General features: G+C 57.5%; 69 protein-coding genes and 1 riboswitch (1 of these 70 running past the window's edge). Of the genes, 41 read left to right on the top strand and 28 right to left on the bottom strand.

The genetic code is table 11. The features are described 5' to 3' along the window. Both VOY09_RS14590 and VOY09_RS14585 read right to left on the bottom strand, forming a co-directional pair. On the bottom strand, window positions 1–562 hold the 5' portion of the coding sequence (locus tag VOY09_RS14590) for a homocysteine S-methyltransferase family protein (RefSeq protein WP_322894649.1). Its footprint begins 311 nt before the window's first position; the window shows 562 of its 873 coding nt (coding positions 1–562); the start codon lies at window positions 560–562; its stop codon lies beyond the left edge, outside the window. Window positions 563–689: 127 nt separating this feature from the next. Then, window positions 690–1142 carry a GAF domain-containing protein gene (locus VOY09_RS14585; protein ID WP_322894650.1) on the bottom strand — a complete coding sequence of 151 codons (453 nt, stop codon included), beginning with the start codon at window positions 1140–1142 and terminating at the stop codon, window positions 690–692. 192 nt (window positions 1143–1334) lie between these two features. Here VOY09_RS14585 and VOY09_RS14580 point away from each other — a divergent pair, with 192 nt between their 5' ends. After that, window positions 1335–2906, top strand: a complete 1572-nt coding sequence (locus tag VOY09_RS14580) for a gamma-glutamyltransferase family protein (protein ID WP_322894651.1) — start codon at window positions 1335–1337, stop codon at window positions 2904–2906. A 5-nt stretch (window positions 2907–2911) separates the two neighbouring features. On the opposite strand, the gene VOY09_RS14575 is transcribed toward VOY09_RS14580, so the two are convergent. Next, window positions 2912–3298, bottom strand: a complete 387-nt coding sequence (locus VOY09_RS14575) for a hypothetical protein (protein WP_322894652.1) — start codon at window positions 3296–3298, stop codon at window positions 2912–2914. A 26-nt stretch (window positions 3299–3324) separates the two neighbouring features. Further along, window positions 3325–3855, bottom strand: coding sequence for an NAD(P)H-dependent oxidoreductase (locus VOY09_RS14570; protein WP_322894653.1), 531 nt, complete (start codon window positions 3853–3855; stop codon window positions 3325–3327). Window positions 3856–3958: 103 nt separating this feature from the next. On the opposite strand from VOY09_RS14570, the gene VOY09_RS14565 reads away from it, so the two are divergent. After that, window positions 3959–5611 (top strand): thiamine pyrophosphate-binding protein, encoded by a 1653-nt coding sequence (locus VOY09_RS14565; protein ID WP_322894654.1) that lies wholly within the window; start codon window positions 3959–3961, stop codon window positions 5609–5611. A gap of 67 nt (window positions 5612–5678) precedes the next feature. On the opposite strand, the gene bluB is transcribed toward VOY09_RS14565, so the two are convergent. From bluB to cobO, 3 genes are all read right to left on the bottom strand, one after another. Continuing rightward, window positions 5679–6302: a 5,6-dimethylbenzimidazole synthase gene (gene bluB, locus VOY09_RS14560; protein ID WP_322894655.1), complete on the bottom strand. Its 624-nt coding sequence runs from the start codon at window positions 6300–6302 to the stop codon at window positions 5679–5681. 119 nt (window positions 6303–6421) lie between these two features. After that, window positions 6422–7096 (bottom strand): YrbL family protein, encoded by a 675-nt coding sequence (locus VOY09_RS14555; protein WP_322894656.1) that lies wholly within the window; start codon window positions 7094–7096, stop codon window positions 6422–6424. Window positions 7097–7176: 80 nt separating this feature from the next. Next, window positions 7177–7785: a cob(I)yrinic acid a,c-diamide adenosyltransferase gene (gene cobO, locus VOY09_RS14550; protein WP_322894657.1), complete on the bottom strand. Its 609-nt coding sequence runs from the start codon at window positions 7783–7785 to the stop codon at window positions 7177–7179. A gap of 77 nt (window positions 7786–7862) precedes the next feature. On the opposite strand from cobO, the gene VOY09_RS14545 reads away from it, so the two are divergent. Next, a complete protein-coding gene (locus VOY09_RS14545; RefSeq protein ID WP_322894658.1) occupies window positions 7863–8180 on the top strand; it encodes a hypothetical protein in 318 nt (105 codons plus the stop codon). 11 nt (window positions 8181–8191) lie between these two features. Here VOY09_RS14545 and VOY09_RS14540 read toward each other — a convergent pair whose 3' ends face one another. Both VOY09_RS14540 and cobN read right to left on the bottom strand, forming a co-directional pair. Beyond that, window positions 8192–8731 (bottom strand): hypothetical protein, encoded by a 540-nt coding sequence (locus VOY09_RS14540; RefSeq protein WP_322894659.1) that lies wholly within the window; start codon window positions 8729–8731, stop codon window positions 8192–8194. Between the two features lie 129 nt (window positions 8732–8860). Further along, complete coding sequence (cobN, locus tag VOY09_RS14535) at window positions 8861–12574, bottom strand: cobaltochelatase subunit CobN (RefSeq protein ID WP_322894660.1); 3714 nt, start codon at window positions 12572–12574, stop codon at window positions 8861–8863. Window positions 12575–12621: 47 nt separating this feature from the next. Here cobN and VOY09_RS14530 point away from each other — a divergent pair, with 47 nt between their 5' ends. Next, window positions 12622–12783: a hypothetical protein gene (locus VOY09_RS14530; RefSeq protein WP_322894661.1), complete on the top strand. Its 162-nt coding sequence runs from the start codon at window positions 12622–12624 to the stop codon at window positions 12781–12783. Between the two features lie 2 nt (window positions 12784–12785). Here VOY09_RS14530 and VOY09_RS14525 read toward each other — a convergent pair whose 3' ends face one another. From VOY09_RS14525 to VOY09_RS14515, 3 genes are all read right to left on the bottom strand, one after another. Continuing rightward, window positions 12786–13235 carry a GNAT family N-acetyltransferase gene (locus VOY09_RS14525; protein WP_322894662.1) on the bottom strand — a complete coding sequence of 150 codons (450 nt, stop codon included), beginning with the start codon at window positions 13233–13235 and terminating at the stop codon, window positions 12786–12788. Further along, window positions 13232–14299 (bottom strand): cobalamin biosynthesis protein CobW, encoded by a 1068-nt coding sequence (gene cobW, locus VOY09_RS14520; protein ID WP_322894663.1) that lies wholly within the window; start codon window positions 14297–14299, stop codon window positions 13232–13234. Before cobW ends, VOY09_RS14525 begins: the two co-directional genes overlap by 4 nt. 61 nt (window positions 14300–14360) lie before the next feature. Next, window positions 14361–15002 carry a HupE/UreJ family protein gene (locus VOY09_RS14515; RefSeq protein ID WP_322894664.1) on the bottom strand — a complete coding sequence of 214 codons (642 nt, stop codon included), beginning with the start codon at window positions 15000–15002 and terminating at the stop codon, window positions 14361–14363. A gap of 109 nt (window positions 15003–15111) precedes the next feature. After that, window positions 15112–15333, bottom strand: a riboswitch (cobalamin riboswitch). Between the two features lie 213 nt (window positions 15334–15546). Between VOY09_RS14515 and smc the strand changes: the two genes are divergently transcribed. Continuing rightward, window positions 15547–19002, top strand: a complete 3456-nt coding sequence (smc, locus tag VOY09_RS14510) for a chromosome segregation protein SMC (RefSeq protein WP_322894665.1) — start codon at window positions 15547–15549, stop codon at window positions 19000–19002. A 48-nt stretch (window positions 19003–19050) separates the two neighbouring features. On the opposite strand, the gene VOY09_RS14505 is transcribed toward smc, so the two are convergent. From VOY09_RS14505 to VOY09_RS14485, 5 genes are all read right to left on the bottom strand, one after another. Beyond that, on the bottom strand, window positions 19051–20220 hold the full coding sequence (locus tag VOY09_RS14505; RefSeq protein ID WP_322894666.1) for a lytic murein transglycosylase: 1170 nt from the start codon (window positions 20218–20220) through the stop codon (window positions 19051–19053). A gap of 86 nt (window positions 20221–20306) precedes the next feature. Beyond that, on the bottom strand, window positions 20307–21200 hold the full coding sequence (cbiB, locus tag VOY09_RS14500) for an adenosylcobinamide-phosphate synthase CbiB (protein WP_322894667.1): 894 nt from the start codon (window positions 21198–21200) through the stop codon (window positions 20307–20309). Further along, the gene (locus VOY09_RS14495; RefSeq protein WP_322894668.1) at window positions 21197–22132 is read right to left on the bottom strand and encodes a threonine-phosphate decarboxylase; all 936 of its coding nucleotides are present in this window, start codon (window positions 22130–22132) and stop codon (window positions 21197–21199) included. The genes cbiB and VOY09_RS14495 overlap by 4 nt, the downstream gene beginning before the upstream one ends. Beyond that, on the bottom strand, window positions 22129–22503 hold the full coding sequence (locus VOY09_RS14490; protein ID WP_322894669.1) for a DUF1636 domain-containing protein: 375 nt from the start codon (window positions 22501–22503) through the stop codon (window positions 22129–22131). Before VOY09_RS14490 ends, VOY09_RS14495 begins: the two co-directional genes overlap by 4 nt. A 79-nt stretch (window positions 22504–22582) precedes the next feature. Next, window positions 22583–23557 carry a glutathione S-transferase family protein gene (locus tag VOY09_RS14485; RefSeq protein WP_322894670.1) on the bottom strand — a complete coding sequence of 325 codons (975 nt, stop codon included), beginning with the start codon at window positions 23555–23557 and terminating at the stop codon, window positions 22583–22585. Window positions 23558–23870: 313 nt separating this feature from the next. Between VOY09_RS14485 and VOY09_RS14480 the strand changes: the two genes are divergently transcribed. From VOY09_RS14480 to VOY09_RS14450, 7 genes are all read left to right on the top strand, one after another. After that, window positions 23871–25091, top strand: coding sequence for a sirohydrochlorin chelatase (locus VOY09_RS14480; protein WP_322894671.1), 1221 nt, complete (start codon window positions 23871–23873; stop codon window positions 25089–25091). Window positions 25092–25157: 66 nt separating this feature from the next. Further along, window positions 25158–25793 (top strand): precorrin-8X methylmutase, encoded by a 636-nt coding sequence (locus VOY09_RS14475; RefSeq protein WP_322894672.1) that lies wholly within the window; start codon window positions 25158–25160, stop codon window positions 25791–25793. Further along, window positions 25786–26988: a precorrin-6y C5,15-methyltransferase (decarboxylating) subunit CbiE gene (gene cbiE, locus VOY09_RS14470; protein WP_322894673.1), complete on the top strand. Its 1203-nt coding sequence runs from the start codon at window positions 25786–25788 to the stop codon at window positions 26986–26988. The genes VOY09_RS14475 and cbiE overlap by 8 nt, the downstream gene beginning before the upstream one ends. Before the next feature lie 46 nt (window positions 26989–27034). Continuing rightward, entirely contained in the window at window positions 27035–27736 is a 702-nt protein-coding gene (gene cobI / locus VOY09_RS14465) for a precorrin-2 C(20)-methyltransferase (protein ID WP_322894674.1), read from the top strand. Beyond that, entirely contained in the window at window positions 27727–29535 is a 1809-nt protein-coding gene (gene cobJ / locus VOY09_RS14460) for a precorrin-3B C(17)-methyltransferase (protein WP_322894675.1), read from the top strand. Before cobI ends, cobJ begins: the two co-directional genes overlap by 10 nt. Before the next feature lie 40 nt (window positions 29536–29575). Then, a complete protein-coding gene (gene cobM, locus VOY09_RS14455; RefSeq protein ID WP_322894676.1) occupies window positions 29576–30355 on the top strand; it encodes a precorrin-4 C(11)-methyltransferase in 780 nt (259 codons plus the stop codon). Between the two features lie 86 nt (window positions 30356–30441). Beyond that, entirely contained in the window at window positions 30442–30795 is a 354-nt protein-coding gene (locus VOY09_RS14450; RefSeq protein WP_322894677.1) for a hypothetical protein, read from the top strand. 3 nt (window positions 30796–30798) lie between these two features. Here VOY09_RS14450 and VOY09_RS14445 read toward each other — a convergent pair whose 3' ends face one another. Further along, entirely contained in the window at window positions 30799–31971 is a 1173-nt protein-coding gene (locus VOY09_RS14445) for a PatB family C-S lyase (RefSeq protein WP_322894678.1), read from the bottom strand. A gap of 96 nt (window positions 31972–32067) precedes the next feature. Between VOY09_RS14445 and def (VOY09_RS14440) the strand changes: the two genes are divergently transcribed. From def (VOY09_RS14440) to VOY09_RS14415, 6 genes are all read left to right on the top strand, one after another. After that, window positions 32068–32589: a peptide deformylase gene (gene def / locus VOY09_RS14440; RefSeq protein WP_322894679.1), complete on the top strand. Its 522-nt coding sequence runs from the start codon at window positions 32068–32070 to the stop codon at window positions 32587–32589. 2 nt (window positions 32590–32591) lie between these two features. Beyond that, a complete protein-coding gene (gene def, locus VOY09_RS14435) occupies window positions 32592–33050 on the top strand; it encodes a peptide deformylase (protein WP_322894680.1) in 459 nt (152 codons plus the stop codon). Beyond that, complete coding sequence (gene def / locus VOY09_RS14430; protein WP_322894681.1) at window positions 33047–33544, top strand: peptide deformylase; 498 nt, start codon at window positions 33047–33049, stop codon at window positions 33542–33544. Before def (VOY09_RS14435) ends, def (VOY09_RS14430) begins: the two co-directional genes overlap by 4 nt. Before the next feature lie 31 nt (window positions 33545–33575). Continuing rightward, window positions 33576–34475 (top strand): methionyl-tRNA formyltransferase, encoded by a 900-nt coding sequence (gene fmt, locus VOY09_RS14425; protein ID WP_322894682.1) that lies wholly within the window; start codon window positions 33576–33578, stop codon window positions 34473–34475. 78 nt (window positions 34476–34553) lie between these two features. Continuing rightward, window positions 34554–35759: an aminopeptidase P family protein gene (locus tag VOY09_RS14420; RefSeq protein WP_322894683.1), complete on the top strand. Its 1206-nt coding sequence runs from the start codon at window positions 34554–34556 to the stop codon at window positions 35757–35759. A 153-nt stretch (window positions 35760–35912) separates the two neighbouring features. Next, complete coding sequence (locus tag VOY09_RS14415) at window positions 35913–36725, top strand: L,D-transpeptidase (protein ID WP_322894684.1); 813 nt, start codon at window positions 35913–35915, stop codon at window positions 36723–36725. On the opposite strand, the gene VOY09_RS14410 is transcribed toward VOY09_RS14415, so the two are convergent. Next, window positions 36722–37060, bottom strand: coding sequence for a cupin domain-containing protein (locus VOY09_RS14410; RefSeq protein ID WP_416236753.1), 339 nt, complete (start codon window positions 37058–37060; stop codon window positions 36722–36724). The two genes, VOY09_RS14415 and VOY09_RS14410, sit on opposite strands and share 4 nt — an antisense overlap. 144 nt (window positions 37061–37204) lie before the next feature. Here VOY09_RS14410 and VOY09_RS14405 point away from each other — a divergent pair, with 144 nt between their 5' ends. After that, the gene (locus VOY09_RS14405; RefSeq protein WP_322894686.1) at window positions 37205–37480 is read left to right on the top strand and encodes a hypothetical protein; all 276 of its coding nucleotides are present in this window, start codon (window positions 37205–37207) and stop codon (window positions 37478–37480) included. A gap of 8 nt (window positions 37481–37488) precedes the next feature. Beyond that, the gene (locus VOY09_RS14400) at window positions 37489–38148 is read left to right on the top strand and encodes a DUF1523 family protein (protein ID WP_322894687.1); all 660 of its coding nucleotides are present in this window, start codon (window positions 37489–37491) and stop codon (window positions 38146–38148) included. 1 nt (window position 38149) lies between these two features. On the opposite strand, the gene VOY09_RS14395 is transcribed toward VOY09_RS14400, so the two are convergent. Genes VOY09_RS14395 through VOY09_RS14385 form a run of 3 tightly spaced genes read right to left on the bottom strand, consistent with a single transcriptional unit; the run spans window position 38150 to window position 42380 of the window. After that, a complete protein-coding gene (locus VOY09_RS14395; protein WP_322894688.1) occupies window positions 38150–40465 on the bottom strand; it encodes an aldehyde dehydrogenase family protein in 2316 nt (771 codons plus the stop codon). A 46-nt stretch (window positions 40466–40511) separates the two neighbouring features. Further along, window positions 40512–41486 (bottom strand): deoxyribose-phosphate aldolase, encoded by a 975-nt coding sequence (gene deoC / locus VOY09_RS14390; protein WP_322894689.1) that lies wholly within the window; start codon window positions 41484–41486, stop codon window positions 40512–40514. Window positions 41487–41546: 60 nt separating this feature from the next. Beyond that, window positions 41547–42380: an AraC family transcriptional regulator gene (locus VOY09_RS14385; protein WP_322894690.1), complete on the bottom strand. Its 834-nt coding sequence runs from the start codon at window positions 42378–42380 to the stop codon at window positions 41547–41549. Window positions 42381–42497: 117 nt separating this feature from the next. On the opposite strand from VOY09_RS14385, the gene rpe reads away from it, so the two are divergent. Then, complete coding sequence (gene rpe, locus VOY09_RS14380; protein WP_322894719.1) at window positions 42498–43184, top strand: ribulose-phosphate 3-epimerase; 687 nt, start codon at window positions 42498–42500, stop codon at window positions 43182–43184. Window positions 43185–43242: 58 nt separating this feature from the next. Here the strand turns inward: rpe and VOY09_RS14375 are convergent, their stop codons facing one another. Continuing rightward, entirely contained in the window at window positions 43243–44466 is a 1224-nt protein-coding gene (locus tag VOY09_RS14375) for a urate hydroxylase PuuD (protein ID WP_322894691.1), read from the bottom strand. A gap of 146 nt (window positions 44467–44612) precedes the next feature. On the opposite strand from VOY09_RS14375, the gene puuE reads away from it, so the two are divergent. Together puuE and VOY09_RS14365 are read left to right on the top strand one after the other, a co-directional pair. Further along, window positions 44613–46013, top strand: coding sequence for an allantoinase PuuE (puuE, locus tag VOY09_RS14370; protein WP_322894692.1), 1401 nt, complete (start codon window positions 44613–44615; stop codon window positions 46011–46013). Next, a complete protein-coding gene (locus VOY09_RS14365; RefSeq protein ID WP_322894693.1) occupies window positions 46010–46483 on the top strand; it encodes an ureidoglycolate lyase in 474 nt (157 codons plus the stop codon). The genes puuE and VOY09_RS14365 overlap by 4 nt, the downstream gene beginning before the upstream one ends. A 63-nt stretch (window positions 46484–46546) precedes the next feature. Here VOY09_RS14365 and bhcC read toward each other — a convergent pair whose 3' ends face one another. Together bhcC and arsB are read right to left on the bottom strand one after the other, a co-directional pair. Further along, window positions 46547–47701, bottom strand: a complete 1155-nt coding sequence (gene bhcC / locus VOY09_RS14360) for a 3-hydroxy-D-aspartate aldolase BhcC (protein WP_322894694.1) — start codon at window positions 47699–47701, stop codon at window positions 46547–46549. Next, window positions 47685–48761 (bottom strand): ACR3 family arsenite efflux transporter, encoded by a 1077-nt coding sequence (arsB, locus tag VOY09_RS14355; protein ID WP_322894695.1) that lies wholly within the window; start codon window positions 48759–48761, stop codon window positions 47685–47687. The genes bhcC and arsB overlap by 17 nt, the downstream gene beginning before the upstream one ends. Window positions 48762–49053: 292 nt before the next feature. On the opposite strand from arsB, the gene VOY09_RS14350 reads away from it, so the two are divergent. The 10 genes from VOY09_RS14350 (at window position 49054) to ugpC (ending at window position 60005) form a co-directional block, all read left to right on the top strand. Then, complete coding sequence (locus VOY09_RS14350) at window positions 49054–49308, top strand: GlsB/YeaQ/YmgE family stress response membrane protein (protein ID WP_322894696.1); 255 nt, start codon at window positions 49054–49056, stop codon at window positions 49306–49308. A gap of 419 nt (window positions 49309–49727) precedes the next feature. Further along, complete coding sequence (gene urtA, locus VOY09_RS14345) at window positions 49728–51008, top strand: urea ABC transporter substrate-binding protein (protein WP_322894697.1); 1281 nt, start codon at window positions 49728–49730, stop codon at window positions 51006–51008. A gap of 62 nt (window positions 51009–51070) precedes the next feature. Then, entirely contained in the window at window positions 51071–53029 is a 1959-nt protein-coding gene (gene urtB / locus VOY09_RS14340; protein WP_322894698.1) for an urea ABC transporter permease subunit UrtB, read from the top strand. A 4-nt stretch (window positions 53030–53033) separates the two neighbouring features. Then, window positions 53034–54233, top strand: a complete 1200-nt coding sequence (gene urtC, locus VOY09_RS14335) for an urea ABC transporter permease subunit UrtC (protein ID WP_322894699.1) — start codon at window positions 53034–53036, stop codon at window positions 54231–54233. Then, on the top strand, window positions 54230–54967 hold the full coding sequence (gene urtD / locus VOY09_RS14330; RefSeq protein WP_322894700.1) for an urea ABC transporter ATP-binding protein UrtD: 738 nt from the start codon (window positions 54230–54232) through the stop codon (window positions 54965–54967). Before urtC ends, urtD begins: the two co-directional genes overlap by 4 nt. Window positions 54968–54970: 3 nt before the next feature. Continuing rightward, entirely contained in the window at window positions 54971–55666 is a 696-nt protein-coding gene (urtE, locus tag VOY09_RS14325) for an urea ABC transporter ATP-binding subunit UrtE (RefSeq protein WP_322894701.1), read from the top strand. A gap of 133 nt (window positions 55667–55799) precedes the next feature. Beyond that, a complete protein-coding gene (gene ugpB / locus VOY09_RS14320) occupies window positions 55800–57119 on the top strand; it encodes a sn-glycerol-3-phosphate ABC transporter substrate-binding protein UgpB (protein ID WP_322894702.1) in 1320 nt (439 codons plus the stop codon). 78 nt (window positions 57120–57197) lie between these two features. After that, window positions 57198–58088 (top strand): sn-glycerol-3-phosphate ABC transporter permease UgpA, encoded by an 891-nt coding sequence (ugpA, locus tag VOY09_RS14315; RefSeq protein WP_322894703.1) that lies wholly within the window; start codon window positions 57198–57200, stop codon window positions 58086–58088. Between the two features lie 12 nt (window positions 58089–58100). Continuing rightward, on the top strand, window positions 58101–58949 hold the full coding sequence (gene ugpE / locus VOY09_RS14310; protein ID WP_322894704.1) for a sn-glycerol-3-phosphate ABC transporter permease UgpE: 849 nt from the start codon (window positions 58101–58103) through the stop codon (window positions 58947–58949). 3 nt (window positions 58950–58952) lie between these two features. Continuing rightward, window positions 58953–60005: a sn-glycerol-3-phosphate ABC transporter ATP-binding protein UgpC gene (ugpC, locus tag VOY09_RS14305; protein ID WP_322894705.1), complete on the top strand. Its 1053-nt coding sequence runs from the start codon at window positions 58953–58955 to the stop codon at window positions 60003–60005. On the opposite strand, the gene nusG is transcribed toward ugpC, so the two are convergent. Both nusG and VOY09_RS14295 read right to left on the bottom strand, forming a co-directional pair. Continuing rightward, window positions 60006–60293 (bottom strand): hypothetical protein, encoded by a 288-nt coding sequence (nusG, locus tag VOY09_RS14300; protein ID WP_322894720.1) that lies wholly within the window; start codon window positions 60291–60293, stop codon window positions 60006–60008. Next, on the bottom strand, window positions 60200–60487 hold the full coding sequence (locus tag VOY09_RS14295) for a transcription termination/antitermination NusG family protein (protein ID WP_323811290.1): 288 nt from the start codon (window positions 60485–60487) through the stop codon (window positions 60200–60202). Before VOY09_RS14295 ends, nusG begins: the two co-directional genes overlap by 94 nt. A gap of 100 nt (window positions 60488–60587) precedes the next feature. Here VOY09_RS14295 and VOY09_RS14290 point away from each other — a divergent pair, with 100 nt between their 5' ends. Beyond that, window positions 60588–60881 (top strand): TRAP transporter large permease subunit, encoded by a 294-nt coding sequence (locus tag VOY09_RS14290; RefSeq protein WP_322894707.1) that lies wholly within the window; start codon window positions 60588–60590, stop codon window positions 60879–60881. A 58-nt stretch (window positions 60882–60939) separates the two neighbouring features. Here the strand turns inward: VOY09_RS14290 and VOY09_RS14285 are convergent, their stop codons facing one another. After that, a complete protein-coding gene (locus VOY09_RS14285; protein WP_322894708.1) occupies window positions 60940–62076 on the bottom strand; it encodes an MraY family glycosyltransferase in 1137 nt (378 codons plus the stop codon). A 669-nt stretch (window positions 62077–62745) separates the two neighbouring features. Between VOY09_RS14285 and VOY09_RS14280 the strand changes: the two genes are divergently transcribed. The 7 genes from VOY09_RS14280 to VOY09_RS14250 all read left to right on the top strand — a co-directional run. Beyond that, window positions 62746–63615 carry a hypothetical protein gene (locus VOY09_RS14280; RefSeq protein ID WP_322894709.1) on the top strand — a complete coding sequence of 290 codons (870 nt, stop codon included), beginning with the start codon at window positions 62746–62748 and terminating at the stop codon, window positions 63613–63615. A 313-nt stretch (window positions 63616–63928) separates the two neighbouring features. After that, window positions 63929–64489 (top strand): hypothetical protein, encoded by a 561-nt coding sequence (locus VOY09_RS14275; RefSeq protein ID WP_322894710.1) that lies wholly within the window; start codon window positions 63929–63931, stop codon window positions 64487–64489. 19 nt (window positions 64490–64508) lie between these two features. Further along, window positions 64509–65081 carry a hypothetical protein gene (locus VOY09_RS14270; RefSeq protein WP_322894711.1) on the top strand — a complete coding sequence of 191 codons (573 nt, stop codon included), beginning with the start codon at window positions 64509–64511 and terminating at the stop codon, window positions 65079–65081. A 51-nt stretch (window positions 65082–65132) separates the two neighbouring features. Continuing rightward, window positions 65133–66137: an OmpA family protein gene (locus tag VOY09_RS14265; protein WP_322894712.1), complete on the top strand. Its 1005-nt coding sequence runs from the start codon at window positions 65133–65135 to the stop codon at window positions 66135–66137. Window positions 66138–66139: 2 nt separating this feature from the next. Continuing rightward, window positions 66140–66604 (top strand): OmpA family protein, encoded by a 465-nt coding sequence (locus VOY09_RS14260; RefSeq protein WP_322894713.1) that lies wholly within the window; start codon window positions 66140–66142, stop codon window positions 66602–66604. A gap of 568 nt (window positions 66605–67172) precedes the next feature. Further along, window positions 67173–114866: a calcium-binding protein gene (locus VOY09_RS14255; RefSeq protein ID WP_323811288.1), complete on the top strand. Its 47694-nt coding sequence runs from the start codon at window positions 67173–67175 to the stop codon at window positions 114864–114866. Window positions 114867–115225: 359 nt separating this feature from the next. Beyond that, window positions 115226–115343, top strand: a 118-nt coding sequence (locus tag VOY09_RS14250) for a transposase (protein WP_323811267.1), incomplete at its 3' end; no start/stop codon positions are given.

Here is a 115343-nt window from a genome sequence, read left to right as displayed (position 1 = left end):
TGGCCCCTTGCGCGACATCGCGCAGATCGGCGAGTGCCTCGCCCGAGCGCAGGCGGCTGCCGTCTTCGTCATCGACGGTGACCGACAGCCAGATCGGTTTGCCGCTGGGCAAGGCCCCCGCCAGCACGGCGCGTGCATGGGCAAGGGAGGCGACGGTTTCGCAGATGATCAGATCGACCTGCGGGGCGAGCAGATTGGCCACCTCGGCATAAAGCGGGACAGCGATCTCATGGGCGGGGTGCGCATCCGGGCGGTAGCTGGCGACGAGCGGCCCGATGGCCCCGGCGATCCGACCGGTGCCTTGCGCCTCTTGCAAGGCGGCGGCGATCAATGTGGCGAATTGATCTTCGCGCCCGGTGCCCGCCAGCCGGTCGCGGTGGATCGCGTAAGTATTGGCAGTATGCACCGTCGCCCCTGCCGCGCGGTAATCGGCATGCACGGCAGCGACCATGCCAGGGTGATCGACCATGACCTGCGTGGACCAGAGCGGGGTCGGCGGCTGGCCGGAGCGGTGGATGAGTTCCTGCCCCATGCCGCCATCCAGAAGGGTGATCTGCTTCATTCTCTTCATTCTCCTGTCGGGCTTTGTCTTACCAGCATCGTCCGAGCCGTTGAAATCGCGCAAAGCGCGAATTCAACTACGTATCCCCGCCGGAGGCATTGCTGCGGCCTTGGCCGTGGCAAAAGCGTCAGCGTGCAAAAACGCTTTGCAGGATCTGTGTCATCGCCTCGGCATCATCTTGCGTAAAGGCATCAGGCTGATCGCTGTCGATATCGAAAACGCCGATCACAGCACCTGTGCCGTCAAACACCGGCAGCACCAGTTCGGACCTTGTGCTGCTCGCGCAGGCGATATGACCGGGAAAAGCATCGACATCGGGAACCAGTTGCACTTGACCTGTGCGCGCGGCCGCACCGCAGACGCCGCGTGAAAACGGGATCACGAGGCAGCCATGGCCGCCTTGATAGGGGCCGATCTTCAACAATTCCGGTGCGGTGACGCGGTAAAAGCCGGTCCAGTCGAACCGGCTATCGCTGTGATGCACCTCGCAGGCGAGTGTCGCCATCAGGGCGACGGTATCGGTTTCGCCTTCCGTCAGGGCGGCGATGGTTTTGTGCAATGTCGGGTAGTCAACGCGCATGTTGCGTCCTTTTGTGAATGGTGCAGGGGGTTTTCCACCCCCCCATGCCTGCGGCATGTCCCCCGGAGGATATTTATACTCTGACGATGTTGATGGTTTGTAGGCCTCTGCCGCGCAAAGCAAAAGCCCCAGATTGCCATTGCAGCGGCTGGCGATTGTCTTAGGGTCGGGCGGGGATTGAGGGAGTGAGAGATGCGCAATTTTCATCAGACCGGCCGGTCGGCGGTTTATGCAACCAATGGCATCTGTGCCACATCACATCCGCTTGCGGCCAAGGTCGCGGTGCAGATGCTGGAATCGGGCGGCAATGCGATGGATGCGGCCATAGCGGGTGCCGTGCTGCTGGGGATTTGTGAGCCGCAGATGACAGGCATTGGTGGCGATTGTTTCGTGCTCTTCACCCCACCCGGGGAAGACCGGGTGCTGGCGCTGAACGGGTCGGGCCGCGCGCCCGGCGGTATTGAAGCGCAGGCTTTGCGTGCAAAGGGGCCGGTGATTGCGCCTTATTCTGCCGATGCGGTCACCGTGCCAGGGGCGGTGGATGCGTTTTGCCGCTTGTCCAAGGATTGGGGCAGGATGGGGCTGAAGGCGGTGCTGGCCCCCGCGATCCATTATGCCGAAAGCGGCGTGCCGGTGGCGGAACGTGTCGCCAGTGACTGGGCGCAGGCGAAACACCTGTCAGGCATGGCGCGCGATATGTTTTTGCGGGGTGGCGAGCCGCTGCGCGCGGGGCAGATCTTTGCCGCGCCCAAACAGGCCGAGGCCTTGCGCCGGATCGCGCTGGAGGGCCGTGCCGGGTTCTATGAGGGCGAGGTGGCCGAGGATATGGTCACTGCTCTGCGTGCGCAGGGTGGCTGCCATACATTGGAGGATTTTGCAGCGACGGCCTGCGATTACACCGATCCGGTGATGGGCGGTTATGGCGGGCTGGAGCTTTATGAGCATCCGCCCAATGGGCAGGGGGCGACGGCGATCCTGTTGCTCAATATCCTCAAGCATTTCGACATTGCGGCGATGGACCCTTGGGGGGCGGAGCGCGCGCATATCGAGGCGGAGGCGACGAAGCTGGCCTATGATACCCGCAACAGGTTTATGGCTGATCCGGATTACATGACCCGACTGGATCATATGACCGCACCGGAAACGGCGGCGAAGCTTGCCGCGCTGATCGATCCGGCCCGCGCGATGCCTGCCGCATTGCCGGGGGCAGAGGCGGTGCATAAGGATACGATCTATATCACGGTGGTCGATAAGGACCGGATGGCGGTGTCGCTGATCTATTCGGTGTTCCATGGCTTTGGATCGGGGATCGCGTCAGATAGGTTCGGTATTCTGTTTCAGAACCGGGGTGCCGGTTTCACGCTAGAGCAAGGCCACCCGAATGAAGTCGGCCCCGGCAAGCGCCCAATGCATACGATCATTCCGGCGATGTTGAAAAAGGATGGCAAGGTGCTGATGCCTTTTGGCGTCATGGGCGGGCAATATCAATCCACGGGCCATGCGCGCTTTGTCAGCAATATCACCGATTTCGGCCTGTCACCGCAGGCGGCCATCGATGCGCCGCGCTGTTTTGCCGATGGCAAGGTGCTGAATGTCGAGGATGGCTATAGCGATGCGGTCAAAGCTGCGTTGGTGGGTCTTGGGCATGATGTGCGCAGGCCGGATACGGCGATTGGTGGCGCGCAGGCGATCCTGATCCATGACACTGGCGTGCTGGAAGGCGGCTCTGATCCGCGCAAGGATGGCTGTGCTTTGGGCTATTGATGCGCTTATGACTTGCGCAGGGATCGCAGGAACAGCCCCAGACCGCCGACCAGCAGGACCATGATCACCAGAAGGTCAAAAATACTGAGCCGTGCGAATTGCACGCTGGTATTGGCGATCACGCCAAAGATAAGCGCGATCAGCGATGCGCCCGCGATGATCCAGCCAAGCCAGCTCTTGCTGTTGTAAAAGATCATCCCGATCCCGAACATCAGCGGGATCAGGATCATACCGGATGTGACCGGCATGCCGCCCAGACCAAAGACGCGTCCGCCAAAATTGGGCCGCACCACGATCCCGTTGAGCAGCAGATAGCCGCCGCCGATCATCATGATCAGGCCAACAAGAAATTGGGTGCTACCACCGTCGCTGCCGCCTGCGCCTCTGGCCATGGAAAATCCTTTGCTTTGGCTTTGCTTTAGACCAAAGCGCGCAGATCATCCATCAGTTCTGTCAGCAGCTTGACGTATAATTCACCCGTCAGCTTGCCGTTGTTGTCGAATTCCTTGTTGGAATTGGCGACCAACACTTCCGGCCCTTGCAGGATATGCGGGCGGAAGGTCATCATGCCGAGCCGCAGTGAGAATTGCGTCCTCTCACCCCCGGCGCGCCCGGCGGTGGCAGACATGATGGCGAGCGGTTTGTTTTTCCACGGGTTGCCTTCGGTCCGGCTGACCCAGTCGAGCGCGTTTTTCAGCACGCCGGACATGGCTTTGTTATATTCCGGGGTTGCGATGATCACCGCATCGGCGGCTTTGATCTGATCCGCCAAGGTCTGCACGGCGGCGGGAATACCGTCCGCCGTTTCAAGATCACCGTCGTAAAGCGGGAAGCGGATATCGCCTTCGACGAAGGTGTCGGGGTTGAAGATCGCAGCCGCGTTACGCAGCAGCATGGTGTTGGTCGAGGCTTTACGCAAAGACCCGGAAATGCCGAGCAGGTTTGTCATCAGGATACCTTTCACTGTCTGGGTGGCTACTTAAATCGTTTGCCCGATTGAACAACCCGCACCTTTCACCCATCATCGGGGTAACTGGATAAAGGTGAATTTCATGCAAAGACACGGCGGTAAAATCCTGAGCGACCAATTGGTGAAGCTGGGTGTGCGGCGGGTATTCTCGGTGCCGGGGGAGAGTTTTCTGGCGGCATTGGACGGGCTTTATGACTCTGGCATTGCCAATATCGTCTGCCGTCAGGAAGGCGGTGCCGCAATGATGGCTGAGGCCTATGGCAAGATGACCGGCACGCCCGGTGTGTGTTTTGTCACCCGCGGGCCGGGGGCGACCAATGCCAGCGCGGGTATTCATGTGGCAATGCAGGACAGCACGCCGATGGTGCTGTTTGTGGGCCAGATCGACAACCGTCATACCGATCGCGAGACGTTTCAGGAAGTCGATTACCGCGCGATGTTTGGCGGCATCGCCAAATGGGTGGCGCAGGTGGATGATACGGATCGTTTGCCGGAATATATCGGTCGCGCGTTCCGGGTGGCGATGTCGGGACGTCCGGGACCGGTGGTGCTGGCGCTGCCTGAGAATATGCTGAGTGCGGCGGCGGATGTGCCTGATCTGCGCATCCCGCAGATGGTGCCGGGCGAGATGTCGGGCCATGCGACGCAGGCGATCCTGCAGGCTTTGGGTCAGGCGAAACGGCCCTTGGTTGTCGTCGGAGGGCCGCATTGGAACGCGCAGGCGCAGGCGGATGTGCAGAGTTTTGTTGAAAAGCAGCAGATCCCGGTTGTGGCCGGGCTGCGTCGGCAGGATTATATCGACAACCGTCATCCCTGTTACGGCGGTGATCTGAATGTCGGGGTCAATCCGCGTCTGGCGGCGCGGGTGCGGGAAGCGGATCTGCTGTTGCTGATCGGCACAAGGTTTGGCGATATTGAAACGCAGGGCTATACGCTGGTCGATCCGGGGAACCCGCAGAAAACCATCATCCATATCCATGCCTCTGGCGATGAGATTGGCCGTGTCTATGCCCCCGATATCGGTGTGGTGGCCACGGCCCCGGCGGCGCTGCGCGCGCTGGCTGTGGCAGAGCCTGTCGGGGAATGGGCGGAATGGACTGCCGCCGCGCGGGCGGATCGTGATGCCTGGATAGCGCCGCAGGAAAGCCCCGGTGCGCTGAAACAGGAAGAGGTGATCAAATGGCTGTCGGACAATCTGCCCGAGGATGCGATGGTGACCAATGGGGCGGGGAATTACGCGGCCTGGCTGCATCGCTATTTCGTTTACAAGAAACATGGCACGCAATTGGCGCCGACATCGGGGTCTATGGGTTACGGTTTTCCGGCGGCGATTGCGGCCTCGCTGCAATATCCTGACCGGAGGGTGGTCTGTCTGGCAGGTGATGGCTGTTTCCAGATGACCTGCAATGAGCTTTCCACGGCGATCCAGCATGGCGCGACCCCGATTGTCGTGGTGATGGACAATGGCCAATACGGCACGATCCGCATGCATCAGGAAAAGACCTATCCTGGGCGGGTGTCTGGGACGGCATTGGCGAACCCTGACTTTGCTGCATTGGCGCGGGCCTATGGCGGTTATGGCGAGGTGGTGACGACGACGGCTGATTTTGCGGCAGCCTTTGCGCGGGCGAAAGACTCGGGCAAGCTGTCCATCATCGCCTGCAAGGTGGATGAAGAGGCTTTGTCGACCCGGGCCACGTTGAGCGCTGTGCGGGATGCTGCTTTGTCGCGCTAAGGCGCGACAAAGGCCTGCCGCGCGGGAGTATTTTTTGAAATAAGAAGCTGCGGGGCAAGGGGTGGCGTCAGCGCTTTTGCCAGTGGCTGGGGGTGTTTTGCTGCCAGTTCACGCGGTGCAGCAGTGGTGTGTCGTCGTCCTGTGCCGCCTGGCCGAGGCAGAGATAGCCGGTCAGATGCCAATGGTCGGGGACGTCGAGGATGCGGGCGACTTCGTTGGGATCAAGAATGGAAACCCAGCCCAACCCGAGGTTTTCCGCCCTTGCAGCCAGCCAGAGCGTGTGGATCGCGCAAACGGTTGAATAGGCCAGCATTTCCGGCATGGATTGGCGGCCGAGGCCGTGCCCCTCTGCCGGGTTAGTGGCGGTGAAGACGGCAAGCTGGATGGGCGCGTCGCGTAGCCCGGCGAGTTTGAGGGCGAAGTAATCGCTTTGCTGATCGCCGTTGTAGATCGCACCGGCTGATTGATTGGCCGTCTCGAAATTCGCGATGATCTGCGCGCGCAAAGCGGGGGAGGCGACTTCGATCACCCGCCATGGCCGCGCATTGCCCACCGAGGGGGCAAGATCCATCGCGCTGCGCAGGCGGTCCATGACGGTGGGGTCAATCGTGTCGGGCAGAAAGTGTCGCACGTCGCGCCGCCATTGCAGGATGTCGTTGAGCGCGTCGCGGTGGGTTTGGGTCAGGTCCATTCAGGCGCGCCGCCATTTGCCTTGCTGGGCGGGTAAAAACGCCACGACCGCGGCGATGAGGGCATGTTGGTACATGGGCTGGTCCTTTGATGCGGCTTTGGCATCACCTTAGACCAGCGCTATGCGGGGAGCGAGAACTCTTGGCTTTTTGGGTGCCAGTTCAGGCCGGTATTGCGTGCGAGCCGCTTGCAGCTGTCGTTCAGGCCAAGCCGGTTGGACCAGCGCGCCATCGAGCGCACTGGGATCGCGTGGATGTCGCCGAAACCATCGACCAGCACGCATTCCTCATCCCCCGGTCCGGTGCCATTGTCGCGCTGGCCAAAGACGAAGTTATTGGGGTTCATGTCGCTGGCGCGGATATCATAGGCGTAGATCCGGTGGATCGTGTCATTGAGCAGATCGATATGGGCCTGCGTCAGGCTGTTTGCGCGCACTTTGGCACCGAGCGTTTCGCCGATCTGGCCGCCTGGTTGCATGACGCGTTCGGTGACGCAGCCCAAGCCTTGGTCGGTGGGGGTAAAGCCGAACATATGCGCGATGGGCGTGTGGAAGTCAGGGCCGGGGTTGCGCAGCATGATCCGCAGATATTCGGCATATTCCTTCTGAATCTGGCGCAGCCGCGTGCTGGGCACCAGCCGGTCCATGATACCGTTGAAATTGCTCCGTTTTGGCGATGATTGCGCGGGGCGCAGCACTTTGATCAGCTTGGTCCGGTCGAGCGGATGCAGGTAAACCGCCCGCTGCACACCTGTTGCGACCAAATCTGTGCCTAAAAGAGCCAATGCAAATGCCATGGCATGTGATAGCTGAACAGATCAGTTCAGTTCAACGGGGTCGCGCGCTTTGTAACAAAAATGTGAAGAAAAGGTTAAGATTAGAATTCGACGCCGATCTGCGCTTTGATGCCGGACCGGAACGGGTGTTTGACCAGTTCCATCTCGGTCACGAGGTCGGCCAGTTCAATCAGATCGTCATGCGCGTTGCGCCCGGTCAGCACGACATGGGTCATCGGGGGTTTGTGATCACGCAGGAAGGCCACGACATCCCCGATGGCGACATAATCATAGCGGATCGCGATGTTGATTTCGTCGAGCAGGACCATTGTGTTGGTCTCATCAAGGATCAATTCCTTGGCCTTGGCCCAGGCGGCCTGTGCCATTTCGGTGTCGCGGGATTTGTCCTGGGTTTCCCAGGTGAACCCTTCGCCCATCGTGTGAAATGCGCAGGTGTTGGCGAATTTCGCGAGGATCAGATCGCGTTCGCCGGTGGACATCCCGCCTTTGATAAATTGCACCACCGCGCATTTCATATCATGCGCGATGCAACGGAAGATCATTCCGAAAGCGGCGGAGGATTTGCCTTTGCCCTTGCCGGTATGGACAATGATCAGGCCTTTCTGGTCGGTCTTGGTCGCCATGATCTTGTCACGGGCGGCCTTTTTCTTGGCCATTTTCAGCGCGTGGCGGTCGGGATCATCGGTCATTCTGTCCTCCGGTCGGCAGTAAGGTTTCGTTAAGGATAACGCGGCATAAGGGGAGTTGTAAGCCGGGAGCAACGAAGATGTATATGCGATCTGGACCTGCGGCGCTGATCCTGCTGCTGGCCGCCTGCAACACGGGATCGCCGGAATTTCTGGGTGTCGTCCCGCAAAGGGCGACAATCGGGCAAAGCACATTTGATGTGCGCCGGAAAAATGACCGCGTCGAGGTGCTGCGCATGAGCCGTGAACCTGTCTTTTCGCTTGCTGCGATTGTGCCGCGCGCCACGCAGGCGGTGATCGCGGCGACAGGCTGTGTTCCCCGTCCGGAGAGCTGGACAGGGGATCAAGCGATGGCGCGGGTTGCGGTGGATTGCCCGGATGATGATCATCCGGGCTGATCTGCCGGCGGTCAGCGCATCTGGACGACGATTGGATTATAGTTGAATTCGTCGTTGAGGTTGTCGCGATTGGCCTCATTCACCGCACCGATGATGATCGCGCCGAGCAGGCCGGTGCCTGCGGCGGACTGGCTGCGCTGCTGCGCTGTCATGTTCAGGACATTTGCGGTGACAGAGCCTGACTGCGTCGCCGTCGTGCAGCGCACGAAAAGAGCGGGCGAGTTCGGGCCGTAGTTCGGCACAATGACATTTGCCGGTGTTGTAAACTGGGCTTTGTAGACCCCGGAATCGAGCGTGCATGGGACGCCGGTCAGTTCGGTGCGACCGCTGCCTTCATTATCGCCCCATGTGCGGACCGAGACTGTGTTCTGGCCGCGAAACGCGGGCACCGGATTGCCGAGACTGCGCTGGCGGGCATAGACATCCAACCCGACCGCATCGGCCTGCACATTGGGCACGATATTGACCGGGGGCTGCGTGATTTCGGCCTGTGTGCAGCCGAGAAGTGTGATTGCGCCAAACAAGGCGAGCGCACCTTTAACAAAGGACATGATGAACTTTCCGTGACTTCTTCGCCTGTCAGAGACCAAATGCCAGCGCGCGCGACAATTGATTTCACATACCACGATACGTCTCTTTGGTTGCATGTGTCGAATATGTCACGCGCTATTGGTGCGGCGTCACAGCAGGCCCGCGATCCGGGCGCGGGCGGAATTTGAGGCGGGTTGCCAGAGGTTGCGGTCGATCGCTTCCTGCAGGCGTTGGGCTATTTCGCGCAGGGCAGGGGCGTTGGCATCGGCGATGAACTTGCGGGTGTCGTCGTCTTTCAGAAACGCCTCTTCCACCAGATCGAAATGGTGGTTGCGCACGGCCCCGGTCGTGGCGGCGAAGGCGAAGAGGTAATCGACGGTGGCGGCGATTTCGAATGCGCCCTTGTAGCCATGGCGTTTGACGCCGTCGATCCATTTGGGGTTCACCACGCGGGACCGCACGACGCGGCCGATTTCATCGTCCAGCGTGCGGATCACGGGGCGTTCAGGGCGGGAATGGTCGTTGTGATAGATCGGCCGGTCTCGCCCTTGCAGGGTGCTGATCGCGGCGGCGGCACCGCCTTCGAACTGGTAGTAATCGTCGCTGTCGAGGATGTCGTGTTCGCGGTTGTCCTGATTTTGCACAATGGCTTCGACTTGGGACAGGCGTTCCTTGAACGCGGCTTCGGCACGCTCGCCGCTGGCTTTGGCGCCGTAGGCGTAGCTGCCCCAGGCGATATAAGCGGCGGCGAAATCGGATGTGTCGGACCAGATGCGTTCGTCGATCAGGGCTTGCAGGCCCGCGCCGTAGGCGCCGGGTTTGGAGCCAAAAACGCGGGTCTGGTCCTCGCCTGCTTTTGCGCGGGCGGCGGCGGGGTTCAGGTCGGCGGGTTCGTCGAGGGCTTGCACGGCGCGGGCGGCGCTGTCGACCAGCGCGATCAGTTGCGGGAAAGCGTCGCGGAAGAAGCCCGAGATGCGTAAAGTGACGTCCACGCGGGGGCGGGCGAGGATGGATTGCGGCAGCACCTCGAACCCCGTCACGCGGCGGTTGGCGCTGTCCCATGTGGGTTTGACGCCCATCAGCGCGAGGGCTTGGGCGATATCATCGCCGCCGGTGCGCATGTTCGCTGTGCCCCAAGCGGTGATCAGCATGCTGCGGGGCCAGTCGCCATGGTCCTGCAGGTGTTTTTCGATCAGCAGGTTCGCGGATTTCCAGCCTAAAGCCCAAGCGGTGGGCGTGGGAACGGCGCGGCTGTCGACGCTGTAGAAATTGCGGCCTGTGGGCAGCACGTCGAGCCGCCCGCGTGTCGGCGCACCGGAGGGGCCGGGGGGGACGAAATGTCCGCCGAGGGCGGTGAGCAGGGCTGCGCCCTCGGATGGGCCGCAGGTCTGGATCGCGGGCAGGATGCGGTCGCGGATTTCCTCTAGGACGGGCAGTGACGCGCGTGGGGTGAACCCAAGGGCGCCCCACCCGCCGTCCCGCAACAGCCTTTGGGACAGGTTTTCGAGGCGTTCGACGGTGTCGCCATTGCTGCGCCAAGTGGTGTCATCAGCGAGGATCGTGGGCTTTTCGGCGGCGGGTGCCGCCATGTCGCAATCGAGTGGGTCGATTCTGATCCCGAGATCTTTGGCCAAGGCGCGCAGGAGTGAGGCGTTGGGACCCTTGCCATCGCCGCGCGGGACGCGGGCCAGTGCTATGGCAAGGTCGCGTTCCTGTTGTCCCGTGGGGGATTGGCCGAAGATATGCAGGCCGTCGCGGATCTGTGCCTCTTTCAATTCGCACAGGTAAGCGTCGAGTTTGCCGAGGTCGGTGTCATTGTCGCCTGTAAACCCCGCGTCTTTCGACAGGCCGGTAACATCGGAGAGCGACAGGATTTCACGCCGCAGATGGGTGACGCGGCGGGGGTCGACGCCTGCGGCTTCGTAATATTCATCGACCAAAGCTTCCAGATCGCGCAGCGGGCCGTAGCTTTCGGCGCGGGTGAGCGGCGGTGTCAGATGGTCGATGATGACGGCGGAGGTGCGGCGTTTGGCCTGCGTGCCTTCGCCCGGATCGTTGACGATGAAAGGGTAGATGTGGGGGGTGGGGCCGAAGACAGCTTCTGGCCAACAATTCTCGGACAGGGCGACGGATTTGCCGGGCAGCCATTCGAGGTTGCCGTGTTTGCCCATGTGGATGATGGCGTCAGCGCCCCAGTGGTGGCGCAACCAGAAATAGAAGGCGAGGTAATTATGCGGCGGGACCAGATCGGGGGAATGGTAGGTCTCCGTCGGGTCGATGTTATAGCCGCGCGCGGGTTGCAGGCCGACAATGGCTTTGCCGAAACGGTGGATGGAGAGCGCGAAACCTGCGCCGCTGTCGCGGCTTGGGGCCTCCGGCGGGAGTATTTCGGACAAAGCGAAGAATGGGTCGTCTTCGGGTTGGCCCCAGCGGGTGGTGATCTGGTCTTTGATGTCCCACGGGAGGGCGTCGAAATACTGGCGGTAGGTGGTGAGGGGGAGGAATTCGCCGCCCTGTTTTTCGGCGCGGTCGGTCAGCCAGTTGGTGGGGCCTGCCATGATCTGCGCCATCAGGGTGGCGCTGTCGGCGGGAGGGGTGGTGTCGTAGCCAGCACCCGCCAGCAGGTTCAGCGTGTGGATCGTCGCGGCAGGGGTGTCGAGGCCGACACCGTTGGCCAGCCGTCCGTCCTTGTTGGGGTAATTGGCGAGGATCAGGGCGACTTTTTTGTCCTTGGCGGGGGTTTGGCGGAGTTTGGCCCAGTTCGCGGTCAGTTGCGTGACGAAATCGACGCGGTCGCCGCGCGCCTGATAGGTGGCGATGGGGCATTGGGTGGTCTCGTCAAAGAAAGCCTCGCCTTTGAAGCTGATCGCGCGGGAGAGGATGCGGCCGTCCACCTCTGGCAGGGCCACGTTCATCGCGATGTCGCGGGCGGTGAGGCCGTGCAGGCCTTCGGCCCATGACGCCTCTGATGCGCCTGACAGGATGACCTGAAAAATCGGGGCGTTGCTGGCAAGCAGCGGGTTTTGCGGGCTGTCGTCGCCGTCATGGGGTGAGCCCACGGCAAAGGCGGTGCAGTTCAGGATCACATCGGGCGGGGCAACGTTGAAGATATGGTCGAGCGTGGCTGTGCTGACGGGGTCTTTCAGACTGGCCACGAAGATCGGCAGCGGGTTCAGACCGGCGCGCGACAGGCTGCGAGTCAGGCGGTTGATCGGGTTCAGGCCGCCGCCCTGCACAAGCGCGCGGTAGAAGATGATCGGGATGATGGGGGCGTCTGGCGTCCATGTAGCTTGTGCTGTGGTCAGATCGGCGATGCCGGCACCGGGCCAATAGATTCCGGCGCGCAGCAGGGGGGCGGGGCTTGGCGGCTTTTCGGTGCCGTCCAGCATCGCCTTGGCATAGGCCAATGCGTTGATGCTGTTTTGTGGGCCGCCTTCGACGAGGTAGGACCAGAGCGCGTCGTAATCGGTGCCGCTGACGGTGGAAAGGCCACGCAATTCGGGGTCGGGCTTGTCGTCGCCGGGCAGGAAGGCGACGGGCACACCCGCGTCATGCAAGCGGGCGGCATATTGGGTCAGGCCATATTTCCAGTAGCCTGCGCCACCCAGCACACGCGCGATCACCAGACGTGATTTGGTGGCGCAATCATCCAGATGCAGATCGACGGACATGGGATGCGTAAGGTGCAGCATGTTGGCGAGGCGCAGACTGGGGGGATCCTGCATTTCCGCCCGTGCCTCGGCCAAGGCGGCCAGTTCGGTATCGGCGGCAGAGATGATCACGACGTCGGCAGGCGTCTGGCCCAGATCGACGGGTTCCGTCCCGTCCGAAATCGCACCGGGGGTAGCGGCGAGCAGGTGCATCAGCTTTTGCCCTGTGCTAATGAGCGATCAAACACGAGGATCACACCATGGATTACAACGCTGCAGGAGCACCGAAGATGGCGAAAAAAGGCCCCAAGCACGAAGAACACAACGCTCCCGGATCGAAGAAGAAACCGTTCGGCGCGCGGCCTGACAAGGCTGAATTGCTGGCGCGGATGAAGAAAGCGGCGGAAGAAAAGAAAAGCTGACGTCACAGCGTCTTTTCCATGAAAACAGAGCTTTTGATCGCCGGGTAGTCCCCGAACGGACCGCAGGGCGTGAAGCCATGCCGCGCGTAGAGTTTCTGCGCGGCATGCAGGATGTTGCCAGTCTCTAACTTCAGCATCGGCAGAGACAGGCTGCGGGCCTGATCCTCGATCTGGCGCAGGATCGCGTCGGCGATGCCTTGCCCGCGGCCATCGGGGGCGACAAACATTGATTTGATCTCTCCATAACCGCCGCAGACCCGCAGCGCGCCGGTGCCAAGCATCTTTTCGCCGGTGCGGGCCGTATAGAAATATATGTCATCGGCGCAGAGATCGTCGATGGAGAGGTAAAAGTTTTCCTCGGGCGGGAACAGCTTCTGCATCAAAGCATGGCTTTGCTGCAGGAGTTCTGTCGCCTGCGGGTCATGCGGGTCGGTGAGGCTGACGATGATCATGCTTGCAGGGCGGTTGTGATGGCGGATTGGTCCAGACCCACCTCACCGATGACGACCAGACGCGTTTCGCGGGGGCTGTCGCCGAATGGTTGGTCAAAATAGGTGTCGACGCGGGGGCCGACGGCTTGCAGCGTCATCCGCATCGGTTTGCCAGTGACCGCGACGAAGCCTTTCAGGCGCAGGATGTTGTGGGTTTTGATTGTGGCGCTGACCTGCGCGGCGAAGGCAGCGGCATCGGCGATTTCACCACGGGTGACGATGAAGCTTTCGAATTCGTCATGGCCGTGGTCGTGGTGGTGATCATCCTCGTGATCGTCTTCATCATCGTCATGGTGATGATGGTGGTGGACTTCGTGACGTGAGTCCAGATCACCCTCTGCCCCGATCCCCTGACCCAGCAGTACGTCCACAGGCAGCGCGCCCATGCTGGTCTTCACCACCTGCACACCGTCGCGGCTTTCGCTGCGCAGAGTGGCGGCGAGGGTTTCGGCTTCATCCGCTGTCATCAGGTCGGTCTTGTTGACGACGATCATATCGGCGCAGGCGATCTGGTCTTCGAACAGTTCTGACAGCGGTGTTTCATGGTCAAGATTGTCGTCGGCGGCGCGCTGGGCATCGACGGCGGCGATGTTATGGGCGAATTGGCCATCCTGCACGGCGCGGCCATCAACCACGGTCACGACGCCGTCCACGGTGACGCGGGTGGAAATGCCGGGCCAGTTGAAGGCACGCACCAAGGGTTGCGGCAGGGCGAGGCCGGAGGTCTCAATCACGATATGATCGGGGGCGGGAGTGCGGGCCAGCAACGCCTCCATCGTGGGGATGAAATCATCGGCGACGGTGCAGCAGATGCAGCCGTTGGAAAGCTCGACGATATCGTCTTTGGAACACACCTCTTCCCCGCAGCCTTTGAGGATGTCGCCATCCACGCCAAGATCGCCGAATTCATTGATGATCAGCGCGATGCGCTTGCCGCCCGCGTTTTGCAGCATGTGCCGGATCAGGGTGGTTTTGCCGGAACCGAGGAAACCGGTGACGATGGTAGCGGGGATTTTGGCGGGCATGGGAGGTCCTTGGGTCTGAAAAGGAGGAGGGCGGCCCCGGATGGGACCGCCAGGATTGATCTTAGCTGGTCAAAGCCGCGACAATCGGGCCTTCGATGATGTCGAGCGCAAGGAAAATACCGACGCCTGCAACCATCGCGCCGGCAAGGCGCGCGTTGATGGCGCTGGCATCTGTGGCCCCCAGTTTTCGTGCGGCCCAGCCTGCGCCGATGGCGATCAGATACTGGATCACGCCCAGACCGATCAGATAGCCGAGCAGCACAGCACCGCCGACGCCGCCTTCTTGCCCGGCAATCGAGCCACCAAAGGCAGAGCCGTGGAACAGGCCGAATGCCGCGAAGACGAGCAGGGCGGTCGTGGTCGGCAGAGCCTTGCCGGACAGCACGATCCCGCCCAGCACGATCAACGACGCCACGATCACGATTTCGGCGGCGGGCATGGCGATCCCGGCATACATCAGCCCACAACCGACCAGCATCGCGCCGATATAGGCGGCAGGCGTCAGCAGGCGGTTGGCGGTGAAGAGGGCGGCGATACCCATGGCCGCGACGAAGAACAGATGGTCAAAGCCCAGCACCGGATGGCCCACGCCGGACATCAGCCCATGTGCGAAGGTTTCCATTGGCATCCCGCCCAGCGGGTGATGCGCAAGGGCGGGTGAGGCGGCAAGGCTCAGCCCTGTGATGGTCAGAAGTTTTTTCATTGTCGTCCCCTTTGGATCAAGACTAAAGGGGGGATTACATGGGATGGCACAGGTCAGGCGACCTGCACAAAACCCCCACGGAACACCCCGTCCGTTGTTGTTGGCCGGAACGCGCGTTCCGGTGCATGGCTGGTCTCCTGGCTTGCGGGTCGGGGCACCTTGTTGCCTTCCCGGGGGTGACCCCAGTGGCGTGATAACAAGGCACTCTCCGCATACAGTCGCGGGGGCGGCTGTGGCTTAAGGCCTCCCTTACAGGATCGGCCCGTCCACATTCCCATTTGATCCCCTGACGCTGCGCGCCGTGCGGGGAACCATGCAGGACCTGTTGTGCCTGTTTGGGGGGGATGCGGTCAAGCTGTAAACTGGGGCTGACGCGCCTGCGGCGCGGCCTCCGGCGGGGATATTTGGGCTCTGACGATGCAGTTTTCGCAATATCTTGTGGATATGTGGCAGGAATTGGCCTTATCTAGCGAGGTTTCGTTGACTTGCGGTGGGTTGAGGCGTCAGGATTTCCGGCAGGCAGAGAATCAAGGACAACTCCAAGGTGCGTTTCAGCAAACTGCGATTGAACGGCTTTAAAAGCTTCGTCGATCCTACCGATCTGATCATTGCAGATGGTCTGACCGGTGTCGTCGGGCCCAATGGCTGTGGCAAATCCAATCTGCTGGAAGCCTTGCGCTGGGTGATGGGGGAACATCGCGCCTCGGCCATGCGCGGTGGTGGGATGGAGGATGTGATCTTTGCCGGGGCGGCCACGCGACCTGCGCGCAATTTCGCGGAAGTGTCGCTGATCATCGATAATGCTGAACGGCTGGCGCCCGCCGCGTTCAATGATGCCGATCAATTGGAGATTGTCCGCCGGATCACCCGCGATGCGGGCTCGGCCTATAAGGTCGGCGCGAAAGATGTGCGCGCGCGTGATGTGCAGATGCTGTTTGCCGATGCATCCACCGGGGCGCATTCGCCGGCTCTGGTCCGGCAGGGGATGATTTCGGAACTGATCAACGCCAAGCCCAAGTCGCGGCGGCGGATATTGGAAGAGGCGGCGGGGATTTCGGGGCTTTATCAGCGCCGCCATGAGGCGGAGTTGAAGCTGAAAGGCGCAGAGACCAACCTAACCCGTGTCGATGATGTGGTCGATCAGCTTGCCGCGCAATTGGCGCAATTGGCCCGGCAAGCGCGGCAGGCGGCGCGCTATCGCGAGATTGGCGAGAATTTGCGCTGCGCGGAAGGGATGTTGTTGTTCCGCCGCTGGAAAGAAGCCGATGAGGCTTTGCTGGAGGCGAATAATCTGCTGCGGGATCGCACCACGGCGGCATCTGTGGCGGAACGTGCGGCGCGCGATGCGACCAAGGCGCGGCAGGGGGCCGAGGATGCTTTGCCAGCCCTGCGCGAGGAAGAGGCGATTGCTGGTGCCGTGTTGCAGCGTTTGCAGGTGCAGCGCGATGCGTTGCAGGATCAGGAGGACCGCGCGCGCAACATGATCGCGACGCTTTGCGCGCGGATTGATCAACTGACCCATGATATGGACCGCGAAGCCGGGTTGAACCGTGATGCCGGTGAAACCATTGACCGGCTGGATTGGGAAGCGCGCGAGATTGCCAAGGCAGGCGACGGGCACGCCGAAAAGCTGGAAGCCGCCCAAGGTGCGGCGCGCGAAGCCGCCGCCGTGTTGCAGGAGGCAGAGGCCGCATCGGCGCAATTGACCGAAGATGTGGCCCGTCTGGCAGCGCGGCACCAATCGGCGCAGCGCCTGATCGACGATCATCGCGCGACCTTGACCAAGAATGAAGCCGAGGCCGGCAGATCCAAGGCGGCATCGCAGGATGCGGCAGCGGCCCTCGCCAAGGCCGAGGCGGATTTTGCGACGGCGGGCATGGCCGAGGCGGCGGCACTCGCGGCTGCGGATGCGGCGGATGAAGCCTTGCTGGCGGCAGAGGCGGCGCGGGCGGAAACCCAGGCGCAGGAAAGCGATGCCCGTGCGGCAAGGTCCGAGGCGGAAGGCGAGGCTAATGCTCTGCGTGCCGAGGTCACCGCCTTGTCGCGGCTGGTGGATCGTGACCGGGCCGAGGGCGGGCAGGTTCTGGATCTTCTGTCGGTGCAGAAAGGCTATGAACAGGCGCTGGGCGCGGCTTTGGCCGATGACCTGCGCGCGCCTGCGGTTGCGGCGGATGCGCCGACGGGATGGGCAAGCCTGCCCGATTATGCGGTGGCGACGGCGCTGCCTGCCGGGGTTGCGCCTTTGGCGGACTTTGTCACTGTGCCAGCCGTGCTGGCCCGCCGCATGGCGCAGGTCGGGCTGGTCGAGGCGGCGGATGGCGCGCGTTTGCAGGCGGATTTGTTGCCAGGGCAAAGGCTGGTGTCTGTTGCTGGCGATTTGTGGCGCTGGGACGGGTTCCGGTCAGGCGCGGAGGATACGCCATCGGCGGCGGCTTTGCGGTTGCAGCAACTCAACCGGCTGGCAGAATTGCAGCGTGATCTGGATGAAGCGGCGGCCAAGGCTGAAATGGCCGTTGCGGCGCATGAGATGCTGACGCAGGCGTTGCAGGACCGCACGGCCGATGATCAGGCGGCTCGCGCGGCCCGCCGTGATGCGGATCGGGCTGTGGCGGATGCCAACCGCGCCGCCAGCCGGGCCGAGGCGGACAGGAACCTGTCGCAGGGCCGGCTGGAAAGTCTGGGCCTTGCCCTGCGCCGGATCGAAGAAGATGCGACAGCGGCGCGCCGGGCCTTGGCCGAGGCCGAGAAAGCCGCCGCCGATCTGGGCGATCTGGCAGAGGCGCGGGCCTCGGTCGAGAATGTGAAAATGACGGTCGAGGCCGCGCGGATCACGATGATGTCGCGCCGCTCCGCCGCTGAGGAATTGCGCCGCGAAGGCGATGCAAGGCTGCGCCGGTCGCAGGAGATCACAAAAGAGATCAGCGGCTGGAAGCACCGGTTAGAGACCGCGACCAAACGCAGCGCGGAACTGGCCGAGCGCAAGGCCGCATCCGAGGCGGAACTGGCGGATGCCTCTGCCGCACCGGAGGAGATTGCGGCCAAGCGCGCCGAACTCGCCGAGGCGATTGAGACTGCCGATATCCGGCGGCGCGCGGCGGCGGACCGGCTGGCCGAGGCTGAGACGATTTTGCGCGATGCAGGCCATGCGGAGCGTGATGCCGAAAGGCTCGCGTCAGAAGCACGCGAGGCCCGCGCCCGTGCCGAGGCCCGCGCCGATGCGGCGCGCGAAACCATCGCCTATGCGTCCGAACGGATCATGGAAGCGCAGGAGGTGACACCCGCGCAATTGCTGGCCAGTCTGGATGTCGTCGTCGAAGATATGCCGCCTGTCGCCACGATCGAGGCGGATGTGAATGCGCTGAAACGTCAGCGCGATGCTTTGGGCGCGGTGAACCTGCGTGCCGAGGAAGATGCCAAAGAAGTGCAGGTCGAACATGATGCTTTGGTGTCGGAAAAGGCTGATCTGCTGGCGGCGATTGCGGCCCTGCGCACCGGGATTGCTGGGCTGAACAAGGAAGGGCGTGAACGTTTGTTGACCGCCTTTGAGCAGGTCAATGCCAGTTTCGGTTTGCTCTTTACCCATCTGTTCGGCGGCGGCGAGGCCAAGCTGGTGCTGGTCGAATCCGATGACCCGCTGGAGGCGGGGCTGGAAATCATGTGTCAGCCACCCGGCAAGAAGCTGAGCACTTTGTCGCTGTTGTCGGGTGGGGAGCAGACGCTGACGGCGCTGGCGCTGATCTTTGCGGTGTTCCTGGCGAACCCCGCGCCGATCTGTGTGCTGGACGAGGTTGATGCGCCGCTCGATGATGCCAATGTGACGCGGTTCTGTGACCTGTTGGATGAGATGTGCCGCCGCACCGATACGCGGTTCCTGATCATCACTCACCATGCCGTCACCATGAGCCGGATGGACCGGCTGTTTGGTGTCACCATGGGGGAACAAGGGGTGTCGCAGCTTGTGTCAGTCGACCTCAAGCGTGCGGCAGCGATGGTGGCCTGAAGGACTTTTATGCGCGCCGCGCGGGGGATATTTAGGCTCGGAAGATGATCAGAGCTGGTTGAGCAGGTCGAGCGTGGGCCAGGCATCGGCAGGCAGGCCAAGCCGGACCTGTTCGGCCTGCACAGCGCTGCGGGTCATGGCACCCAAGATACCGTCGATCCCGCCCACGTCATAGCCGCGCGCGGTCAGCCGTTGCTGCAATTGCTGCATCTGTTCGCCGGACAAAGCGGCAGAGGGATTGCCGGGGTTATAGGCCGGTGCGCCGCTGAGCCGGGTCGCGAAATACGACGCGGTGGTGACGTAGACGAAGCTTTTGTTCCAGTCGAAATAGACGTCGAAATTGGGGTAGGTCATGAAGGCCGGGCCATTGCGCCCCATCGGCAGCAGGATCGCTGCGGGCAGGTTGGATGGGCCAAGGCTGCCTTGCCGTGCGGTCACACCAGCGGCGGCCCAGTCACTCACGGGGCGTTTTTTATCAAGGCCGGTTTGTGACCAGTCCAGATTGGCAGGCAGGGTAATTTCCTGCATCCACGGTTCATTCGGGCGCCAGCCGAGCGATGACAGCACATTGGCCCCGGTCATCAGCGCGTCTGGGGCAGAGTTTTTCAGGTCCACCACCCCGTCGCCGTCACCGTCGAGGCCTTTTTCAACAATCTCGCGCGGGAGTTTTTGCAATTGCCCGATTTCACCTGCCCAAGCGCCCAAGGTCGTTGCCGGGTCCATGCCGCCGCGCCGGTAAAGTTCAATCGCGGCGATCAGTTGCGGGCGGAACAATTCTGGCCGGCGGCAATCATGCGCCAGTGTCAGCAGGGCGTTGCGGGTGTTGAAATTGCCCTGCACCGCGCCGTAATCGGTTTCAAACGCCCAGAAGGCGAGTAGGACACCGCGCGGGATGCCGAAGCGGCTTTCAATCTCGCGGAAGGTGCTGTCATAGCGCTGGCTGTTGCGCGCGCCATTGTCGATCCGGTTCTGGCTGATCAGATTGTTGGAAAAGCGGATGAAATCCTGCTGGAACACGCCTTGCGACCGGTCGGCATTCAGCACGGCCTGATCGATCTGCGCGCCTTGGAAAAACGCATCGGCGGTGGCGGCGGGGATGCCGATGGCGGCAGCCTCGGCCTTGACCCCGGCGATGAAACTGCCGACGTCACCGCCGCAGGTCTGGGCATGGGCGGTGCCGGCAAGCAGGGTCAGGGCGGTGGCAAGGGCAAGGCGCATGGGAACTCCGGTGTTGGTTTGGTTAGACCCTAGCAGGGCATGGCAGCGTCGCAAGCCGCTGTGTGACGCATTGGCGGAAATCCGGTTCACAGAAGCGCGATAAATGCGATCCCCAGCATCAGCGCCCATGTTTTCCACAGCACGATGACCGTGCGGTCGATGTCATTGGGGGTCAGGTCGTGCTCGCCGGTGGCGTTGACGAAAGGATAATCGCGCCTCTGCCCGTCATAGCTGCGTGGCCCGCTGAGCGCGATATCGAGGCCGTGGGCCATCGCCGCCTCTGGCCAGCCTGCGTTGGGGGAGCGGTGCAGGGGGGCGTCTTGCAGGATGCCGCGCGGGGCAGGGCGTGTGGTGACGGCCCAGATCATGAGCGCTGTCAGCCGGGCGGGGATCAGGTTGAGCAGATCGTCAAACCGGGCGGCGGCCCAGCCGAAATCTGCGTGGCGCGGGGTGCGGTAGCCGATCATGCTGTCGGCGGTATTGGTGATCTTGTAGATGAGCAGGCCGGGCAGGCCAAAGATCAGGAACCAGAAAGCGGGGGCGATGACGCCGTCTGAGAGGTTTTCAGCGGCACTTTCAATGGCCGAGCGGGCGACGGCGGGCCGGTCCATATCGCGCGTGTCGCGACCCACGATCATGGCCACCGCGCGTTTGCCGTCGCCGAGTGACAGCCGCAAAGCATCGGCCACGGCGCGGACGTGATCGGCCAGCGATTTCTGCGCGAGTATGACAGCGATGACGAGGATGTCGATGATATGGCCGGGGAAAGCCTCTAACAGCAGGCCCAGCAGGCCCGCGCCGATGACCAAGCCTGTCAGCACGGCGATGCCTTTGACTTTGCGCTGGTCGCCCGCGTTGAAACGCAGGTCACAGGCGCTGATCAGACGGCCCATCAGCACGGCGGGGTGGGGGATACGCGACCAGAGCCATTTGGGTTCGCCAAAGATCGCATCAAGCACCATGCCGATGATCAGGGTCACAGCGCGGCCTCTAGCTGCGGCCAGCGGTCCGGGCCGGGCAGGCCGAGGCGGAGCCAATTGTCAGCGTAGGGAAAGATACGGGACCAGACATGGCCTTGGGCGAGCCGGTCTTGCCATGCATTTGCATCATCCACGCGGTAGAGGCGGAACAGACTGGTGCCGCCGATCAGGTCTGCGCCTTTGGCGGTGATCAGCTGGTCCAGCCTGTCGCTGTCCTTGGCCAATCGCTCGCGTGTGGTTTCGGCCCAATCGGGGTCGGCGAGTGCCTTTGCGCCGATGGCCAAGGCGGGGCCAGAGATTTGCCATGGCCCGAGGATGTCGGCCAGCTTGGCGACCACGGCAGGATCACCGATAGCGAAACCCAGCCGCAGACCGGCGAGCCCCCAGAATTTGCCGAAGCTTTTCAGGATGATCGTATCGGGGCGGCGCGCGAGGTGGATCAGCGACTGGTCCGGCATCACATCGCAGAAGCTTTCGTCGATGATGGTGATCGGGGCGGTCAGGTCGTCTTCGCTCCAGAGCCTGCCATCGGGGTTGTTGGGGTGAACCACGACCTGCGCGTCTTGCGCTTGATCGCTGATCGTCCAGCCAGCAGCGCCAAAGGCGGCGGCATGTTCGTTATAGGTGGGGGTCGGGATGCTGACTGCGCCTTGGGCAAAGACCCGTGGCAAGGCGGCGATGATCGCTGATGCGCCGTTGGCGGGCAGGATTGCCGCGGTTGCCGGCACGTTCCAGAACCGGCGCGCCAGATCATTGAGCCGCGTGAAAGCACCCGTATCGGGCAGGGCCGTCCATGCATCAGCAGGCAGCACAGGCCGTGGATAGGGCACAGGGTTGATCCCGGTCGACAGATCCAGCCAGCCTGCGCGCGTGCCGCCATAAAGCCGGATCGCCGCGTCGATACCACCGCCATGGTCGCGCTGGGCTGTCATTCGGTATCAGGCAACGGCGGGTGGCGGGTGACGAAATGCCCTTTGATCGCTTGCGGCCAGTCGCGATAGGGGACTTGCCCGGTCGCACTTTGCGCATGGGCCAGCGCATAGGTGACGATGCCTGTGGCGGCCTCTGCCTCCGGTGTAAAGTCACCCAAAGTGTAATTCAGTTTGCCCTTGCTCTGAATGACGACATTGCAGCCCCCCTTGCAGCCCATCAGGCAGGAGATGCGGCGGGTCTTGACCTCGTTCAGGCCGGTTGCGGCAGCCTCGATCAGCTTGGCCAAGGCTTCGCCATCGGTTTGCTGCATCGTACCGGTGTCCCAGCCTTCGCGTTTGCAGGTATCGCAGATCGTGATCCAGGTTGTCATCATGCCGTCCGTTTGTGTCAGGTCCCATCAAACGGATTATGCCCCGCTCTGCAAGGTGCAGAACGAGGCGTTATCTGCGTCATCCGCGCCCGTGGGGTGCGGTGAGGTCAATCACCGGATTGATCGGGATGATCCGGTTGGGGTTAATCGTGTCGTGGCTATAGTGATAATGCCGCACGATATGGTCCATATTCACCGTCTCTGTCACGCCGGGGACCTGATAAAGCTCGCGCAGGAAACCCGACAGGTTGGGATAATCGGCGATCCGTTTGCGGTTGCATTTGAAATGCAGGTGATAGACCGGATCGAACCGCAGCAGGGTGGTCCAGAGCCGCCAATCGGCTTCCGTCAGCTTGTCGCCCATCAGATAGCGGTTTTCGCCAAGGCGGTCCTCCAGCCAGTCGAGGCTGTCGAACAAAGGATAAACTGCCTCTTCATAGGCTTCCTGCGTCGTGGCGAACCCGGCTTTGTAGACACCGTTATTCACCGTGTCATAGACGCGGTCATTCACCGGGGCGATGGCATCGCGCAGTTCTTCGGGCCAGTAATCGTCCGTATTGCCGGTGATCCCGTCGAATGCTGAATTGAACATGCGGATGATCTCGGAGGATTCATTCGACACGATCGTGCCTTGCTGTTTGTCCCACAGGATCGGCACAGTCACACGGCCTGTCATGTCGGGCAGCGCGCGCAGATAGACTTCGCGGGCATAATCATAGCCGAACAAAGTGTCGCCGGTGGCACCGTTGTCATCTGCCTTGAATGTCCAGCCTTCGCCCAGCATATCGGGATGCACGGCGGAAATGCTGATGTGATCCTCCAGCCCTTTGATAGCGCGGAAAATCAGCGCCCGATGTGCCCAAGGGCAGGCGTAAGAGACATAGAGGTGATAGCGGCCTGATTCTGCCTTGAACCCGCCTTTGCCGGATGGGCCGGCTGATCCGTCAGCGGTGATCCAGTTGCGAAACGACGCTTCGGAGCGTTCGAACTTACCGCCGGATTTTTTCGTGTCATACCAGACGTCATGCCAGACGCCGTCTACTAGTCGGCCCATAATATTTCTCCTTTTGTTGCAACACAGCTAAGCCTTTTGCGCCGATGAACCAAGACCGCTGGTGGCGCAGCAACCCTGCGCCTGCGCACATGAACCGATGCGACGGCACGAGGTTGTGACGTGCTTATCAGTTTGCCCCGCCCGTCTGTGCCGTCTATACCCACCCCAGACGAAGCCCTTTCAGGGCCAGAACGGTTGGAGACAGGACGGTTGACCCAAGACGGGGACCAGAATGTCACGTCGTCAATCCCCGGGTTCCGGGGTTTCTGGTCGTGATTTGACGAAACAGACCAGCCGCGAAAGGACCGCCCAGATGAAAACAGGTGTGATGATTTGCGGGCATGGCTCGCGTAGCCAGTCGGCGGTGGATGAATTCGCCACGCTTGCACAAAAGCTGCCCGCCTATCTGCCGGATGATTGGCTGACAGATTATGGCTATCTGGAATTCGCCAACCCGGTGATCCGCGACGGGCTTGACCGGCTGCGTGACGCGGGCTGCGACCGGATTCTGGCGGTGCCGGGGATGCTGTTTGCCGCGATGCATGCCAAGAACGATATCCCGACGGTGCTGAACACCTATGCTGCCAAACACGGCGTCAGCATCAATTATGGTCGCGAATTGGGCATTGACCCCAAGATGATTGCTGCCGCCGCCGGGCGCGTCCGCGAAGCGGTGGATCGCGCCAATGTCAAACATGGGAATGTCGCGCTGACCGAGACCTGCCTTGTCGTGATCGGGCGCGGTGCCTCTGACCCTGACGCCAATGGCAATGTCGCCAAGATCGCGCGGATGATTCAGGAAGGCATGGGCTTTGGCTGGTGCGAGGTCGGCTATTCCGGCGTCACCTTCCCGCTGGTTGAACCCTGCCTGCAACATGCCGCGCGTCTGCCCTATAAGCGGATCGTTGTGTTTCCGTATTTCCTGTTCTCAGGCATTCTGATCGACCGGATCAATGGTTTCACCGATCAGGTCGCGGCAGAGCATCCGGGCATTCAATTCGTCAAAGCCGGCTATCTGGGCGATCACCCCAAGGTGCTGGAAACCTTCGCCGAACGGATCATGGAACAAGACAGCGCCACCCCGCCGCCCAATTGCGGTATCTGCGGTTACCGCGCGCAGGTGCTGGCGCTGGAAGATGGCCATAGCCACCAGATCAGCGCGGCGGACCGCAGCCACCCGGCCTTTGGCGCGGTGCCGCCTGCGACCTGCGTCTTGTGCAAATACCGTACACAGGTGCTTGGGTTCGAGGGTGAAGTCGGTGCTGTGCAGGAAAGTCACCACCACCATGTGGAAGGACAGGGTGCCAGCGCGCCGGGGTCCAATGTCGCCGATTGCAGCCATTGCGACACATTCTGCACCGGCATGTGCCGTCTGATCCTGCAGGACCAGCATGATCACCACCATCACCACGGCCATGACCACGGCCATGACCACGGCCATGACCACGACCACGATCACCACCACCATCACGCGCCTTACCCCCATGCCAAACACCCGCATGGGCCGGAAAGCGCGCGCAAAGCGAAACCCTGAGTCTCGCTTTGTATCAAATACTCCCGCCGGAGGCTCTGCCCTCTCGCCCCGCTGAAAGGTCCGCTCTTGCGCCCCTATGAAAAAGACCCCGCTGCGATCTACGCCCAAAGTTTCGCGACCCTGCGGGCTGAGGCGCGGCTTGAGCGGTTTCCGCCCGCGATGCATCCGCTGATGACCCGGCTGATCCATGCTTGCGGTATGGTCGAGATTGCCGACAGGCTGGTTTACTCTCCCGACGTCGTGCAGGTCGCGCAGGCCGCTTTGCGCGCCGGTGCGCCGGTTTTGTGCGATTGCGAAATGGTCGGGGCGGGGATCATCCGGCGCTATCTGCCTGCAGATAACGAAGTGATCGTGACCCTCAATGATCCCGCTGTGCCGGGACTGGCGCAGGATATCGGCAATACGCGTTCCGCCGCTGCGGTGGAGCTTTGGCACGACCGGATCGCAGGCGCAGTCGTGGCTATCGGCAATGCGCCGACGGCTCTTTTTCATCTGCTCGAATTGCTCGATGCAGGCTGGCCGAAACCGGCGGTGATCCTTGGCTTTCCGGTCGGATTTGTGGGAGCTGCCGAAAGCAAGGCGGAACTTGCCCGCGACCCGCGCGCCTGCGATTATGTGGCCTTGCGCGGCAGGCGTGGCGGGTCGGCCATGGCCTCGGCTGCGGTAAACGCTTTGGCTGCGGGGTTGCCGGAAGATGTCTGATCCTTGGTTGCATATCGTCGGTATTGGCGAAGACGGGATGGACGGTCTGTTGCCCGCCACCCGTGCGGTGCTTGAAGCCGCGGAGGTCATTATCGGTGGCGACCGCCATCATGTGTTGGCGGAAAATCTGGGTGCCGAAAGGCTGGCCTGGCCGCATCCGTTTGATGCGTTGATTTCCACGATTGAAGGATTGCAGGGGCGGCGTGTCGTTGTGCTGGCGACGGGGGACCCGTTGTGGTTCTCGGTCGGGGCGCGGATCGGGCGCGCGATTGATCCGGCACAGATCGTCTATCACCCCCAAATCTCGGCCTTCCAACTCGCTGCGGCGCGGATGGGTTGGTCACTTGCCGATGTCGAAACGCTGACCGTGCATGGCCGCCCGGTCGAGCAGATGATCGCCTTTATCCAGCCTGACGCGCGGCTGTTGATCCTGACGACAGGCGCAGAAACGCCGGGCCAGATCGCCGCGTTTCTGACGGCGCGCGGCTTTGGTGCGTCGCGGATGTCGGTGCTGGCTGCGATGGGTGGCAAGGATGAGGCGCGCTTTGACGGGCTGGCCGAAAGCTGGGCGCATCAGGTGCCTGCCTTCAATACGCTGGCGGTCGATTGTATCGCCGCCCCTGACGCGGCTTTGCTGCCGCGCGTGCCGGGCCTGGCGGATGATCTGTTCCAGTCTGACGGCACGATGACCAAGCAAGAGGTCCGCGCCGTGACACTTGCCAAGCTGATGCCGATGCGCGGGGCGCTCTTGTGGGATATCGGCTGTGGCTGCGGGTCGGTCGCAATCGAATGGATGCGCGCGGCACGTTACGCGCGCGCCATCGGGATCGAACCGCGCGCGGACAGGCGCGCCTTTGCCGCCGCCAATGCGCTGGCTTTGGGTGCGCCCAAGCTGGAACTGATCGACGGGATGGTGCCGGAGGCGCTGGACGGTCTTGCCGCGCCTGATGCCATCTTCATCGGCGGCGGGTTGAGCCGCGAGACGTTCGAGGCAGCCTGGGCAGCTTTGCGTTCCTTGGGCCGGTTGGTGGCCAATGCGGTGACGCTTGAAAGCGAGGCGGAATTGATTGCCTTGCACAAGGCTTACGGTGGGGAATTGGTGAAACTGTCGGTGCAACGGGCCGAACCCGTAGGGCGGTTGACCGGGTGGCGGCCGCTGATGCCGGTGACGCAATGGAGCCTTGTGAAAAGATGATTTTATGCCTCCGGCGGGAGTATTTTGAACAAAGCGAGGGGGGCTGGTGACGGGCGTGCTTTACGGCGTGGGTGTTGGTCCCGGCGCGCCTGATCTGATCACCCTGCGGGCGGCGCGGTTGATTGAGGGCGCGGCTGTTGTGGCCTACCCGACACTGGCGGGGGCTGCGAGTTTCGCGCGCGCGATTGCGGCCGATCTGATTGCGCCCGGCTGCCGCGAGATTGTGATGGATGTGCCGATGTCGGTGGAGCGCGCACCGGCACAGGCGGCCTATGATGCGGGGGCTGTGCAGATCGCTGCCGCCTTGGATGCCGGGCAGGATGTTGTCTGCCTCTGCGAGGGCGATCCGTTCTTTTACGGGTCATTCATGTATCTGTTTGCGCGCCTGTCCGGGCGCTACCGGGTCGAGGTGGTGCCGGGTGTCACATCTGTCACCGCCTGTGCGGCGCGGGCGGGCAAGCCGCTGGTGGCGCGCAATGAACGGCTGACGGTGCTGCCGGGGCCGTTGCCCGAGGATGAATTGCGCGACCGGATTGCGGGTGCGGAAAGCGTCGTGATCATGAAGGTCGGGCGGCATCTGGCAAAGATCCGTGCGGTGATTGAGGATCTGGGGCTGACGGATATGGCGGTTTACGTCGAACGCGCGACCTTGCCGGATGAGTTAGTCTTGCCATTGGCCGATGCGCCGGACAAAGCACCTTATTTTTCAATGATCTTACTGACCAAAGGGGCTGATCCATGGCTGTGAAACCTGTTGTTCTGGCCCTGTCCCGGTCAGGCGAAGCTGTGGCGCATCGCGTTGCCGCGATTTTGGGCGCGCAGGTGCATGGCCGCGCGGGCCGTGTGGACCGGGCGGATGCCTATTTCCCCAATGCGCTGGATCATGCGCGTGATCTGTTCGCGGCGGGCGTGCCGGTGGTCGGCGTCTGTGCGGCGGGTATTCTGATCCGTGCGGTGGCACCTTTGCTGGCGGATAAGACGGCAGAACCGCCGGTCATCGCGGTTTCGGATGATGGCGCGGTCGTTGTGCCTTTGCTCGGTGGACATCGTGGCGCGAACCGGCTGGCGGCGCAGATTGCCGGTGCTTTGGGCGCTGTTGCGGCTGTCACCACGGCGGGCGACGTGGCGCTGGGCGTGGCACTGGATGAACCACCCAGCGGCTGGCGGCTCGTCAATCGTGCAGACGCGAAAGGGGCGATGGCGGCATTGTTGGCAGGCGACGGGGCGCAGGTGACGGGCGAGGTGCCTTGGTTGGCGGAATTGCCGAAGGGAGATGGGCTACGCCTGTCTTGCACGATGGAGCGTCAGAGTGATCTCGGCCCGGATCATCTGCAATTTGCCCCACAGCGGTTGACGCTCGGGCTGGGCTGCGCGCGCGATTGTGACCCGGCTGAAATGGCAGCGCTTGTTGCGGACGTGCTGGCCGAGGCCGGTGTCGCGCCAGAGGCGGTGCAATCGGTGAATACGATCACGCTGAAGGCCGATGAGCCTGCAATCATCGATCTGGCGGATGCACTGGGCGTACCGCTGCGGTTGTTCGCGGCCGAGGCGTTGGAGGCGCTGACGCCGCGTCTGGCCAATCCTTCTGACGTGGTTTTCGCTGAGGTCGGCACACATGGCGTGGCCGAGGCGGCGGCTTTGGCGCAGGCGGGGCCGGAGGCGACATTGCTGGTCACCAAGCGCAAGACCGCCAATGCGACCTGCGCGCTGGGGGTGGCACCTGCACCGATCACCGCATTGGCGGGCCGGGCGCGCGGGCGGCTTTCAGTCGTGGGCATTGGCCCCGGTCAGGCATCCTGGCGCACCCCTGAAGTATCGCGGCTGGTGGCCGAGGCCGAGGAACTGGTGGGTTACGGGCTTTATATCGATCTGCTCGGGCCTTTGGCTGTGGGCAAAGAACGATCTGACTTTCCGCTGGGCGGCGAAGAAGATCGCTGCCGCTATGCGCTGGAGCAGGCGGGCAACGGGAAGAATGTCGCACTTGTCTGTTCCGGCGATGCCGGGATTTACGCGATGGGCGCGCTGGTATTTGAACTGCTGGATCGCGGGCCAGATCAGATGGGCGTGTCCGATGCCGCGCGCCGGGTTGAGGTGATATGTTCACCGGGTGTCTCTGCCTTGCAAGGGGCGGCGGCGCGGGCGGGCGCACCTTTGGGGCATGATTTCTGTGCGATATCCTTGTCGGATCTGCTTACGCCGCGTGGGGATATTATCAAGCGGTTGCAAGCCGCCGCCGTGGGGGATTTTGTGATCGCCTTTTATAACCCTGTGTCGCAACGACGGCGGACCTTGCTGGCCGAGGCGCGGGATATCCTGTTGCAGCACCGTCCCGCCGATACGCCGGTGATGCTGGCGTCCTCGCTTGGGCGACCCGAGGAGCATGTGCGCTATCGGCGGTTGGATCAGCTGGATGTGGATGAGGTCGATATGCTGACCGTTGTGCTGGTGGGATCGTCGCATTCAAAGCTGGCGCAGCTGGGCACGGGGCCGCGGATGTATACGCCGCGCGGCTATGCGCGCAAGATGGATGGCGATCTGGCAGGCTGAACGTTCCGCCTCCGGCGGGAGTATTTGGAGAAATAAGAAAATGACGGTTTATTTTATTGGTGCGGGGCCGGGTGACCCGGAATTGCTGACGCTGAAAGCAGCGCGGTTGATTGGGGCCTGTCCGGTCTGTCTCTATGCCGGGTCACTGGTGCCGGAGGCTGTTGTGGCCTGCGCGCCGGATGACGCCATGGTGATGGATACGGCACCGATGACATTGGATGAGACGCATGGGATCATAAGGGACGCCCATGCCAAGGGGCAGGATGTGGCCCGCGTGCATTCGGGTGATCCGTCGCTTTATGGCGCGATTGCCGAACAGATCCGGCGGCTGAAGGCGGATGGGGTCGATTATCAGATCATCCCCGGTGTGCCGGCCTATGCGGCTGCTGCGGCGGCGCTGGGCACTGAACTGACCGTGCCGGAAGTGGCGCAATCGATCATCCTGACCCGGATGTCGATGAAATCAACCGGCATGCCTGCGGGCGAGACATTGGAGAATTTCGCGCGTTCGGGTGCGACCTTGGCGATCCATCTGGGGATCAGGGCCTTGCGCGAGATCGAGCGGCAATTGGTGCCGTTTTATGGTGCCGATTGTCCGGTAGCCGTGGTGTACCGTGTCGGCTGGCCGGATGAGATGATTTTGCGCGGAACGCTCAGCGACATTCATGCCCAAGTGCGCGCGGCGAAAATCACCCGCACGGCGCTGATCATGGTCGGGCCTGCGCTGTCGGACAGCCATGGTTTTCCTGATTCAGCCCTGTATGACGCGGCCAAACCGCATGTGCTGCGCCCGCGCGTCAAGCCGGTCCCTGATGTGTGATCACAACACGCTGCAGCGCGGCGGATAGCTTTACTTGAATTTTACGTTTGCCGATGCACACTTAGCCCATTGAGTGGGGGAATCGCATGTATACATTTTTACCAGAGGCCGTGCGCAAAGGTCTGGAAGACGCGCGCAAGGCCGCATTACGCCGCAAGGACCGTTTGTCGGTACAGGATGGGGATGCGACTTATCGCATTCGGCGGCTGTGGGATGGCGGCTTTGCTTTGGACCTGCAGGGATCGGATAAATTGCGCGGTCATGTCGATATTTATGACGGGCCAAAGCATTTGTATCAATGCCTTGTCGTATCCGCCGTTGAAGATGACAGCGAACGGGTGTTCGAATTCAAATGGCTGACGCCCGTCGCGGACCGGCCCGCGGCGGATTATGTGCATCCTGACTTTGTGCCAGCCGGGTTTCTGGAAAAGCAAAGCTAGGCGTCATTGCAGATCGCGGAAGGCGTGTTGCAGACGTTGTACAGCCTCTTCGACGATATGGCGCTGCGTGGCGAAGTTGATCCGCATAAAGCTTTCACCGCCTGCGCCGAAGGACGGGCCTGGCGACACCGCAATCTTTGCATCGTCGCGAATGCGGGCTGCAACCTCTTCGGGGTCCATGCCGGTGCCGGAAAAATCCACCCAGGCCAGATAGGTTGATTGCAAAGGCATCGACCAGACACCGGGGATCGCCTGCATGCCCTGATCGAACAGATCGCGGTTGGTTTGCAGATGCGCCATCTGCGCATCGGCCCAAGCTGCACCTTCGGGTGAATAGGCGGCGGTGATCATCGCGACGCCAAGGCTGGACGGGCGGTAATCCAGCGTGGTCAGCCGCTTTTGCATGGTCGGACGCAAGGCCGGATCGGGGATGATCATATTGCCGGTGCGCTGGCCTGCGATGTTGAAGGTTTTCGAGGCGGCGGTCAGGAAGACGATATTATCGAGATGATCGGGTGCGGCGACGGCCATCGGCACGAAGGTATGCCCCGCATAGACCAGATCATGGTGAATTTCATCGCAGATCAGCAGCATCCCGTTGCGCTTGGCAAAATCGGCCACTGCGCGCAGTTCATCCGCTGTCCAGACCCGACCCGATGGGTTCTGCGGCGAACACCAGATCAGCAGTTTTTCCTTGCCGGTTAGCCGGGCCTGCGCATCATTCAGATCAAGCACATAGGTGTCGCCATCACGCGCAAGCGGGCAGGAGGTCACGACACGGCCTGCGCGGGTGATCTTATGCGCGAATTCATGGTAAACCGGGGTAAAGATCGCGGCGGCATCGCCGGGGTTCGACCAGACCTCCAGCGAGAGCGCGATGGCATTGCCAAGACCTTGGGTGGTCAGGATCCAATCAGGGTCCACCGGCCAGCCATGCCGGTGCTGCATCCACCATGTGATGGCGCCGGTATAGCTGGCATCCTCGATCCCATAGCCGAAAACACCGTGATCGACCGCGCGTTGCAGGGCGGCCAGCACGCAGGGCGCAGTCGGGTAATCGCTGTCGGCAGTCCACATCGCCAGACCGCCATCCTGTGGTACGTCAAACATCTTTTCCATCAGGTCCCATTTCGCGCAGGCGGTGTGACGGCGGTCGTTGGGGGTGTTGAATGACATGGCGTTTCCTTTGCTTTGCCGCAGCCTATCGTGCGATATGTCAGGCGCAAGCACTCTGCGTTGCATTTTCACGCAGCCCGGCCTAAATGCGCAGCCATGAGCATTCGTAACATCCTGATCCATCCCGATCCCCGCCTGAAAAAGGTGACCACCCCGGTCGCATCGATTGATGACGATTTGCGGCGGCTGGCCGATGATATGTTGGAAACCATGTATGACGCACCCGGCATCGGGCTGGCCGCGCCACAGGTCGCCGTGATGCGCCGCGTCATCGTGATGGATTGCGAAAAGGATGCCGAGGCGACGCCGCAACCGATGGTGCTGATCAACCCAGAGGTGATCTGGACCTCGGAAGAAAAATCTATCTATGAGGAAGGCTGTCTGTCGATCCCCGAGCAATTTGCCGAGGTGCAGCGCCCGACCGAGGTTGAGGTGTCATGGACCGATCTTGCGGGCAAGTTACAACGCGAACGGTTCGATGGGTTATGGGCGACCTGTGTGCAGCATGAGATTGACCATCTGGATGGCAAGCTCTTCATTGATTATCTGGGTCCGCTCAAACGCCAGATGATCACCCGCAAGATGCAGAAACTGAAACGCGAAATGGCGCGGGGCTAGGCGTGGCATTGGACCTGCGCTTTGACGGTGATCCGGTGCTGCGCGCGGTGGCGGCACCTGTGACATCTTTTGACGCCGGTCTGGCGGGGCTGATCGAGGATATGTTCGCCCTGATCTATGCCGCCCCCGGTCGCGGCCTTGCCGCGCCGCAGGTTGGCGTGTCGCAGCGGGTTTTCGTGATCGATACGACATGGAAAGAGGCGGAGCCGACACCGCAGGCCTTTATCAATCCCGTGATCGTGGCGCAAAGCGATGAGATGGCGCGTGGGACCGAAGGCTGCCTGTCGATCCCTGACCGCAGTTTTTCCGTTGCGCGCCCGACATGGGTTGATCTGGCATGGCAGGATCTGGATCGCCAGCCACAGCAGGGCCGGTTTGACGGGATCGAGGCGATCTGTATCTGTCATGAATTCGACCATCTGAACGGTGTGCTGATCACCGATATCGGGACAGAGCAATGACGCACCGCCCTTTCGTGCCCTGGCCGCATCCTGTGTTGCGCAAAGCCGCCAGCCCGGTGGCCGAGATCACGGATGAGATCCGCGTGATCTGGGATGAAATGATCCTCGCCATGGACAATATGCCCGGTGTCGGTCTGGCCGCGCCGCAACTGGGGATCGGGTTGGCCTTGGCTGTCGTCGATGCCTCCACCGCGCGGGGGCAGGCTGTGCGCATGGCGAACCCGGAAATCCTGCACAGTTCGGTGGAATTTCGCGACCATGAAGAAGGCTCGCCCAATCTGCCCGGCGTCTGGGCCAAGCTGAGCCGCCCGCGCGCCGTGACGGTGCGGTTTCTGAATGCGGATGGCGCGGTGGAAGAGCGTGATTTTGTCGGCCTTTGGGCGACATCTGTCCAGCATCAGGTCGATCATCTGGCAGGCAAGATGTTCTTTGACCGGCTGACCAAGCTGCGCCGTGATATGCTGATCAAGAAAGCACGTAAAATCGCAGTTTGATGCGGTGAATAATCAACGGGGAGCGGATACCATGCGGATTATCTTTATGGGCACGCCTGAATTTTCGGTCCCGGTGCTGGAGGCGCTGGTCGCCGCCGGGCACGACATTGCCGCCGTCTATACCCAACCGCCGCGCCCGGCGGGCCGCGGCAAAAAGGACCGCCCACAGGCGGTGCATGCGCGGGCCGAGGCTTTGGGCCTGCCGGTGCGCCATCCGGTGTCGCTGCGCAATGCCGAGGCGCAGGCGGAATTTGCCGCCCTTGAGGCCGATATCGCTGTGGTCGTGGCCTATGGTCTGATCTTGCCGCAACCTGTGCTGGATGCGCCTAGGCTGGGATGTCTGAACATCCATGCCTCGCTTTTGCCGCGCTGGCGCGGGGCCGCCCCGATCCACCGGGCAATTATGGCGGGGGATACCGAGACGGGTGTGTGCATCATGCAGATGGAGGCGGGGCTCGATACCGGGCCTGTCCTGCTGCGTGAAGCGATAGATATCGCGCCCGTTGAAACGACGGGTGATCTGCATGACCGCCTGTCCGCTTTGGGCGCGCGGCTGGTGGTCGATGCACTGACCCTTTTGCCTGCGCTGACAGCCGCACCGCAGCCGGAAGAGGGCGTCACCTATGCCAGCAAGGTCGATAAATCCGAGGCGCGGGTGGATTGGCACCAGCCTGCCACGATGGTCGCGCGCCAGATCAACGGGCTGTCGCCGTTTCCGGGTGCCTGGTGTGATGTCGCGGGTGAACGGGTGAAATTGCTGGGCGCTGTGGTTGCGCACGGCACTGCTGCCCCCGGCACGGTCTTGTCGGGCTTCACGATTGCCTGTGCTGACGGCGCGGTCACCGTGACCAAGGCCCAACGCGAAGGTAAACGCGCGATGCCCGCGGCAGAGGTGTTGCGCGGGCTGGATCTGGGTGGCAGGCTGGTCTAGCTTTCGAATGTGACGATGGCGTCGTCGCGCAATTGCAAACCGTCCTGAACGCCGGGACCTTTCCGAAAAGGCCCTGCCATGACAGCGCGTCCGCAATTTTACAAATTCCACCAGGGCGAAAAGACCCTGCCCTTTGCCCCTGCCGAATATGAGGCGCGGCTGGAAGGGCTGCGTGCGATCATGGAAAAGGCGGGGGTCGAGGCGGTGCTCTTCACCTCAATGCAGAATATCGCCTATTATTCCGGTTTTCTTTATTGCGCCTTCGGGCGGCAATATGGGTTGGTCGTGACGCCAACTGATTGCGTGACAATCAGCGCGGGGATTGATGCGGCCCAGCCGTGGCGCCGGTCTTACGGCGATGCGATCACCTATACCGATTGGGACCGCAGTAATTTCTGGCGTGCGGTCCGGTCGGTCACCGGGCTGGGCAAGGTGCTGGGCTACGAATCAGATCACCTGACCGTCGCGATCCGCATGGCGCTTCGCGACAATCTGCAACCGGCACGGCTGGTTGATCTGGCAGCGCAGACCATGGCGCAACGGATGCGCAAATCGCCCGCAGAGCTTGATTTGATCCGCGCCGGGGCGGCGGTGGCTGATATCGGCGGCCATGCGATCCGCGAGGCGATCAGAGTGGGCGCGCGCGAAATTGACGTGGCCATGGCAGGCCGCAACGCGATGGAGATGGAGATTGCCGCGCGCTTTCCCGATGCTGAATACCGCGATACATGGGTCTGGTTTCAATCGGGGATCAATACCGATGGCGCGCATAATCCGGTGACATCGCGCAAGCTGGAACAGGGTGATATCCTGTCGCTGAACACATTCCCGATGATCAGCGGTTATTACACCGCGCTCGAACGGACCCTGTTTCTGGGCGAACCTGATCCAACCAGCCTTGCGATCTGGCAGGCCAATATCGCCGCGCATGACTATGGCATGTCATTGCTGGTCCCGGGCGCGGTGTGTTCAGAGGTGACAGCCAAGATTAATGCCTTCCTTGAAGACCGCGATCTGCTGCAATACCGCAGCTTCGGCTATGGCCATTCCTTTGGCCTGCTGTCGCATTATTACGGGCGCGAAGCGGGTCTGGAACTGCGCGAAGACATCCCGACGGTGCTGGAACCCGGCATGGTCATCTCGATGGAGCCGATGCTGACCATCCCGGCAGGTCAGCCGGGGGCGGGTGGATACCGCGAACATGACATTCTGGTCATCACCGAGACAGGGAATCAGGATATCACCGCCTATCCTTATGGCCCTGAATTCAACATTATTGCCTGATTTGGGTGCCAACGCGGGAACAAAACACAGGTTTTGGCGTTTCTTTTGTCACTTACGGTCACAATTTGTCGATCACGTGCAAATTGGCATGTCATCAGTGTTGTTACCGGGGATGAAGGTGCTAACACCCTGTGAAACATTGAAGGAAATCTGATGATCATGCTGACCGATATCAGTCGCCGCTCTTTTGGAGCTATGTTGCTGGCAAGCACTGCTGCTGCTTGCGCGCCGCAGATGCCGCCCGAAGCGGAACCTGAATTGCCGGCGCGTGAAGAATGGGTCGAAGGCTATGAGCCGATCTTTGATGCAGGCTACAACCTGCCCGGTATCCCCAGCCGCTATCTGGAAGGCGTGAACCGCCGCATGACCGGGGTCTATCAGGGCGAGGCACCGCCGAATTCGATCGATGTCGATCCCTATGCCAAGTTTCTGTATCACGTAAAGGCGGACGGCACTGCAACCCGCTATCCTGTGGGCGTTGGCCGTGCCGGCACCTCGATCCGTGGCCGGGCGACGATGCAGTTCAAACGGCAATGGCCGGGTTGGACCCCGACGCAGAACATGCTGCGCACCCAGCCCGAAGTGTACGGCGACTTCCGCGCCGGTATCCCCGGCGGCCTACGCAGCCCGCTTGGTGCGCGCGCGCTCTATCTTTTCCGCAACGGGCGCGATACCTATTACCGGATCCACGGCACGAATGATCTGCAATCCATCGGCAATTCCGGCTCTGCTGGCTGCATCCGGTTGTTCAATCAGGACATCATCCACCTCTATAATCAGATCGAAGCGCCGATGCCGGTCCTGATCCGCAGCCCGGAGGAATCCCTGCGCGTCGATCCTGAAAACTACAATCGCGGGATCGAATTGCCGCCGACGATGATCCCGGCTGAACAATTGCTGGGTCCGGATGCCGAATCGAACGACCGTCCACCGGATTTCGATGCCTTGTCCCCCGGCATGATCTAAAGCCGGATGACATAATCCTTCACGGTGGTTTCAATCACCTCCCATGTGCCGGTAAAGCCCGGCCGGATGATGTAGCGGGTGCCGGTGGTCAGGATCACCGGCACATCACCATCGGGGGTCAGGATGGAATGGCCGGCGGTCAGGGTGAAATATTCCCATTCATCGTAGCTTACACGCCATTTCCCCGGCGTAGATTGCCAGATCCCCGCGAACAGATCGCCGGTATCTTCCATATTCCATGTGGTGAAGACCGGATCGCCCGCGATCAGCTTTTCGGGGGCAGGGCGAGAGATTTCGGGGGTTACGCCGGTCTGATTGACGGGAAGATGGGTCAGTGACATCGCTGTTCCTGTTCTGTCCGTGCCTCGTGCCGGGATTTTTATACTCGCACGATGGGGTTCGCACCACGGGGAGTTGTAAAGGCCCGCGCCGCCTGTGCATATTCAGCTTGGGCCCGCTCGGCAAGCAAAGGAACTCTGATGGCATTCATCAAACTGGTGATTTTCGGCTTCATCGCGCTGACGGTGATCTATTGGTCGATTGCGATCTATTCCCGGTCCGTCCGCCGCGAACGGTTGGAAAACGAATTTGACGCCGAAAACCCCGGCAGCACCGACCGTGCCGCGCGCGATGCCTATATCGCGCAGGGGATGCGGGATTATAACAGCTCGATCCGGCCCAGACTGATCGGGCTGGTCTATGTGGTGCCCATGCTGGCCATCGCAATCATCACCTATCTGATCAACATGAACTGAGGTTTGTCATGGCCCGCGTGAAACTTGTTCTTCGTCTGCTGGTCCTGGCGTTTTTTGCCTTGTTCCTGCATTATGTCCTGCCGCAGCATGATATCGTCAAAGTCACCTCGACCGAGGTGATCCGCACTGATTTCAGTTCCTTCAACAGAATCTTCTTTGCGCAAAGCGACAGTGGCGCTGTCAGCCCCGACACCCGCGATCTCCGCCTGATCAACACGCAAAAGCAAAGCACATATCTGCTGGGATTCATCAAACGCGATACGTCGCGGGTCATGGTCTACCGCAACGAAGATACCGGCTGGATCTGGCCACCTTATTTCAAGTTCAATTCCGCTGATCTGCAGGCGGTTGCCGCCAATCTGGCGCGCGGCGATGAATGGGTTGTTGTCACACATTACGGCTGGCGCAACCGCTGGCTCAGCACTTACCCCAATGCTGTGAAAATGCGGACCATCGCAGGGCCTGATGTCACGATCATCCCATGGTTCAACATCGGTTTCTTCATCTTCCTGCTGATCGCGATGCTGTTCGTGCGCGCGATGTGGCGGCAGTTCTGGGAACGCGCGGTCGATCCGGTGCTGGATTCCGCCGGGCACCGGATGGATGAGGCGCAGGCCGGTATCGCCGAACGTCGCAGCCGGTTGTCACGCTGGTTCGGGCGCAAGTGATCTATTCGCCGTAGGGAATCCAGATATTCTTCACCTCGGTCGCGGCGGCCAGATAGTCGCGCGCGGTCGGGGTGATGGCGCGGCCATTGTTGACCCAAGTGCGTTTGAGGTTGCCCGCACTGGCTTTCTCAATCGTGGCAGAGATATCCGCACCCGAAAACGACCAGACCGCATCGATATCGTGATGTTTGGCGGCGTGACCCGCCAGATCCTTGTGATCGCCGGTCAGGATATTCACGACACCCCCGGGCAGGTCAGAGGTTTCGAGGATCTGATACACTTCGGCCACCAGCAGCGGGAAAGGTTCTGACGCCACCAAAGTCACCCGGTTGCCCATGCTGATCGCCGCAGCCATCGGCGTGATCAGCCCCAGCAGCGGTGTGTCATCGGCACAAAACACGGCCAGATTGCCGACCGCCTCGTGCATGGCCAGCGCCACGCCGCGCAACGGCACGCCGTGGATTTTGCCATCATATTTATCGGCCCAGGCGGCATAGGTGAACAAAGCCTCAATCGTCGCTTCCACCTCGCCGCTGCCCGATGTGCCGGTCACGTCCTTGATCCGTTTGGCCAGTTCATCCGCGCGGGCCGACAGGTTTTCCGCGATGTAATACAGGATCTGCGCGCGCAGATGGCCGGTGGTCTTGGCCCAGCCTTTGGTCGCATTCATCGCCTCGACCGCGTTGCGCAGGTCTTTGCGGTTCGCCTCTGACACATGGCCGAGCAATTTGCCGCGCGGGCTATACACGGGTTTGGAATAGCCGCCATCGGGCCGCGCCTGTTTGCCGCCGATATAAAGCTTCGCCGTGCGGTCCAGCGGATCGGCGGGGGTGGCGTCCACCGTGGTAAAGGCAGCCGTCGGTTTCAGCGCCTTTGGGCTGCCTGTGGGCTTGGTATAGCCTGCCAACCCTTCCCAGCCGCCTTCGCGCCCGAAGCCGCTTTCGCGCACGCCACCGAAACCGGCAGCGGCATCCATCATATTGGTGCCATTGATCCAGACGATCCCGGCGGCCAGTTTCGGCGCGATATCCAGCGCAAGGTTGATATTCTCTGACCAGACCGAGGCGGCAAGGCCATAGCGGCTGTTATTGGCAATCTCGACCGCCTCGGCAGGTGTGCGGAAGGTCGTGGCGACCAGCACCGGGCCAAAGATTTCTTCCTGCATCAGATGCGATGCCGGTGACAGGCCGGTGATCAGGGTGGGCGGGTAAAAACAGCCCTTGGGCGCTTTGGTCTGATAGGTCTCACCTTCGGTATTGGCGCTGACCATCGCGGTGATCTGGTCCAACTGCACCGGGTCCACAATGGCCCCGATATCAATGCATTTATCCAAAGGATCACCGATGCGCAGCCCGTCCATGCGGGATTTCAGCTTTTTATAGAAATGCTCCGCGATCCCTTCCTGCACCAACAGGCGCGACCCGGCGCAGCAGACCTGCCCTTGGTTGAACCAGATCGCATCGACCAACCCTTCGACGGCTGAATCAATATCCGCATCCTCGAAGACGATATAGGGCGATTTGCCGCCGAGTTCGAGCGACAGCGCTTTCCCCGATCCTGCGGTCGCCTCGCGGATTTTGCGGCCCACTTCAGTCGATCCGGTAAAGGCGATCTTATCGACAGCAGCATTGACCAAGGCCGCCCCGGTTTCGCCGTCACCCGTGACGATATTGACCACACCGGCAGGCACACCGGCCTGCAGGCAGATATCGGCGAACACCATCGCGGTCAGGGGCGTATATTCGGCAGGTTTCAACACCACTGTGTTGCCCATCGCCAAGGCGGGCGCGATTTTCCACGCAAGCATCAGCAGCGGGAAATTCCACGGGATGATCTGGCCGCAAACACCCAAAGCCTCGCGCCCGGGCAATTCATCCTGCATCAACTGGGCATAGCCCGCGTGATGATAGAAATGCCGGATCGCCAAAGGCACGTCTATATCACGCGCCTCACGGATCGGTTTGCCGTTATCCATGCTCTCCATCACGGCCAGCAAACGCGCATGTTTCTGCATCAGCCGGGCGATCGCATACATCACGCGGGCGCGTTTATGGCCTGATTTGGCCCATGCGGGCTGCGCCTTGCGCGCGGCCTTGACCGCGGCGGCGATCTCCTCCGCCGTGCCTTTGGTCACACCGGCCAGTTTCTCGCCGGTCGCGGGGTTGTTTGTCGCGAAATCATCGCGCTTGGCGGCCCATTTGCCATTGATGAAATGGCCCGCGATGCCGCCATGCTCGGCGATCCAAGCCAGCGCTTCGGTCTTGCTTTCAGGGGCGGGTCCGTAGTCCATGGTATTGAAAATATCCTTGATCTTCATGGCGAAACTCTTGCCCTCGCTTTTTTCAAAATACTCAAATTCCGCCCTATCCGATGGCATGCCGCCACTGGGCGGAATAAGCCCCGGTGACATAATGGTCGAGTTGCCGTTCGATATCGCCCAACAGGCTCGATGCGCCAAAGCGGAACAGGTCAGGCTGCAACCAACGGTCGCCCAATTCGTCCTTGATCATCGACAGATAGACCAAAGCATCCTTGGCCTTGCTGATCCCGCCTGCGGGTTTGTAGCCGACCTTGATACCCGTGCGGTCATAATAATCGCGGATCGCGCGGATCATCGTCAGGGTGACGGGCAGGGTCGCATTGACAGGTTCCTTGCCGGTCGAGGTCTTGATGAAATCCGCGCCCGCCATCATGCAGACCAATGAGGCGCGCGCGACATTGCGCAAAGTGCCAAGCTCACCCGTGGCGAGGATCGCTTTCACATGCGCCTCACCACAGGCGGCGCGCATTTCGCGCATTTCATCATATAGCGCCTGCCAATTGCCGGTCAGCACATGGCGACGGCTGATGACGATATCGATCTCTTGCGCGCCAGCGGCGACACTTTCGCCGATCTCGGCAATGCGCAGGTGAAAGGGGGACAGGCCAGCAGGAAAACCGGTGGAAACGGCGGCAACCGGAATACCGGACCCGTCCAGCGCCGCAACCGCCGTCGCGACCATATCATGGTAAACGCAGACAGCGCCGGTGGTTAGCCCCTGCATTCCGAGGGCTTCAAGGATATCCGCCCGTACCGGCTGGCGCGCCTTGGCGCAAAGCCGCTCTACACGACCTGCACTGTCATCACCCGACAGGGTGGTCAGGTCCATCAGGCTGATCGCCTTGCACAGCCAGGCCGCCTGGTAATCTTTCTTCACACTGCGCCGCCCCGGCAGGGATGCCGCACGCCGTTCGATGGCGGAAGTATTGGCCTGCATCGCCATGACCCAATCAAGGTCCAGCGGCAGTCCGTCATTGCGCGGCAAGGTCGTGGTCATGTGCAAGGGAGCCTCCTGCATTGCCAGTGAAACGTGGCACTTTGCAAATGACTTGGCAAGTTTTGACCACTTGGTCAAACGCTATGTCGGCTGAACGACCTGACGTTGCAGTTTCTGGCGATATTGCAGCGGGGTATCGCCATAGGCGGCGCGGAATAACTTGTGAAAATGCGACATATTCGGAATGCCGCAATCGACAGCGATCTGGCTGATCGGTTCGGCATCACTGGTCAGGGCGCGGGCGGCATGTTCCATACGAATGCGGTTGATGTAATCAGATGGCGTCTGGCCATAGAATTTGCGCATGCTCCGGCTGACATGCGGATGGGCCTTACCCGCCTGCGCCACCAACCCGGCAGCCCCTTCTCGAAATACGGCAGGGTCTTGTGCAGCGCGACAGGCGCGGATCAGCCAATCCGGTGCGCCAGCAGGATAAGTGTCACCGGTCAGTTCGGCGCAAAGCGGCAGCAAAAACGCCTCTGCCGCGATTGTGTCGCAGCGGCTGCGTTCCAATTGCACGGCTGCATGGTTCAGACCGGCCAGTTCGCGCATATCGCGGTGATGCTGGGCAAGGCCGGTTTCGGACCAGAACAGATGTCCTTTCAGCGTCGGATGCCGTTTCAGCAGCGATTTGACCAAAGCGGGATGGATGCATAGCGAGACCACCAGCGCATGTTCCCCGCGCCCTTGCAATGCATGGGTCTGGCCGGGGCTGAGGAACACAATCGTTCCTTCGGAAAGGGTTTGTGGGCCGTCCGGCAGATGGTGCCGGATCTTGCCGTTCTGCACCCAGAACAGCTCGTAAAAATCATGGCCATGCAACGCGCGCGGACGTTCCGCCGTCAAGGTTGCCCTTGTCAGATGGACCTGCGCGTCTTTGCGCAGAATATCGGCATGGCGCAGGATCAGGCTCATGAGGGCAAACTAACACAGCTTTTGCTGCGGCGCAGCATTTATTCGCGCGTGGATCGTGGCGTGACAAGCGCCTTGGGCCGGTTTATGCCGCTGGCAACATACAAAGGGGCCCATGAGATGACTTTTGACCGTTCCATTAAGATCGCACCGTCGATCCTGTCTGCCGATTTTGCCAATTTCGGTGCCGAATGTCAGGCGATCGAGGCGCAGGGTGCCGATTGGGTCCATGTCGATGTGATGGATGGGCATTTCGTGCCCAATATCACCTTTGGCCCCGCGACCTGTGCCGCGATCAGGCCCCATATCAAGGGCGTGATGGATGTGCATCTGATGATCGCCCCGGTCGATGCCTATATTGAGGCTTTTGCGCAATCCGGCGCCGATATCATCACCGCCCATGTCGAGGCCGGGCCGCATATCCACCGGACCATGCAGGCGATCCGCGCATCGGGGGCGAAGGCGGGCGTGGCCCTGAACCCCGCAACGCCCGCCGCTGCGGTGGAATATCTGCTGGATATGGTCGATCTGGTCTGTGTGATGACGGTGAACCCCGGCTTTGGCGGGCAGAAATTCATCCATTCTCAGGTCGATAAAGTCCGCCAGCTGCGCGCGATGATCGGCGACCGGCCAATACATATCGAGATTGATGGCGGGGTTGATCCGGCGACGGCACCTTTGGTCGCTGCGGCGGGTGCCGATGTGCTCGTGGCAGGATCGGCGGTGTTCCGCGGTGGGTCGGTGGCTGATCCGGCCCCATATGGCGCGAATATCCGCGCCATTCGCGACGCGGCGCGGGCGTCGTAGGGGGCTGGCTGCCCCCGCCCTGCGGGCTCCCCCGCGGATATTTATACTCGGAAGATGATTATTCTGTCGCGGCGCGATACCAGGCGGCGAGCGTCGCGCGGTCCGCATCTGGGATCTGCGTGATATTGGCAGGCGGCATCGCGTGGCTGATGCCCGATTGCACATAAATCGCACGGGCGTGATGCGCGATGTCTGCTTCCGTTTCAAGAAACACGCCCTTGGGCGCCCATTGCATATTGCCCCAGACCGGTTCGCGCGCATGGCACATCGAACAGCGCCCGATCACGATATCATGCGCCTCTTGAAAGCCCGCCGCACCCGCAAATTGTTGTTCATAGGCGGTCAGCGCGCGCGTCTCTGCCTCTTCATAGCTGTCGTGACCGGGTGCGGTGGACAGCCATGCGATGACGATGAAAATGATCACCGTGATGGCCCATGTCCAATTGGGCCGGCCTTTGCGGGCATGCATCGAATTGAAATAATGCCGGATCGTCACCCCCATCAGGAAGACCAAAGCGGCAATGATCCAGGCATATTGCGTGCCAAACGCCAAAGGATAATGGTTCGACAGCATCAAAAAGATCACTGGCAATGTGAGGTAATTGTTATGGGTCGAGCGCAGTTTGGCGATCTTGCCGTATTTCGGGTCCGGCTTGCGCCCGGCCTTGAGGTCGGCGACCACGATCCGCTGGTTCGGCATGATGATCACAAAGACATTGGCGGTCATGATCGTCGCCGTGAAAGCACCCAGATGCAGCAAGGCGGCGCGCCCGGTGAAAATCTGGTTATAGCCCCATGACATGACGACCAGCAGTACGAAGAGCAGGATCATCAGCACCGTGGGTTTGTCACCCAAGCGCGATTTGCACAGCTGATCATAGATCATCCAGCCCACGCCCAATGACAGAGCAGAGATCATAATACCCTGCCAGATCGCCAGATCTGCCTTCGCGGGGTCGATCAGATATAATTCTGCTCCGACCCAATAGACCACGGCAAGCAGCGCGGCACCCGACAGCCAGGTCGCATAGCTTTCCCATTTGAACCAGGTCAGATGTTCGGGCATCGCATCCGGGGCGACCAGATATTTCTGGATATGATAGAACCCGCCGCCATGGACCTGCCATTCTTCACCATCGGCAGGGCCTGCGATATTGCGGTTCAGCCCCAGATCGAGTGCGATAAAATAAAACGATGATCCGATCCATGCAATCGCCGTGATCACATGCAGCCAGCGCAGGGCAAAACCCAGCCATTCCCACAAGATCACCGCATCATACATCTGCTATCCCTTTCATCGCTGACACCAGACTTTGCCGTTCCGCGCGCAACTGCGCCAGCGGAAAATGCCCGATGCCGATCCCGGCTTGCACAAGTGCCGCATGTTCCGGCACAAAGCCGGGACAGCCCCGGTTTTGGAGCATTTCTATGCAACGCTATCCTCGTGACATGATCGGCCATGGTGCCGAGCCCCCCGCCGCCAACTGGCCGGGTGGTGCGCGGATCGCCGTGCAGATCGTGCTGAATTTTGAGGAAGGCGGCGAGAATAACATCCTGCACAGCGATGCCGCCTCTGAAGCCTTCCTTTCAGAGATCGTCGGTGCCGCCCCCTGGCCCGGCCAGCGGCATTGGAACATGGAAAGCATCTATGAATATGGCGCGCGCGCCGGGTTCTGGCGCCTGCACCGCATGCTGGCCGATCTGCCGGTGACGGTTTACGGCGTGGCAACCGCGCTCGCCCGCGCGCCCGAACAGGTCGTCGCGATGCAGGATGCGGGGTGGGAGATCGCGAGCCACGGCTTGAAATGGATCGAATACAAGGACGCGCCGGACAATATTGAACGCGCTGACATGCTTGAGGCGATCCGCCTGCATAAAGAAGTCACCGGCACCGCCCCGCGCGGCTGGTATACCGGGCGCTGTTCGGTCAATACCGTTCGCCTTGCCGCCGAAACGGGCCAATTCGCCTATATCGCCGACAGCTATGCCGATGATCTGCCTTATTGGATGGAAGCGGGCGACCGCGACCAGTTGATCGTCCCCTATACGCTCGACGCCAATGACATGCGTTTCGCCACGCCGCAGGGGTTCAATGCGGGCGCGCAGTTTCTGGATTATCTCAAGGCCAGTTTCGATACGCTCTACCGCGAGGGCGGGCGGATGCTGTCGATCGGGCTGCATTGCCGGTTGATCGGCCGGCCGGGCCGGGCAGAGGCGTTGCGGCAATTTATCGACTACGCCCAATCCCACGATGGCGTCTGGTTCGCGACACGTGAACAGATCGCCGATCATTGGGCGGCCCAGCATCCGCATCAGCGGTTCACGCGCCCTTCGCAGATGGAGCTTTCGACCTTCGTTGCGGCCTATGGTTCTGTCTTTGAACATTCGCCCTGGATAGCCGAAGCCGCGCATCGGCTGGAACTGGGGCCAGCACATGACACCGCCCTTGGCCTGCACAGCGCGCTCTGCCGGATTTTCCGCTCCGCCAGCGATGAGGCAAGGCTTGGCGTGCTCAACGCCCACCCCGATCTGGCAGGCAAGCTGGCGGCGGCCAAACGGCTGACCGCAGACAGCACCGCCGAACAGGCCAGCGCGGGCCTTGATGCGCTGACCGATGCGGAACGGGCGGCGTTTCAGGCGCAAAACGCGGCCTATGTCGCAAAATTTGGCTTTCCTTTCATCATCGCCGTGCGCGACAATGACAAGGCGTCGATCATGGCCGCCTTCACCGCGCGTCTGCAAAACGACCGCGCCACCGAACTGGCCACGGCCTGCCATCAGGTCGAACGGATCGCGCTGCACCGGTTGCGCGCGATGCTGCCGCGATGAAGGATATCATGATACGGCCCCTGACCGCCGCCGACTTCGCCCCTTTCGGCGATGTGCTGAATTGTGACGGCGCGCCCGACAAGATCATCAATGCCGGGCTTTGTGGCCGGTTCCACGACCGCGCGCAGGTGGATGTCACGGAGGGCAAGGTTGGCATCAGCCTGTTCCGTTCAGAGCTACGGCAATTGCCCTATCAGCTCGACCTGATCGAACGGCATCCTTTGGGCTCGCAAGCTTTCATCCCGATGAGCATGGATGGCTTTCTGGTCGTGGTCGCAGGCGATGATCTCATCCCGCAGGTCTTCCTCACAGCAAAGGGCGAGGGGATCAATATCCACCGCAACATCTGGCATGGCGTGCTGACGCCTTTGTCAGGTCCCGGCCTTTTCGCCGTGATCGACCGGATTGGAGATGGTGCCAATCTGGAAGAACATCACTTCCCGACCCCCTACCTTGTAATCGCGGGCTAAAACCTTTCCCCCGCGTCCCATCTTCTTTTTTCCAAAAATACTCCCCGCCGGGAGGCGCCTACGTCAGTAGGCTTTGCCACGGGCAGAAACCGGCCAGACCACCTCGACTTTGCCGCCGCGCAGCCCGACATACCAATCATGCAGGTTGCAGGTCGGGTCGCAATGGCCGGGGATCAGTTTCAGCCGGTCATTGATGTTCAGCACGCCCTGAGGATCGGCGACCGTGCCATGTTCGTCGGAACATTGAGTATAGCGCAGATCATCGCGGCCATGGATCAACGGCAACCCACTGTCGACGGATTGCACTTTCAGCCCGGCATCGACGATGGCGATATCCGGCTTCACATGGCTCATCACCGAGGTCAGGATGAACAGGGCGTTTTCCCATTCGCCCTGATCCAGCCTGTTGCCGTCCTTGTCGAGCACACGGCCATAATCGGCATCCATGAAAGCATAGGACCCGCATTGCAATTCGTTGAACACGCCTGATGCGGCCTCAAAGCGGTAAGACCCGGTGCCGCCACCGCTGACGATTTCGGATGCGATGCTTTCGGCTTGCAACATCGCCAGCGTCGCGCGGACTTGGTCGACAACCCTTTCGGCCTTGGCCTGCCGTTCTTCGTAGGTCGTCAGATGCTGCATCGCGCCTTGATAGGCCTGAATGCCCGCATAGGTCAGCCCCGGTGCGGCGGCGATGGCTTTGGCCAATGCGACCACGGGCGCGCCATAGGCGACACCACAACGGCCTGCGCCGACGTCGATTTCGACAAGAACGTCGATGGTCGTGCCGTGTTTCTGCGCGGCGGCGGACAATTCGCCAATATTGTCGGGATCATCGACGCAGCAGATCGTGCGCGCGCCAAATTTGGGGATCCGTGCGAGACGGTCGATCTTGGCCGGATCGCGGACCTGATTGCTGATCAGCAGATCCTTGATACCGCCACGGGCGAAAACCTCGGCCTCTGACACTTTCTGGCAGCAGACACCGACCGCGCCGCCCAGTTTTTCCTGCAGCAAGGCGACGTCCACGGATTTATGCATCTTGCCATGCACACGGTGGCGCATTCCGTGAGACCGCGCGAAATCGCCCATCTTGCGGATATTGCGTTCCAGCGCATCAAGGTCCAGCACCAGACATGGTGTCTGAATATCCGCTTCATCCATGCCGGGCAGGGCGGGGATGTCATAGCCGACGTCATATTCATTCAGGTTGATCATGCTTCCTCCCTGACGCCACAGGTCCGGTCTTGGTCATCGCAGGAAACCAATGCTGCGTTCTATTGGCGAACCAGACGAGGGTCAGCATCACGGGCACTTCGACCAGCACGCCGACAACAGTCACCAGTGCCGCGATGGAATTCAGGCCGAACAGCCCGATGGCCACAGCCACCGCCAGTTCAAAGAAATTCGACGTCCCGATCAGCGCGCAGGGGGCGGCGATATTATGCGGCACCCGCCACGCCTTGGCCGCCCAATAGGCGATGGCGAACATGCCATAGGACTGAATGAGCAACGGCACCGCGATCAGCAGGATAATGAAAGGCTGGGACAGGATCACCTCGCCCTGAAAGCCAAACAGCAACATGACCGTCGCCAGCAGACCGATGATCGAGAAAGGTTTCACACGGGCGGTGAAGGCGCTGATCACCTGTTCCGTATCCGCTGCCCCCTGCGTCATCCAGACCCGCGTCAGGATACCGGCGCCAAGCGGGATCACGACATAAAGCACGACCGACAGCACCAGCGTTTCCCATGGCACAGTGATATCCGTGACGCCAAGCAGTAGCGCCACGATGGGCGCATAGGCAAAGACCATGATCGCATCGTTCAGCGACACCTGCGCCAGCGTGTAATTCGGATCGCCTTTGGTCAGTTGGGACCAGACAAAGACCATCGCCGTGCAGGGTGCCGCCCCCAGCAGGATCAGACCCGCGATATACTGGCCGGATGTGCCGGGTGCGATAAAGGGGGCAAAGACATAGTCAAAGAAGATGACACCCAGCAGCGCCATGGTGAAAGGTTTGATCAACCAATTGACCGCCAGCGTGATAATCATGCCTTTGGGGCGTTCATGCACGCGGGCGAGGGATCGGAAATCCACCGATACCATCATCGGATAAACCATCGCCCAGATCAGCACGGCGACGACGAAATTCACTGATCCATATTCAAGGCCCGCCAGAAACCGCACTAGCCCGGGCGCGATCTGACCCAGCGCAATGCCTGCGACAATCGCCAGCGCGACCCAGATTGAAAGATACCGTTCAAATGCAGGCATGGGCTGGTCCTTTCATGCGGCCTTGAGGACAGCGGTAGATCGCATGCCTGCAGGCGTCAACCGCATGCGGTGCAACAAGCGCAGAGCTGTGATGGAACCAAATGCGATGCGCTGCGTTAATGAGCGCGGCCCGGATGTAAGCGACGCAAAAAATCGCAACACCGGCGTCATGTAGTTTGTGATAAAGTCAGAGTTGCAGACCGGCAGAGACCCCCGCTCTTTGATCCGGTTCGGCGGCAGGCAGTATGTGACTGACCTGTGAATTTCAATGGTGGGGCGAAGGACACAAAGAATGACACTCGAAGGTTTACTGATCACCCTGATCATTGGTGCTATCGCCGGTTGGCTGGCAGGTTTGATCGTCAAGGGGTTTGGGTTTGGTTTGTTGGGGAATATCGTGGTCGGGATCGTTGGTGCCTTTGTCGCCAGTTTCCTGTTCCCGCAAATCGGATTGAGCATTGGCAGCGGCATCGTCGGTGCGATCATCCATGCGACGATTGGTGCGGTTATCCTGCTCTTCCTGATCCGTCTGATCAAACGCGCCTGATTGCGGCGGTCCGTGCTGATTGCGCGGCGCCATCCAGCAGAATGTGCCACCCTTCCCCGCGGGGAAGGGTGGCTTTTTTATGATACCTTCCCCGCGGGGAAGATTCTCCCGCGTGTTGCGCTGCGCTGCGGCGTAAAACGCGGGCATATGTAGTCTGCGGTGCTTAATATTTAAGCACTGCCTCATTTCACGGCAGATAACGATCCCGTGTCCTGCTGCGGGAATTGCGATGGTCTACGCTCCGGCCAATGATCTGGGCACGAAAGCGACCCAAGCATGTCCGGCAGGACGATCCTCCCAGACCCGATGCCGGACATGCGCAACATTTCTGCTGCTGATCGAGGACATGGTTTGACCCTGCATATTTTCAACCCGACCCATCCTGCGGCCCGCAGCGTAACCTCAGGAGCATATTTTTCATGTTGAAAAAGACTTTACTGTCGGCAGCCGCTTTTGCCGCGCTGACGAGCACTGCAAACGCACAGGCCGCATGCCCGATCAAGGTCGGCGTGCTGCATTCCCTGTCCGGCAGCATGGCGATTTCGGAAACCACCCTGCGCGATGTGATGCAGATGCTGGTCGCCGAACAGAATGCCAAAGGTGGAGTGCTGGGCTGCGAGTTGGAAGCTGTGGTCGTGGACCCGGCATCCGACTGGCCATTGTTCGCCGAACTGACCCGGCAATTGCTGACCGTTGATGAGGTTGATGTCATCTTCGGCGCATGGACATCGGTCAGCCGCAAAGCGCTGCTGCCGGTGCTGGAGGAACTGAACGGTCTGTTCTTCTATCCGGTGCAATATGAAGGCCAGGAAAGCTCGCGCAACGTGTTCTACACCGGCGCAGCCCCGAACCAGCAGGCGATCCCCGCAGTGGATTATTTCATCGACGAATTGGGTGTTGAAAGCTTTGCCCTGCTGGGCACCGATTACGTCTATCCGCGCACGACCAATGCCATTCTGGAATCCTACCTGCTGTCCAAAGGCATTGCCGCCGAAGATATCTTCGTCAACTACACCCCCTTCGGCCATGCCGATTGGTCGACAATCGTCTCTGACGTGGTCAATCTGGGTGCCGGTGGCAAACAGGTCGGCGTGATCTCCACCATCAATGGTGACGCGAACGTCGGGTTCTACACCGAACTCGCGGCCCAAGGTGTCAGCGCCGCTGATATTCCTGTCGTCGCTTTCTCGGTTGGGGAAGAAGAATTGTCGGGTCTGGACACATCGCGTCTGGTCGGCCATCTCGCGGCCTGGAATTACTTCATGTCCGCCGATACACCCGAAAACGAAGCGTTTATCACCGCCTGGCATGAATTCATCGGCGATACCGACCGCGTGACCAATGACCCGATGGAAGCACATTACATTGGCTTCAATATGTGGGTGAATGCGGTCGAGGCGGCAGGGACCACCGATGTGGACGCCGTGCGTGAAGCCATGTGGGGCCAGGAATTCCCCAATCTGACCGGCGGTATGGCCGTGATGAATGCCAATCACCACCTGTCGAAGCCCGTGCTGATCGGTGAAATCCGCGCCGATGGCCAGTTCGATATCATCAGCCAGACACCGGAAGTTGCGGGCGAAGCTTGGTCTCCCTTCCTGAGCGAAAGCGCCAACTGGACCAGCGATTGGCAGGAATTGGAATGCGGGATGTATGACACCGCGACCGAGACCTGTGTCCAGTTGACCTCGAACTATTGATCGCATGGGATGCGGGGCTTTGGTCCCGCATCCCGCATTGTTCCCCTCAGAAAGCCTGCCTGATGTTGCGTTGCCTCTGCGCCTTTGCCCTGATCTGGCCGCTGGTTTTTGGCCCTCTGATGGCGCAGGATCAGCCCGACACGACTTTGCAAAGTGTTCTGCAAACTTTGCAGAATGATGTTACAAACCCGTCGCGATCCACTGTGAACGATGTGCTGGCCGCGCTGATTGCTGCGGATGCGCCCAATACCGTGCCCTTTCTGCTGGCATGGTCTGACCGCAATGTCGTGCAGCGGCCCTCTGACGGCGCGTTTTTCTTTACGCAAGAGGCGGATGGCAATGTCACGCTGATCGATATCGACACCGGGGCCGAGGTCGCCACCGTCAGCACCCGCGATGTCACGCAGATCCGCCCGAATGCCGGGGTGCAGCGTGAAATCGGCGCGGCTTTGGTCGCGTTTGAACTGACCCATCCTGAGGCCGACCGCCGGATTGCCGCGTTGGATTCCGCCGCGCGCAGCCCGGACCCGGATCAATTGCCTGCGATCCGCGCAGCGCGTGCAGAGGAAGAGGTGCCCGCGATTGCCGCCCGCATGGACCGGCTGATTGCTTTGCTGGTCGCGCGCTATGATCAGGACAGTGCCACGCGAGTTGCGGCCATCGATGCCCTGCGCGGCGATGTCAGCACGCCGGCGCGTTCTGTGCTGAACCAGCTTTTGCAGACCCGCGCCGAATTTGCCGACAGCTTGCCTGACGATGTGAACATCGCCCGGATCAAGACACTGGGCGAGGATATGGCCCTGACCGCCGCCTATGACGTGCTGGTCGCGGCAAACCTTGCGCCACCCGCACCGGGGCGCAATGCGATCCGTGACGCTTTGCGCGGCAATATCGTCGATGGCGCGGTCGGCGGCGTGCCAATCCATGATCTGGACAATGATGCTAGCCGCATCCGGGCCTATCAGGCGCTGGAAGATGCAGGCACCGTCCCGCCCTTGGTGACAGAAGCTGATATGGCCGATGCCGTATCGCAATATGTCTTCTTCGATACATATCTGGAACCTGATGCCACGGTGACCGATGCAGTGCGTGCCGCGCAGAGCAGCACGACAACCAAGGTCGCCTTGTTCCAGTTTCTGAGCCTGAGCTTTGATGCCCTGTCGCTGGCCTCGATCTTTTTCCTTGCCGCGATTGGCCTTGCGATCACCTTTGGCGTGATGCGCGTCATCAATATGGCGCATGGTGAATTCATCATGATGGGCGCCTATACCGGCTATGTCGTCCAGACGATCATCCCCAATTATACCGCATCGCTTGCCGTCGCCCTGCCTTTGGCCTTTGCCGTGACCTTTCTGGCGGGTGTGGTGATGGAACGGCTGGTGATCCGGCATCTTTACACACGACCATTGGAAACCCTGCTGGCCACTTTCGGCATCTCGATCGCCTTGCAGCAACTGGCCAAGAATATCTTTGGCACACAGGCCCGCCCGCTGACCGCACCCGATTGGCTGGCGGGGGCTATTCAGGTCAATGATCTGGTGTCCGTCGCCGCCGTGCGTGTCGGGATTTTCGTGATGGCAGGGATGTTTCTGCTGCTCTTGCTCTACATCCTCAACCGCACAAGGTTGGGGCTAGAGGTGCGCGCCGTCACCCAGAACCCCGGCATGGCGGCCAGCATGGGGATCAACCCCGACCGGATCAATATGCTGACCTTTGGTCTGGGGTCGGGCATCGCCGGTGTGGCGGGTGTCGCCATCGGGCTGGTCGCACAGGTCACGTCAGAGATGGGGGCCAATTACATCGTGCAAAGCTTCATGACCGTTGTCGTCGGCGGTGTCGGGTCGGTGTTTGGCACTTTGGCCGGTGCCGCGCTGATCGGGGCGCTGCAAAAGGGGATCGAATGGTTCAACCCGGCCAATACGCTGGCGGCGCAGACCTTCATGGTGCTGTTCATCATCCTGTTCATTCAATTCCGGCCCAAGGGCATTGTCGCCCTCAAAGGCCGCGCGGCGGGGGATTGACGCCATGACCACCATGACCACGCAACACACCACCACGCCGCGCCGCAGCTTTCTGCGCGATAACCCATCCGTTCTGTGGTTCATCGGCCTTCTGGGCCTGTTCACCCTGATCGTGACATTGCTGTCCGAAGGCTTGGGAAGCGGGCTGATGTCCACCAGCATGATCAAAGTGCTGGGCATGACTTTGTGCCTGTGTCTGATCGCCATCGCGATGGATGTGGTCTGGGGTTATTGCGGTATCCTGAGCCTTGGGCATTTCGCGTTTTTCGGCCTTGGCGGTTACGCCATCGGCATGTGGCTGATGTACGCGCGGACCGAAATCGTGATCCGCGATTCATTGGGGCGCGGTGCGATTCCGCCCACGGAACAAGAGGTGTCCGAAGGTGTCGCCAGCCAGATCTTCGGGGTAGTGGGCAGTTCTGACCTGCCGCTGATCTGGACCTTCGCCGGATCGCTGCCCGCACAACTGGCGCTGGTCGTGCTGGTGCCGGGGCTGCTGGCGCTGGTGTTCGGCTGGCTGGCGTTCCGCAGCCGTGTGACGGGCGTCTATCTGTCGATCCTGACTCAGGCGATGACGCTCGCACTGTCGCTCTATCTGTTCCAGAACGACACCGGTTTGCGCGGCAATAACGGTCTGTCGGGTTTGCAGAATATCCCCGGTGCGCTGGATGTGCCGCAGGCGGTGATCTCGGTCTGGTTCTTCTGGGCCTCGGCGCTGGCGCTGGGCCTTGGCTATCTGTTGTTTGCCTGGGTCGTGTCGGGCAAGTTCGGCTCCGTCATCCGCGCGATCCGCGACAACGAGGCGCGGGTGCGGTTTCTGGGCTATAACGTCGAAGGCTATAAGCTCTTCGTCTTCACCTTGACTGCTGTTGTCGCGGGGATCGCAGGCGCGCTTTATTACCCGCAGGCGGGGATCATAAACCCGGCAGAGATTGCGCCGATTGCCTCGATCTATCTGGCGGTCTGGGTCGCGATCGGGGGCAGGGGGCGGCTTTATGGCGCGGTGATCGGCGCGGCGTTTGTGTCGCTGCTGTCCAGCTGGCTGACCGGCGGCGGCGCGCCGAATGTCGATCTGGGCCTGTTCCGTATCGTCTGGACCGATTGGTGGCTGGTGCTGCTTGGCCTCGGGTTTGTCGCCGTCACGCTGTTTTTTCCCAAAGGCATCGGCGGGCTGTTTGATTATCTGGTGAGGAAGCAACCATGACATTGTTGGAAGTATCCGGCGTATCCGTTACCTTTGACGGGTTCCGCGCGATCAATAACCTGTCGATTGCGATTGGCGAGCCGGAATTGCGCGCCGTGATCGGGCCGAATGGCGCGGGCAAAACAACGTTCATGGATATCGTCACCGGCAAGACAAGGCCGGATGAAGGCAAGGTGTTATGGGGTGAATTATCGGTCGATCTGGTCCGCATGTCCGAAAGCCAGATCGCCAAGGCGGGCATCGGGCGCAAGTTCCAGAAACCCACCGTGTTCGAGGATCAGACCGTGCGCGCCAATCTGGCGATGGCGCTGAAAAACAAGCGCGGGCCGTTTGCGGTGCTGGCGTGGAAAGCCACCGCTGCCGACAATGCGCGTATCGTGGAATTGGCGGATGAGGTCGGGCTGACCGAACGGCTGGAACACCGGGCGGGCGATCTGAGCCATGGCCAGAAACAATGGCTCGAAATCGGGATGTTGCTGGCGCAGGACCCGCGGCTGCTGCTGGTCGATGAACCGGCAGCGGGGATGACCCCGGCAGAGCGGGAACATACGACCGATCTGCTGAAACGTGCGGCAAAGACACGTGCGGTGGTGGTGATTGAACATGACATGGAATTCATCCGCCGTCTGGATTGCCGGGTCACGGTGCTGCACGAAGGATCAGTGCTGGCCGAAGGATCGCTGGATCACGTCACCAAGAACCAGCAGGTCATCGATGTTTATCTGGGGCGCTGAAGCATGTTGAACGTGGACAATCTGACCCTGCATTACGGAGCCTCGCAGATTCTGTGGGGCGTGTCGCTGAACGCGCAGGCGGGGGCCGTGACGGCGGTGATGGGCACCAATGGCGTGGGGAAAACCAGCCTGTTGCGCGCCATCGCGGGGCGGCATCCCTATTCGGGTGGGACGATCACATTGGACGGGCAGGTGCTGGATCATCCGAAAGCGGCGCAGGCGGCGCAGGCAGGCATCGCCTATGTCCCGCAAGGGCGCGAGGTGTTTCCGTTGCTGACGGTGACCGAAAACCTGCAAACCGGTTTCGCCTGCTTGCCACGGGCGGAGCATCAAATCCCCGGTCGGATTTATGAATTGTTTCCAGTTTTGCAACAAATGAAAGACCGGCGCGGCGGCGATCTGTCGGGTGGGCAGCAACAGCAACTGGCGATCGCGCGGGCCTTGATCGCGCGGCCCAAGGTTTTGCTGCTGGATGAGCCGACCGAAGGCATCCAGCCTAATATCATCAAACAGATCGGCAAAGTGATCGAATTGCTGCGCGATGAAGGCGAAATCGCCATCGTGCTCGTCGAACAATATTTCGATTTTGCCTACAGCCTCGCCGATCAGTTCTGCGTGCTGAACCGGGGCGAGGTGGTGCTGGCTGAACCCGCCGCTGCCGTCAGCCGCGACGAGATTCTGCGCCGCGTTTCGATCTGACGATATCTCTGAAAACCCGCGATTGTTTCACCATCCTGTTACAATCGGCCGTTATCCGGCGTCTCACAGGACTGTGAGCAGGCTGTTCGCGCCGCGTATCGGTCTGAAATTCAAACAAAAAGGGTTTTCTTGTATGAAACGCACCTATCTGACAGCCACAGCGCTGACGCTGAGCATGGTCGCGCCAATGGCGCAGGCACAGACACAGATCGATTGGTGGCATGCCATGGGTGGCGAGCTGGGCGAATTGCTCGGCGCGATTGCTGCTGATTTCAACGCCGGTCAGGATGAATTCGAAATCGTCCCGAGCTTTCGCGGCACCTATGCCGAAGCGATGACCGGTGCGATTGCTGCCTTCCGCGCGAATGAGCAGCCACATATCCTGCAGGTTTTCGAAGTCGGCACCGGCACCATGATGGGTGCTGAAGGCGCGATCTATCCGATCTATGAATTGATGGCCGACAATGACGTGCCCTTCGACCCAAGCGCCTATCTGGACACGATCGTCAGCTACTACACCGATCCCGAAGGCAATATGCTGTCCTTCCCGTTCAACTCTTCCACACCGATCATGTATTACAACCGCGACATCTTTGAGGCCGCTGGTCTGGACGCAGACACACCGCCCGCCACATGGGCCGAGATGGAAGCAGCTTCCTTGCAGATCATCGAATCCGGTGCTGCCCCTTGTGGTTTCACCACATCCTGGCCTGCTTGGCTGATGCTGGAAAACTTCACCGCATGGCACAATGTGCCGATGTCGACCCAGTCGAACGGCTTTGAAGGGTTTGATGCGGAATTCGTGTTCAACACCGAACTGGTATCGACCCATTGGGACAATCTGAAAGCCTGGCAAGATGCCGGTGCATTCCGTTGGGGTGGCCCTGGACCCGGCCCCGATGCCGCACCTTTGTTCTATGCGGGTGAATGCGCGATGTTCTTCGGCTCTTCCGCCAGCCGTGTGGGCGTGCTGAACAATTCCGAATTCGAGGTCGGTTTCGGCATGCAGCCTTATTACGACACTGTCGAAGGCGCACCACAGAACACCATCATCGGCGGCGCGACCCTTTGGGTGCTGACCGGCCATGACGAGGCAGAATATCAGGGCGTCGCCCAATTCTTTGAATATCTGTCGCAGCCAGAAGTGCAGGCGAAATGGCATCAGGACACCGGCTATCTGCCGATCACGCAGGCCGCCTACGACCTGACCGCTGAGCAGGGTTACTACGATGAAAATCCCGGTTCGGAAATCGCGATCAGCCAGATGACGCTGAACGCGCCGACCCCGAATTCCAGCGGCATCCGTTTCGGCAATTACGTGCAGATCCGCGACATCGTTTCTGAAGAGATGGAATCGGTCATGTCCGGTGCCAAGACAGGTCAGGAAGCCACCGATTCCGCCGTCAGCCGTGGCAATGCGCTGCTGCGCGAATTCGAAGCCTCGATGAACTAAGCGACCACTTTAGCCTGACCCACCTCCGTGATTGCGGGGGTGGGTTTTGTCGTTTTTACACTTGGCTGGACAGGCACAATGCAGACCAAACGTTCGACCTTTAACAACAGCTGGCTGCCCTATGCGCTGCTGGCCCCGCAGATCATCATCACGCTGATCTTTTTCGTCTGGCCTGCTGGTCAGGCCTTGCTGCAATCCTTCTACCGTCAGGGTGATGCCTTTGGTGTGCGCCCGCCGACCTTTGTCTGGTTCAACAATTTCGCGCAATTGTTCGACGATACGATCTATCTCAGCTCGCTGAAGGTGACGCTCTATTTCTCGGTCGGGACCACGGTGCTGTCGATGGGTCTGGCGCTGCTGTTTGCGGTGATGGTCAATCGGATGATCCGCTCCAAGGACACTTACACGACCTTTCTGGTCTGGCCCTATGCTATCGCGCCCGCGATTGCGGGTGTGCTGTGGTGGTTCATCTTCAACCCCAGTATCGGCATTCTGCCCTATATATTGGAAGGTGTCGGCTATGATTGGAACCACCGGTCGAGCAGCAATGACGCGATGATCCTTGTGATTGTGGCGGCGGCATGGAAACAGATTTCCTATAATTTCCTGTTCTTTCTGGCCGGTCTGCAATCGATCCCGCAATCGCTGATCGAGGCGGCGGCCATTGATGGCGCAAGCCGGTTCAAAAGGTTCTGGACAATCGTGTTCCCATTGCTGTCGCCGGTCACGTTTTTCCTGCTGGTGGTCAATATTGTTTATGCGATGTTTGACACATTCGGCGTCATCCACGCCACTACCGAGGGCGGCCCGGCGCAGGCCACGAATATCCTTGTCTATAAGGTGTTCCGCGATGGTTTCGTCAACCTGAATATGGGGTCATCGGCGGCGCAATCGGTGATCCTGATGGGGATCGTGATCGTCCTGACCGTCATCCAGTTCCGCTATATTGAGCGGCGCGTGAATTATTAAAGGATCAGAGATATGGTTGAAAATGACCGTTGGGGCAATCTGTTTGCCCATATTGTGTTGATCCTTGGCGTCGCCTTGGTGATTTTCCCGGTCTATGTGGCCGTCATCGCCTCGACCCATCCGCCGGGAACATTCGTGCGCGGGGTGATGCCGCTGTTGCCGGGGCCGAATGCGCTGGAAAACTACCGCACGGTGATTTTCGAAGGAAGGTCCAATGCCGGCACGCCGCCGATTGGCGGGATGCTGTGGAATAGTTTCGTGATGGCGATGGCGATCACCATCGGCAAATTGTCGATCTCGGTCCTGTCGGCCTTTGCCATCGTCTATTTCCGCTTTCCGTTCCGGATGTTCTTTTTCTGGGTCATCTTCCTGACCCTGATGCTACCGGTCGAAGTGCGGATCGTGCCGACCTTTCAGGTCGTGGCCGATCTGGGGATGCTGAACAGTTTCGCAGGCCTGTCGATCCCGCTGATCGCCTCGGCCACAGCGACCTTCCTGTTCCGGCAATTCTTCATGACCGTGCCAGAAGAATTGATGGAAGCGGCCCGCGTCGATGGCGCAGGCCCGATGAAATTCTTTAAGGATATCCTGCTGCCCTTGTCGGTCACCAACATCGCGGCCCTGTTCGTGATCATGTTCATCTATGGCTGGAACCAATATCTGTGGCCGCTGCTGATCACCACGGACCCGAAATATTACACCATCGTCATGGGTATCCAGCGGATGGTGACCGGCGGCGATGCAGAGCCTTTATGGCATCTGGTGATGGCCACCGTGGTGTTGGCGGCGCTGCCGCCGATCCTTGTGATTTTATTCATGCAAAGGCTTTTCGTTAAAGGCCTGACAGAGACGGAGAAGTAGAAAATGGCGACGATTGTGATGGATGACCTGCACAAGATCTATGCAGGCGGCGTCAAAGCGGTCACAGGCATCAGCCTTGATATCGCCGATGGCGAGATGATCGTCCTGGTCGGGCCGTCTGGCTGCGGCAAATCCACCTTGCTGCGCATGGTGGCGGGGTTGGAAACGATTTCCGGCGGCACGCTGAAAATCGGCGACAGGGAAGTGAACAATCTGGAACCGGCAGAGCGTGATATCGCGATGGTGTTCCAGAATTACGCGCTTTATCCGCATATGACGGTGTTTAACAATCTGGCTTACGGGCTGCGCAACCGCAAATTCCCCAAAGACGAGATTGACCGCCGCGTCCGCGAAGCCGCCGAAATGCTGGAGATTGCGCAATTTCTGGACCGCAAACCGCGCAACCTGTCGGGTGGGCAGCGCCAGCGGGTCGCGATGGGCCGTGCCTTGGTGCGGGAACCGGCGGCGTTTTTGTTCGATGAACCGTTGTCGAACCTTGATGCGAAACTGCGGGTCCAGATGCGGGTCGAGATCCGGCAATTGCAGAAACGGCTGAAGACGACATCGCTTTATGTCACCCATGATCAGCTAGAGGCGCTGACCATGGCTGACCGGCTGGTCGTCCTGAACGGTGGCAAGATCGAACAGGTCGGCACCCCGATGGAAGTGTTCAGCAAACCCGCGACGGTCTTTGTCGCAGGGTTCATCGGATCGCCAGCGATGAATATGATCGACGCCAGCTATCTGCGCGAAACGGGTGCGGCGGCGGGGCTGGAGAACCTGCCGCATGGCACTGATCTGATTGGTGTCCGCCCGGATGATCTGTTGCTGGTCAAACCCGATGCGCCGCATCTGACGCTGACCGGGAATGTGGTTCTGCTGGAACCGGCAGGGGCTGAAAGTCATATCTACGTCACGCTGGCGGGCAATACCCAGCCCATTACGGTGCGGGTGCAAGGGCTGCCTACGGTGCTGGAAGGCGCGCAGGTTAGCATGTATGTGCCCTTAGCGTCGCTGCACCCGTTTGATGCAAAGACGGGGTTGCGGGTGGCGTGATCAGATGGCGCGCAGATGCCTGGCATCCACAGAAACGCGGGTCTGTGCGCCCATCACATCCATCAACAGCCAGACCCGCCGGTCTGGTGCTATGCTGTCGATAGTGGCAACAACATCGGCGAATGGTCCATGGGAGAGTGTTACGTGATCACCCGGCAGGTGGCGCTCTGCGCTATCAGGATCATCGCGCTGCATTAACGCGGCGACCAGACCACGAGGCACTTGCGTCGGCGCTTTTCCCAAGCTGACCAGCCGGGAGATGCCATTGGTGAATTCACCGCTCGCCACTTGCCAGCGCCGACATCAAGCGCGACGAAAAGATAGCCGGGAAATAATGGCCGCAATTTTGTGACGAACCTGTTGCGGACCCGCATCGTTTCCTCGCGGATTGGTAGGAATGTCGTAAACCCTTGGCGTGTGAGATTGCGTTCGGCAACCGCATGGCTGTTGGGCTTGCACTGCGCCAGAAACCAATTTTCCATGTCGTTCTGAGAGGTCATGTCGGCTCTTTTTGACTGCTTGCAATACTCGCTCAATTTTGAACGAAATTAAGGCTCAGCGCAACCTTCAGTATAATGATACATGAACCCGCCTGTTTGTCGTGTGGTGATGATGCTGGTCCGTATGTTCCATGATTGGTCAGCGGCGATCCTGTTGCTGAGGCCATGGGTTGTATCCATCGGCAATGCGAATGGCATCCACAGTGTGCAATTGGGCCTGATGATGGTCATCAACCTCTCAATCAGGCTTTATACCTCGCGGGTGGGGACAATGTTTTTCATCTCGGCGGCCATTGCACACTGCAGTACTAGCCAGACGACACTCGCCTTGCAGCCCATGTACTTAGTAGCTTTAGCTGTGCTGGCGACCGATTAGTGCTCGGCAGGCAAAGGGCGGCCCGCTGATAAGAGCGCAAAGCTGGGCGTATCCAACGTTATTCCGCAGGTGCCATGGCGCTTTGCTGTTTGCAGGCGGATTTTCGTTGGAATGCCTTTAAGAGTGGGAATGCCGATACGTAAGACAAGAAAAAGAGAACACTGAAACCAATCACGGCAAGGATAGCTGCACGAGGATGATCCCACAGAACAACCCCTGCAACAGCCGGGGCGGCCACGAATGGTGTCAACACGACCGTGCTTAATGGGTTTGCAACTTGCCGCATGCCACGACCTAAAACGTGGATTTCGAGAGCGCGCATCACAAGCTGATGCACATGCAGACGATCAGGTGCCATCTTATCCGACTTCTTAGACTGGCGCCGATAAATCGCCAGGCACATATCCGCAATGGGCCAGAAAAGAGTGAGGAGCAAAGCCCATGGGGTCGCCTGTGGCACGTTGATCATGATTGCAATTGCAAACCACGACAGTACGAAACCAAGCGTATAGGCACCGGCGTCGCCGAGAAATATCTTTCCAAACGGAAAGTTGAATATCAGGAAGCCTAGGATGCAGGCGACCAGCAAGGTCGTCAGAACTACCATACTTTCGTAGCCTGCCTGCCTCGAAATTGCTGCCATTGCAATGGCAGCAACAGTCGCCGTGACGGCCGCAAGGCCATTTACACCATCGATAAGATTGAAGGCGTTGGCGACCCCAGCGGTCACGAGAAGCGTGATCGGAATGCCAACGATGCCGTAGGTCATGACCCAATCCAGAGGCGCAACTCCGAAGCGAGGTATCCAACCTCCAAACAGAAAAATCACCAAAAGGCTCGTCAGAAGTGCGGCAAGTAGACGTTTTGCCGGAGACACGCCAAAACCCAAGTCTTCTACAAGCCCGACAAAGAAAAGCAGCGCAGCGGCAGCCAGAAACAGGGCATAATTCAACGAAAGATCAGCAGGTGCGAAAAATGTGCTGAACACCAGCGCGCCAAAGACTGCGACGCCACCGACACGCGGCGTCGGGAGCTTGTGCGAGGCTTGCAGCGCTTTTAAAGCGCTGGGAGACCCTGTAAGTCGCGGAATGGAGGGCGCTAACGACACCAAGAGGAAACAAAGTGCCCCTGCCACAGACGTCAAAATAAGATGTTGCCAGTCAAAATACTGGGCACTTGATGCTATCAACGCCATTTTGTGTCTTTCAAATAAATGAGCAACGGCCCTGTCCGTCCACTCAGCCGAGTCTTCCGCCGCTCTAGCAGTTTTTTGCAGTTCACAATTTTAATCTGCTTATAGGTGAAATGCGACCAGTTTGCGACAACTCAAACCTTACCACAAAAGTTAATGTTGTGCCATGTCGTCACTGACAAAAGCCGCTTCCGCATGACGAATTATTACGATGATGCGGCATCTTTCCAACCAGCTACTATCCGAATCAATTATTGAGAGGCCTTTTCGAGCTGGGCGTGCCGAAGATCGCTGCAAAAATGGCAGGGGCTGCGTGCAGCCGTCACGTCGGATTGATTCGGATAGCCTGAGGACGCAGCATGGCGACCGGCTTCAGGCAGATTTGCTGAATGAGTCGTTGTATATGGGACGCGTCATGCGATTTCGGGTCAACTGCTCATAGTGGATTTTACGAGTACGCTGGAACAGACGTTGAAGTGCAACAATGTTGCTGAAAACTGTTTTTTTGGCAAAGTTTTGCAAAACAAAACTTGACGTGTGGTTAGTTTCATGTGACCGAAACGCTTGTGTCGTGGTGTTATTTGTGCCGGGCCGTAACAGGGTGCCGAAGATTATCGGTACCAAAAAAATTATTTTGCCGGCTTTTCCGGCGCATGTCTTTGGAGGACAGAAATGAAAACGCTTTATATTGCTATGCCCGTGGCTGCTATTGGGCTTTTGATGGGATCGGTCGCTGCATTCGCGCAGGAAACGACAGAAACACAGAGCTTCACTGCAAGCGTTCAGGGCGCCCTGCAGGGCGACACAGGCTTCCTGACCGGTGGTCAGGCGCAGGTCAATGGCGTCGGTCAGGCATCCGTCGTGCTGAGCCGTGGTGACGCCTCGATCACTGTGCTCAGCGGCGCACAGGCCGGTGTCTCTGACGGTATTCCAGAGTCGGGATCTTCGATGGTCACCACTTTCGACTTTAATCGTGATGTAAACACTGCTGCTGCGCTCGTCGGCGTCGGCAACGTGATTGCGCAGGGTGAATCGCTGGGCGGCACAGGCGTCGTGGGTACAGCTTCTGCCGATGCTTCTCGTGCAGGCACTGCGAACAATGCTGGTGTGCTGAGCTCTGGTTCTGCTTCGTCCGAAACATCGGCACAAGGGTCGCTGGTTGGTCAGTTCCAGACAATGAACACGATCCAGCTGCTCGGCCAAGGTTCGCTGTTTGCTGGCGCGCAGGCGCTTGATATCGGTGAAAACAACGCAGGTGTGTCGTTTGGTTCAACCGGTCTGGTGTCTGCTGGCGATGATGGCGTGGATCTTACCGCTACGAGCATTGAAGACTTCACCGACGGTGGCGCAGGCTTCCTCAGCACCAGCACACTGACAAATGAGACGATCGACCTGAACGTGTCGAGCGCTGGCCAGGGTTCTGTGCTGGTCACCGCATCAACCGGCGGTTTCTTCGGTCAGGGCACAACATTCGGTGCGACCGCGACACCAAGCCTGTCTCAGGTCGGTGGTTTCTTCACAACCCCGGTGCCACTGCCATAAGCTAAACTTCGTGCCTGCCCCCGGTATTGCCGGGGGCAGGCATGTTTTCCGGCGGTCCGAATTTCGCGTCCGACGTTGCTTTTTTCAAGATATTCATTAGATTAATCCGTATATTTTGTTTTGCATTTCCACAAAGACTTTGGAGGAATCCATGTACGTATTGATCAAGCGTATTTTCATCACCGGTCCGGCAATTGAAAAGACTTGGCGATATGTATTTGCCACAATGGTATCGGCAGCATTTCTGTCTGCGACGCCTGCAGCAGTGTCAGCGCAGGGGCTAGACAGTAATAATGTCCAAACTGATACCAATGTGGATCTGACCGCAAGTCCACAGAACGACGCCCGCTCGCAATCCGGCGGCAACGTGTTTGATTTCTCGAATGGCGGTGGGCGGAACACGCCACCCGGACCGAACCTGCCATCCTTCGCTGGTGGGCCCTGCATGGGGTCGTCTGGCGGTCTTTCGGCGTCGGGACCGGGTTTCGCAATCGGCGGTGGTCGGTCTTATGAAGACGAGGCCTGTCAGCGCAGGAACTGGGTGCAGACACTCGTCGGCGTGTCCCAGCATATGCCCGAGGTCGAGGCAAATGAACTGAAGCGGGTGGCGATCGCGTTGATGATGCAGGACGAATTTCTTGCACCCGCGTTTCAGGCGCTTGGTTACGATACCACCCAGCCTGGTCGTATGCAGCGTGTTGCTCAACAGCCAGCGCCGCAAGTCAGCCGTGCTGCGCCTGTGCAACCGTCAGTCACACAGGCACCCGTCCGAGCGGCCATGTCGGAAAATTGCGTGGCGGTCGTACCTGCCAATGCAACCACGCAGTTCCGTGAGCTGGTCGCAGCACGTGGATGCACGATACGCGTGCGCTGAACAGCGAATGGGGAGGCGAATGATGCTGGTTTCGACATCAAAGGGTTATCGTGTATCCCGTCAGCGGGTTGTTTCTTTACTGTTGACTGTCACTGTATCATTGCCTTGCGCGACTGTGGCAGCGGCTCAAGATGTCCAGAGCGCGACATTGCAATTTGCCGCATCTGCATCCGTGGTGGACCAGGCGCTTGAGGAGAACCGCCTGTTTGTCGACCAAGCGGTGCAAGAAAGTAGGCAGTCACTGGATAATCTGATGTTACTTGGCAATCAAGCAGGGCCCGTGTCTGGTCAGGACGCTGGGTTTCTTGGGGAGCGTTTCACGCAGATCAGGGAAAGCCAAGCGCAATTTATTGAGGAATACGCATCCCTGATGCGGCTGCGTACCGAGGCATTGTTCGACCACCTTGAAGACCGTAACGAAGATATATCCATCAATTTTTTACAAACCGGATCGCTTTACGATGGACCGCAGGTCGAATTTCCGGACCTGGTTCAAGTCGATCCCATTTTCATCGTGCCGCAGCCAGTATTTTTTCCTGGTTTTGTGACGCCACTTGGCGGATTTTTTGCACAAATCGACACCCAACCCTGAACGTCGGGCCGTATTATTGCCAGTTGGCGTCTATTAAAACAGGAGCAGATTGTGATCACTCGCTTTGTATTTTCCATGGCCGCATCGGCTGTATTATTGTCTGCCTGCGAGACCCAGACCAATGATTCAATGACGGACCCGACATTCGTTCTTAACCAAGGTGTGACCGTACCGGCCGGTGTGCCGTGTCAGCGTATTCAAGAGCGTTATCGCTCGTCAGTGTCTGGCTGCGAAACCGTTATTCGGGACCCCGCACAAGTCGGGCGCATGTCACAGGATCTGATCGATCTGAACGAACGGTTCAATCGCGAAGTTCCGACTGTGACGAATTTCGATTTTGACCGCGACGAACTGCGTCCCGATGCGCGCGCGATCTTGGATCAGCAGGCTGCGTGGATTGCAATGTATCCCGAGCTGCACTTTTCGGCATTTGGGCATACCGATCTTGTGGGATCGCTTGATTATAACTTTGACCTTGCCAAGCGCCGGGCCGATGCCGTTGTGAATTACCTGATCGCCAGAGGTATCGGAGCCGAACGGCTGGAAAGCGTTGTTTCCTTCGGTAAGACGCAGCCTGTCATCCAAACCGATTTGCCTGAAGAGCGTAACCGTCGGGTCGTCACGGAAGTGAGCGGATATTTGGTCCTCAAGCAGGTGTCGTTGGTCCCTGTTTCCTGCAATGTGATCGATGTCTCTTTCGCTGCCAGCTATCCGCAATGTATTGATTCCGTTTCGTCGCCACCAGTGGTGATACCCGCGCCTGAGCCAGCAGAGCCCGTGGTTGTTGGGGTCGGTTATGACAACGATTCAGGCGACTCACGTGGTGGGGCCTCAATCTCTGATGACGGGCGAGGCAACCGTATTGCTGAGGCCTCTGGTGAAACCGGGCCTGTGGAGGCGCCACGCACGACGACCGAAGCACGGTCTGAGACGAGTACTGAGGCGCCTTCGACGGTGTCAGCTGGCGCGACAGGTCGCGCAGGCAGTGTTGGGGTGTCGGCAACCGTCAGCGATGATGGCACGATTGATCCGCGCAGTGTGACGTTCGGCAATTGATGATGTATCAGCTTTCCACCAATCTATTCGCTATCAAGACAAAGCGAGCAGCAGGACTGCTCGCCATCTTGGTACTATCTGCATGCGCACCTGCATCAAACCTGATCGATGTCAGCGGACAGGATGTTCCGACAGCTGTCTTTGTCTTCTTCGATGCAGGTTCTGCTACACCGCAGGCAGAATCGGACATTGCGATCAATGAGGCAGCAGCTTTTCTTGTGCAATATGACAACACTTTCGCCCGGATTATCGGCCATGTGGCACCGGATGAGGCTTTGTCACCAGATGCGAATCAGCGTCTGGACACCCTGCGGTCAACGAGTGTCGGCGTGCAGTTGATGCAGTTGGGTGTGGGAGGTGATCGGATTCAGCAGGTCAGCGCAGGACGCGGTGAGAACATGTCAGCTCCGGGCGGCGATCCATCGATTGATCGTCGTGTCGACATTATTTTCGGTACAGTACCGTAAGAGTTATTTATCGCTCGGGTCCTGTTGTCGAACCATCAAGATGAGCGATCTGCGTTTGAGATAAAGTTTGCAACTTAATCGCTGCAAGTTTGATCAGTTTTAACTGATTTAAGAAAAGTATCGGCGAGTTCAGTAGTTTCACTGTGTTCTATCTGTGTGGCGGTTTGAGGTGGATCCGGTGAAACCCGGATCCAGTCGCTGTGAAACTCGAAAGCTGTCTATGGAAGTCCGGTGCCAACCACTCAGGAGTCGCTCGGAATTACTGCCGCGTATTTGTCTCGTTTGGCACTGAAATAAATGATCCGACCAGCGTTAACGTCGCAAGGCATCCGATAAAAGTGTTTTTTATCGGATGCTTAACGTTATGCTTGGAGGAGTTTCTTTGAAATTATGCGAACTTTGACCGTTCCTATGTCGTGGCTAGTTCACTTGTACAATGTGCTGGCTGTGTGATCGCGATCACTGGGCCGGAAACTATTGCTGACAGCGATGATCATGTGGACAGAAGGGGTGCCCTGACGTTATACATGGGGAATTGATTTATTATATTTTACCTTAGGATTTTTTCATGTCCTTTCCATTCGATGACAATTTGAAGAATATTATGTCCCGATTGGGAGGGAACCGTGCTGCACGTCGTGCAGCGCGCCGCCGTCAGAAGCTGCTTGAAAAGCGGGGTCTTGGCTACAAGATTGAAGCCCTGGAACCGCGTATTCTGCTTAGCGCTGACCCCATCACGCTCGCCACACAGATCAGCGTTGTTCAGTTCGAGCATACTTCAGATACAACAACGCGCATAACCATCAACGGTGCGGCTCTCGCTGACCAGTTCACTGGAACAGACCTTCTGCTGAAGGGCACATCGGACGATGACACGATTACCATCGAATGGATCGCGTCCGGCTTTGATCGTCACGATTTCGATCTGACGGTGGATGGTCTGGATGGTAACGACAAAATCACCTTGCGCGGTCAGTTTGAGGTCACCAACAGCATCACGATCCGTGCCGAAGACATCCATCTGTTGGATGGCTCGCGGGTCGAAGCGATTGACCAGATCCACTTTGTTGCCCGTGCCGAGGCACAGGATCAATCGGATCTGGAAGCGCGCGTCAAGCTTGGCGGCGCTCTCGTCGCGGGGGGAGAGGTGCGGCTTGAAGCCATAACCGAGCGGAACTACAGCGACAGCCTCGTTCCGACATTGGCCTACAACGCAAGCGCCACTGCTGAAATTGAGTTCGACCAAGGTGCGACCGTCGCCGCATCCTTCATCACTGTTCTGGCGGAGACGACCGGTCAGGTGGCTATCGGTGAATCTCTTCTCAACGATCTGTTAGGTGATATCAATCTGCCCGGCCTGCCGACAGTGGCCGAAGGGGTGGAATCCGCGACGATCCGCTTTGTCGGTGCTGATCTGACGAGTCGCGATGGCGATATTGATATTACCGCGCGCACCCAGACCCAGTTCCGCGCGAGCGGGCTTGTGGTCAGCCATGATCTGTCCAGCCTGGCCTTGGTCGATGTTTCTGGCACGCATATCGAGGCTCTTGTGGGTTCGATAAACATTGCTGCCGAAGATGCGCTGTCCATTATGTCAACTTCGCCCGCAGCTGGGATAGATACCGCAGACACTCCGCCAAGCTATGCTCTTGTCACTGGCGCGTTTGCCTTCAACAAGGTGGCCATTGAGACACGGATCGAGATTCAGGACTCGGATCTTGACGCCTTTGACGAGATTGATCTTTCTTCCAAAAGCCGCAGCGAGATCATTGCCTATCTGGGCGGTCTGGCGACACCGGTCGATCCTGCCGATTATCAGGGGCTTGGACAGGACGTAAAGGATGCGATGCCGCAATTGGGCGTCAATGGGATGATCGCCCACAATCAGATCACTTCTGACGTCAGGGTCCTTTTGCGTGGTGCGAAATTGAATGCCGCGGATGGTGGCATTACCGCTCTTGCCGACACCGATACAAATGTGACCGCCAAAATTTCTGGCGGTGTCGAAAGCGACGAGAATGTAGCAGCTGGTGTTGCTCTGGCCATCAATACTTTGGGTTGGTCCCCGACCAATATTTTTGCCGGTGCGGTTGACACACTCTTGGGGTCTGATGCGCTTGGTGTTGCCGCTCCGCTTGTCACCCGCGTCGATATTGAAGATAGCCAGCTTCTTGCCGGTGGTGACATCGCGATTGCTGCACGTTTGCAAGGACGGATCACTGCTGAAGTCGACAATGCGGTCGAAGTGGGAAGCGAGGGTCTTGGCGCTGGCTTTGTTCTTGCCAGCAACATGATCTACAACGCGACCGACGTCACAATTACCGCAGCGCGTCAGGACGCAGAAGCACAGCGCTTTGCGGGCCTCTCTTATATTGACTCTGCAAGCCATGTGACGATTGCCGCCGAGAGTGCGGCAGAAATTTCGGCAATCCTTTCGATGCAAGTGGCCAGTGTTGGCGGCCCCGCATTGGGCGGCATGGTGGCACGCAACGATATTCGGAGTGCTGCCGCTATCACGCTGGATGAGGCGGAGATTTCTGCTGCCGGAACGCTGATAATCAGTGCAACAAATGCTGGTGTTATCACCGCGACGGTGAGCGGCATCCAGCCACAAGCAGATGATGATGCCGAGCCTGAAGACGGAGCATCATTTGCTCTGACTGGTGTGATTGCAACCAATGCATTGTTGTCATCCATTTCTGTCAATATCGACGATAGCACACTCAATGCTGGCGGCGATATCTCCGTCCTTGCAGATAACAGTGGAGAGATTACAGCTGAGAATACTGCGGCTGCAACTGGGTCGGGCACTGCCGTCGCCGCGATGCTGGCATTCAATACGATTGGCTACACTCCCCAAAATATTCTTTTCGCAGCACTCGATACCTTGCTGGGGAATGGCCTCGGTATAGCTGATCCTGCCCAAGTTATTGTGAATATTCAGGACAGTATCCTTGTTGCTGATGGTAACCTGTCAGTTGAGGCGCACAACAGGCAGACGCTTGGGGCCATCCTTGCGGCAGCCGCCGCTTCTGAAACTGCCGCGGCGGTTGGTTTCCTGATCGCGGGCAATATGATTGCATCGCGCACGCAGGTGGTCATCAAGCGGATATTGACCGAGACGCGTCTGGCTTCTGGTGTCGATCTGTCGATCAAAGCTTTTGATGCCGCGTCGATCAGTGCAGATCTGGCGGTCAATGCTGAAACAGGTGGTTCGGCTGGTGTCGGCAGTCTTGTTGCCCGCAATGACGTGGGTGCGGGTGCAGACATTGAAATTGAGGACGCGACGGTTACGGCAGCGGGTGCGCTTAGCGTCGAGGCGCTTGGTGTCAGCAAAGTTGATGCAAAGCTAGCGGGTGTGACAAAGGTTGATGGCGCGGCTGGTGACAAGGTTGAAAGCTCGGACAGTCAAAATCCTGGCGGTGGCATTGCCGTCGGCGGTTTGATCGCTTCGAACTTGATCCTTGGGGATGTGACAGTCAGCATCACTGATGCGACGCTTGACGCGGGCCGGAACTTGTCAGTTCTTGCTGACAATCAGGCAAAGATTACGGCAAAAAACACAGCTGTCGCCTTCTCTGACAGTGGTGCCGCGATTGGTGTGACGCTGGCCTTCAACACACTGGGTTATGCGCCGCAGAATATTCTTTTCGACGCTATTGATTCCCTTTTGGGTACGAATCTTGGGACAGCCGCGCCTTTACTGGCAGAGATTTCAGTTAGCCGCGCGCGTCTGGTCGCTGGGCAGGCGTTGAGCCTTGAGGCAAATCTGCGGCCTGAGGTCGAGGCCGAGGTTGCCGCCGCAGCAATAAGCGGTGGGGAATCTGCCGCATCTGGTTTCGTCCTTGCAAGCAATATGCTCGCGGGTTCTGCCGCTATTCGCCTGACCGAGAACACAGCGTCTGACGACAATGGAAAGGGTATTTTTGCGGGCACTGACGTCGCATTGGTTGCGAATATGGCTGCGGCCATTTCTGCCCGCGTTGACTTGGAGGTCGCGAGCGCAGGCGGCCCTGCAGTTGGTGGCATCGCTGCCCGCAATGATCTGACTATCTCGGCTGACATTGATATCGAAGAGACAAAAATCAAGGCAGGTGACGACGTCAGCACCACTGCGCAGTCGGCAGGCTTGATTACAGCCAGTGTCGCAGGGAATCAGCCTGAAGCTGAAGAAGGTACAGAGCCTGCGGCAGGCGCATCGTTTGCGCTGACAGGCGTCGTGGCGACGAATGCGATCCGGTCTGCGGCCGAGATTCTGGTGGATGCGAGCGCGCTTGATGCTGGCGGCGATATTTCATTCCTAGCAGACAACGGAGGCGAGATTTCTGCCGAAAATACGGCTGCGGCAGCTGGGACCGGCACTGCTGTCAGTGCAATGCTCGCCTTCAATACGATTGGCTATGACCCTCAAAACATTCTGTTCGCATCTGTAGATGCCCTTTTGGGGACAGAGCTTGGTGAGGCTCAGCCGTCGCAGGCGGTCGTCAAAGTTCAAGACAGCATCGTTGAGGCGGATGGAGATCTGTTCGTCGAGGCAGGCAATTCACAAAAGCTGAGTGCAATCCTTGCGTCTGCTGCTGCATCCGACACGGGGTCCGCCGTTGGTCTTTTGTTTGCAAGCAACATGGTCGCCTCGCGCACGCGGGTTGAGATTAACAGTGTTGATGACGCAAGCATGCTGTGGGCTGGCGGTGATCTGTCGATTAAGGCGTCTGACGCTGCTTCCATTGATGCGGACCTGTCGGTCAATGCGCAATCGGGTGGATCTGCGGGCGCTGCTGCCTTGGTTGCAAGGAACGACCTGCGTTCGGGCGCGTCGATTAATGTCGCAGGTGCGACGGTCGGAGCGGATGGTGCTTTGAATATCGAGGCGACCGGTGTCAGCAGTGTTGATGCGACATTGTCTGGAATTGTAAAAGTTGACAGTGCGGCTGGCGACAAGGTTCAAAGCGCCGACGCTCAAAATTCCGGCGGCGGTATTGCCGTTGGCGGTCTGATCGCGACCAATCAGATCCTGGGGGATGTGTCGGTCGTCATCTCGGGTTCAGTGCTCGATGCAGGCGGAAACCTGTCTGTCATAGCGGATAATCAGGCCCAGATCAGCGCAAAAAACACGGCAGAAGCGACTGCGGATGGAGCGGCCGTCGGCGTGATTTTGGCGTTTAACACCATTGGATATGCGCCACAGAATATCTTTTTCAACGCGATTGATGCGTTATTAGGCACACAGATTGGCACCCCCGATCCTTTTGCCATCGAGGTTCTGATTGACGATACGACGCTTGCTGTGGGTCAGGACCTGCAAGTGCGTGCGGGCCAAGACGGCACTGGTGCAAAGATTACTGCTGAAATCTCCAACACTGCCCAAAGCTCTGGTGGGTCGGCGGGTGTTGGTGTCATTCTTGCCAGCAACCGGGTGAATGCAGATGCGTCCGTTCAAATCATCCATGCTGTCCAGCCTGCGCAATCTGATTACATTGGCGGAAACTTCGAACTGAGCGCCAAAAACACTGCCGAAATCTCCGCAAATATAACACTGTCATCGGGCAGTGCTGGCGGGGCAGCCGTTGGTCTGGCTGTGGCGATCAATGATGTACGCGGTGATGCCACTGCCCGCTTGGACCACGCTGCCTTTTTGGTGCAGGACAATTTCGTCGTGCAGGCGGAGCAAGCGAACAAAGTCACAGCAAATCTGTCTGGTTCTGCAAAGACAGAGGCGGCAGAGGACACGACCAATACCGGAGCGGAGGCAGGGAGCCTTGCGGTCAGTGGACTGATCGCAAGTAATATCATTCTCGGGAGCGCAAAGGCTGAAATTGACCAGAGCAGGTTAGTTGTCGGCGGAAATCTGAATGTCATTGCCCGCAACCGGGCAACAATAGCCGCTGAAAACACAGCTCAGATGCAGGCAGAGGATGGTGCTGCCGCAGGCGTCACGCTTGCCTTCAACACGATTGGATATGAGGCACTGAATATCCTCTTTGCTTCTACCGACGCGCTTTTGGGCACGGGTATTGGCAATGATGATCCAGCTGTGGCTGCGGCCCGCATCTCGGCGACCAGTATCCGTGTGGGCGGCGATCTGAATATTGAGGCAGAACAGAACGCTGTTATCACTGCCAAGATTTTAAGTGAGGCGGAGGCAGTTCCGGGTGAGACGGCCGCCAGCATTGTTATAGCGACAAATATGGTAGCCAGTGATGCGCTTGCAGAACTGGTTTTCCCTGATGGCACCGTGCTTGTTGGCGGGGAGGTCACTGTCGAGGCGGAAGATGCGCCAGAGATATTCGCTGAAGCAAAGCTGGTCGCGAGCGCAGCGAAAGCCTCCGAGCTGGTCGAATATGTCAAGGTTGATTACCGCAGTGACACGGGCACCCAAGATGTTGCTTTTGGCAACCAGGTGCTGGTGGTTGGTGGACATGAGGCTGGTGGAAAAACTGGTCGCATTTATCGCTATATGGGTCCTGCAACCGAGCAAGTCCCAGTCAGTCTTAATCTTGCTGAGGCGAATTATTCAGATACCCGCTATTGGCAGGAAATTCCGCCACCAGTTGGTTTCATGGCCGATATTCTTGCCTTCCTCTACAGCGCGATGCCTAAGGTTGAGCGAGAGCTTATCTTGTCTCGCCTGCCTGTTGGCGACGAATATCATGCTCTTGGCGTGAAACTGGCGGCTGGCTGGGAAGGCTTGACCGTCGAGGATTTCCTCAGCCGTGACCCAGCCATTGTTCAGGCACCGGGCGCCAGCCTCAATGGTAATGTGCTCAACCTTACTTTGGGACAGGCTTTGGGCTTTGCTTTTCCGGAACTCGAGCTTGAGTTTCTGCTACCGGCCTTCGATCTTCCCGCGTTTGAATACCGTTTGCCACTAGGTACAATTCCTGTTGCCGGTGAAGAGGTTGAATTTGGGCTTGAGATAAGCTTGAGCTGGCAGGAGCCCAGCTTTGAGAAATTCCTAGAAGCTCTGATTGAGGATGACTGGTCAGTCTTTATCCCGGATGTCCAATACGGGCTGTATTCGGATGGGGATCTGACCGGCCTAACCAAGGGTATCCCATCCACCATCGAGCTTGAGCCACTGCGGCTCCAGATGACCTTCCTTGGCAAGCCTGTTGAGTTTATTTTGGGTGATGGGTCTGCTGGTAATATTGTGCTGAACACAGCTCAGATTGCGCCAAATCTTGCACAATTTATCGATGCTTCTGCTGATCCTCTGGTGATCACAAATATTCCAGCAATCAACCTAGACGCAGAGCTTCTTGATCAAGCCGTTCTTGATGCACGTCCTGATACTTATTGGGATTCTGCCATTCAGATTGATCTTGCTGGCGCAATCCTTCCCAATTTTCCTCTTCGTTACGAGATTGGGACCCTCGCCCAGAATGGGGAACAACTCTCTTACGGGGTTGAGATTAACTTTGGCTGGCAGGATTTGACACTGGCAAATATGCTCAGTGCTGTCCTGGCTAAGGATGCGACATCCCTGATCCCTGACCTGAGCTATGGCTTTTATATTGGGGACAACGCTGCGTTCCTGCCTGATCAATCCTATCGTCTTGCGATATCGACCGTAGATCTTGGTGATGGCGATCTGCCCTTCGGTGTGGAGATTGGGTTTAGCTGGGGTGAACGTGAGCTGAACGATTTTGTGTCTGCTCTTATTGCTGGGGACAGCTCGGCCTTCCTGCCTGAGATCAGCTATAGTGTCTTCCTAGGGGATGGCCCTGCAGTTCTGCCCAATTATTCAGAGCAAATTGTTCTGGGTGATTTCCTGCTGTCGGGTCAGCAGGTCGATTATGGTGTTGAGATTAGCTTTGGTTGGGACGACCTTGAGCTGACAGATTTTGTGGCGGCTCTGGTTGCGAATGACAGTTCGGTCTTTTTACCAAAGGCAAGCTATAATTTCTTTGCAAAATACAACTCAACAGGCCTTGCAGTCACGGAGCAAGATCTGATTGGAGCAGCTGCCTTCTTACCAGAAGAAATTCAGCTTTCTGGAGATGTGACTGCCCAGTTGACTATTTTGGGGACTCCAATTGTTGCCACACTTGGTAGCAATATTACGCTGCAGACGAGAGATTTTCTCCCTGCCGCATTGCACAGTCTCATTGATACTAATCTGGCCAGAGCGGAATTCGCGGGCACAATTCTGGTGAGTGATGAAGTTGATCATCCCGAAGGCTATTGGAATAGTCCGGATTCTGTGCAGCTAGATTTTTCTAACTTGAATAATCTGCCGACCGCGTCTGATTTACGAGATATTGTTGCTATTGTCCCGGGAGCGATTTCTATCGATCCACTGGTAGTGCGTCTCACTGTATTGGGCCAACCAGTTGAATTCCTTTTTGGCTCAGGGGGCATTTCTCTTCAAACATCTGACCTGCTGCCCTCTTCACTTGCCTGGCTGATTGATACCAATGCGAGCTATTCTTTTGGCGCTTTGCCAGAAATCGATCTTGATGCAGCGCTTCTAGCTCCTGCAGATCTGACAGCGCGGCCTGTAGATTACTGGGATCAGGCTATTCGTCTTGATCTGGCAGGTGGCGCAGACCAGCTTCTGGATTTAATCAAGATCATTCCGTCCGAAGTTTCTTTACCTCCAGTCGAACTACGCCTGACCGTGCTTGATACACCGGTAAAGTTCCTGATTGGTGGTCCAGGCGGAGCTAATCTCAGCTTCGATATCCGTTCGCTTCTTCCATCTGATTTGCATGCCTTTGTCAGCGATACCGCGCCAGTCTTCGTTCCATCAATCGCTGCACTGTTTGATCTTGATGCGCTGTTCCTTGATGAGGCCGTCATCGCGGCAAGAGCCTCCGACTATTGGGATAACGCAGCTCTGATCGATCTCGCCGGAGGCTCAATTTCTGACGTTACTCAAAAGTTTGAACTTGGAGAGATCTTCGTTGACGGTGAGTTAAAGAATTTTGGGGCCGAGCTGACTCTCAGCTGGGGCAACGTTTCCTTTGCCAATCTGATCACTCAGCTCATCTCGGGAGACACATCGGGTTTCCTTCCTGAGCTGAGCTATGAGATCTTTATTGGCGATGAGGCCGTGGTTCTTCCGAGCTATGCGATGCGTATCGAAGCAGGTTCACTTACCTTGCCTGATAGCAGGAATGTCGTTTACGGGGTCGAGTTCAATTTTGGCTGGGACGATAAACCTCTTTCTGAGGTGCTAAACGCCCTTCTGACCGGCAATACTAGTTCCGCAATTCCCGATCTGAGCTATAATATTTTTGCTAACATCGACGGTTTACCTGCCGAACTTAGTGAACTGCCGTCGGATTTCCTGCCATCGCAGTTCGTATTTGAGGGTTCGGTTCAGGCTCAGCTGACCTTCTTGGGTAAGCCGGTCATCTTCAACCTGGGTCAGAATGTTACTTTTGAAACGTCAGATCTTTTGCCTGCTGAACTCCATTATCTGATCGGAACCGCAACCCGCACCTTTACCGAAACAGTCACAATCAATTTGGATACTGTTCTGTTTGAGCAGGTACGTGATGCCAATTATTGGGATACGGCTACGCAGATTGATGTCCTGACCGCAGGTATAGATGATCTTCTCCCTCTTTTCGCCTTCATCCCTCCAAGTCTCGAGGTTGATCCTCTTAGTCTTCGCATAACTCTTTTTGATCAGCCGGTAGAGCTGACCCTGAGCGGCGCTTCTGGTGGTCCGCTGGTCGTTAACCTGTCGGACGTTATACCGCAGAACTTCGCGTTCTTGATTGATAGCTCACTTGCGCCGGTTGTTTTCACGGGATTGGAGCCAGTCGATCTCGATTTGGAACTCTTTGGTGAGACACGGCCAGAGGGTTATTGGTCTGGCGCAATCTCGCTTGGCATTGAGGCTGGTAGTATCATCGACAGCTCTGCGCTCGAAGCTGGCTTATCGAGTGTTCTTGACGGGTTCGTTAATAGTTTTGCAGACAAGCTCTTGGACTCTGTCACCGATAGGCTCTCGGAGTTTGTCCGCTTTGTGCCCAAAGAACTTGTTCTGACAGATCCTCAGCTGATGTTGTCCATCATAGGCCAGACCGTAGATGACCAACTGCCACTCAGCGCGGCTATCACAGCACTCGGTGACATTCCTGGTTTGCCAGCAGGTTTGTTCTCGGCGAGAGATATTGATGGGCAATCAGCACTGGTCATCGATCTGACCAAGATCTATGCGGAGATTTTCCCGGCAGAGCTGGTCGCATTTTTGATCGACCCTGACAGAAGCGAGAGCTTCGTCCTGCCACCTATCAATTTTGGTGACATCACCCCGGCTGAGTTCAATGATCCTGAGGTGCGTGCAGCTATCGAGAGTGCAATATCACTGCTGAATGGTCTTGGGTTTACTCTTCCATTTACTTCGCCGGCGGCGGGTTCAGACACACCTGTAGCAGCACCCGCGGTAAGTCAGGTTGCAGCATCCAAGCCAGGGGTTTCCGAAGAGCAGTCAATTTTGATCGACTTTGCAGATCAGGCTGCTTTCACTGGTGACTCTACTTTGGGGCTTCCGCAGTTTACACTCAATCTTGGTGACAAGCTTACAGATCCAATTACTTTACTGCCAATTGGTTCGAGTACGAATGCTTTGCAGCGACTGAATATCTTGTTTGATTTCAACGATCTTGGCCAGCAGGTTAGCCTCAAAATCGGCGATCGCGTGGCTAGCCTTCAGTTTGGCGATGATGATCCGTTCGCGACAGATGAAGATAATCTTTCACTGTTCCAGGATCTGTTGCAGAGCCAGATGGACACTTGGTTTTCGTCAGATGCTGTTGAAGTTACCTTTAATGAGGATGCTTCCAGCGCGGGTTGGGCATTTGATTTTCTGTTCAAAGGCACAGGTGTCGCCGGTGAAGCTCAACCACTAGTTTCTCTGCAAACTGTCGGTGCCAGCACCACTTTCGTCGCGCGCGCCCACGAGATCCGTCAGGGTGGTGGTGTTTACACTGCTGCCGATCAGGCAGAGCTGATTCGTGCGGCTCTGCAGAAAACGCTTGGTGAAAACAATGTCGATGTCACGGTTGACTCATCTGGGGCAGAGACGCGCTATTCGGTTTCTTTCAAGGAGGAACTTGCAGATCAGAGCCTACCGACCCTGAAAGCTGCTTTGACAGCAGCTGCTGAGGCGGCTGCTGAGGCGGCTGGCATTACAGTTGAAACATCAAAAGAGCTTGGTGGTCGTACGCCAGAGGGTCCAGTCTACCGGATCACACAGCCAGCAAATGCAAAGTTCAAGTTGAATGTTCAGCTCAATGATATGAGCTATCAGACTGCAGATTTGGATAAGTCGGCAAATGCGACACAAATAAAAACTGCGCTCGAAGCAGCCATCGCTCGCGAGGGGGGGCCTACCCTGGAAAGTCAGGGGATTGAGATATCCGTCACACCTGGAGCGTCAGCTGGAAGTTGGACAATCAGTTTCAGCGGAGATCTTGAGGGTAAACTGCTGGAGGCAGTAACCCCTGAAGGTGTTGGAGCTGTTGATACCTCTGAAGCCCTGCCTGCCAACACAGGTGGAACTGCAATCGGCGGACTTGTTGTGCGCAATGATATCCGATCTGGGGCAAATGCACTGATTGAAGGTGCTGTTATCAATGCGGCCGGTTTAAGTGTCACTGCACGCGAAAATGCCATCATAACGGCAAATCTTGATGCGAAGGCAAAAGCCCAATCCTCGGGAGCGGACGGAAGTCTTGCAGCCGGTGGAATTATTGCAACAAACCTGATCCTGTCTCACTCTGAGGCACTGATCTTGGACAGTACAATTATTGTCACTGGTGATCTTGATGTTGTTGCAGAAAACAGCTCCGAGATATTGGCCCGCAACGCAAGCAGCATCGGCTCAGACGGCACAGCAGTCAATGTCACCCTTGCTTTCAATACGATCGGCTGGGAAGCGCAAAATGTCCTCTTTGGTACTATTGATGCCCTGATCGGTACCAATATTGGCACGGAAAGACCTGCCTCGACTCGGGCTGAAATACGCAATTCGACAATCTCCGCTGGCGGAATGGTAGATGTCTCGGCGCAGTCCATCGCCCGTATTGTGGCTGACCTCAGCAACGAGAGTGAAGCAGCTTTGAGCGACAAGGCCAATGCGGATGCGAGTGCAACTGCGGTTGGTTTTGCGCTGGCAAGCAATATGGTCTCGACCACAAGCTACGCACAGATCCACCATACAACGCCTGACACCGCCAAGAGTGTTTTATCTGCAGGCAGCCTCTCGGTTCAGGCTACGGATGAAAGCCAGATCCTGTCACGTGCGCGCCTTGCGGCTGAAACCGGTGATGAGGGTGAGTTGGCTCTGGCCATTCGCGCTTTCGCTGGATTCTTTGGTCAGACTTATACTGATTTCTCTGGAACGCGTGCTCTTAACTTCGGGGACCGTGTTCGCATTGGTGAAAACGGTTACACGATTTTTGACCGACCTGCGACTTTGTCAGCTCGTGATCGAGTTACTCTCGATTGGGATATTGCTGGCGGCAAGGCCGGGAGCACATATGAATATTTTGGCTCAGAGCCTTTGAAGAATACGCGGCTTGACCGCCAAAACTATGCTGATTCAACTCTCTGGCGTGAAGTGTCCGGCAAAGCGGGTAAGATATATATCTTCCTCGGAACAGAGACGACCAGTGTCGATCTTGGGCAAGAAGATTTTTCAAATGCAGCCCGTTGGTGGGAAGTCGATCTCAATCAGATTGTCGAACTGGCAGCAGTTGCGGGTGAGACAGTCGCTGGGACGAACGGTAAGGGTGCCGGTTTTGGTGGGCTCGTAGTCCGCAATGATCTGCGATCCGATGTGCAGGCAATCGTAGATCGCGTCCAAGCAACGATTAACGGGCCTGCTCTGGTCAGTGCTGTGCAATCAGCACAAGTACTTGCAGATGATCGCAGTGTCGTCAGTGCAGATGATACAGGGGTAAATGTCGTTATCGCCACCAACACAATCATGGGCGGAACGACATCAGAAATCATTGATAGTGCTGTGACCACGACTGGTGCTGGTGCGCATCTGGATATAAAGGCGCAGAGCGAGGCGACTATCATTGCCGATGTGCGCAGTGAGGTACAGGCCTCAACATCGGTAGGTGTTGTTCTCGCTTTCAATACAATCGGTTATGCGCCGACCAATTTGCTCTTTAACATTGCCGATACCTTTGCGGGAACCGATCTGGGTGGTGCGCCTGGGATGGCAACCCTTGCTCAGATCAGAGACTCAGTCTTGGCGATCTCCGGCGACCTTCGGATCCTCTCTGAATGGGATGGAAACGTTGCAGCGCGTATTTCGAGCTCTGCGCTCGCGCTTCAGGTAAAAGCACCAAGTTCGGAAACCGAGGGTGGACAGCAGAACCAAGCCCAGAATTCAATCACGGTTGCGCCTGTTATTGCGCTCAACCGGATTAAGAGCAACACAGAGGCCGCGCTGATTGTCCGCGCCCGCGATGATCTTGAGCCGCACACGATTGGGGGTACGCTCGAGGTCGCTGCACAATCCACAGCTAAAATTTCGGCCAAGTTGGCTTCGAGTGCAGTAAGTATTGCGGCAGATGTCACAGGCGGGAGTGGTGCCCAGAAATCTGTCGCAGTCGGAGCGCTTTACGGGCGCAATGAAATTGACGGTGATGTCACTGCGAGGGTTTCGGGCGACGATAATGCGAAGGTTATCGCCCAGAATGGGAACATTATTGTCAGTGCTCAGGATATCTCGCAGATTGATGCAGAGGTTTTTGCGACATCTGTTGCAGTGACTGCAGGCTCTGGAGATGTCACGGCAGTCAGTCTTGGCGCAAATTTTGCACGTAACAAGATCGCATCCACAGTCCTGGCTCAGATCGGCAACCTGTCTTCACTCATTGGCGAACAGGGTTATATCTCTGTCACAGCCAACCGGCAGGCCGAAATTCGTTCGGTATCCCGCAGTGTGGCTGTCTCGTTTGCCTTATCTTTGAAGGACAAGCCTGCAGCCTCTGTTGCGGGCGGTGGCACCATTGCACTTAACGAAATCACGGGTTCTGTCAGTGCTCTGATCACCAATGTAGGCACTCTGACTGCTAAGGGCGATATCACTGTCTCGGCATCAAATGCGGCCAGCATTAGTGCCGATGTTCTTAATATTGCAGCGTCTGTCAGCTTGTCTCTGGGCCAATCGAAAGCCTTTGGTATCGGTGTGGCTGTTGCTGAGAATATAATTGGCGCCGTCAGTAACTATACTGCAACCACTACCTATGAAAGCAGTGATCCTCTGCAGGCCGCATTGGTTACTGGTCAGACTGTACGGATTGTGGGTGAGCACCCGATGTCCGGTTCTGTTTATCGCTATATCGGGTCAGGTAAGACTGGCGCTATTGATTTTGAGCTGGAAGATTATGCCGATCCTGCTGAGTGGGAGCGGATTGATCTTCAGGATACGCCAGCTGTTGTTCTGGCAGAGATCCGTGATGTAACTTCTATTCGTTCGATCGATGGTGGCATTTCAGTCTTGGCCGACTCTGCACAGGTCATTCTGTCCTCGGCAGCAGCTGCCAGCCTTGCTCTGTCTGGTTCCAAGAAGGGCTCTTTGTCCGTAGCAGGCGCAGGTTCCGCGTCTCGCAATGTGATCCGCGCAGGCGCATCCGCAAAGATGATTGATGTCGGTGCAGTTTTCACAGCGGCCGATCTGGAAGTTCTAGCTGAAGATAATGCGGCTATTCGTAGCCGGGTGATCGGGGCAGCTGCGGCTGCTGCTTTCAGTTCGCAGGGTGCAACTGCAATCGCTGTTGGCATTTCTGTTGCTCTCAATGAGGTATCCAATCCAGTCACTGCGAAGCTTGAGCGGGTGACAACTTCGGGTTCTGGCATTGGCGGTGATATCAAAGTTGAGGCTCTGGTACGTCCTCCTTCATCATTTGATGTGACCACTCCAGATCTGACAGATCAAAAGCTGCAGGAAGCTACAGAACTGAAACTGCGCGAAGTTGCTGGCAGTGAGGGTGAAGAAGTCGAGATTGATCCTGATGCTTGGGCGGCTAGGACTCTGATCTGGAATAATCTGATTGCAGCCCTCAATTCTGGCTTGTCAGGTTCTGAGCAGATCGGGGCCTATAATCCGATCGTCAATCTCAAAGACCGCAATGCAACAATCCGCGACGTTCTTGCGATCCTGTCTGAAGGGCCGGACAGAACGGCACTTGATGCGCTTATTCTAGATAACGCTGAACAAACGCTCATTGATGCAGAGCAGGCGGATCTGGCGAGTCAGGTCACCGAAGCACAAAGATTGCTTCAATCTGCATTTGCGGGTGTATCTTTTACAGGCTCATTCTCAGTTGAGTTATTGATGGACCCCGCAGAAGGGGATCCTTTCTCTGCTTGGAGGATCAGTGATGAGGCTGGACAAAGTTGGCTGGTTTATGAAGAAGCTGGCGGCAAGATCGGTGTCTATAACGATGCTCTGAGGCTTGCACGTGCCGATACGGGTGATGGCTGGGTTCTGACAGATGATCAGGGTCGTGTTTTCACTCTGAGCCTGCAGGGCGATAATCTGAATAGCCGGCTTGATACGATCTCTGTTCTGGGAGTTGCAGCCTCTCTGAGTGTTGCGGTTGGTAAAAGTGCCGCGGCAATTTCGGGCGCCGGTGTTGGCGTGACCAACCGTATATCCAGTGGCGCGACCGCTGAAATCTCACAAAGCAACCTACAGCTCGCAGGAAATGTGAGTGTACACGCTGTCAGTGAGGCTAGTATTTCGAGTACTGCCGTGGCTGCTTCAGCCGCGCTCGGTCTTGGCAAGTCGGGTGTTGGTGTGGCGCTTGGCGTTACAGTGGTACTTAACGAGATCACTGGTGCAAGTGGTACACAATTCGTCAAAGCCGCAATCAGTGACAGCCGTGTGGTCTCCACTGCTGGCGATCTCGAGGTGAAGGCCTTCTCGAAACAATCCATCCGGGCGATGGCATTTGCCGGTGCCGCCGCAATTGCGGGCGGTAAATCGGGCGTGGCTGTCTCTGGCTCAGGGGTCGGTGTGCGCAATGAAATCTCGATCAGCACACATGCTCTGATTGATGGTGGGTTAACAAACCTTACAGATCCATCCTACGCTGCGGACGCCATACTGGTAGATGCGCAGAATACTGCGCAAATCACGGCAACGGCCTTGTCGGTATCGCTAGCAGCGGCCTTTGGGAAAACAGGGATTGGGATTGCGATCGGGGCGTCGGTTGCGCTCAATGAGATCCAGAGCAGCACAATTGCCGAAATTGTTGGGATTGCATCGGGAATAGGCCGGGACCTGGCTGATCCACAGATCAGCACGATCTCTGTTAATGCGCTTGATCGCGCCAGTATCAATGTGGTTGCGACCGCGGCCTCACTTGCGGCTGGCATCGGTAAGGTGGGTGTAGCAGTCTCTGGTGCTGGTGCTGTTGCAATCAACCGGATCCTGCCTGGAGCAGACGGAAGCTTTGCTGCGGCGCGGATCTCAGGAACGGCATTGCGCGCACAAGGGGTGAATGTCACCGCGCGCGCTGAGGGAGAGATTGACGCACGGGTTGTGGCAGCGTCTGCGGCTGTAGCAGTGGGTAAAACTGGGGTTGGTGCAGCGATCGGGACTGCGATTGCACGCAATGAAATCGGCTATGGAGCTGGCACGATCCCTGCAAATACCTGGGATGCGCGCAGTGTTGAAACTGACACGATCGCGACTGGCCAAACAGTTCAGCTCAGCGACATCTTTGGACGTCCAGGGGATATCTACCAATATATTGGTCCTGAGACCTTGGTGCAGGGCCCATTGGAGCTGATTGGGACTGGTGGTGCCGAGACAGGTGGTGCTGCTGGGACGGCACTGCGCGAAATCAGCCTGACCCAAGTCAACGAGGCTTTGAATGCTGGCGTTGGCGCGAATGCGCAACAGCTCGAGGATATTTCCGATCTCTTGCAGCAGGCTCTTCAGCCTGTCTCTGGTGATCTGACAATTGAGGTTCTGACCGCGAATGAGCGCTGGAGACTGACCGATACAGCCAATCGGATCTGGGAACTTGCGTATAATGCTGATGATCAGACCATCGAGATCGTTGATGGTGCGTTGTTTGATCTGAATGCGCTTGATTACGAGGATGTCAGTCTTTGGAGGCGTGTAGGCCTTGAGCGTAGTGGAGCGAAGGTAGAGGCAGTGATTGCAAATGCGCCTGGCACCATTGATGTCGGGCTGACTGGCAATATTTCTGTCTCGGCGACAAATTTACAGCAAATCAATGCGGTAACAATTGCTGGAGCTGTTGCAGTGGCTGCGGGCAAGGTCGGTGTTGCCGCTGCCGGTGCTGGTGTTGGGCTGAGTAATCGGATTGCAGTCGATACATCAGCACGTGTTGAAAACTCTGACATTGTTGCAGCAAGACTGTCTGTCCTGTCGCGCGATGATAGTGGTATCAACTCGGTTGCTTCTGCGTTGGCGATTTCGGCCGGTATTGGCAAGGTCGGTATATCGGTCTCGCTTGGGGCTTCTGTTGCGGTCAATATTGTTGACAATGATACCTCTGCTTTGGTCAAGGGTGGTAATATCGCGCTGTGGGCCGATACAGGCAATGCGCTGATTGTTGAGGCATATTCCGGGGTTCCTGAGATTGATCAGGTTGCCTCACAGATTGACGTTTCAGCTCAGGATCTTGATCAGGCCGCTCAGACTGTTCTGATCTCATTTGAAGCTGAGGATAATGCGGCTTTCCTGGTTGATAGTGACGGAGATCTCTTACCCGCAGGTCTGGTCGCATTGCGCCAGGCATTACAGGCAGAAGAGCGGCTTGTAGAAGAAGCGCGCACAGGTTCAGAATCCGGTTTCACTGTTGGTAGCCTGGGTTCTGTAACCCTTGAAGAGAATGCTGTCTGGCGTGTGACTGACGGAGTTTACAGCTGGATTGTCGAAGCTGCGTTGGATGCGGATGGTAAGCTGGAATTTCAGGCTGCCCGCCTTTTGCGTCCCGATGTACTGCAAGATATTGCTGCTGCCTTCGATACGGCAGGTGAAGTTTATGCAGGTCAGGTGCGTGTCGAAGTCATCGAAGCTGGTCAGAGATGGGCTATTGTAGATGAGGCGGGCCGTTCCTGGCAGATCTCCCGTGATCCGACATTTATTGAGGGAGTTGGTGAGACTTTCGTCAATATTGCGCGCCGGATGACCATCAATGCTGTTTCTACGGCGATGTCATTTGCTGTGGGTGGTGGTAAGGTCGGTGTGGCCGTCGCAGGCGCCGGGTCAATTGCTATCAACGCGGTGACCTCTTCTGCGCATGCTCTCGTCACGCAAACTGATTTGCAAGTATTGGCACAAGACAACGCGCCGCGCGGTGAACGCGTCGGGATCAGGGTCGTTGCAGAAAACGATGCAAGGATCAATTCCGCAGTTCTTGCAACATCCCTCTCTGTCGGGATTGGCTCGGTTGGGGTTGGTGTTGCCATTGGTGCAGCGGATGCGCGCAACTTTATCGGCGATACTGGGTTTGGTGCATTGGTTTCCTTGCGCAACAGCGCTGAGCTGGGGCGCGTATCAGCAAGCATCACCCAGAGCACTTTGCGTGTGCAGGATGTTGACCTTGTGGTAGACGCCCTCAATACCCAGACGATTGTCACATCTGTATTTGCGGGGGCCGCGGCGATAGCAGGGGGCAAGGTTGGTGTGGCTCTTTCGGGCTCCGGGGTTGGTGCCTATAACGAGATTGGCGCACATACCTATGCTGCGATCTCAGCCACAGATATTAAAGCAGGGCGCCGCGATCTAACTGACCCTGATGGGCTGTCAGTGCTGTCAGCAGGAGACCAGTCTCAAATATCCGTCACAGCGACAGATACAGCGCTGATCCTGTCATCGGCCGGGGCTGTTTCACTTAGCCTGGCGCTTGGAAAAGTCGGTGTTGCCGTATCTATTGCTGCTTCAGCTGCGAATAATACGATCTCAAGCACCACTATTGCTGAGTTTGTGTCGCCTAACCAAGCTTCAAGCATTGCGCATCTTGGCGCTGGCGATGTGCTGGTCCAGGCCTTAGATACGTCTTGGATTTTCTCTGTTGCGACAGCAAGTGCGCTGTCTTTCGCGGGCGGATCTGTTGGTGTTGCTGTATCTGGTGCAGGCGCTGGAGCGACAAACCGCATTCTTGGCGGATCTGTTTCGGCAGCGGCACGGATAATCGGCTATGATATCATCGCGGGCTCCGTGACGGTGGATGCAAAATCACTTGCCTCTATTGATGCAATTCTCGCGACTTTATCTGCAGCGATAGGTGTTGGTAAGGTCGGTGTTGGGGCTGCAATAGGGGTCGGTGTCGCGCTGAATGAGATTGGTTATGCACCGGTCTCTGGCAATACAAATACGACATATACGCAAGATGCGCGCATCGAACAGATTGTCTCTGGGGAGACGGTCCTAGTGCGTGATCTCTGGGGCCGCCCTGCAGCTGTTTATCAATATATCGGAGGCACTCCCCTTAACGCCAATGGCCTTGGGATTGTTAAAGCGAGCGATACTGATCTCTTTGCCGCTGCAAGCGGTGGCGACCTTTCGGCTATACGTGATCTGCTGATTCAAGCAGGTCAGGAGGTTCAGGGCAACTTGACTGGGACTGTCCTGAATGGGGTGGGTGTCGTTTCAGCTGGTAGCACTAGCTGGACATTGGCTCTTGATGAAACCGGTAGTGAAGACATCATTCGTATCGTGGATGGTGCTAAACTCCGTCTTGATTGGATGGATTATAGCAATCCAGCACTCTGGGCTCAGGTTTCAACCCAACGTTCAGGAATGCTTGTTGAGGCGACAATCGATCGATCATCCCTCAACGTGCTGGGCGATGTTTCAGTCTCAGCCCTGAGCCGTAGTTCAATTCTTGCGACCACGTCAGCTGGTGCTGTTGCCGTCGGTGGCGGCGCTGTGGGTGTTGGCGTTGCTGCTGTTGGGGTTGGCGTCAACAATAGAATTGCGTCTAATGTTTACGCAACCGTGCTTGAGAGTGATATTTCTGCGCGTAGTCTTGATATTCTCGCCAATGATCAGAGCAGCATTTCAGCTCTGACTGCTGCAAACGCCATCTCGGTTGGACTTGGCAAGGTTGGGGTTGCGATCTCAATCAGCTCAGCGGTCGCAATTAACAATGTCGATACGGATGTTGTTGCCCTTGTTGATGGGGAAGATGCTGGATCGCGGATTGCGCTTGATGGTCTGAGCGGGGATGCACTGCGGGTGCGCGCATTGTCCAATGCGACACCTGGAAGTGAAGATCTATCCGCTTTTGCTGGACTGAGCCCGGAGGCGCTTGATGAGGCAAGCAGGGTTGAGCTGCTGGAATTTGAGGCAGGCGATATCGGCCTGTCTGGAGATGGCTCGATTGATCTTGGAGATTTACGTGATGCTTTGTTGGGTGCAGGCTCACCAGCCGGTGCCTTGGCTGGCTTCACTCAGACCGTGATCGATGCCGGTCTGATCTGGCAGGTAAGTGACGGAAGTCTTGTCTGGCGTGTCGAGGCTGAGCTTGATGCCGATGGAGCAATTGTCGCCTTTGGTGTTGCACGTCAGCTTGGTGTGAACACTCTTGATGCTCTTCGTACAGGACTGATTGCTCGGGGTGAGACTGTCACCGGAGATCTGCGTGTCCAGATCGTTGAGTCTGGTCTGAGCTGGATTGTCGTCGATGCTGCCCAGCAGACCTGGAAATTAGGCTCTGAGGGAGGATCACTGACTGCTGTGCGGCCGAATATACTGGCAGTTACACAAGCGGCAGCAATCGCTGTTGGCGGTGGTCTAGTTGGTGTTGCGCTTGCCGGAGCGGGTGCGGTTTCTGTCAATACCGTAACATCCTCGACCCAAGCCTCACTGCGGAATGCTATGGTTGAGGGCAGAACAACCGGTACAAGTGTGTCGCAAGGCAATGTGCGGGTCGAAGCGCTGAATGCCTCCCAGATAATATCTACCGTTCTAAGCACCTCCCTGGCTTTGGGTGTTGGTAAGGTCGGGGTTGGTGTGAGTATTGGTGCTGCTACAGCGTTGAACCAAATTGGTGGAGATATCGCCTCTGGTGAGGGCTTGGTGCGTGCTGAGATCGGGGATAGTGTCATCAATCTGTCAGGCGGTTCTGTATCGGTGAATGCTGAAACAGAGCAGTCAATTACTGCTGTGGTATTTGCAGGGTCCGCGGCACTGGCTGGTGGGATTGTTGGTGTTGCCGTTGCTGGTTCTGGTGTGGGAGTCGAAAACCGTATCGGGATGCATACAAGTGCAGCTATTGTTGGTGCGGGTAGTGATATTGCAGCGAGATCGGTTCTGGTATCGGCAGATAGCCGGTCGCGGATCGATGCTGTGGCAACAGCGGCTTCTCTGAGCTTTGCAGCGGGTGCTGTGGGCGTCGCAGTGTCAATCGCGGTCAATACCGCTCAAAATGAAATCTCAAGCACTACGATTGCAGAGATTGCAAATACTGCGAATGGCTATGGTAAGGTCGGCACCACTGGTTTGGGTGATGTGACGGTGCGCGCTCAGGACATGGCAAAGATATTCGCAGTTGCGACTGCAAGCTCTCTGTCTGTCTCTGCTGCGGCTGTCGGGGTTGCAATCTCGGGTGCGGGTGCAGGCGCAACTAACCGTATTTTGGGTGGTGCCATTTCTGCGGCCGCACGGATTGTTGGCTTTGAAGTTGACTCTGCGCAAGATGTGATTGTTGAGGCAGAATCCACTGCCAGGATACAAGCGGTTTTGGCAACTGATTCACTTGCGGTCGCTGTTGGTGGTACTGGTGGTGCTGCAGGGATTGGCATTGGTGTCGCCCGCAACGAGATAGGCTATGCCCCGGTTTCCGGTTCTGTCTCCAGAACATTCAACCAGACAGGTCGTCCCAACCAGATCAATCCCGGTAATACAGTCCTGGTGCGTGATGCCTTCGGAAAACCCTCTGCCGTTTATGAATATATCGGCAGCGCTCCGCTTAATGCCAACGGACTTGGGATCATCTCTGCAAGTGATGCGCGCTTTGAGGATGCAAAATCCGGCAATCTTGCGGTTTTGCACGATATTCTGGTTCAAGCGGGTCAGGAGGTTCAGGGCTCGCTGGAAAGCACTTTGATCAACGGAGTGCTCAAAGTTACCGATGAGGCTAACCATAGCTGGGATTTGATCCTTGATGAGACAGGCAGTGAGGATGTCATACGCATCAGCGCTGGTGGCAAGTTACGGCTTGATTGGGTAGATTACAGTAATCCCAACCTGTGGCGTCAGGTATCCACAGAGCGCTCCGGCATGCTGGTTGAAGCAAGGATCGAGGATGCGGTCATCACTGCGGCGCGTGATGTCAAAGTTGATGCGCAAAGCGTAAATGACATTAAAGCGGTGACGACTGCGGGTGCCGTTGCGGTTGCAGGTGGTGCTTTTGGTGTTGGTGTTGTGGGCGTTGGTGTTGGTGTCACCAACCGGATTGCATCTGATGTTTATGCAACTGTGCTAAAGAGCGATGTCACTGCGCGCAGCCTCGAAGTGCTGGCGGATGATCAGAGCCGTATCCATGCCATCACATCAGCCACAGCGGTTTCGCTCGCTAATGGTGCCTTCGGTATCGCTGTCTCAATCGGTGCTTCCGTTGCGATTAACAGTGTTGATACAGATGTTGTTGCCCTTGTAGACGGTGAAGAAACCGGATCAAGGATTGCGCTTGATGGTCTAAGCGGTGATGCACTGAGGGTGCGTGCGCTGTCCAATGCAACACCGGGCAGTGTGGATCTCTCTGGATCGCTTGGTCTCAACCCAGAAGCGCTTGATGAGGCTAGCAGGGTTGAGCTGCTGGAATTTGAAGGGTCTGATTTCACCGCTGATGCGGGCACAGGTCTCCTTAATCTTAGTCAGTTCCGGTCTGCTCTGCTAGCGGCAGGGTCAGCAGCAGCAGCCATAGAGGATTTCAGTCAGACAGCAATTAAACTTGGTCAGATCTGGGAGGTTCGCGACGGTGATCATGTCTGGCGTGTTGAGGCCGAACTTGATGCGACTGGGACTGTTGTTGGTTTCAAGGCAGCGCGTCAGCTTGGTATGGATACACTCGCAGCACTTCGCGCAGCGCTTATCGGTCGGGGTGAGACGGTTGCTGGAGAATTGCGTGTGCAGATCCTCGACTCAGGCCGTAGTTGGCTTGTGGTCGATGCAGCCAATCAGACCTGGCAATTGGGCTCTGAGGGCGGTGTTCTTACAGCAGGCCGGCCTAACATTTTTGCAATCACGCAAGCAGCATCCGTGGCAATCAATGCCTCAGGCATTGGTCTCGCAGTGTCGGGTGCGGGTGCTGTTTCGATCAACAATGTGACATCTTCCACGCAAGCTGCTTTGCGCAATGCTGTGGTTGAGGGAATTACTCCTGCCAGCTCTGTGTCTCAGGGCAATGTGCGGGTTGAAGCGCTCAATGCCTCGCAAATTGTCTCAACTGTTCTGAGCACATCGCTGGCAGCTGCCATCGGGGTTGGCCCGAATGTGGGTGTTGCTCTTGGCTCTTCTACTGCGCTGAACCGGATTGGTGGGGATCTCGCATCCGCTGAGGGTCTTGTGCGTGCCGAGATCGAGGACAGTGCAATCCGCCTGTCTAGCGGCTCTGTGAGCGTGAATGCTGAGACAGCACAGTCGATCAAAGCTGTGGTATTTTCAGGCTCGGCAGGACTGGTAGGGGGCGCTGTCGGTGTCGCTGTTGCTGGTTCTGGTGTTGGCGTCGAAAACCGCATCGGGATGCACACAAGGGCAGCCATTTTGGGTGCAAGCAGTGATATTGCGGCAGGATCGGTCCTCGTAACAGCGGATGGACGGTCTGAGATTGATGCCGTGGCAACAGCAGCCGCGCTGAGCGTGGCTGGTAGTATTTTTGGAGTAGCGATCTCTCTTGCCGTGAATGTGGCTCAAAATGAGATCTCGAGCAGTACGATTGCCGAGATTGCCAGCACGGGCAATGGGCTTGGTCAGATCAGGACGACAGGTTCGGGTGATGTGGTTGTGCGGGCCCAGGATCTGGCACGGATATTCGCAGTTGCGACTGCCAGCTCGGTGTCAATTTCTGCCTCCACATTTGGCGTTGCTTTCTCGGGTGCCGGTGCGAGCGCAACCAACCGTATTCTGGGTGGTGCAGTCTCTGCGGCTGCACGGATTATCGGCTTCAACGTGGTGTCGGCGCGCGATGTGATTGTCGAGGCGGAGTCGACGGCGAAGATAGATGCAGTCTTGGTAACCGCCTCACTTGCAGTGTCGGCCGGTGTTGGTGGCGGTGGTGCCGCTGGGGTTGGGGTTGGCGTGGCCCGCAACGAGATTGGCTATGCGCCGGTTTCCGGTTCAGTTTCTACGACATTCAACCAGTCAGGCCGTCCAAATCAGATCAATTCTGGCAATACGGTTTTGGTGCGTGATGCCTTTGGGAATGCTGCGGCTGTTTATGAGTATATTGGCACGACGCCTCTGAATGCGAATGGCCTTGGGATTGTCGTTGAAAGTGATGATCGTTTCATTGCCGCAAAGAACGGCGATCTTGCGGTTTTGCGCGATCTTCTGATCCAGGCAGGTCAGGAGGTTCAGGGCAACCTGACTGGTTCCGTAAGCAATGGAGTGGGCACAGTCACAGATGGTAGCCATAGCTGGACATTGGCTCTTGATACTGAGGGCGAAGATGAAGTGTTGCGCATCAGCGCGGGTGGGAAGCTGCGGCTGGACTGGCTGGATTTCAGCAATGCCAGCCTATGGCGCCTGGTGTCGACAGAGCGCTCCGGGATGCTACTCGAGGCAAGAATCGAGAACTCTGAGATCACCGCCGCACGCGATGTCAGAGTTCAGGCACAAAGCAGCAATGATATTAACTCAACGACTGTGGCAGCCGCTGTGGCGCTCGCAGGCGGTGCTGTGGGTGTTGGTGTTGCTGGTGTCGGGGTCTCAAATACCAACCGGATTGCAATAACGGCACAATCCATCATTCGTGGATCAGATGTTTCAGCGATCAATGTGAACGTTCTTGCGAATGATTTGAGCACGATCAAAGCCTATACTGCTGCAGCTTCTCTTGCTGCTGGTGTGGGTGTTGTGGGTGTTGGCATTGCGGTCGCGTCGGCTGTTTCAGTCAATGAGGTCGCCAATGATATTGGGGCTTTGGTTGAGACAAGCCGTTTGGTGACCAGTGGAGATGTTGCGATCAAGGCGTTGACGGGGGCTAATTTTCCCGAAAGCACGCTTGACGCTGGCCTGACAGCTGAGCATCTTGATGATGCCTCAAGGACTGACACCACTGGCGCCAATGAGACAGAAACAGCGGTCCAATCAGATATTGATGACGACGCCGAGATCATCGCAGAATTGCGGCAACGGCTCGTGTCTTCTGGTGCGACTGTCGTTGGTCCGCTGCAGATTACGATCATCGAGGCAGGCCAATCCTGGTCACTTGTTGATCTTGGCACCGGTTCGCAATGGACCCTGCGACTTGATGGGGGACAGATAAAAGCAGCCCAGGCAACCATTTCCGCGGTCAGCGTTGCTGCTAGTGTTGCGGTTGGTGGTGGTCTGGTTGGTGTGGCTCTTGCCGGGGCAGGGGCTTATTCTGTCAATGCGATCAACAGCAATACCGTTGCCGCAGTGCGTGGTACCCATGCGAGTGGTGATTGGGTCGTTTCCGGACCAGTTGTGGTTGAGGCACGCTCTTTGTCTCGGATCAATGCTGTGATTGTCACTGCTGCACTCTCCGTGGGTGTGGGCGCAACCGGGGTCGGGGTATCGATCGGCAGTGCAATATCGCGCAACTATATCGGATATGATGCCTCTGGAAGAGCCCTGTCCGGCCGTGGTCAGACACTGGCTGAGTTGCATGATGCACGCATCTCCACGCCTACCAACTCAAACGTCTCTCTGTCGGTGCTGGCTGACAGCTCCAGACTGATCAATGCCACGGTCTTTGCCGGTTCTGCTGCGGTTGCTGCGGGTCTTGTGGGTGTGTCCGGGGCTGGTGCAGGTGTTGAGGCAATCAACCGAATTGCTGGTGAAACGACAGCCAGAATATCCGGCGCCAATACGGATATCGCTATGGGCACGATCTCTGTGCTTGCAGAGGATCTTTCCGTCATTGACAGCACTGCAAACGCGGTGGCCTTTGCAATATCGGCAGGTCTGAAAGCCGCGGCGATTTCAGTCGCAGTGACACTGTCGCAAAATGAGATCACAAGTGAGACCACTGCGGAAATTTCGCGCGCACCAAATGGTGGAGATACCGGCTCTGGACGTGGCAGTGTAGCGGCCTTTGGCAGCTCTCTCTCTGTCAGGGCAGTCGACAATGCCTCCATCCGGGCAAGAGGTGCAGCAGCAGCGCTTTCTGCGGCTGGTGGACTTGTTGGTGTCGCGATCAGCGGTGCAGGTGCAAGTATTGAGAATATCGTTGGTACGCGGACTATGGCGCGTGCATCAAACATGAATCTCGATGCAGCAAACACGATCGATATTAGTGCAGAGGCGACGACAAGTATTGATGCAAAGGTGATTTCTGCTGCAGCCTCCTTAGGGGCTGGATTGGCTGGCGCAGGTGTTTCAGTCGGTGTGGGCCGCGCAGAAAACCGTCTCGGACAGCGCAGTGATGGTCTTAAGGCTGGTGCTTTCACCGATGTGACCAATGCAGGTCTCACCACAGGGAATTTTTCGCTCACATTGGAAAGCGATCTTCAGCCGGTTCAAAACGGAACCTATGCGCAGACCGAGGATGGCCGTCTTTTCCAGTATCTTGGGCCTGATGGCGGTCTCATTGACATGGCTGGCTTCAACCCTGCAGGTAACGCTGATTGGTTCCAGGTCGGGCAAAATTTAAATGGTGTCATCACCATGCTTGCGCCCGAGGATGTGACTGAATTGCTCACCGGCCTGCTGGTAGAAGACAATGGTCGCTACTACAAATATTCCAAGCCAGAAGCGCAAAGCGCCGCGGTAGCTGAACCTGAACTTTGGAGTGTGGTGCTGAGCGCGAGCCAGTTTGAGGCTGCCATCCCGGCAGGCAGCAATACAACTCTGAACAAGGGTGATGTGCTGCGGATTGGTTCAGAGTATTACTTGTATCTGGGTGCCAGTGCGATCGATGCTGCCGGTATTTCTGCGGTCAGTGTTACGCAGGGAGGCAATTGGCTTAACGCGACTCTTGCCGACATCTCCGGCTCGAACAAGACAATCATCACTGATCCGGTTGGTACGATTGCGCTGCAGCTTGGTGATTATATCAAAGTTGGCGAGCAATTTTTCCGCTATACTGGCGTTGATACTGCCAGCTTCTCCCGCAGTGCTAATTACTACGGCGGCTTGCAGTCTGCGCTGCCTCTGGACCAAGAGGCGGACTGGCAACTTGTCGATTACAGCTTTAACTACGGTACGGCAGACAGCCTCTTTGTCATCAATGACAGTGTTGCTGGGCGGTTCATTGATGCCACAGGCACGCTGAATGGTCTGGGGAATGCGTCGCAAGGCTCGGTTATTGCGATCCCGGATGGCAGTTCTGGTACTGCTTATCTTGTGTTTGATGGTACTGGTTCAGTTGCAATAAACGAGGCATTCTTCCGGAGCTTCATGCCAGAGCCCGAAATTGTAATGGATCCCGAAACGGGCGCGCCAGTCGATCCGCAGCCTGCGCCTCCACCACTTGATTGGGGTGTTATCAGTACTGGGCTTGCCTCTGAGGCTGACTGGGTGCTGATTGCTGATCAGATTGCAGACAAGACCATTTCCTTCCGTTCCGGTATCGCCTTGGGTAGCAATTCGCGTTCGATCGCAGATGATGGTGTCATGCTTTATGCCCAGACGGGTGCTCAGGCGGGCGGGTTCCTTGTCTTCCGGAATGTCAGCGGGGCCGCTATCAGCGCCAACAGCGATTATGCTCTGGGGCTTGTGGAGGGCGGTTTCGTGCCGGCCCAGGCACTCTGGGAACGTCAGCAGGGTGTACAGACTGATCTCAATGCTACGTTTGACCTGGAGACTGGTGATTATATTCAGGTCACCTCTCCCTTCCTCTCCACTGGGGGCAACTATCTGCGCTATGTCGGTGCAGACCAGGTGAATGTACCAGGATCGAGTTCTTACTTCCGCGGTGTTGCCGAGAGCCTTGGTGAGGGTGCAGAACTTGGTTGGCTTGAGCGCTACGGTGTATTTGTCGTTGATACCAGTGCGACAAGCTTCATTGATGCGACGGCACTGAGTGGCAGCGAAACAGCAGATCCGCTTGATGTGGTTCTGTTCAATGTCAATGGCCAAGAACGTTACTATCGCTACACTGGTGTCTCGGCCGTCACGATTGATGCCAGCTTTGTCAGCAACCAGACATATCTTCAGCCACTTGAAACTGGCCAGATCGTCTGGGTCGATGTCACCGATGATGTGGTGCTGAAGAGCGACATTCTCACCGCTCCTGTCACGGGCACAGTCGATGTTGCAAAAGGAAAGTATGTCCAGCTCGGTTCCGGCGATAATGCGCGGTATTTTGAGCGAATGGGTAATCTCACAAGACCGGTAAATACAGATTATGTCTTTGGTCTGGGAGATGCAGAGGTGATCTGGGGCAATGTTCCGGATGGCGAGAGCACGAACTGGAAAGATGGCACGATCCTTGCCATCGAGACAAATGGCATGGTTCTTTTACGCCAATATCAGGCGCCGGATGTGATTACCGTCAATCTTGCGCCTGGAGCTGGCTGGCAGGAAATCACCCAGGCTGCACCCGGGGCTGGGTTCGATACAGAGATTAATTATCTGGCACCTGCTGGCACGAGTTATGACATCCAGACAGGGCTGTTCGTGCGTGACAGCAATGGCGAGGTTTACCAATATATTGGTGCCAATCAGACTGGTGTCGATCTGCGCGCGATTGATTTTGCCACTGCGGCCAACTGGGTTGATCTTGCAAGCGGTGAGGCTGGTGGAGCCAATATCACGATTGATGCGCGGATGAACGCCTCGATTAAGGCCGAGGTGTCAGCAATGGCTGTTGCTGCCTTTGCAGGTCTTGGTGGGGGTGCTGGTGCCGGTACAGGCGCGACAGCGATCAATCTCTTGGGTCATTATGTCGAAAGCATTGTCACCAATAGCACTATTACTGCCCCTGTTGGCGACGTGTCGGTCACGGCCCAAGATACAAGTTCGGTCGATGTTCATGTTCAATCAACCTCTGTAGCGGCGGTTCTTGGTATTGGTGGCTCGGTGTCTGTTGCTGTATCTTTGGCTGAGGCGATCATTACCGGTGGTCTGCGTGCTGTGGTCCAGAACAGCAATATCAATACACGTGATCTTAACGTTAAGACCGAAGATACACGCGACATCAATGTGACGGCCGAGGCCTCCTCGATTGCTGCAACTGGTATCGGGTTCGCTGCTTCGGGCGGTGGTGCGCGCGCCTATATTTCTGATCAGGGCCTACGCGAGGCTTTGATCTCAGGGGGCGTGATCAGCCTTGCCGGGGATGCCAATATTGAGGCGGTATCGGATGCCAGCCTTGATGCAGACATTGAGGTCAATTCCATCGCCGCTGGCTTCTTTGCGATCGCAGGTGGCGGTGGTGTCGCCGATATCGACGCTGGCGGCATAATCAGGGCGCAGATTACGGGCGCCAATGTGACTGCGACAAGTGGTACAGTCTCTGTCTTGGCCGATCGGACCGGCACCAGCCGGGCATCGGCTAAGGGTATGACTGTCGGCACGACAGCTGGGGTGGGTGCGAACTCCGCAAGGGTCGATACCAGCACAGTTGTATCTGCACTTGTTGGGGGATCCGGGACCTATAACCTCGGTGCTCTTTCCGTTGATGCAGTCTCTGCGCCTTCCGATGGCAATCTTCTGGCAGAAGCTGTCTCACGCGCATCTGGTGGAGGCATCCTGCTTGGGGTGCAGTCGACAAATGCACAGCTCTTCAATTCCAGCGTGGTACGCGCTGCCCTGACCGGTGGAGCAACTCTTGCGGTGCGTGGCGCACTCACTTTGAATGCGAGCTCTGATAGTCGTCAGCGCGCAAATTCCGTGGGTGTGGCTGGTGGCCTGATTGGTGTTGGCGCAACAGATGCCACAGTAAGCTCAACCGCCGATGTGAAAGGTGAGATCGAAGCCGGGGTGACTGTCACCAGCGCTGGCTCGATGAACATCTCTGCTGTGGCGATCGATGCTAATGATCTGGACATCCTTGCCGGTGCTTATGGTCTGGCTGCCGGAGCGGCTGCTGCGGGACGCACTGAGTCTGCTGGTTCGGTCTTCGCTGGTGCGCTGGATGGCACATCTACTGCGAACCGTGCCAATATCACTGTTCAGGGTGATCTGACGATCACGGCAATTTATACCTCTCAACCCGATGGCAAAATTTCGACAAGCTCCTTTGGTGCCATCGCTGGGGCTGGTGCATCCATGCGCCATGAGATCAACGGTACTGTTGAGGGTGCGTTCGGTGATTACGCCAAGATCACTGCTGGGCGGATTGATGCGAACCTGACATCGCGCCTTGATGGTGGTGGCTCGGTGGATGGTAAGACTGGTGGCCTTGTTTCCGGTGCCAGCGCCAATATCAACACAATTGTCAGCTTCGACACAAAGATGCGCTTTGGCGTGAATTCTGATGTGCAAACCACTGGCTACCAGATCACTGCTGCAAATGGGGCTATTACGCGGATCGCGGGTGATCTCATTGCCAAAGTGCGCAATATTCTCGATTATTCTGATAAGGTAAAACTGGTCACCGGGGGCGCATTCTCAGGCGCCGGGGCTTACGGTCGGTTTGAAGCCAACACACTTGATGCCAGAGTTATTGTAGAAGCCGGGGCGAAAATAGACAGCCATGGTATTCTGGAGTTTGAGGCGTCAGGGCGCGGCAACACATATCTGCAATCTTATTCAGAGACCTTTGGGGCAGCGACAGTGGCTCTGGGTGCAGCGCGTACCTATGTCACCCCAACCCATGAGATATTGTTTGAAACAGGTGCAAATGTTCGGGCCGCTGGCAATATGTTCCTTAGTGCCGGTGTTGACCGGTTCTTGAACCTGCCGGACCAAAACTTTGAGTCGCGGGTCGATAATTTTGCCGGTTCTGTCATTCCGATCTCTGATCTCAAGACAGTCGCGCTCTATGAGGCGACCAACCTTGTGCATATCAAGTCTGGTGCCAGCCTGACAGGTGACAGCAACATTGATATCAATGCGGATGGCTGGGGCGATGTCGGGGTTGAGGGTGTGGCCAAGGCCACTAACTGGACCTCTGGTGTTGCCAATGCCTTGGGCGGCGGCAATGTGGGCTCAGGAAACGGTGAACGGCGTGCTGTGCTCTTTGCAGAGGTGCGCAACGAGGGCCAGATTGTGACTGGTCAGAAGCGTTTCAAGACTCTGATCCTGAAGGTCGACGAATATGGAAATATCGTTGAGGATATGGACGCGGTAGATGCGAAAGGCCGCAAGTCAACAGGTGATATTGGTTTCACGGTGATCCGTGCAGGCATTCTTGCTCCTCAGTTTGAAGAGATTGAGAAAGCGCGTGAAAAGCTGGCGCTTTATGATGGCTCTGGTAATGCCGACCTTGAGACATTCTATCGCAACCAGATAGCGCGTCTGGAGCAGGAACTGCTCGATATGGGGCTTGCTGAGCGCCGTGGAGACACGATTATCCCAAGTCTGCCTGAGGCAGATATGGTGGTTGTCGAGCCTACCAATGCCCAGGCAGGTCGCGTGCGGATTCTGTCCGATTATCTCACTGGTGGCGGCCTGTTCAACACCCCCAAGGATGCGCGGATTGAGATCCAAAACAATACTTATGCGCAGCTTGAGATCACAGGTCTGAGTATCCCGACCTTCAATGGTGGGGTCTATTTCAACGGTGTTGATATCACGGCAGATGCCGATGCCTCTGAGGATGCGCGACTGCTCATCCGCGAAGAGAACACGCGCAATGTGAACCGCAACAACCAGACCTATAGTGAGGACGATAATCTTGGTACCAAAGATCAGGATAACCGCTTTGTCGGCCTGAACTTCTCAGCAGACACAATCAGCGCCACTGAGGCTAACCCCGAAATCCGGATATCAGTGGCCAATATCAACCTGTTTGTTGATCCAAATACTGGCTTCCTGCCGCCGAGCCAGAACATCAATATCACTGGTAATATCATTGCGCCTACGGCAAGGCTTGACATCCTGAACCCCTCCAGAGGGGGCTCGGTCTCTATTCTTGGTCAGATCCAGGCGCGCGAGATTTTCATCCAGGCGAAAAATGCGATCAACATTCTCGGGGTGTTGATGGAGCATGTGGGTGGTGATCCTGTTGGGATTTTCCTGGCCAATAGTACCTTGTTGAGAAACTCAATGGGTGCCGCACCGACCTCGACCACAGCTGTCCAGAATTGGGTCAATACACTCAGCATAAATCCTGATGCACCAAACCTGTTGGCAGACCGGATCACGATCGATGCTGAATATATTAATGTGAACGGGCTGATCCAGGCGGGGAAAAAGGACTTTGATCTGGTGCTTGGCGCGAGTGAGCAAAATCAGATCCAGCAGGCGATAAACTCGGGTAGAAACTTCACTAATATTGAACTCTCGAATGATGATTTCACCGCCCAGTACAGCAAGCAGGAGCGCGCACTGATCATCAAGGCGATGCGTCCCAAGGGTGGGACAATCTCTCTGACCGGTCATATCGTCAATACCGGCAAGGGAAGGCTTGTCTCGCATGCCGCCTATCCGGAAATCACCATCATCAACAACATGGCTTTGCCTGATGTGGTGCTGAAGCTCGAAACACTTGATGTGAATACCCGTGGTGATGGGCTGATCTACATTGAGGACAAGGGCCGCAACCTGATCACCATCTACACCAAAGAGGCGGATGGTACTGTTGATATCTCGGTTGCTAACCGCATCACTGGCGTAGCAATAAGCAGGCCGGGTGATATTACAACAACGGAATATCAGCCTCTCGCCAACCAGCGCTATGCATGGTCAATCGGGGAGTCCTCTCGCACCCGTGAGACAGCGCGTTGGCAGGAAAAGGGCTGGCTTGGTATCATCGATCTGGGCACTCAGAATATTCCGGTGCCGCCAGTCACTCAGGTGCTGAGCCGTGATCTGATCGAAGATTCCAACTATTTCTACACGCGTAATGTGGACGGTGTGGGTGGTGTGTCCGGTGGAAATATCATTCTGCCAAGTGACGAATTTGCCAATGTTTCGGAATCAGGGAATGATCTCTACACCTATACCCGTGACGTCGTTATCACGAGTGCGACCGACTGGAAGCAGACCTATTACAATGTCCGTTCCTCCTGGTACGGCAAGAAGACCTATACCTACCAGTATGAACGCACCATTGGGCGGTTTGTGACCCATTCGCATTCAATCGCTGCAGACCGGATGATCCAGATCGATTTCCTCCACAACACAGCTGGTGAAGTCACTGTAAATGCTGGGTCTTCCAGTATTCTGATAGATGGCCAGATCCTTAACGATCTTGGCACCACAACGCTGATGACCCAGAGAGATATCACTGCCAAGGCAAGCCTTACCTCTCAGGTTGATCTTGGGGATACAGAAGAGATCACGACTGCCTCTGTGGGGGGGAAGGTCATCTCGCTGACAGCCGGTGGTCGGATCGGCACTGATAGTGTCGCACTTCCGGTCAATCTCACCCAAGTGGCTGATGCGCGCCTTGATGCCAGCACCACAGGTGGCAAGATCAATATCGCACAGGCCAAAGGTGATCTACCGGTCGGCCGTGTCATCTCGGAAAATACTGTGAGCGGGTATCGCGGATCGGTGAAACTCTCCGCCCAAGATGATATCTTCTCCGCCAATCCAGCACTCGCTGCCGCAGTGATTGGGGCTGATATCACTCTGATCTCTGGGCGCGGTTCTGTCGGTACAGCTGACAATATCCTCCAGATTGATACCGCTGGGATACGCGCCGAGGATCATCTGACTGTTCAGGCTGTGACTGCCGCCCATATCCGTGAAATCTCGGGCGATCTGCGGGTGAACCGTATTGATGGTGGTGACACCCCTGGAGGAGACTTCCAGTCCATCGCGGATGTGGCCATTTATGTGCCGAACGGCAGTATCATTGACAGCAATGACCGCTCCATTGTTGACACCCGCGCGATTGAAGAGCTGCTGGGTTCTGTCTGGACGGACATGGAACTCACTGCAGACACCGGGGCAAATGATAAGGTTGCAGATGCGAAGACTGCGCTGCAATCGGCCAAGACAAGGGAATACCAGACCTATTGGCGCTGGCGTGGTCTGCACGATGATGCAGCCTTCCAGGCTGTCATGGGGGGCGATGATGCCGCATTTGTCATCGATGCTGATGAGCAGTCTGCTCTGTTGGCCTTCTATAAGGCGCGTGCTCTGGTACTTGATAATGCCCTTACAGATGGGCAGGCAGACGCTGAGGCAGAGGCCCAGCTTTTGGTGCTGCGCACAACGCGCGCTGAACAGTTCCGCACGCTGAATGCACGCTATGCTGAGGCCACTTACGGCACAGTTTCAGGGTTGGCGACAGCGGGTCAGTTGGTGACCATCAGCTGGTCGGGGACAAACCGCGAGGTCAAGGCAGCGAGTGATGGCCGCTGGTCGGTCGCCTTCAGTCAGGATGAACTGCTGGGTATCAATGGGACTGATGATCCAGGCAGCCCTACCAGCAATGCTGGCACAATCGAGCTGTTCACACTTGATGAGTTCAACACGAACTTCGTTGAATCTCTGACACAACGCGAGATCGACAGGATCGAGGCCTCTATCAAGATCTGGACGCCTGACGAGCTGCTTTATGGTTATGGCATTGGACTTCTGCAGCCGGTTACAGATACCCGCACAACCATTGAGGACCCAAATATTTCTGCGGGGACATTGCGCATCGAGGTGCGTGACAATGTGGGTGTTACCTCTGGATCGGTGCTCATCGATATGAGCGAGGAGCTCAGCACAGAGAACCGCATCTTGCTGTCTGCGGCAGAACGGTCGGACATCAACTTCCTGCTCACAGCCCAGCTCCCGGCGACTGTTTCCTTTGACCCTGCAAGCAACACGATTACGCGCCAGAGCGGGACTGCAAACTGGGATATGATCTTTGCTGCAGGCGATATTCTGCAGGTCGAGGGCAGCACACCGAATGCCACTGAGGCCGCTTTCTACACGATTGAATCTGTGACTGCAGATCGGATTGTGGTGAGCGTCAACGGGTCCAAGCAGATATCGGCCCTTGAGGCTAATATTGCGGTTACTCTTGCGGCAGTCTCTCTCAATCCTTTGGGAGACAGCGCCAGCAGTGTGGTCAATATTGTGCGCACAGGTGAGTTTACCGGTACGATCACCACAACCGGGACTGCTGGGAATGATTTCAGCGCCTTTGAAGTGGGCGACCGTCTTGTGCTGTCCAACCTCAGCCCTGTTACGGAAGGATTTGAGAATAGTCAGGACGCTTTGAGGCCCTCAGAGAACGTCAATGGCGAGGATACTGCCTATATTATCACTGCGATCAGTGATGATGGTACTGTTCTGACTATTGAGACAACAAAGCCTGAGGGTCTGATCTCTGAGGATGCCATTGGTGTGGCGTTGCGAAGCGTTGTTGCTGTCAAATTCATCGAAGTCATCCTGCGGGACGATTTCAACGTTGAGGCGACAGGCGAAATCAACGTGGTTGCAGGTGGCGAGGTCTTCCTTGGATCCGAGGATACTGCGCTCAATCTTGGCCTTGTTGAGGCGGGTGGCCCTGTGCGGCTCAAAACTTCTGGTGATATTTTAAACAGTTCTGGTGGGACAGATCCTAATGTGGTCACTGCCGGGTCGGTGCTGTTTGAGGCCTCAACAGGTCAGATCGGCACGTCTGATGCAAGGGTCTGGTACAATATAACCGAGAATGATGCGGATATGACGGCGCGTGCCAGCGGGGCTATCTGGTTGGGTGAGACCGAGGGCGACATGCGTGTGGCCACTGTCTTCTCTTCGAGCAGTGATGTTGATCTCTGGGCAATCGATGGCAGCATCATTGATGCGATTAATCTTGATTTCGTGAACATCGAAGCGGCGGATATTCGTCTGAGGGCGCTGGGCTCTATCGGCAGTGATGCAAATCCGTTTGAGATTGAAGCGAGAGGGGATGGTTCTGCGGCTGGTCGTGGCTGGGTGACACTGATTGCCGGGGAAGAGATCCCTGATGGCAACGGGCAGATTGATCACAGCTCTGTGGTATTGCAGAATATTGTTGTTTATCAGGCAGGTGATCTGCATCTGCGCACCGCTTTTGCGACTGGCGATGTCACCCTGACTGCGCGCGAGTCCTTGCTGGACGCCGTTGATCTTGCAAACCCGCAAGACCCTTACAGCAACTCCGAAACCACAGCGAGCCTGCCGCGGGCTGATATCTACGGCAACAATATCACATTGCGTGCTGTCAATGGCTTCATCGGCCAGGCTGGCAACGATCTCGATATCGATATGGCAAGGAACCAGCTTGGTGTGCTGACCACGCAGAGCTTCCAGGACACTTATATCACGCAAGTCGATTCCAATGGTGTCGGCGATGGCAATATCTATGTCTTCACCATCGCGGCCAGCGATCCGATCGCGCAGGTCGAGAACCTTGTGCTTGGCGGTATCCTGGCGATCAATGATGTGATCAGTGTCACCATTGAGGGTGTGGCCATCAGCTACAGGGTGCGCGAAGAGGATTTGCAAGACAGTGTTGGTGGCGCAGTGGCGGGCGATAGTCTGATTGCCCGTCAGAACATTGCAGGCCGGATCGCTACGCTGATAAATGCCAATGTGACGCTTTCCGAGCAGATCGCGGCCGAAGTTGCGACCAGTCTTGGCGCGGTGCAATTGACAGCAAAGCGGCCTGGTGCTGATTTTGCGACCTTCCTGTCAATCAACTCGCTCGCCGGCACGGTGCAAAAACAGGTCATCCAGCCCAACGATATTGGCCGCACTGCCTTTGTCACGGCATCGAACGGTTCGATCTTCAACGCGGCCGGTCTTGATGCTGATAGGGAGCGAATTTCCAATGTCACAGGTGGCCGTGCTTATCTTGTTGCCCGCTATAATATTGGTGAGATTGATAATCCTATCTTCAGCCGGATCGGGGTACTGCAGGGCAAATCTACCGAAGAAAACACTTATCTTGCCAATTCTGGCGATCTTGAGGTTCTGGCATTCGGAGATTCCGCTGCGGCAGGTATGTTTGCCGGTGGCGAGGTCATTGTCAGTGCAGCCTCTCCGGTTACGATCAGCAGTTCGGTCACTGCTGCTGGTGATATCCGTTATATCGCCAATGATAGCGCTGATCCAAATGGCGACACTATCACGGTCAATGCGGGGGTGACGATCACTTCAGAGCAGGGCTCTATTCGCTTTGATGCGGGTGATCATTTCGTGCTGCGATCTGGCGCTACTCTGGATGCGTTGCGTGATATCATCATCAATACTGATTATGATGTCCTGAGTACTGATGACCAGCGGGGGGGTGATGTCACCATCGCGGGCTCTGTGATCACACGTGGGATCACAGAGACGACGACTAACGGGACAGGGGCAGATGTGACTATCCGCACCGCGGGTGATCTGATCATCAGCACCAGCAGAATTGCCAATGATACTGTCACAATCACAGGCAGTCTGACGCTGGCGCGTGATTTTATACTGGATACTTTTGCTGGCAATGACAGCGTGACGATCGACACAGATCTGTCGGCAGCCAATATCTTCATCCGCCTTGGTGAGGGCAATGACCTGCTTGATATCGATGGCGATCTCGAGAGCTTTGGGTATCTTGTGCCAGTCCTTGGGCTTGAGGATATTGATCCCAATGAGGCTGATGACGCGCGCGATACCCGCCACTCGGTCCAACGCGGGGATGTGATTATTGATTTCGGGGATGATCTTGATCAGAACGATCAATTCACCTTGACTGGCAATATCACCACAGTGCGGGATCTGCGGATCCTCAAACTGCCGCAGACCCAGCATCAGGCGGTCGAGCGTGATCTTTATGTGATCCGTTCCGGGTTTGGCCTCACAGTTGCCAATGCAGGTCAGGCGCAGGTGATCACATCGCAGCTGAGCGAGTCGCTTGTTTTGCGCAATGATGCAGGCTTTGGAACGATCACCGGCACGGCCGGGCTGTTTAAGGGGCTACGCGCTGGTGATACGATAAGGGTCGCGCAGAATGGTGTTGTTCAGGAGCGAGTAGTTCGCGAGATCTCGGCTGATTTTGGCCAGATCGTATTCACCCAGACATTGCGCAGCGAGTTTATGTTCGATGTCACCAGCAACGTTGTGATTGCGCGCAAGCTTGATGCCAATGCAAGACTGAATGTGAATGATCGCCTTGTGCTGGTCACTCCTGGTGGGAGCAACCAGCAGGATGGCCTGAGAGTGGCTGAGATTCAGGATGGTGGCTACAGGCTCTTGATGAGCACAACCTCGACCAAGCTGCTAACAGGTCTGCAAATTGATGCTTTTGATCGGCTTTCAGCACTCCAGCTTGATCCTTCCCAGCCTGTGACGGTCAATCAGGGCGATCTCGTGCGGTTCCAGTTTGATGGCCAGCCTGTGATCTACACCTATTCAGGGGCATCCTCGCAATTGATCAATCTTGCGGGTCTGAGCCAGCTTGATCTGATCAGCAATCCTCTGATCTGGCAGTTGACCCCGGTCACCGCCTATCCCGATAACACCGGTGCCCTGGTCATGCAGGCCGGTACTGATGGAAACCTTGTTGCCGGCCGGGATCTGAACATCTGGACGGGTGGCGGCGATGATACGATCATCACTGAGGGTGGTGTCAAAGCCGGCCGTAATCTGATCATCCAGACAGGTGAGGGCAATGATCAGGTAGATATCAGAGGCACTCTGCCTGCCTCCGATGCCCTTGGTGCAGAGAGCTATACGCTTTATGCAGAGCGCGGCAATGTGCTGGTCGATCTTGGGACAGCAAGCACTGAACAAAACCTCATCCTTGAGGATGGTGGTATATTTGCGGGAACCGATATTCTGATCCGCGCCAGTGGTGATGGTGATGTGAAGATCGATGTGAATGGCCAGGTTCTTGCCGGGCGTGATATTGTGATCAACACACTCGCTGGCGATGACACTCTTGATTTCCGCCGCTCGCTCGTTGCGGGCCGGAATCTGACTATTCAGACAGGTGCGGGTGCTGATCTGACCAGAGTGCAGAACAACATGACTGCGACGACAGGCTCGATCCTGGTGGATCTTGGGATTGGTGGCACTTTGGGGCGCCAGGGTATTGAGATCATTGATGGCAATATGACGGCCGGTGTGGATATCACGCTGCGGTCCTCCGGCAGCCTAGGGACTGATATCAAGGTTCAGGGCGGTGTTTTGCCAAGTACTGCGCCATTTGGTGATATGACAGCCGGGCGGAATATCCTGGTCGAAACCGGGACTGGCAATGACACTTTCAGAGTGACTGGCAGCATGCTGGCAGGCTCAGCCGATCTGCCACTGGCGGCAAATTCGCTGATCGTCAGCATGGGTGGTGGGCTTGATAGCATCCGGGTTGACCGCGATGTCACATCAACCACAGGATTGGTCCGTCTTGATCTTGGGGCAGGTGGTAGCAGCACGCCCTCAGGTGTTGGCCCGCATGAATCCATAAAGGTTCTGGGTGATATCTCTTCAGGGACATCTGTCAGCCTGCTCAAATCCGGCTTTGGTAATGCGCTTGTTGATGTCACAGGCAAGATCACTGCGGGCACATTCATCCTGGTACGCACCGGCTCTGGCGATGATGAGATCAATCTGCGCGATGATCTGCTTGCTGGCAGTGAGATCTTGATCGAGACAACTGCAGGTCGCGACAAGGTTACTCTCTTTAAGAAAGCAACAGCGCAAACTCTTGATATCAAGATTGATCTTGGTTCGATTGCTTCTGGCGAGGCAACACTCAGCCTCAGGGATAAGCTCCTTGCTGGACGGGATATTCTGATCAGCAATACAGGTGCAGGCTCTGCCATCATCACCGTGGATGCGCTGGCAGAGGCCACACGCAACCTGACCATCAGCACTGGCAGCGGTGCTGACACATTGAATATCAACGCGATGATGGTGGCTTTGAACGGTGATGCATTGGTGCAAACCGGGGCGGGCGCTGATCTGATCCAGATCGCTGATGCGGGTGGTTTTGAATCAAGACTTGCCAATCTGACCATTGATTTCGGGGCAGATGATGGCGCTGAGGATGTGCTGATTGCTGCAGGTAGCCTGATCGCCGCAAAAGCGCTGGTGATCCGTAATACGGGCAACACCCGCACAGGTATCCTGCTTGATACAGCCTTGCTGCGTGCGGGTCGTGAGGGTCTGACGATCCAGCTCGGATCCGGGGATGATCTGATTGATACTCTGGACAGCGAGTTCTCGTCGGCAGGCGATATCGTGATCGATACTAGTGCTGGCGATGACAGGATCTATATCGATGGTGGCCTGATACAGGCGGCAGAGCTTTTGGAGATGCGCACCGGCGAGGGTATTGATGATCTCAGGATTGCCGAGACAGCAATTCAGGCAAAAACAGCAAGGTTTGATCTTGGTGGCGGTGCTGATTACATGTTGCTGCTTGATCTTGTGCGTCTGAATGCGGATGCAAAGATCCTCGGTGGCTCTGGCAATGATCAGATCGATATCATCCGTCTGCCAAATCACTTGGCAACAGACCGTCTTGTCATCGATGGCGGTGCGGGAGCGGATAATGTCAATATCCTGACCCATGGCAGCCAGGCAGGCGCAGGGATCAATTACAAGATCGAGGTGCTGGATACAGGAACAACGACATCCAATCTTGACCGTCTGTTGGTGCAGGGCACCGTGCAGAATGATGTCTTCTTGTCGCGCGCTGGTCTGCTAGCCCTGCTGCATGGCACACCAGAAAGCCTCCTTGCTGGCCAGACTGCAGGCTCTGCCGAGCAGATCATCTATAATGGCAACCAGAATGGTGGTCTTCTGCTCCAGACAGGAGAGGGCGACAACCTTGTGGTCTTTGACGACACGACCACCACAACTTTGGTCGAGACCGGCTCTGGCAATAACCATGTGATCCTTGGCCAGATCTTTGGCGCAGCCCCTGCTGTGACTACTGATCTTTTGACTGGGCGTCCTCTGAGTGGAGTTCTGACCACGCAGGTCAATGGTGGCTGCCTCAGCAATGGTGTGGCCCATGCCACATTGATCCGGACCGGGTCGGGCAATGACCGCATTGAGGTCAATGCCAATGCGGCCAGAGTAAGACTTGAAGCCGGGGCAGGCGATGACGAAATCATCCTGCGCAGCTTTGCAACCGGGCTTTCGAACACCGGGGCGACACAATATGCGCTTAATGCTGAGGTGGATATCGTGGCCGGCGCGGGTGTGGACCGACTTGTTGTTCAGGGCTCCGAGCTTGCGGATGTGATCCTGCTTGAAGAGACAAGGATCCGCGGTGCGGGTCGCAGTGTGAACCTCTCGGGCAGTGAAGAACATATTGTGATCGATGGGCGTACTGGGGATGACAGTATAAATCTGCATGCCACACGCGCGGGCAGCCTGACTGAAGTGTTTGGCGGCACCGGCTCGGATCATGTTGTTCTGGGTGGGGCAGTCTCTGGTCTTGTGGGTCATGGCAAACCCGCCTTCGGGATCTCTCCAATTGTGATCGGTGGTCCTCAGCTGGTCAGCCAGACTCCGGTGAGTTTTGCAGCCTGGATTGCGGCTTATCCTAAGGCGGATGGGGTCAGCCAGAGCTCTTTGAGCGAGAATGCAATCGAGCCGGTTGTGGCAAGAGGCAAGCTTGATACTCTGTTGGGTGGTCTGAGATTGCAGGGTGGTGCGGGGGCTGCGGATCCTGTGACCCGAGCTTTGGGTCTGCCGGGTGAGGCGGGTCGCGGACAGCTTGTGCTGCCAAGAGCGGCCAGCACGGATCACAATGCGATTGATCGTCTTTCGGTGCAGAGCCAGCTTGCGACAGCCTCTCTGAATGGTCTGATTTCTGCGGCCACACTTGGTGGGCAGAGCTTTCTGCGCCTGAGCGGTCTGAACATGCCGGCAGCGGGTGTTGCTCTGAACCGGCCTGAAGGGCTGATAAGTCAGGATAGCGGCCTTTTTGCCCGCGGCTTCGAGACGACAGAAATCTTCCTCGGATCCGGCAATGATCGCCTTGATATTGCGACACTGCCTGACACATCGGACGCCACCGCGCGCGGTGCGCTGACCGTGGTGCATGGCGGGGCCGGCAATGATCATCTGACTGTGGGCCAGATCTCTGGCACGCAAGGCGTGGTGCTCTTCGGTGATACCGAGCGGGGCAATGCGCTCTATCCAAACCTCTCGGCCGATGGGCCGGGTCTCTTCCCCGATGCAAATGCCCAGACACCAGGGTCTGATCTGATTGATCTGCGCGGACAATCGGGTGGACATGTGCTTGTCGACGCAGGGGCCGGCAATGATACCATCTTTGCTGGTGGCGTTGGCTCTGTGCTGGTCGGTGGCGCTGGCAATGATGCGATCACCGGAGGCGCAAGCTCTGATCTGATCGTGGGTGATGGGGCTCTGCGGCTTGACAGGATCACTGGTATGGTGCGTATCGAGGCTGTGAATTTGGCAGGCACAGATACGATCAACACTGGGGCTGGCAACAATATCGTCTTTGGCGATCATGTGACCACATCCCAGTTTGCAGGCTGGAATGGCGCGCGCCCGACAGCTCTGACAAGCACAACAGGTGGGGCAGCTGATACGATCACCACAGTTGCCGGCCGCAATATTATTGCGGGTGGCGCAGGGGCCGATCAGATCAATGCAAGCCTGACAGGGGCCGGCAGCATCCTCTTTGGTGATGGGGCAGACCTGCTCTTCAACAGCGCTGGAATCATTCAACGCTCGGAATCCGTCTCGCAAACTGGCGGTGCCGGCGACACGATCACGCTTGGGGCGGCTGGTGCTCTGGTCTTTGGTGGCGAGGGTGCAGATACGATCACCGCCACGGGTGGCAATAACCGGATCTTTGGTGATTTCGGGCGGGCGCTCTTCGCAAATGGTGTTATCGATCAGCTGATCTCGCTTGAGGCCATAAATGGTGATGCAGATATCATCACCACAGGTGCTGGTGATGATATCATCCTTGGTGGTTACGACGCTGACCGGATCACCACATCCGGTGGTCAGAACATCCTCTTTGGTGATCATGGGATCATTGATGGTCTTGCGGCTGCCACAACGGCAGGGATCTTCCTGCCTGTTGAGGGCGGGCCTCTGGGTCTGCACTCGATCCTGACTGCCGCCAATCAGGGCGGCAATGACCGGATCCATGGCGGCTCAGGCCGTGATCTGATCATCGGTGGTCAGGGTGCGGATCTGCTGCTGGGTATGGCAGGCGATGATGACATCATCGGCGGGCATTATATTGATGCCGCAAGGCTGAGCCCAACAGGGCTTGCTCTGGCTGATGGGGATAACATCATCGATGCAGGGGCTGGCAATGATGTGGTCATCGGCAGCCATGGTCTGATCAGGGTCAAGGCCCAGCAGACAGATCCAAGACTGATCCTGACAGGTGGCACGAATGCAGCCGCCCAGGCTGATCCGACAGGCAGACTGATCCGCGAGATCAGGCTGCATATGGATCCGGCGCATGATGCGAGCCGCTTTGGGTCTAACATCATTGCAGGCGGGGCTGGTGATGACATGCTCTTTGGTGGTCAGGGCAATGATCTGATCCTTGGGGATGCGACATTGCAGCTCACCCAGGCTGGTGCTTTTGATACACGTGCAGGGGTCAATCCGTCCGTGCTGCGTGGTGCCGATGTCTATGCCTATCTTGATGCTGGAAATGGCTCAGGCTGGCGGCTTTGGGGTGACAAGACAGCAAATGACTTCGGGGTGCTGATGTACCGCGATATTAACGGAGGACGTGAATTCCTCTATGCGACCTCGACTGCGCAGAGCGGTGGTCAGTCCGATCTTGTGCTGGTCCGCCCAGGCGTAGGGGCGATCCCTGCGGTCGCTGGCTCGAATTACATCGAGGCCGGCCCAGGCAACGACACTGTGATTGCAGGTCTTGGTCAGAATGATGTGGTCGGTGGCAGCTCGTCCCTCTATGGCGGGCACCTGAAAAACCTGGTGTCCACAGATACAAGCAATCCCTTTGCACCAGCGCAGCCCTCACCGGCAGCCCGCGCTGGTTCGAATATGCTGATTGCCGGCAATGGTGATCCTCTGAACCCCAACACAGTTGCGGGCACAGTGATGGCCGCAGGCCATGCCACGATCAAACGCGAGATCGCGGGTGGGGCATTTGCAACGGTGACTGGTGGCACAGGGCAGGCAGCCCATGTCATCCGCCGTGCGATCGAGATCGCTGAAGCACAGACCTCCACCGGCGAGATCAACCGTCTCTTCGGGACCGGTGGGTCGCATGAGCTGATGGTGCGGCAGAATATCGGTGATATTCTTTATGGCCAGCCTGCCACACCACAGCGTTACAACGAGACGGGCGCGCACAGTGTGATTGCGCGGCAGAACCAGGATCTGGCGTTTCTTGTTGGCTCTGCTGATCGCAGAGCGCCTGTTCTGGCTGCAGCTGGTTTCGAGGGAACTGCAGCGACGGTTAACCTGCGTGCTTCGCAAAGCGTTTCCACTGCCGGTGCGACACCTGTCTATCTCTACAACCAGGGGACAGGTGGGTTTGAGACCTCGACACCGTTCAACCGTCCTGTGAGCTCAGGGGCGACAAGACTGATTGATATTGAGAGCAGTCAGGCTGGTTCTGGTGGCTACGCTTATATTGATGATCGTGGTGGTGTCTGGTTGCGTTCTGGATTGGTGCCTGATCGCTCTGTGGAGAATGGTGGGACGCCAGGGGATGGTGGGCAGACACCGACTGATCCGGTTCAGAACGCCTCTATTGGTTATGCTGGTTCTGTTCGTGTGAACCCTGCTCAAGTGATGGGTCAGCCGCAGCGTATTGAGTTTGGCGGGAATATTGAGAATGCTGTTATTGTTTTGACAGGTTCAAGTGGTTGGCGTGTCGAGACCTACACATTACGCATTGTAGATCGGGATGCGACTGGCTTTAGTTTTGTGGTTGATGGCTGGGAGTACCAATCAAGCTTGCGTTCGCAGGTAGTAACTATCAACTGGGTTGCGGTTGCAGCTGGTGTGTACACTCTTGCAGATGGCCGTGTGATTGAGGCTGGCACTGTTCTTGCTGATCGAGATACCGGGTCTGTTAACTTTGCAGCAGACTTTGTTTCTGCGCCGGTGGTGATCACTACAGTGATGTCCTCGATTGATCCGACATCGGTCGATAGCGATCCGATCAATGTGACCCGCACTGGCTTCAATGCCCGCCTCCAAACTGAAGAGGCACGCAATGCTTCATCGCTTGGTCAGGAACTGGTTGGGTATATTGCTTTTGCCCAAGGTGGTTCTGTGGGCACGCACAGCAATGTGACGCACAATATCTCGACGCTGCAATATAGTGGCGAATTCATAAATACGGTTGTTGTTGCAGACACTCAGACCCGGAATGATAGTGAAACTCAGGTGACTATGCTGATTGGGACGCCTAGTGCATCTTCCGTTCGCGTCTGGCTCCAAGAGGATCAGTCTGCTGATTTTGAGCAGTTCCGAGTTATGGGTGAGCAGGTTGGCTTTGCCGCATTTGAAATAGGCAGTTTGATAGGTACCCGAACTGGCAGTGCCGCTTGGGTGACGGCAGAACAGCTCCAGGCAGTAAGGCATCCAACTAATAGTCAAAATAGTGGCTCTATCGGTTATGCTGGTTCTGTTCGTGTGAACCCTGCTCAAGTGATGGGTCAGCCGCAGCGTATTGAGTTTGGCGGGAGTATTGAGAATGCTGTTATTGTTTTGACAGGTTCAAGTGGTTGGCGTGTCGAGACCTACACATTACGCATTGTAGATCGGGATGCGACTGGCTTTAGTTTTGTGATTGATGGCTGGGAGTACCAATCAAGCTTGCGTTCGCAGGTAGTAACTATCAACTGGGTTGCGGTTGCAGCTGGTGTGTACACTCTTGCAGATGGCCGTGTGATTGAGGCTGGCACTGTTCTTGCTGATCGAGATACCGGGTCTGTTAACTTTGCAGCAGACTTTGTTTCCGCGCCGGTGGTGATCACTACAGTGATGTCCTCGATTGATCCGACATCGGTCGATAGCGATCCGATCAATGTGACCCGCACTGGCTTCAATGCCCGCCTCCAAACTGAAGAGGCACGCAATGCTTCATCGCTTGGTCAGGAACTGGTTGGGTATATTGCTTTTGCCCAAGGTGGTTCTGTGGGCACGCACAGCAATGTGACGCACAATATCTCGACGCTGCAATATAGTGGCGAATTCATAAATACGGTTGTTGTTGCAGACACTCAGACCCGGAATGATAGTGAAACTCAGGTGACTATGCTGATTGGGACGCCTAGTGCATCTTCCGTTCGCGTCTGGCTCCAAGAGGATCAGTCTGCTGATTTTGAGCAGTTCCGAGTTATGGGTGAGCAGGTTGGCTTTGCCGCATTTGAAACAGGCAGTTTGATAGGTACCCGAACTGGCAGTGCCGCTTGGGTGACGGCAGAACAACTCCAAGCAGCAAGCCAGACCAGCGTTGGAAACGATATAGGCCAGGCTGGCCTGCTTACAGTCAGCGCAGGTAACGTGGGTAAGCCGATACGGGTAAACTTTGGTGCTGACGTGTCAAATCCTGTGATCGTCTTGACTGGCACAGTGGCTGTAGGTGCGCAGCCATATACACTTCGTGTCGTCTCGCGAGATGCGACTGGTTTCAGCTTCATGGTTGAAGAGTGGGAGTATCAGACGGCTGTAAGATGGCAGTCTGTTACAGTGAACTGGGTCGCGATAGCTGCCGGTGTCCATACGCTAGCAGACGGTCGCGTGATTGAAGCGGGCACAGTCCTTGCGGATCATCAGAGTGGTTCTGTTAACTTTGCTGCAAACTTTGGTACAAACGCGCCAGTGGTCATAACCTCTGTTATGTCCTCCCTAGACCCAACATCCGTCGATAGCGATCCAATCAATGTCACCAGAACAGGGTTTAACGTGCGTCTTCAGGTTGAAGAATCGCGCCAAGGAGCGCGCGCACAAGAGCTCGTTGGCTACATCGCGTTTAGCACGGGGGGTACAGTCCAACTCACCAACAATGTCACTCAAAACAGTGCCAATGTGAACTTTGGTCAGGCATTCACGCAAAGTGTAATCGTGGCTGATACACAGACCCTGGCAGAAACCGATTCGCAGACATTGATGCTGCGTTCGCAAACTACATCTGGTGCCAACCTGTTTGTTGCTGAAGAGCAATCTCTAGATTTTGAGACATTCCGCTTTATGGGTGAAACAGTAGGTTTTGCAGCTTTTGAGGCTGGTATGTTGAAGGGTACCCGGACTAGTGATGCCAACCTAGTAACGGCTTCGCAGCTTGATGCTGCAGCACAAGCAGCACAAACGATAGGTGTTCAGGCGATCGGGCAGGCGGGTAGCCGGACTATTAGTGTAAGCTCGTTCAACATTAACAACCCAATTCGGGTCAACTATTCGGCGCCAATCCAGAACGCCGTTATCTCGCTGATGGGGGCTGACGCGAATGGTACTAGATATTCTTTGAGGATTGTATCAAGTGATGCCAATGGTTTTTCCTTTGTGGTTGAAAACTGGACGAACGCCTCTCTTTTCAACTTAAGTAATATCGATATTCAGTGGGTGGCGATCAAGGCTGGGGTACATCAGCTAGCTGATGGTCGGCTGATTGAAGCCGGCACTGTCCAAGCGACTAACACATCTGGCAGGGTTAACTTTGCTGCTGACTTCACATCTACCCCAGTTGTGGTGGCCACAACGATGTCACGTAACGATACACGCCCTGTAGATAGTGATCCTCTCAACATCAGTAAGGATGGCTTCGATGCTAGGCTTGAGACTGGTAGCCTTCACGGCTCTCATACGCGACCAGCTGAGACAGTCGGCTATATTGCAATGTCATCAGGGGGAAGTGCTGCGACAGGTGTTGCAAACAGCTTCAATGTCTTGAGTGGAGCCGTTGGCCAATGGACTGTGCCTGCCGGCTTCAGCGATATGATTGTGGTAGCAGACACGCAGACAAGGAACTCCACAGATAAGGTTGTAGTCAGTTTCAGCCGGTTTGGTTCTTCGACAAGATTACATTTACAGAGCTCGCCCTTATCTTTTGCGCAGACTGAGATCGTTGGTGTGATGGCGTTTTCGAGAGGTGCTATTATGGCAAAATAGGTGAATTTTAACTGATGGTCAGAAAAAATGGGCATCAAACTCTCGACTGACCTGACACTGAACTTTCATCGCGTGCAGCGGGTCGGGCGATTGCGGTGGTCAGGTGCAGGGTGAGGTGCTCCCCCTTGCTTAGACAGGATCTGGCGTTTTTTAAGCTCTGATTTGCTCCTGCTGATCGGGTTGCGTGGCTTCGATTTGCAGTGAGTAGATCACTGCCGGTGGTCGGCCGCCAAGGGCTTTGTGCGGGCGGCGGTGATTGTAGAACTCCATCCAATTGCGGACACCGGGGGTAATCCCCCCCGAAAGTAAGGGGCTGCGGAAGTAGAATTTTCTCGGCAAGATGAACGAGGAGATTTTGAATGAAGATGACCAGATATAGCGAACCCCAGATCCTTGCGATCCTGCGCCAAGCCGAAGGTGGTGTGCCGGTGGCCGAGCTTTGCCGTGAACATGGCATGAGCAATGCGTCGTTTTACA

The sequence above is a fragment of the Yoonia sp. 67-2 genome (assembly GCF_035117555.1).
Taxonomy (GTDB): Bacteria; Pseudomonadota; Alphaproteobacteria; order Rhodobacterales; family Rhodobacteraceae; genus Yoonia.
The sequence above is the reverse complement of the archived record's forward strand: the minus strand, read 5'-3'. Positions and strand labels throughout refer to the sequence as shown.

Bases quoted from the DNA above. Each gene is read 5' to 3' on its own strand.
- VOY09_RS14540 (WP_322894659.1), bottom strand. From the start codon at position 8,731: ATGTCCTTTGTTAAAGGTGCGCTCGCCTTGTTTGGCGCAATCACACTT.
- VOY09_RS14575 (WP_322894652.1), bottom strand. From the start codon at position 3,298: ATGGCCAGAGGCGCAGGCGGCAGCGACGGTGGTAGCACCCAATTTCTT.
- VOY09_RS14515 (WP_322894664.1), bottom strand. From the start codon at position 15,002: ATGAAAAAACTTCTGACCATCACAGGGCTGAGCCTTGCCGCCTCACCC.
- VOY09_RS14375 (WP_322894691.1), bottom strand. From the start codon at position 44,466: ATGTATGATGCGGTGATCTTGTGGGAATGGCTGGGTTTTGCCCTGCGC.
- VOY09_RS14570 (WP_322894653.1), bottom strand. From the start codon at position 3,855: ATGACAAACCTGCTCGGCATTTCCGGGTCTTTGCGTAAAGCCTCGACC.
- VOY09_RS14490 (WP_322894669.1), bottom strand. From the start codon at position 22,503: ATGACAACCTGGATCACGATCTGCGATACCTGCAAACGCGAAGGCTGG.
- VOY09_RS14445 (WP_322894678.1), bottom strand. From the start codon at position 31,971: ATGTCATTCAACACCCCCAACGACCGCCGTCACACCGCCTGCGCGAAA.
- VOY09_RS14565 (WP_322894654.1), top strand. From the start codon at position 3,959: ATGCAAAGACACGGCGGTAAAATCCTGAGCGACCAATTGGTGAAGCTG.
- VOY09_RS14255 (WP_323811288.1), top strand. From the start codon at position 67,173: ATGTCCTTTCCATTCGATGACAATTTGAAGAATATTATGTCCCGATTG.
- urtB (WP_322894698.1), top strand. From the start codon at position 51,071: ATGTTGCGTTGCCTCTGCGCCTTTGCCCTGATCTGGCCGCTGGTTTTT.
- cbiE (WP_322894673.1), top strand. From the start codon at position 25,786: ATGTCTGATCCTTGGTTGCATATCGTCGGTATTGGCGAAGACGGGATG.
- VOY09_RS14555 (WP_322894656.1), bottom strand. From the start codon at position 7,096: ATGGCATTTGCATTGGCTCTTTTAGGCACAGATTTGGTCGCAACAGGT.
- cobJ (WP_322894675.1), top strand. From the start codon at position 27,727: ATGGCTGTGAAACCTGTTGTTCTGGCCCTGTCCCGGTCAGGCGAAGCT.
- VOY09_RS14350 (WP_322894696.1), top strand. From the start codon at position 49,054: ATGACACTCGAAGGTTTACTGATCACCCTGATCATTGGTGCTATCGCC.
- urtC (WP_322894699.1), top strand. From the start codon at position 53,034: ATGACCACCATGACCACGCAACACACCACCACGCCGCGCCGCAGCTTT.
- rpe (WP_322894719.1), top strand. From the start codon at position 42,498: ATGACTTTTGACCGTTCCATTAAGATCGCACCGTCGATCCTGTCTGCC.
- VOY09_RS14405 (WP_322894686.1), top strand. From the start codon at position 37,205: ATGGCATTCATCAAACTGGTGATTTTCGGCTTCATCGCGCTGACGGTG.
- VOY09_RS14280 (WP_322894709.1), top strand. From the start codon at position 62,746: ATGAAAACGCTTTATATTGCTATGCCCGTGGCTGCTATTGGGCTTTTG.
- VOY09_RS14415 (WP_322894684.1), top strand. From the start codon at position 35,913: ATGATCATGCTGACCGATATCAGTCGCCGCTCTTTTGGAGCTATGTTG.
- def (WP_322894679.1), top strand. From the start codon at position 32,068: ATGAGCATTCGTAACATCCTGATCCATCCCGATCCCCGCCTGAAAAAG.
- puuE (WP_322894692.1), top strand. From the start codon at position 44,613: ATGCAACGCTATCCTCGTGACATGATCGGCCATGGTGCCGAGCCCCCC.
- ugpA (WP_322894703.1), top strand. From the start codon at position 57,198: ATGCAGACCAAACGTTCGACCTTTAACAACAGCTGGCTGCCCTATGCG.
- VOY09_RS14530 (WP_322894661.1), top strand. From the start codon at position 12,622: ATGGATTACAACGCTGCAGGAGCACCGAAGATGGCGAAAAAAGGCCCC.
- VOY09_RS14400 (WP_322894687.1), top strand. From the start codon at position 37,489: ATGGCCCGCGTGAAACTTGTTCTTCGTCTGCTGGTCCTGGCGTTTTTT.
- VOY09_RS14450 (WP_322894677.1), top strand. From the start codon at position 30,442: ATGTATACATTTTTACCAGAGGCCGTGCGCAAAGGTCTGGAAGACGCG.
- def (WP_322894681.1), top strand. From the start codon at position 33,047: ATGACGCACCGCCCTTTCGTGCCCTGGCCGCATCCTGTGTTGCGCAAA.
- bhcC (WP_322894694.1), bottom strand. From the start codon at position 47,701: ATGATCAACCTGAATGAATATGACGTCGGCTATGACATCCCCGCCCTG.
- VOY09_RS14290 (WP_322894707.1), top strand. From the start codon at position 60,588: ATGAACCCGCCTGTTTGTCGTGTGGTGATGATGCTGGTCCGTATGTTC.
- VOY09_RS14485 (WP_322894670.1), bottom strand. From the start codon at position 23,557: ATGGGCCGACTAGTAGACGGCGTCTGGCATGACGTCTGGTATGACACG.
- urtE (WP_322894701.1), top strand. From the start codon at position 54,971: ATGTTGAACGTGGACAATCTGACCCTGCATTACGGAGCCTCGCAGATT.
- bluB (WP_322894655.1), bottom strand. From the start codon at position 6,302: ATGGACCTGACCCAAACCCACCGCGACGCGCTCAACGACATCCTGCAA.
- VOY09_RS14580 (WP_322894651.1), top strand. From the start codon at position 1,335: ATGCGCAATTTTCATCAGACCGGCCGGTCGGCGGTTTATGCAACCAAT.
- VOY09_RS14525 (WP_322894662.1), bottom strand. From the start codon at position 13,235: ATGATCATCGTCAGCCTCACCGACCCGCATGACCCGCAGGCGACAGAA.
- ugpC (WP_322894705.1), top strand. From the start codon at position 58,953: ATGGCGACGATTGTGATGGATGACCTGCACAAGATCTATGCAGGCGGC.
- VOY09_RS14295 (WP_323811290.1), bottom strand. From the start codon at position 60,487: ATGGAAAATTGGTTTCTGGCGCAGTGCAAGCCCAACAGCCATGCGGTT.
- VOY09_RS14270 (WP_322894711.1), top strand. From the start codon at position 64,509: ATGATGCTGGTTTCGACATCAAAGGGTTATCGTGTATCCCGTCAGCGG.
- cobM (WP_322894676.1), top strand. From the start codon at position 29,576: ATGACGGTTTATTTTATTGGTGCGGGGCCGGGTGACCCGGAATTGCTG.
- VOY09_RS14395 (WP_322894688.1), bottom strand. From the start codon at position 40,465: ATGAAGATCAAGGATATTTTCAATACCATGGACTACGGACCCGCCCCT.
- VOY09_RS14285 (WP_322894708.1), bottom strand. From the start codon at position 62,076: ATGGCGTTGATAGCATCAAGTGCCCAGTATTTTGACTGGCAACATCTT.
- VOY09_RS14505 (WP_322894666.1), bottom strand. From the start codon at position 20,220: ATGCGCCTTGCCCTTGCCACCGCCCTGACCCTGCTTGCCGGCACCGCC.
- VOY09_RS14495 (WP_322894668.1), bottom strand. From the start codon at position 22,132: ATGACAGCCCAGCGCGACCATGGCGGTGGTATCGACGCGGCGATCCGG.
- VOY09_RS14365 (WP_322894693.1), top strand. From the start codon at position 46,010: ATGAAGGATATCATGATACGGCCCCTGACCGCCGCCGACTTCGCCCCT.
- VOY09_RS14260 (WP_322894713.1), top strand. From the start codon at position 66,140: ATGTATCAGCTTTCCACCAATCTATTCGCTATCAAGACAAAGCGAGCA.
- VOY09_RS14480 (WP_322894671.1), top strand. From the start codon at position 23,871: ATGAAAACAGGTGTGATGATTTGCGGGCATGGCTCGCGTAGCCAGTCG.
- VOY09_RS14545 (WP_322894658.1), top strand. From the start codon at position 7,863: ATGTATATGCGATCTGGACCTGCGGCGCTGATCCTGCTGCTGGCCGCC.
- cobN (WP_322894660.1), bottom strand. From the start codon at position 12,574: ATGCACCTGCTCGCCGCTACCCCCGGTGCGATTTCGGACGGGACGGAA.
- VOY09_RS14385 (WP_322894690.1), bottom strand. From the start codon at position 42,380: ATGAGCCTGATCCTGCGCCATGCCGATATTCTGCGCAAAGACGCGCAG.
- cobW (WP_322894663.1), bottom strand. From the start codon at position 14,299: ATGCCCGCCAAAATCCCCGCTACCATCGTCACCGGTTTCCTCGGTTCC.
- ugpE (WP_322894704.1), top strand. From the start codon at position 58,101: ATGGTTGAAAATGACCGTTGGGGCAATCTGTTTGCCCATATTGTGTTG.
- urtA (WP_322894697.1), top strand. From the start codon at position 49,728: ATGTTGAAAAAGACTTTACTGTCGGCAGCCGCTTTTGCCGCGCTGACG.
- urtD (WP_322894700.1), top strand. From the start codon at position 54,230: ATGACATTGTTGGAAGTATCCGGCGTATCCGTTACCTTTGACGGGTTC.
- VOY09_RS14420 (WP_322894683.1), top strand. From the start codon at position 34,554: ATGACAGCGCGTCCGCAATTTTACAAATTCCACCAGGGCGAAAAGACC.
- fmt (WP_322894682.1), top strand. From the start codon at position 33,576: ATGCGGATTATCTTTATGGGCACGCCTGAATTTTCGGTCCCGGTGCTG.
- deoC (WP_322894689.1), bottom strand. From the start codon at position 41,486: ATGCAGGAGGCTCCCTTGCACATGACCACGACCTTGCCGCGCAATGAC.
- cobO (WP_322894657.1), bottom strand. From the start codon at position 7,785: ATGACCGATGATCCCGACCGCCACGCGCTGAAAATGGCCAAGAAAAAG.
- ugpB (WP_322894702.1), top strand. From the start codon at position 55,800: ATGAAACGCACCTATCTGACAGCCACAGCGCTGACGCTGAGCATGGTC.
- VOY09_RS14585 (WP_322894650.1), bottom strand. From the start codon at position 1,142: ATGCGCGTTGACTACCCGACATTGCACAAAACCATCGCCGCCCTGACG.
- arsB (WP_322894695.1), bottom strand. From the start codon at position 48,761: ATGCCTGCATTTGAACGGTATCTTTCAATCTGGGTCGCGCTGGCGATT.